This window comes from Bifidobacterium sp. ESL0764, assembly GCF_029395515.1.
Taxonomy (GTDB): Bacteria; Actinomycetota; Actinomycetes; order Actinomycetales; family Bifidobacteriaceae; genus Bifidobacterium.
In genome coordinates this window covers 692,057-807,399 of record NZ_CP113919.1, presented here as the reverse complement: position 1 = coordinate 807,399, position 115,343 = coordinate 692,057, and the positions used below count along the sequence as shown (strand labels likewise).

85 protein-coding genes, 1 other RNA gene and 1 pseudogene (2 of these 87 running past the window's edge) are annotated in these 115,343 nt (G+C 58.8%); 23 read left to right on the top strand and 64 right to left on the bottom strand.

Annotated elements, in window-relative coordinates:
• The 3 genes from OZX71_RS02885 to OZX71_RS02875 all read right to left on the bottom strand — a co-directional run.
• On the bottom strand, nucleotides 1-830 hold the 5' portion of the coding sequence (locus OZX71_RS02885) for an ABC transporter substrate-binding protein (protein WP_277147253.1). It extends 802 nt beyond the left edge of the window; 830 of the gene's 1,632 nt are visible here — the first part of the coding sequence; the start codon lies at nucleotides 828-830; the stop codon falls past the left edge of the window.
• A 359-nt stretch (nucleotides 831-1,189) separates the two neighbouring features.
• A complete protein-coding gene (locus OZX71_RS02880) occupies nucleotides 1,190-2,833 on the bottom strand; it encodes an ABC transporter substrate-binding protein (protein WP_277160434.1) in 1,644 nt (547 codons plus the stop codon).
• Nucleotides 2,834-3,049: 216 nt separating this feature from the next.
• Nucleotides 3,050-4,150 (bottom strand): tyrosine recombinase XerC, encoded by a 1,101-nt coding sequence (locus OZX71_RS02875; RefSeq protein WP_277160433.1) that lies wholly within the window; start codon nucleotides 4,148-4,150, stop codon nucleotides 3,050-3,052.
• A 217-nt stretch (nucleotides 4,151-4,367) separates the two neighbouring features.
• Between OZX71_RS02875 and OZX71_RS02870 the strand changes: the two genes are divergently transcribed.
• Nucleotides 4,368-4,634, top strand: a complete 267-nt coding sequence (locus OZX71_RS02870) for a DUF6725 family protein (RefSeq protein ID WP_277147259.1) — start codon at nucleotides 4,368-4,370, stop codon at nucleotides 4,632-4,634.
• 2 nt (nucleotides 4,635-4,636) lie between these two features.
• On the opposite strand, the gene OZX71_RS02865 is transcribed toward OZX71_RS02870, so the two are convergent.
• From OZX71_RS02865 to OZX71_RS02785, 17 genes and pseudogenes are all read right to left on the bottom strand, one after another.
• Nucleotides 4,637-5,653, bottom strand: coding sequence for a prephenate dehydrogenase/arogenate dehydrogenase family protein (locus OZX71_RS02865; protein WP_277160432.1), 1,017 nt, complete (start codon nucleotides 5,651-5,653; stop codon nucleotides 4,637-4,639).
• Complete coding sequence (locus OZX71_RS02860) at nucleotides 5,647-6,696, bottom strand: prephenate dehydratase domain-containing protein (protein WP_277160431.1); 1,050 nt, start codon at nucleotides 6,694-6,696, stop codon at nucleotides 5,647-5,649. Before OZX71_RS02860 ends, OZX71_RS02865 begins: the two co-directional genes overlap by 7 nt.
• Complete coding sequence (locus tag OZX71_RS02855; RefSeq protein ID WP_277160430.1) at nucleotides 6,693-7,217, bottom strand: alcohol dehydrogenase; 525 nt, start codon at nucleotides 7,215-7,217, stop codon at nucleotides 6,693-6,695. The genes OZX71_RS02860 and OZX71_RS02855 overlap by 4 nt, the downstream gene beginning before the upstream one ends.
• A gap of 194 nt (nucleotides 7,218-7,411) precedes the next feature.
• The gene (gene typA, locus OZX71_RS02850; RefSeq protein ID WP_277147267.1) at nucleotides 7,412-9,340 is read right to left on the bottom strand and encodes a translational GTPase TypA; all 1,929 of its coding nucleotides are present in this window, start codon (nucleotides 9,338-9,340) and stop codon (nucleotides 7,412-7,414) included.
• A gap of 203 nt (nucleotides 9,341-9,543) precedes the next feature.
• Nucleotides 9,544-10,380, bottom strand: a complete 837-nt coding sequence (locus OZX71_RS02845; RefSeq protein WP_277160429.1) for an NUDIX hydrolase — start codon at nucleotides 10,378-10,380, stop codon at nucleotides 9,544-9,546.
• Between the two features lie 182 nt (nucleotides 10,381-10,562).
• Complete coding sequence (gene scpB / locus OZX71_RS02840; RefSeq protein ID WP_277160640.1) at nucleotides 10,563-11,189, bottom strand: SMC-Scp complex subunit ScpB; 627 nt, start codon at nucleotides 11,187-11,189, stop codon at nucleotides 10,563-10,565.
• 248 nt (nucleotides 11,190-11,437) lie between these two features.
• On the bottom strand, nucleotides 11,438-12,343 hold the full coding sequence (locus tag OZX71_RS02835) for a segregation/condensation protein A (RefSeq protein WP_277160428.1): 906 nt from the start codon (nucleotides 12,341-12,343) through the stop codon (nucleotides 11,438-11,440).
• Nucleotides 12,344-12,414: 71 nt separating this feature from the next.
• The gene (locus OZX71_RS02830) at nucleotides 12,415-13,254 is read right to left on the bottom strand and encodes an AAA family ATPase (protein ID WP_277147401.1); all 840 of its coding nucleotides are present in this window, start codon (nucleotides 13,252-13,254) and stop codon (nucleotides 12,415-12,417) included.
• Between the two features lie 691 nt (nucleotides 13,255-13,945).
• Nucleotides 13,946-14,866: a site-specific tyrosine recombinase XerD gene (gene xerD, locus OZX71_RS02825; protein ID WP_277160427.1), complete on the bottom strand. Its 921-nt coding sequence runs from the start codon at nucleotides 14,864-14,866 to the stop codon at nucleotides 13,946-13,948.
• 119 nt (nucleotides 14,867-14,985) lie between these two features.
• Nucleotides 14,986-17,010, bottom strand: a complete 2,025-nt coding sequence (locus OZX71_RS02820) for an isopeptide-forming domain-containing fimbrial protein (RefSeq protein WP_277160426.1) — start codon at nucleotides 17,008-17,010, stop codon at nucleotides 14,986-14,988.
• A gap of 138 nt (nucleotides 17,011-17,148) precedes the next feature.
• Nucleotides 17,149-19,785, bottom strand: a complete 2,637-nt coding sequence (locus OZX71_RS02815) for a hypothetical protein (RefSeq protein ID WP_277160425.1) — start codon at nucleotides 19,783-19,785, stop codon at nucleotides 17,149-17,151.
• 204 nt (nucleotides 19,786-19,989) lie between these two features.
• On the bottom strand, nucleotides 19,990-21,099 hold the full coding sequence (locus OZX71_RS02810) for a class C sortase (protein ID WP_277160424.1): 1,110 nt from the start codon (nucleotides 21,097-21,099) through the stop codon (nucleotides 19,990-19,992).
• Between the two features lie 116 nt (nucleotides 21,100-21,215).
• Nucleotides 21,216-21,599 (bottom strand): 50S ribosomal protein L20, encoded by a 384-nt coding sequence (rplT, locus tag OZX71_RS02805; RefSeq protein WP_277147281.1) that lies wholly within the window; start codon nucleotides 21,597-21,599, stop codon nucleotides 21,216-21,218.
• A 54-nt stretch (nucleotides 21,600-21,653) separates the two neighbouring features.
• Nucleotides 21,654-21,848: a 50S ribosomal protein L35 gene (gene rpmI / locus OZX71_RS02800; protein ID WP_277147283.1), complete on the bottom strand. Its 195-nt coding sequence runs from the start codon at nucleotides 21,846-21,848 to the stop codon at nucleotides 21,654-21,656.
• A gap of 312 nt (nucleotides 21,849-22,160) precedes the next feature.
• Nucleotides 22,161-22,838, bottom strand: a pseudogene (gene infC, locus OZX71_RS02795) (translation initiation factor IF-3); the annotation flags it as partial.
• 254 nt (nucleotides 22,839-23,092) lie between these two features.
• Entirely contained in the window at nucleotides 23,093-23,614 is a 522-nt protein-coding gene (locus OZX71_RS02790; protein WP_277160423.1) for a GNAT family N-acetyltransferase, read from the bottom strand.
• 98 nt (nucleotides 23,615-23,712) lie between these two features.
• On the bottom strand, nucleotides 23,713-24,081 hold the full coding sequence (locus OZX71_RS02785; protein WP_277160422.1) for a VOC family protein: 369 nt from the start codon (nucleotides 24,079-24,081) through the stop codon (nucleotides 23,713-23,715).
• A 196-nt stretch (nucleotides 24,082-24,277) separates the two neighbouring features.
• Here OZX71_RS02785 and OZX71_RS02780 point away from each other — a divergent pair, with 196 nt between their 5' ends.
• The 5 genes from OZX71_RS02780 to OZX71_RS02760 all read left to right on the top strand — a co-directional run bounded on the left by OZX71_RS02780 (nucleotide 24,278) and on the right by OZX71_RS02760 (nucleotide 28,807).
• Nucleotides 24,278-25,147: a thiamine diphosphokinase gene (locus OZX71_RS02780; RefSeq protein ID WP_277160421.1), complete on the top strand. Its 870-nt coding sequence runs from the start codon at nucleotides 24,278-24,280 to the stop codon at nucleotides 25,145-25,147.
• Between the two features lie 161 nt (nucleotides 25,148-25,308).
• The gene (locus tag OZX71_RS02775; protein ID WP_348519496.1) at nucleotides 25,309-25,680 is read left to right on the top strand and encodes an arsenate reductase family protein; all 372 of its coding nucleotides are present in this window, start codon (nucleotides 25,309-25,311) and stop codon (nucleotides 25,678-25,680) included.
• 71 nt (nucleotides 25,681-25,751) lie between these two features.
• Complete coding sequence (gap, locus tag OZX71_RS02770; RefSeq protein ID WP_277147295.1) at nucleotides 25,752-26,807, top strand: type I glyceraldehyde-3-phosphate dehydrogenase; 1,056 nt, start codon at nucleotides 25,752-25,754, stop codon at nucleotides 26,805-26,807.
• A gap of 143 nt (nucleotides 26,808-26,950) precedes the next feature.
• Complete coding sequence (gene ybaK, locus OZX71_RS02765) at nucleotides 26,951-27,460, top strand: Cys-tRNA(Pro) deacylase (protein WP_277147297.1); 510 nt, start codon at nucleotides 26,951-26,953, stop codon at nucleotides 27,458-27,460.
• Between the two features lie 393 nt (nucleotides 27,461-27,853).
• Nucleotides 27,854-28,807, top strand: a complete 954-nt coding sequence (locus tag OZX71_RS02760) for an aldose 1-epimerase family protein (protein ID WP_277160420.1) — start codon at nucleotides 27,854-27,856, stop codon at nucleotides 28,805-28,807.
• A 460-nt stretch (nucleotides 28,808-29,267) separates the two neighbouring features.
• On the opposite strand, the gene OZX71_RS02755 is transcribed toward OZX71_RS02760, so the two are convergent.
• Together OZX71_RS02755 and OZX71_RS02750 are read right to left on the bottom strand one after the other, a co-directional pair.
• Entirely contained in the window at nucleotides 29,268-29,561 is a 294-nt protein-coding gene (locus tag OZX71_RS02755) for a hypothetical protein (RefSeq protein ID WP_277160419.1), read from the bottom strand.
• A gap of 88 nt (nucleotides 29,562-29,649) precedes the next feature.
• Nucleotides 29,650-30,258, bottom strand: coding sequence for a sigma-70 family RNA polymerase sigma factor (locus tag OZX71_RS02750; RefSeq protein ID WP_277160639.1), 609 nt, complete (start codon nucleotides 30,256-30,258; stop codon nucleotides 29,650-29,652).
• 307 nt (nucleotides 30,259-30,565) lie between these two features.
• Here OZX71_RS02750 and OZX71_RS02745 point away from each other — a divergent pair, with 307 nt between their 5' ends.
• From OZX71_RS02745 to OZX71_RS02730, 4 genes are all read left to right on the top strand, one after another.
• Entirely contained in the window at nucleotides 30,566-31,330 is a 765-nt protein-coding gene (locus OZX71_RS02745; RefSeq protein ID WP_277160418.1) for an exonuclease domain-containing protein, read from the top strand.
• 284 nt (nucleotides 31,331-31,614) lie between these two features.
• Nucleotides 31,615-33,258 (top strand): UDP-N-acetylmuramoyl-L-alanyl-D-glutamate--2,6-diaminopimelate ligase, encoded by a 1,644-nt coding sequence (locus OZX71_RS02740; RefSeq protein ID WP_277160417.1) that lies wholly within the window; start codon nucleotides 31,615-31,617, stop codon nucleotides 33,256-33,258.
• A gap of 82 nt (nucleotides 33,259-33,340) precedes the next feature.
• Complete coding sequence (locus OZX71_RS02735) at nucleotides 33,341-34,585, top strand: carboxylate--amine ligase (protein WP_277160416.1); 1,245 nt, start codon at nucleotides 33,341-33,343, stop codon at nucleotides 34,583-34,585.
• A gap of 96 nt (nucleotides 34,586-34,681) precedes the next feature.
• Nucleotides 34,682-35,422, top strand: a complete 741-nt coding sequence (locus OZX71_RS02730; protein ID WP_277160415.1) for an amino acid racemase — start codon at nucleotides 34,682-34,684, stop codon at nucleotides 35,420-35,422.
• A 136-nt stretch (nucleotides 35,423-35,558) separates the two neighbouring features.
• On the opposite strand, the gene asnB is transcribed toward OZX71_RS02730, so the two are convergent.
• The 4 genes from asnB to OZX71_RS02710 form a co-directional block, all read right to left on the bottom strand.
• On the bottom strand, nucleotides 35,559-37,520 hold the full coding sequence (gene asnB / locus OZX71_RS02725) for an asparagine synthase (glutamine-hydrolyzing) (RefSeq protein ID WP_277160414.1): 1,962 nt from the start codon (nucleotides 37,518-37,520) through the stop codon (nucleotides 35,559-35,561).
• 171 nt (nucleotides 37,521-37,691) lie between these two features.
• Nucleotides 37,692-41,492 carry an AAA family ATPase gene (locus OZX71_RS02720; protein ID WP_277160413.1) on the bottom strand — a complete coding sequence of 1,267 codons (3,801 nt, stop codon included), beginning with the start codon at nucleotides 41,490-41,492 and terminating at the stop codon, nucleotides 37,692-37,694.
• 52 nt (nucleotides 41,493-41,544) lie between these two features.
• Nucleotides 41,545-41,673, bottom strand: a complete 129-nt coding sequence (locus tag OZX71_RS02715) for a hypothetical protein (RefSeq protein WP_277147315.1) — start codon at nucleotides 41,671-41,673, stop codon at nucleotides 41,545-41,547.
• Between the two features lie 203 nt (nucleotides 41,674-41,876).
• Nucleotides 41,877-43,475 carry a folylpolyglutamate synthase/dihydrofolate synthase family protein gene (locus tag OZX71_RS02710; protein WP_277160412.1) on the bottom strand — a complete coding sequence of 533 codons (1,599 nt, stop codon included), beginning with the start codon at nucleotides 43,473-43,475 and terminating at the stop codon, nucleotides 41,877-41,879.
• 433 nt (nucleotides 43,476-43,908) lie between these two features.
• On the opposite strand from OZX71_RS02710, the gene OZX71_RS02705 reads away from it, so the two are divergent.
• The 5 genes from OZX71_RS02705 to OZX71_RS02685 all read left to right on the top strand — a co-directional run bounded on the left by OZX71_RS02705 (nucleotide 43,909) and on the right by OZX71_RS02685 (nucleotide 50,924).
• Complete coding sequence (locus tag OZX71_RS02705; RefSeq protein WP_277147318.1) at nucleotides 43,909-45,720, top strand: hypothetical protein; 1,812 nt, start codon at nucleotides 43,909-43,911, stop codon at nucleotides 45,718-45,720.
• 110 nt (nucleotides 45,721-45,830) lie between these two features.
• Complete coding sequence (locus OZX71_RS02700) at nucleotides 45,831-47,429, top strand: aminopeptidase P family protein (protein WP_277147320.1); 1,599 nt, start codon at nucleotides 45,831-45,833, stop codon at nucleotides 47,427-47,429.
• A gap of 413 nt (nucleotides 47,430-47,842) precedes the next feature.
• Nucleotides 47,843-48,364, top strand: coding sequence for an NUDIX domain-containing protein (locus OZX71_RS02695; protein ID WP_277160411.1), 522 nt, complete (start codon nucleotides 47,843-47,845; stop codon nucleotides 48,362-48,364).
• A 217-nt stretch (nucleotides 48,365-48,581) separates the two neighbouring features.
• A complete protein-coding gene (locus OZX71_RS02690) occupies nucleotides 48,582-49,916 on the top strand; it encodes an ROK family transcriptional regulator (RefSeq protein WP_277160410.1) in 1,335 nt (444 codons plus the stop codon).
• Nucleotides 49,917-50,027: 111 nt separating this feature from the next.
• A complete protein-coding gene (locus OZX71_RS02685) occupies nucleotides 50,028-50,924 on the top strand; it encodes a carbohydrate kinase (protein WP_277145506.1) in 897 nt (298 codons plus the stop codon).
• 189 nt (nucleotides 50,925-51,113) lie between these two features.
• On the opposite strand, the gene nagA is transcribed toward OZX71_RS02685, so the two are convergent.
• The 4 genes from nagA to OZX71_RS02665 all read right to left on the bottom strand — a co-directional run bounded on the left by nagA (nucleotide 51,114) and on the right by OZX71_RS02665 (nucleotide 56,221).
• The gene (gene nagA, locus OZX71_RS02680) at nucleotides 51,114-52,433 is read right to left on the bottom strand and encodes an N-acetylglucosamine-6-phosphate deacetylase (RefSeq protein ID WP_277160409.1); all 1,320 of its coding nucleotides are present in this window, start codon (nucleotides 52,431-52,433) and stop codon (nucleotides 51,114-51,116) included.
• Nucleotides 52,434-52,664: 231 nt separating this feature from the next.
• A complete protein-coding gene (nagB, locus tag OZX71_RS02675; protein WP_277145508.1) occupies nucleotides 52,665-53,453 on the bottom strand; it encodes a glucosamine-6-phosphate deaminase in 789 nt (262 codons plus the stop codon).
• Nucleotides 53,454-53,558: 105 nt separating this feature from the next.
• A complete protein-coding gene (locus OZX71_RS02670; protein ID WP_277160638.1) occupies nucleotides 53,559-55,118 on the bottom strand; it encodes a galactose-1-phosphate uridylyltransferase in 1,560 nt (519 codons plus the stop codon).
• A 20-nt stretch (nucleotides 55,119-55,138) separates the two neighbouring features.
• Nucleotides 55,139-56,221, bottom strand: coding sequence for an aminoglycoside phosphotransferase family protein (locus OZX71_RS02665; RefSeq protein ID WP_277160408.1), 1,083 nt, complete (start codon nucleotides 56,219-56,221; stop codon nucleotides 55,139-55,141).
• A 299-nt stretch (nucleotides 56,222-56,520) separates the two neighbouring features.
• On the opposite strand from OZX71_RS02665, the gene OZX71_RS02660 reads away from it, so the two are divergent.
• On the top strand, nucleotides 56,521-57,675 hold the full coding sequence (locus OZX71_RS02660) for an ROK family protein (RefSeq protein WP_277145511.1): 1,155 nt from the start codon (nucleotides 56,521-56,523) through the stop codon (nucleotides 57,673-57,675).
• On the opposite strand, the gene OZX71_RS02655 is transcribed toward OZX71_RS02660, so the two are convergent.
• The 7 genes from OZX71_RS02655 to OZX71_RS02625 form a co-directional block, all read right to left on the bottom strand.
• Entirely contained in the window at nucleotides 57,647-58,558 is a 912-nt protein-coding gene (locus tag OZX71_RS02655) for an ROK family protein (RefSeq protein ID WP_277160407.1), read from the bottom strand. The two genes, OZX71_RS02660 and OZX71_RS02655, sit on opposite strands and share 29 nt — an antisense overlap.
• 94 nt (nucleotides 58,559-58,652) lie before the next feature.
• The gene (gene gnpA, locus OZX71_RS02650) at nucleotides 58,653-60,815 is read right to left on the bottom strand and encodes a 1,3-beta-galactosyl-N-acetylhexosamine phosphorylase (RefSeq protein WP_277160406.1); all 2,163 of its coding nucleotides are present in this window, start codon (nucleotides 60,813-60,815) and stop codon (nucleotides 58,653-58,655) included.
• A 145-nt stretch (nucleotides 60,816-60,960) separates the two neighbouring features.
• On the bottom strand, nucleotides 60,961-62,367 hold the full coding sequence (locus tag OZX71_RS02645; RefSeq protein ID WP_277160405.1) for an alpha-L-fucosidase: 1,407 nt from the start codon (nucleotides 62,365-62,367) through the stop codon (nucleotides 60,961-60,963).
• A 25-nt stretch (nucleotides 62,368-62,392) separates the two neighbouring features.
• Entirely contained in the window at nucleotides 62,393-62,572 is a 180-nt protein-coding gene (locus OZX71_RS02640) for a hypothetical protein (RefSeq protein WP_277160404.1), read from the bottom strand.
• A complete protein-coding gene (locus tag OZX71_RS02635; RefSeq protein ID WP_277145516.1) occupies nucleotides 62,569-63,501 on the bottom strand; it encodes a carbohydrate ABC transporter permease in 933 nt (310 codons plus the stop codon). Before OZX71_RS02635 ends, OZX71_RS02640 begins: the two co-directional genes overlap by 4 nt.
• A gap of 13 nt (nucleotides 63,502-63,514) precedes the next feature.
• Nucleotides 63,515-64,330: a sugar ABC transporter permease gene (locus OZX71_RS02630; RefSeq protein WP_277145517.1), complete on the bottom strand. Its 816-nt coding sequence runs from the start codon at nucleotides 64,328-64,330 to the stop codon at nucleotides 63,515-63,517.
• Between the two features lie 264 nt (nucleotides 64,331-64,594).
• Complete coding sequence (locus tag OZX71_RS02625; RefSeq protein WP_277145518.1) at nucleotides 64,595-65,938, bottom strand: carbohydrate ABC transporter substrate-binding protein; 1,344 nt, start codon at nucleotides 65,936-65,938, stop codon at nucleotides 64,595-64,597.
• 543 nt (nucleotides 65,939-66,481) lie between these two features.
• Between OZX71_RS02625 and ssrA the strand changes: the two genes are divergently transcribed.
• Nucleotides 66,482-66,876: a transfer-messenger RNA gene (ssrA, locus tag OZX71_RS02620) on the top strand.
• Nucleotides 66,877-67,261: 385 nt separating this feature from the next.
• A complete protein-coding gene (gene dtd / locus OZX71_RS02615; protein WP_277160403.1) occupies nucleotides 67,262-67,747 on the top strand; it encodes a D-aminoacyl-tRNA deacylase in 486 nt (161 codons plus the stop codon).
• A gap of 201 nt (nucleotides 67,748-67,948) precedes the next feature.
• On the opposite strand, the gene OZX71_RS02610 is transcribed toward dtd, so the two are convergent.
• The 12 genes from OZX71_RS02610 to mraZ form a co-directional block, all read right to left on the bottom strand.
• Entirely contained in the window at nucleotides 67,949-69,340 is a 1,392-nt protein-coding gene (locus tag OZX71_RS02610; RefSeq protein ID WP_277160402.1) for an FtsQ-type POTRA domain-containing protein, read from the bottom strand.
• Entirely contained in the window at nucleotides 69,340-71,061 is a 1,722-nt protein-coding gene (locus tag OZX71_RS02605; RefSeq protein ID WP_277160401.1) for a Mur ligase domain-containing protein, read from the bottom strand. Before OZX71_RS02605 ends, OZX71_RS02610 begins: the two co-directional genes overlap by 1 nt.
• A 382-nt stretch (nucleotides 71,062-71,443) precedes the next feature.
• A complete protein-coding gene (locus OZX71_RS02600; RefSeq protein WP_277145522.1) occupies nucleotides 71,444-72,613 on the bottom strand; it encodes a UDP-N-acetylglucosamine--N-acetylmuramyl-(pentapeptide) pyrophosphoryl-undecaprenol N-acetylglucosamine transferase in 1,170 nt (389 codons plus the stop codon).
• 55 nt (nucleotides 72,614-72,668) lie between these two features.
• The gene (locus OZX71_RS02595) at nucleotides 72,669-74,048 is read right to left on the bottom strand and encodes a putative peptidoglycan glycosyltransferase FtsW (RefSeq protein ID WP_277145523.1); all 1,380 of its coding nucleotides are present in this window, start codon (nucleotides 74,046-74,048) and stop codon (nucleotides 72,669-72,671) included.
• Entirely contained in the window at nucleotides 74,041-75,453 is a 1,413-nt protein-coding gene (murD, locus tag OZX71_RS02590) for a UDP-N-acetylmuramoyl-L-alanine--D-glutamate ligase (RefSeq protein ID WP_277147405.1), read from the bottom strand. Before murD ends, OZX71_RS02595 begins: the two co-directional genes overlap by 8 nt.
• A 143-nt stretch (nucleotides 75,454-75,596) precedes the next feature.
• Nucleotides 75,597-76,700, bottom strand: a complete 1,104-nt coding sequence (gene mraY / locus OZX71_RS02585; RefSeq protein ID WP_277145524.1) for a phospho-N-acetylmuramoyl-pentapeptide-transferase — start codon at nucleotides 76,698-76,700, stop codon at nucleotides 75,597-75,599.
• Nucleotides 76,697-78,283 (bottom strand): UDP-N-acetylmuramoyl-tripeptide--D-alanyl-D-alanine ligase, encoded by a 1,587-nt coding sequence (murF, locus tag OZX71_RS02580; RefSeq protein ID WP_277160637.1) that lies wholly within the window; start codon nucleotides 78,281-78,283, stop codon nucleotides 76,697-76,699. Before murF ends, mraY begins: the two co-directional genes overlap by 4 nt.
• A 142-nt stretch (nucleotides 78,284-78,425) precedes the next feature.
• Nucleotides 78,426-79,313 carry a UDP-N-acetylmuramyl peptide synthase gene (locus OZX71_RS02575; RefSeq protein ID WP_277160400.1) on the bottom strand — a complete coding sequence of 296 codons (888 nt, stop codon included), beginning with the start codon at nucleotides 79,311-79,313 and terminating at the stop codon, nucleotides 78,426-78,428.
• A 91-nt stretch (nucleotides 79,314-79,404) separates the two neighbouring features.
• Nucleotides 79,405-81,204 (bottom strand): penicillin-binding protein 2, encoded by a 1,800-nt coding sequence (locus tag OZX71_RS02570; protein WP_277145526.1) that lies wholly within the window; start codon nucleotides 81,202-81,204, stop codon nucleotides 79,405-79,407.
• A 1-nt stretch (nucleotide 81,205) separates the two neighbouring features.
• Entirely contained in the window at nucleotides 81,206-81,655 is a 450-nt protein-coding gene (locus OZX71_RS02565; RefSeq protein WP_277160399.1) for a hypothetical protein, read from the bottom strand.
• Nucleotides 81,652-82,767, bottom strand: a complete 1,116-nt coding sequence (gene rsmH, locus OZX71_RS02560) for a 16S rRNA (cytosine(1402)-N(4))-methyltransferase RsmH (RefSeq protein WP_277160396.1) — start codon at nucleotides 82,765-82,767, stop codon at nucleotides 81,652-81,654. The genes OZX71_RS02565 and rsmH overlap by 4 nt, the downstream gene beginning before the upstream one ends.
• Nucleotides 82,767-83,258 (bottom strand): division/cell wall cluster transcriptional repressor MraZ, encoded by a 492-nt coding sequence (gene mraZ / locus OZX71_RS02555; RefSeq protein ID WP_348519497.1) that lies wholly within the window; start codon nucleotides 83,256-83,258, stop codon nucleotides 82,767-82,769. Before mraZ ends, rsmH begins: the two co-directional genes overlap by 1 nt.
• Nucleotides 83,259-83,790: 532 nt before the next feature.
• Between mraZ and OZX71_RS02550 the strand changes: the two genes are divergently transcribed.
• Nucleotides 83,791-86,136, top strand: coding sequence for an AAA family ATPase (locus OZX71_RS02550; protein WP_277160395.1), 2,346 nt, complete (start codon nucleotides 83,791-83,793; stop codon nucleotides 86,134-86,136).
• Nucleotides 86,137-86,315: 179 nt separating this feature from the next.
• Here OZX71_RS02550 and nrdR read toward each other — a convergent pair whose 3' ends face one another.
• Both nrdR and OZX71_RS02540 read right to left on the bottom strand, forming a co-directional pair.
• A complete protein-coding gene (gene nrdR / locus OZX71_RS02545; RefSeq protein ID WP_277145530.1) occupies nucleotides 86,316-86,774 on the bottom strand; it encodes a transcriptional regulator NrdR in 459 nt (152 codons plus the stop codon).
• Between the two features lie 171 nt (nucleotides 86,775-86,945).
• Nucleotides 86,946-87,278, bottom strand: a complete 333-nt coding sequence (locus OZX71_RS02540; protein WP_277145531.1) for a LysM peptidoglycan-binding domain-containing protein — start codon at nucleotides 87,276-87,278, stop codon at nucleotides 86,946-86,948.
• A 166-nt stretch (nucleotides 87,279-87,444) separates the two neighbouring features.
• Here OZX71_RS02540 and lexA point away from each other — a divergent pair, with 166 nt between their 5' ends.
• Nucleotides 87,445-88,152: a transcriptional repressor LexA gene (gene lexA, locus OZX71_RS02535; RefSeq protein ID WP_277160636.1), complete on the top strand. Its 708-nt coding sequence runs from the start codon at nucleotides 87,445-87,447 to the stop codon at nucleotides 88,150-88,152.
• Between the two features lie 210 nt (nucleotides 88,153-88,362).
• Here lexA and OZX71_RS02530 read toward each other — a convergent pair whose 3' ends face one another.
• The 3 genes from OZX71_RS02530 to hflX all read right to left on the bottom strand — a co-directional run bounded on the left by OZX71_RS02530 (nucleotide 88,363) and on the right by hflX (nucleotide 92,511).
• Nucleotides 88,363-89,235, bottom strand: a complete 873-nt coding sequence (locus OZX71_RS02530) for a cation diffusion facilitator family transporter (protein WP_277160635.1) — start codon at nucleotides 89,233-89,235, stop codon at nucleotides 88,363-88,365.
• A 469-nt stretch (nucleotides 89,236-89,704) separates the two neighbouring features.
• Complete coding sequence (locus tag OZX71_RS02525) at nucleotides 89,705-90,664, bottom strand: L-lactate dehydrogenase (protein ID WP_277160394.1); 960 nt, start codon at nucleotides 90,662-90,664, stop codon at nucleotides 89,705-89,707.
• A gap of 386 nt (nucleotides 90,665-91,050) precedes the next feature.
• Complete coding sequence (gene hflX, locus OZX71_RS02520; RefSeq protein WP_277160634.1) at nucleotides 91,051-92,511, bottom strand: GTPase HflX; 1,461 nt, start codon at nucleotides 92,509-92,511, stop codon at nucleotides 91,051-91,053.
• Between the two features lie 168 nt (nucleotides 92,512-92,679).
• On the opposite strand from hflX, the gene OZX71_RS02515 reads away from it, so the two are divergent.
• The 3 genes from OZX71_RS02515 (at nucleotide 92,680) to OZX71_RS02505 (ending at nucleotide 98,663) form a co-directional block, all read left to right on the top strand.
• Nucleotides 92,680-93,360, top strand: a complete 681-nt coding sequence (locus tag OZX71_RS02515) for a methyltransferase (RefSeq protein ID WP_277145533.1) — start codon at nucleotides 92,680-92,682, stop codon at nucleotides 93,358-93,360.
• Nucleotides 93,361-93,462: 102 nt separating this feature from the next.
• On the top strand, nucleotides 93,463-97,662 hold the full coding sequence (gene hrpA / locus OZX71_RS02510; RefSeq protein ID WP_277160393.1) for an ATP-dependent RNA helicase HrpA: 4,200 nt from the start codon (nucleotides 93,463-93,465) through the stop codon (nucleotides 97,660-97,662).
• Between the two features lie 77 nt (nucleotides 97,663-97,739).
• On the top strand, nucleotides 97,740-98,663 hold the full coding sequence (locus OZX71_RS02505; protein ID WP_277160392.1) for a hemagglutinin: 924 nt from the start codon (nucleotides 97,740-97,742) through the stop codon (nucleotides 98,661-98,663).
• 246 nt (nucleotides 98,664-98,909) lie between these two features.
• On the opposite strand, the gene OZX71_RS02500 is transcribed toward OZX71_RS02505, so the two are convergent.
• From OZX71_RS02500 to OZX71_RS02455, 10 genes are all read right to left on the bottom strand, one after another.
• A complete protein-coding gene (locus tag OZX71_RS02500; RefSeq protein ID WP_348519531.1) occupies nucleotides 98,910-100,040 on the bottom strand; it encodes an MFS transporter in 1,131 nt (376 codons plus the stop codon).
• 425 nt (nucleotides 100,041-100,465) lie between these two features.
• Nucleotides 100,466-101,803, bottom strand: a complete 1,338-nt coding sequence (locus OZX71_RS02495; RefSeq protein ID WP_277145536.1) for a glutamine synthetase family protein — start codon at nucleotides 101,801-101,803, stop codon at nucleotides 100,466-100,468.
• A gap of 120 nt (nucleotides 101,804-101,923) precedes the next feature.
• Nucleotides 101,924-102,580 carry a beta-phosphoglucomutase gene (pgmB, locus tag OZX71_RS02490; protein ID WP_277160390.1) on the bottom strand — a complete coding sequence of 219 codons (657 nt, stop codon included), beginning with the start codon at nucleotides 102,578-102,580 and terminating at the stop codon, nucleotides 101,924-101,926.
• Nucleotides 102,561-105,398, bottom strand: coding sequence for an alpha-L-rhamnosidase (locus tag OZX71_RS02485; RefSeq protein WP_277160389.1), 2,838 nt, complete (start codon nucleotides 105,396-105,398; stop codon nucleotides 102,561-102,563). The genes pgmB and OZX71_RS02485 overlap by 20 nt, the downstream gene beginning before the upstream one ends.
• A 26-nt stretch (nucleotides 105,399-105,424) precedes the next feature.
• The gene (locus OZX71_RS02480) at nucleotides 105,425-107,131 is read right to left on the bottom strand and encodes a glycoside hydrolase family 3 N-terminal domain-containing protein (protein WP_277160388.1); all 1,707 of its coding nucleotides are present in this window, start codon (nucleotides 107,129-107,131) and stop codon (nucleotides 105,425-105,427) included.
• 88 nt (nucleotides 107,132-107,219) lie between these two features.
• Nucleotides 107,220-109,466 (bottom strand): exo-alpha-(1->6)-L-arabinopyranosidase, encoded by a 2,247-nt coding sequence (locus tag OZX71_RS02475; RefSeq protein ID WP_277145540.1) that lies wholly within the window; start codon nucleotides 109,464-109,466, stop codon nucleotides 107,220-107,222.
• Nucleotides 109,467-109,556: 90 nt separating this feature from the next.
• Complete coding sequence (gene yicI / locus OZX71_RS02470; protein WP_277160387.1) at nucleotides 109,557-111,602, bottom strand: alpha-xylosidase; 2,046 nt, start codon at nucleotides 111,600-111,602, stop codon at nucleotides 109,557-109,559.
• A 195-nt stretch (nucleotides 111,603-111,797) separates the two neighbouring features.
• On the bottom strand, nucleotides 111,798-113,579 hold the full coding sequence (locus tag OZX71_RS02465) for an ABC transporter substrate-binding protein (RefSeq protein WP_277160386.1): 1,782 nt from the start codon (nucleotides 113,577-113,579) through the stop codon (nucleotides 111,798-111,800).
• 79 nt (nucleotides 113,580-113,658) lie between these two features.
• Entirely contained in the window at nucleotides 113,659-114,591 is a 933-nt protein-coding gene (locus OZX71_RS02460) for a carbohydrate ABC transporter permease (RefSeq protein ID WP_277160385.1), read from the bottom strand.
• Between the two features lie 18 nt (nucleotides 114,592-114,609).
• A protein-coding gene (locus OZX71_RS02455) for an ABC transporter permease subunit (protein ID WP_348519530.1) crosses the window boundary here: on the bottom strand, nucleotides 114,610-115,343 show its 3' portion. Its footprint extends 199 nt past the window's final position; the window shows 734 of its 933 coding nt (coding positions 200-933); its start codon lies off the right edge, out of view — the gene reads right to left on this strand; its stop codon occupies nucleotides 114,610-114,612.

The following is a 115,343-nucleotide window of genomic DNA, read 5'->3' as shown; positions in this document are numbered from 1 at the left end:
TTGAAGCTTTTGGCATCGGCGGTGGGCACCGTGTCGAGCACGTCAAGATTGTTTCCCTGCACATCGGCGTAGGCCGCGTCCACCTTCGTGTAGATCTTGAACGTCACGCCCTCGTTCTTCGGCTTGACATTGCCCTTGTACAGCTTGTTGCGCACCAGCCGGATTTCCGTGTTGTGGTTCCAGCCCTCCAGCTTGTAGGGCCCGTTGCCTATAGGAGCGTTGCCGAAGGCCTTGGGGTCCTTATAGAACGACTCCGGCAACGGCGCGAAGGCGAGGTAGCCGACCTTGATCGGGAAGGTCGCGTCCGGCTTCGACATGGTGACGGTGAAGGTGGAATCATCGACGTCTTTGAGACCGGAAAGCTGCTCGTCGCCCTTGAGGCTTCCGGCCTTCTGCAGATCGTCATAGCCCTGGACGGTGGAGAGGAAGGACGAGCACTTCTGCGCGTTCTTGACATTGGCCACATAGCTCCAGGCCCTGGTGAAGGATTTCGACGTCACCGGGGTGCCGTCGCTGAACTTCCAGCCCGGTTTGAGCTTGACGGTGTATTGGGTGGCGTTCGCATTGCTCTCGATCGATTGGGCCACCTCGTTGGAAGCCTTGCCCTTGGCATCGAACGATACCAAACCCGCAAAGAGCAACGTGCCGGGCCTGGCGCCGCCGGACTCGTTGGTGTTGCCGGGGACGAGCAGATTCTGCGGCTCCGTGTCGAAGGCGGTGATCACCCCGTTGCCGTCTTCGCTCCCCGCTGTGTTCGATGCGCCGCAACCGGCCAAAACCATGGCCAGCGAGCATGTCAACGCGGCAAACGCAAGCATTCGTTTCTTCATTGTCCCTCTTCTTCCCTTCAATCTCTCTGTTCGGTATCAACGGCAAATCATGTCGAAAGTCTTATACTCGGCCCGGCAAACGGCCGCAAGATGCATTGAACCTCTTTGAGGCTGCCGATAAGCCCCAATGAACACTATTCGGACACTTTCCGGCTAAATCGCGCAAAATGATGCGGGCGAACACAATCTCATCGTCGCGCTTCGTCTGCAATAACGGCACGTCGCCAACAGACCGCCACAGTAACGGAACACCACCCGGGTATGCAAAGGCGGGAAGACGCTTTCGCATCTTCCCGCCCTGTTTCCTACGCGAATCGAGACACTGCTATGTCAGGATCCCGTACGATTCCTTCAATGCATCACTTGTGCATCTGGATGAAGGTCGGATAGGACTGCCAATCGATGGCGAAGCCCTTGACGCCCTTGGCCGCGACGCCCTGATTCGCCATGTAGTACAGAGGGATGGCGGGCAGATCGTTCAGCAGCACTTCCTGAGCCTGCTGATAATCCTTGTTGGCCTCGTCGACGGACTTGGCCGCATAGGCCTTGGCGAGCTCGTCGTCGAACTTCGGGTTGCTGTAATCTCCATCGTTGGAGCCATTGCCATGACCCGCGGAAGTGGCGAAGTTCTGCACCAGATAGTTCTCGGCAGACGGATAGTCAGGCATCCAGCCAGAACGGAAGCCGCCCTTGACCTTACGGTTGGAGATGGCGTCACGGAACTCCTGGAACGTCGGCATCGGGTTGGTGGCGGAGACTCCGGAGCCCAGGGTGTTGTTGATGGAGTTGACCATCGCGTCGAAGACGGGCTTAGAGGTGCCGTCGGAGTTGTAGGCGAGCGTCAGCTTGTCGTTGTCCTTCGAGATGGCATCGGCCTTCTGCCACAGTTCCTTGGCCTTGGTGGGGTTGTACTTGAGGTTCTCGTTGCCCTTGAGGGTTGCGGAATAACCGGGGATCACCGGAGCGGTGAACTCGTGCGCGGTCTCGCCGAGGCCGTTGAGCACCTTCTTGATGATGGTGTCGCGGTCGATGGACATGGAGATGGCCTGGCGACGCAGCGTGCCTTCCTCGGTACCGATCTGGAAATGAGGAAGGTCGGAAGGAATGGTGAACTGCTGGATCGAGGAACCCGGCTTTGCATAAGCCTGCAGGCTGCTGTCGGTGCGGAAGCTCTTCGTATCCTCCGGAGGGATGGCGTTCATGGCATCCAGGTTGCCCGCCTGAACGTCCGCGTATGCGGCGCTGGACTTGGTGTAGATCTTGAAATCAACGCCGTCGTTCGCCGGCTTGTCGTCACCCTTGTAATAAGGATTCTTCACGATCTTGATGTCGGTACCGTGGTTCCAGGAATCGAACTTGTACGGACCATTGCCGATGGGCTTGTTGCCGAAGGCCTTCGGATCCTTGAAGAAGGAGGCAGGAAGCGGGGCGAAGCCGGAATAGCCGACCTTGATCGGGAACGTGGCGTCGGGAGAATCCAGATCGACGGTGAACGTGGAGTCGTCGACGACCTTCAAGCCGGAGAGCTGTTCGTCGCCCTTGAGGCCGCTGGTCTTCTGGAGATCCTTGTAGCCCTTGATCGTGGAGAAGAAGGACGAGCACTTCTGGGCGTTCTTCACATTGGCGACATAGCTCCACGCCTTGGTGAAGTTCTCGGCCTTGATCGGGCTGCCGTCGCTGAATTTCAGACCGGACTTGAGCTTGATGGTGTACTGGGTGCCATCGGCATTGGGCTTGATGGATTGCGCCTGATCGTCGACGGGGTTGCCCTTGACGTCGAAACGAACCAGCTGCGAGAACAGGCCACGCAAGACCATGCCGCCGCCGGTTTCATTGGTGTTGCCGGGAATCAGAGGGTTCTGAGGCTCTGAATTGAAGAGCGTGATGATATCTTTGCCGCCATCGGACGATGAGCTCGACGAAGAGCCGGAGCCACCGCAGGCGCTGAGAAGCATGGCCGCTGAGCAGACGACAGCTGCGAGGGCCAGACCTTTCTTCTTCATAAGATTTCTCCCTTTCTTTTTTGTTGTGCAGAGAACCTGCACATCTAACAAAAAAGGCCGGCTGTAAAGGCCAACCTCTTTGCTGTTATCTTTTATTTATACGCCGGTTCATGAATTATGCAAGTCAATATCCATAAAATGAACAGCAAAAAAATCGAGAAAAACCAATAGGAATCAATAATTAGTAAGAATCAACACAAAATAAATATTATATGGTTACGCCCGCGGGAAAGCCTGCCGATATCGTTTTTTGAGCTGTTCGATGGAGACATGCGTGTAGCGTTGGGTGGTTTTGAGCGAGGAATGGCCGAGCATCTCCTGCACCTCACGCAGGTCGGCACCGCCGTCGAGCAGGTGGGTCGCCGCACTGTGCCGCAAGGCGTGCGGACCGATATCGGGCACACCCGCTTCCTCGGCTTTCGTATGAACCACTTCACGCACCACCCGCTGGTCGATGCGAGCGCCACGAGCCCCGAGGAACAGGGCATCACTACGATCAGGAGCATCGGGCGAGTCGACTGATCCCCTTTTGCGTGAAGTCGTTTTCGACGATTTGCCGGATTGCTTTCCAGCCTTGACCAGCACCGGGCGGCCGGAGACCGACAGCCAAGACTCAAGCGATCGAGACGCGGGGGCGCCGAACGGCACGACACGTTGCTTGTCGCCCTTGCCGGTGACCCGAACCGTTCGGGTGTCGAACGAGACGTCGCCGATATCCAAACCGGTCAGCTCGGCAACGCGGATGCCGGTGGCGTAGAGCAGTTCGACCATCGCCGCGTCGCGCAGCGCGAGCGCTTCGTCTTTCGCACCGGTCTTCGACGGATTCTCCTTTGTGCCTTGATCTTGGTCAGCACTGTCATTGCCGAGGTTTCCTTCATTTTTTCTCGCACGATGTTGACCATCGGCCTTATTCCGGGATTCTTTGACTTCCCCGCAATCCGCATCGACGGTCTCCATCAGCCGCTCTGCCTGCGATTCGTTCAGCACGGTGGGCAATGTCTGCGGTATCTTCGGCGTCATCAACGTGGCCGCAGGATTCGTGGCAATGAGGTCATGTTCGTCGGCCCAGGCGAAGAAGTTGCGCACCGCCACGGTCTTGCGCGCCATGGAACTGCGGGCGTGACTACGCGATTCGTGCGCCATCCACCCGCGCAGGTCCTCCAGCCGCACAGCATTGAGGCTTTTTACGCCGTTATCGGCAAGAAAACCCAAGCATTCCAGCAGGTCGGTACGGTAAGCCTTTACGGTAATGGCGGAAAGGCCGCGGTTGGCTTTCAGAAAGTCGAGGAACCGGTCTACCTGTCGTCGATATTCCATTGCACGCCTCCTTTCATTTCCGTGGTATGCCGATCTCACGAATCGGCCTTGCTGTTTCCGAGCTCCGGCTGATTTACCTGCTATTTATTATGGTATCCACAATAAACCATAGTTAGTTTGCTGCCGCACCCGAAGCACAGCGCAAAAGATTGCGGGCAGTCCAAAAGACCTATCATGGAAACGACATCCAGGATGCCATAACACGAAACGAGGAAACATGCCACTGCCGAAATCGATTCCCGCCGGAGCACGGCTGATGGTCCGCACGCTCGACGGACGCGACGAACGGACCGGTCGTCAGCAGTTCCGCGATTTTCTCGGCCACGTCCGTTCTTGGGACGGCAAGACGCTTTGCATCACGCGCGACCCTGCCGCCAACGGGTCACGCCCCGCACAGGACGTCGACATTCCCCGCGAGCGCATCGTCGCGCTCAAGCCGATTCCGGAACGAAAGACACGGCACGACCACCCACAGGATGTATGACATCATATTTTGGAGCGCGTTTCGATTTCGACCTGCCAAGGCTCAATGAAACGGATGACGTGTTCGCCGCGGCGTGCGGAATCGAGGAACGTGCGTTGCCAGCCGGACTTGGGGATGTCGATGCTGATACGTTCGATATCACCGGATTCGCCGGATTTTCCGGTTTTTCGTTCCCTCGCCTTATAGTCACGGAACGGCTGGCCGGCCGCAAAGAACCGGGTCAGCGCGGCATCGTCGCGCTCATGCAGGTCATCGGCGAACGACGTGAGCCTGCCGGCCAGGTTGCGTAGCAGCGCTTCGACGTTGTCGGCGTCCTCCTCGACCATCGCTCGGGTGCGATCGGGATCGGTCAAGGCCACACGAGTCATGTCCCGCCAAGAACCTGCGGCGAGGGCGGCGGCGACGTTGCGATCGGGGCTGGCGGTGAGCCCGTTGATGAACGCGGTGGAAACGACATGCGGGGCATGGGAGATCATCGCGGCGGCACGATCATGCGTCTGATCGTCAAGCACGATTGCGCGGTTGCCGACCACGCCGGTAATCAGCGTGGCGACCTGAAGAAAACGCTGATAATCGGTGGTTTCATCGACGCTGACCGCCCACAACGCATGGTCATAGATGGCCGGATCGCTGGCCGCGAAACCCGAGAACTCGGTGCCGGCCATCGGATGCGCCCCAACATAGCAATCGCCGAGACCGGCCCGAACGACCTGCCGACGCACCATCGCCTTGACACTGCCGACATCGCTCAGTGTGGTTGCATTACGGTCGAGCACCGGGGCCAGCCGGCGCAGCATGTCGGGCATGGCCTTCAGAGGGTTGCAAAGGAAGAGCACCTCGGGTTTGGCCGCAGCAAGTTCCTCCAACGAACCTACGCAGGTAATCCCATCCCGTCGGGCAGCGGCGTACGGTTTTTCGTGATGGTTCCACGCGACGACCTCGACACCGCGAGCCACCAAGAGCCTCGCCAACGAGCCGCCGATAAGCCCGAGACCGACAATCCCGACCGATTTCACCACAGCAGTTCCCTTTCCTCTTTCGTCTTTATCTCGCCGGCGTCAGCACGCTTGCGGCATATCCCGCCCTGCGGCAACATCCACGTGTCGACCGGCGGGTTCGGATGCTCCCCGCGCGGGTAGACGGCCAGGGTCTTGATCCAGTCACCCTCGGCGACCATCCGGTGGAGCAGACGGTTGAAATTGGTTTGCCACGGAGCGGCGTCCAATGTGATGATGAAGCTGTAGGTGCCGGCATGGCCTTTGATGGGCCGCGACATGAGGCTGGTCATATTGAGCCCTTCGTCGCGCACGGAATCGAGCAGTTTGGCGATGACGCCTGGGCCGGTGCTCAACGGGACCACCGCGATAATCGTCTCGAAATCGACGATTTCCTGGTGTCGATAAGCTTGCAAAGCCGCGCGTACATCGTCTCTAGGGGCGACCACAAGGAAATCGGTATTGGCTCCGCTGAAATCCTGGACGTTGCGTTCGAGGGTTTTCAGACCGTACAATTCACCACATAAAGCCGGACCGAGCGCCACCTGTCCCGGTTTCACATCGCGGCAGGCCGCGGCATTGGACGATGCAGGCACCGGGGTCAGGCCGCGTGCTCTGGCGAATTTCGTACATTGCGCCAATCCGTGGGGATGCGCCGTTATCTGATGTAGCGGGGTTTGCCCACCATGGTCGGTTTCAGACGCGCCGGCATCACCGGGCCGCACAAAAGCGTCGAAAGCGATATCCACGCTCAAGCGGCGCAAACCGGCCAGATCGCCGGCATCGATCACCGCGTCGAGATTCGGGACGACGTAGCCTTCGACGCTGTTTTCCCAAGCGATGACGCCCCAGCCCAGGCCGGCCTCGACGTCGCGGATGATGGACAGAACGTTTTCGCGGGCAACGAGGTCGACGCCTTGCTCGCCTGCACCCAACGTCTGCGCCGCACTCGCCGCGGCCTGATGGGTGAACGAGCCAAGGGGCCCCAGAAAGAAGAGATTATGCGGGGCTGGCGGCTTGGTTTGCCCCGAAGTATTGTCTATTGTGTTCCCCTTGACGGTGCTCATGGTTGCGTCACCTCGCGGGAAACGGTATCGACCGACGCAGCATCGCGATGGGCGACGGACCGTCTTCTAGAAGCGGGAATAGCGAACAAGTGCTGCGGCAGGAAGACCATGACGAATTGGATGGCAATCATGCCGATAAACCAGAACCAAAACGCGTTCTGGCTCAAAAACGGCATATCTGAACTGTAGAAACCCATCGGCAGCAGAATATCGCCGGATGCGGCGGTGAACGAGGCCACGACGATGACTCCGGAAGACGCGATCAGGTGCAGCGCCAGCCCCACCACCCCGCTGCGCGCGCGGGAACTCCAGGCCGAGATGGCGATAATCAGCAATGCCAGAATCAGGCCGACCGGCAGATTGTATTGGGCTCCAAGCCGATGGACCAACGTGCCGCACACCCCGGCGGCGATTCCCGTCGCCACGCATATCAGCGCACGGACCCAAGCGCTGCATCGGTACGAGAACGGCAGATCTGCCTTGCGTTCGGCGGCTTTGAAGGATGCGGCTGGAGATGTCATAGTGCCAGTATGCCCCATCGGGCGGTCAAATCAACCATCACCCACAAAGCACTTTCACCAACCGATGATTGACAATCGGCCTTGTTCCCGTCACGGCGGAAAATGAACACCGCACGAGCGACATTACAAGAATGCGCATCCTTCAACCGAAACGATGAAGAGATGCGCATGACAATAGTGAAAAGGTCGAAACCTTACTTGGCCTTGCTGGCGTTCTGGCGACGCTGACGAGCGTGCCACTTGTACCATTCGTCGCGGTCGAGGATAACCTTGCGCACACGGATGGCTTCGGGGGTGACCTCGACGCACTCGTCCTCGTTGGCGAAATCAAGAGCCTCTTCAAGGCTCATCTTGATCGGCGGGGTGAGCGTCTCGAGCACGTCGGCGGTGGAGGAACGCATGTTGGTCATGTGCTTGGCCAAGGTGACGTTGACGTCGAGTTCGTCGGGCTTGTTGTTGATGCCGACGACCTGGCCTTCATAGACATTGGACTGCGGCTCGATGAAGAAGTTGCCGCGGGCCTGCAGACGCTGCATAGCGTAAGGCGTTGCGGTGCCGGCGCGGTCGGAGACCATGGAACCGTTCTGACGGGTCACGATTTCGCCCGTCCACGGGGCGTAGCCTGCGGAAATGGAGCTGGAGATGCCGGTACCACGGGTGGCGGTCAAAAGCGCGGTACGGAAGCCGATCAGACCACGGGAAGGAACCGTGAACTGCATACGCACCCAGCCGGAGCCGTGGTTGGCCATGGAGTCCATGCGGCCCTTGCGGTCGGCCATGAGCTGGGTGACCGCGCCCATGTACTCTTCCGGCACGTCGATGGTGTCGGATTCCATAGGCTCGTTGAGCTTGCCGTCGATGGTCTTGGTGACCACCTGCGGACGGCCCACGGTCAGCTCGTAGCCTTCGCGGCGCATCTGCTCGGCGAGGATCGCGAGCGCGAGTTCGCCGCGGCCCTGCACCTCCCAGGCGTCCGGGCGATCGGTCGGCAGGACCTTGATGGAGACGTTGCCGATGAGCTCGCGGTCGAGGCGGTCCTTGATCATGCGGGCGGTGAGCTTGTGGTCCTTGCCTTCGCGGCCGGCCAGCGGGGAATCGTTGACGCCGAAGGTCATGGAGATCGCGGGGTCGTCGACGTGGATGAGCGGCAGCGGCTTGGGGTCGTTGGGATCGACGATGGTCTCGCCGATCATGATGTCGTCAACGCCTGCGACGGCAACGATATCGCCCGGGCCGGCCTCTTCGACCGGGCTGCGGTCGAGGCCCTGCGTGCGCAGGATCTCGGTGAGCTTGAAGTTCTCGATGGAGCCGTCGACGCGGGAAAGACCATACTGCTTGCCCTTGTGCAACGTGCCGTTGTAAATACGTACCAAGCCCAGACGGCCGAGGTAGTCGGAGGCGTCGATGTTGGTGACATGCGCCTGCAGTGGTGCGCCTTCGGTGTATTGTGGCGCGGGGATATTGGAAATGATGGTGTCGAACAGGGGCTCGAGGTCCTTGTTGTCGGGCAGGCCGCCGTCTTCCGGCTGGTTGCGCGAGGCGTAGCCCGCCTTGGCGGCGCAATAGATGACCGGCAGATCCAAGAGGGAGTCGAGATCGAGATCGACGCCTTCCTCGCTGACGTCCTGGGCCAAACCGAGCAGCAGATCGGTGGATTCACTGACGACCTCGGAAATACGTGCGTCGGGGCGGTCGACCTTGTTGATGCAAAGAATCACCGGCAGCTTGGCCTCAAGCGCTTTGCGCAGCACGAAACGCGTCTGCGGCAGCGGGCCTTCGGAAGCGTCGACCAAGAGCACCACGCCATCGACCATGGAGATGCCGCGCTCGACCTCGCCGCCGAAATCGGCGTGGCCGGGGGTATCGATGACGTTGATGGTGATGCCGTCGGGCTCACCGTATTTGGCGGCCAGAGGGCCCGTGTATTGCACGGCGGTGTTCTTGGCTAGGATGGTGATGCCCTTTTCGCGCTCGAGGTCGTTGGAATCCATCACGCGATCCGGCACTTCCTCACGTTCGCTGAACACATGCGACTGCTGAAGCATCGCATTGACCAGCGTGGTCTTGCCGTGATCGACGTGAGCCACGATCGCCACATTTCGAATATCACCACGTACCGCCATAAAAGCCTCTCCTAGTTACCTTTTCTTGGGTGTTTATCAGATAGAACTACTCTAACCTTCTACTTACACACAAACCTTCACAATAGTATCCATGTATCCCGACACGGATACGCTATTTGCTAATCCGTAAAATCCGGGGTTTCGATAGCATGACCTGGTCACCAGTGGCGCAAAACAGGAAACCCTTTGCCCGCTACGGTCTTTCAGTCGGTAGTCAAAGGGGAAAGCGCATCATCGCCGGCCACAGAAGCACTAGGCACTGTGCCGGAACGGTCCGGCTCAGCATTAAGCTGCTTGTCCCAGGATTTCCATGTCTCATTGTCCTCATCCACGATTCCCGGTTTGTAGCGATAGACGGCGGCGGGTCTGTGTCGGCCTTCCGCGAGCTTCTCCCCCGTCTCCTCGAGTTGGCCGGAAGCGAGCATCTTGCGACGGAAATTGCCCAGATCGAACCGGCGGCCGGCGATGGCCTCATAGACATCGTGCAGACGGCGCAAGGTAAAGCGCGGGCCCACCAATTTGGAGGCCACATCGGGGTACGACATCTTGGAACGCAGACGGTCCAACGCATATCTGATGATGTCTGCGTGATCGAAGGCGAGCGGCGGCAGTGCGGATTCGGCGAACCACTGCACGTTGTCGCCGTCACGCAGATCGTCGACCTGGGCGCTGCCGATCAAGGCCCAGTAGACGATGGAGACCATGGGCAGGGCTGATCCGGAACGATGCGGGTCGCCGAAGGTATAGAGCTGTTCGAGATAGCGGGGGCGCAGATTCGTGGTCGACTCCAGCGCCACGAACGCCGACCATTCCAGCGACTTGCCCGTCAGCAAATCCCCACCCGGCAAAGCCCACATGCCTTTGAAGGGCTCGCGTACGCGCCGCACCAGCGGTATCCATAGCTCGTCGTGCGCGACTTTTTGCGCTTTTCCAGCGTTCCCTGCGTTCTGATTGTGCGAATGGGCCAACGCGAAAATGATGACGGAGACACCGACCTCTGGCGGGCCCGCCTTACGTTCCGTCACATTGCCCTGCCACATGTCGATATACCCTTCCGTTTCCGTTATATTGCGTTACCGCTACCGAACCAAGACTACCAATGCAAGATTACCAAGCGCTTTACATCGCCGTTTGACGCAGTGCCACATCTGCTCGATAACGGAACGATTCGCGCCTGTTTTAGGGTTTGACAAGCGACTTTCGAAACCGGCTGAAGCCCATCCTAGATTGCGGCGTTGGCGGCGACTGAGGCTGCTGCGGTATCGGCTTGTTCCGCCCGACTGACCACATCGCTGGCGGCTGGCATGAACGGGGCAAGTTGCGGAAGCTGGTCGAGGGACTCGAGGCCCATTTTCTCGAGGAACAGTCCGGTGGTGACCAGAAACGCTGCACGGGAGTCCGGGTCGGCGCCCTCCTCACGAATCAGGCCGCGCACGTTCAACGCACGCACCACCCCGTCCGAATTGACCCCGCGGATGGCCGCGATCTGGGCACGGGTGACCGGCTGCTTGTACGCGACGATGGCGAGCGCCTCAAGTGCCGCCTGCGAAAGCCGGGCCATCTGCCCGTCGGTGACGAAAGCAGAAACGACCGGCTCGAACACCGCACGGTTGCCGTATTGCCAGCCGCGTGCGGTATGCCGCAACTCGAAGCCGCGAGGTGCAAGGCCACGCGCCGCGTCGCCGTCATATTCACGTTGCATCGACTCAAGCGCCGCCGTGACCTCATCCTCGTCCGTCGCCAGCACACGGGCCAGGTCAGCCGCCTGCTGCGGCTGATCGGCCACCATCAGAATCGCTTCAAGGCAGGATTGCAGCCCACCGGGAAAATCGTCGACACAAAAATCCACATATTCGGGACGCGTGGAAGGCGTATCTGGCCCGAGCGCCGAGCCAGCGTTGCGCGTCTCGGAGTGCTCACGGTTATTCTGATCGGCCTTATCGGCCGCGTTCCCGGTTTCGCTTTGGGCATCATCTTCAGCGGCATCATCAATCTCAGAAGTCGTTAGATTATCCATTCCCATCTCCGCATCGGATTCAACGAATCCCATTTCGACTCTCGGTTTCGTGCCGTTTTCGGCCATATCATCGGTCCCGCTCATGCGAAATCACCTTCGTTCACTTCCACGGCATCGTCCCCGTTATCGGCGCCTGGCACCCAACGCAGATGCAAATCCTCAAAAGGACCCGACTGCTTATACTGTAATACACCTTGCTTGAAGAACAGCAAAATGGCCAAGAACCTGGCGACGACCACCAACTTGCTGGCCGCATCGCTCGTCAGCTCGCCGAAGGTCATCGAATCCCCGGCCGTAAGACCACGCAACCGGTCTCGCACGATCTGCGACTGCGCCTTCAAATCGACCTGCGAGACGTGCAGCTGATCGAGGCGGACCTCATCGGCAGGGGCATTCAAGAACACCTCGACGGCGATCCGGGCCAGATCCTCTGGCCCAAGCGTCCAAGCCAGCTCGGGCAGCATCGCGGCGATGGCCGGATCGCTGAAGGCGGGATGCGGGAACCGCCCGGAATTGACGGCGAACAGCTCGCGAAAATTGTTGGCCGCGCTTTTGAACGCGCGGTATTGCACAAGCCGGGCGAAGAGCAGATCGCGCTCGCGCAACGCCTCCATGCTCTGCTCGTCACGCTCGCCGTTCTCGTCGCCCGGCAGGATCGCCGCACTTTTGGCCTCCACAAGCACGGAGGCGACGTCGAGGAAAGCGCTGACCTGCTCCATGTCGCGGGCCATGTCGAGCCCGCGCACGTAGTCGATGAATTCTTCGGTGATGGCCGAAAGCGAGACCTCCGTCAGCTCCAGCTTGCGATTGGCGATCATCGTCAGCAGCGCGTCGAACGGCCCAGAATAGACGGAAAGACTGACCGAAAAACCTTGACCCCGAACCTGTTGACGGTTTTCGGCCTCTGTTGCGCTCACGCGTTTCGGCGTCGAAATCGCGGTCGGTGCTGCGTCATCAACGGGAGCGCTACGCTCGTCTTCGTTCATGACACCTCACTTACGCAATACATTGACAGCACCAGCTAAAACCGCGGGCACACCCCGGCAAAAGCGCTGTCCTAATCCACAATGCCGCGGGAGATAAGCTCCCGTGCGGTTTCACGGTATTCCTTGGCCGTCTTGTGGTTCGGGGAGTAGATCGTAATCGGCGCCGCCGCGACGTTGGAATCGGGCAGTTTGATGGAACGGGAAATCACGGAGTGGAAGACCTTGTCTTGAAACGCCTCGTAGATACGCTGCAGCACTTCCTCGCAGTGCAGGGTCGAGGTATACATGGTCACCAGCACGCCGTAGACCTCGAGCTGCGGGTTGATGCGCGAGCGCACCTTTTCAATCGATTGCATGAGCAGGGCCACGCCACGCAACGCGAAGAACTCGGCGGCCACGGGGATGATCACGCCGTCGGCGGCGGCGAGCGCGTTGACGGTCAAGAGGCCCAGCGAGGGCTGGCAGTCCACGATAATAACGTCGTATTCGTTCTTCACTCCTTCGAGGACACTGGCGAGGATGCGCTCGCGACCCACCTCCGTGACGAGCTGCACTTCCGCTGCGGAAAGGTCGATATTGGCCGGGATGATGTCAAGATTTTCGAATTCAGTGTGCTGCACCACGTCGTGGACGTCCAGCGACGGGTCGAACAACGCGTTGTAAATGGTGGCATCGACAGTGTTCGCGTTGATACCGAGGCCTACGGAGGCGGCACCCTGCGGATCGAAGTCGACAATGAGCACGCGCCGGCCGTACTGACTCAGCGCACCGCCGATATTGATGGAACTGGTGGTCTTGCCGACCCCGCCCTTCTGATTGCACATCGCGATGATGCGCGCCGGACCATGGTGGTCAAGCGGCGATGGGGCGGGAAAAGTCTCATAGTTTCGTCCAAGAAGATCGGTAGGCATAGCCTTCACTTTACCAACAGGCCTGTTCACGGAGCCACCGGCGGGTTTATGCGCATTCGTTACATTTCGTACGGCACTTCCGGCTTGAGCTGTGGCCCCAGCATTCGCAGATCCATCCGATGTCGTATTTTTTGCGTCCTCGGCTCGTTTCGTTGTTTTCGCAGCGACGCCACCAACGACCTCATCATGGCTTGTGGCAAGAAGATTGCGAATCTGGCTGGCTTCATCGACGCTATCGTCCACTGGTTTGACATGGATGGTGCCCGGTAGTTTCAGTTTGCCTTGTACCACGTGCCCGGCCGGCTTCTCCTCGCCCATCCAGCGCGCCTCGCTGAAGCCGCCGTCACGGTATTGACTCTTTGAAGCCTGTGACCGAACCGTCGCCGCCCTCTGGGAACCGGACTTGCGCGTTTTCCTCTTACCTTTGGCCATCATACCGCTCCCGCCTCATCGCATACGCCATACCGATAATCATCATAATCCGCTGGTATACCAATGTCATCAACTCTTCATCCAACATCGATGCAATCATCTTGAACTGTGATTTTCTCTGCATCGGTACATCGAATACAAAGAAAATCACAGAAAACGGTCTAAAAACGTGATTATCTCTGCACTTATCTATCAATTACAGCGGAAATCACGAAAACCAGCCCAGAAATGTGATTATCTCTGCAACCAACGCCACCGATTACCGTGCCCGCGGATGAGCGGTCAGGTAGGTTTCGATCAGGGTTTCGGGGCTGACGTGGGTGTAGATCTGCGTAGTGGTCACCGAGGCGTGGCCCAGCAGCTCCTGGACGGTGCGCACGTCGGCGCCGCCCTGGATGAGATGGGTGGCAAAGGAATGGCGGAGCGTATGCGGATGCAGCGGCTTGTCGATATGCGCGCGTTCGCCGGCCGCCTTGACCACTTCCCAGACCGATTGGCGCGAAATCCGCCGGCCTCGTTTATTCAGGAAGATAGCACGACGTTCCTTGGCACCCTTCGCTTTGGCCTCGAGTTCGGGCCTTCCTTCGGCGATATAGCGCTGCAGAGCCTTCAGCGCGTACTCCCCCAACGGCACCAGACGCTGCTTCGAGCCTTTACCGGTCAACACCACCACACGTTCGTCGAAGTCGATGTCGTTCAAATCCGCGCCGGTGGCCTCGGAGACACGGCAGCCAGTGGCATACATGAATTCCAGCAATGCCTTGTCGCGCAGGACCACCGGGTCGGACGAACCTCCCATCGCCGCCGCGTCGAGCAGACGCGACACCTCGTCGATACTCAATACATCGGGCAGATGGCCTGCGGCTTTCGGCGCCTTCACCCGCGCGGACACGTCGTCGTCGACCACCTGCTGCATCAGCGCGAACTTGTGGAATGCATGGACGCTGGCGAGCCGCCTCGCCTTGCTGCGGGCGCTTTCACCGGCCTTGTCAAGCGCCGCCACATAATCCTCGACGTCGTGGGCCGTCACTGTATTCAAGTCGTCGACCCCCCGCGAGGAAAGCCAGCCCAGGTACTTCTTGACGTCGGCTTCATAGGCACTTACCGTCGATTTCGCCAGCCCTCGCTCGACGCCGATATGCGCCAGAAACTGCCCCAGCAGGTTGTCCGTCTCGTTCATAATTCCGATTCTAGACGTGGTTATGATTCCAGACGAGAAAGGCCGGAACCGCGGCGATATCGCTACCGTCACGATTCCGGCCAAGGTGCCGAAAAAGAGATTCCTACCTTATTTCCTTATCAGCTCTCGTTGTCGAGCGTCTTCTCGCTGCGGCGGGTGTAGATGTAAATCGAACCCGCGCCGGCAAGCAGCACCACGACGACCAGCCCGATGAGGATCGCGCCCGCACCGCCGGTCATCGGCAGCTGCGAGATGGAGTTGACCTCGTTGACCTCGATGAAGTGGGTCGGGTTCTGCGCATGGGTCCAGCCGGTCTCGTTCGCCTCGACCAGGTCGAAGACGTCGCCGCCGTTCTTGTAGTGCGGCGCGGCGGCGGAATAGGGCGCGTCGGTGTCGATGGTCACGGTGAACGTCGACTTGGAGATCTCGGAGTAGCCGGTCGGCGGATCGGTCTCCTCGACGGTGTAGACGCCGGCGGCGAGGCCGTCGAAGCGCAGCTGGCCGTCGGTCAGGCTGCCGTTAACGGCGTCGTTCGGGGCGGAGGCGCGCCTCAAGGCCGTCGTCGCCTCGGTGTTGGAGTCACGCTGGTCGGCGGCCTTCTTGTAGCTGCCCTTGATGACCTTGCCGTTTTCATCCTTGACCGGGTAGAACTTGATGATCTTGCCGTCGCTGTCCTTGATCTGGAAGGTCGCGTCGTCGAGCTTGGTGCTGTGGTTGTTGCGCGCCTGGTCGACGATGCCGAAGTTGTAGAAGTAGACCTTGGGCTGGTTGGGGTCGTTGGGATCGTTGGTGTGGTCGATCACGCCCTCGCTGGCCGGCGGGTTCGGGGCGGTGTTGTCGTCGCCGTTGTCGTTGTCGGGCTGCTTCTGGGTGTCGTTGGAGTAGGCGAGCTTGACGCCGTTGTGCACGTTGCCGGCGACCGCCTGATCGTCCACCCTCATCTTGTAGGTGATCTTGATGAAGTGGCTGCCGAAGTACTGCGGGTGCGCGGAGGTGCCATCACCCTGCGAAATCAGGCGGATGACCTTCGAAAGGTTGAAGGTGATGGTCTGCCCGGAAGTGGGCGTGGAGCCAACCGCCGGCGTGACCTCGTAGCCCGTGGGCGCGGGGACGTCCACGGCCTGGCTGCCTGCGGTGTCGAAGATTTCGGAATTGCTGATCTCGACAGTAGTTTCGTCCGGCTCATAGGTCAGGCCCGCCGACGGCTGGTCGGTGAGCACGTACTTGTAGTGGCTGAAGCCCGTGGTCAGCGGGATGCTGGCGATGATCTGGTAGGTGAGCTCGTCGCCGATGCCGGCTGCACCGTTGGAAGGCTTGATCAGCCGCTTCTCCACAGTTGGCGTAGCGCTCTTCATCTTGATGACGCCCAGCTTGTTGGCCGCGTCGTTGGCGAAGGTGTCGTAGATGCTCTGCCCGTCCTTGGAGGTCACCTGGGTGCCCACGAGCATCGGGATGGAGGCCGGCGAGGAACCGGAGAGCGAGGCGGTGGTGTCGACCACCAGATAGATGCCGCCCTTGAGGCCGGTGAACTGGGCGGTCATGTCGTCGGTGTCGGCGCCCGAGGTGGGCCCGACGACCGTGGAGACGTCATCACGGGTAGTGTCGGCCATGCGCTTCTTGACGTTGGCGTTGCCGGAGAGGTTGGTGACGAACTGGCGCAGCTTGCCGTCGTAGGCCTTGGCGCGCGAATTCGACGTCGTGTCCTCATTGCTGGTGTTGATGGCGGAGACATAGCCCAACCAGTTCTTGGACACCGCACCGATGACGTTGTCCTCATAGCCCGTGGGCAGCGCCGAGGCACCCGAGGCCGCCAGGTAGGCGTCCTTCATGGCGGGCAGGATATGCTCGTCGGCGGGTCCGGTGCTGTCGGCGTTCTTGGAGCTCGTGCTCACGCTGGTCAGCTCGTTGTCGCCGTTCTTGGAGGCGCTCATGTAGACGCCGAGGCGCAGCGCGGTGAACGAGTGCCCCTTGATGGCCGAACCCTTGCCCTCGATGGTCAATGTCGCCACGCGCGAGGCAGGATCCATCGGATCGATGGTGATGGGGGTCTCGGCGGCGTTGGCCACGCCAAATGGGCTGAAGGCAAGGAGCGTGGCCGCTGCGGCCAGGCCTCCCACCAACGCCTTGATATGTGTGTTGTTCATGGTTGCTCTCTTTCTATGGCAAAATATCTAAAAACCTGATTGTTGTCTTTTTCATGTCGTCGGCGGACGCTTTACCACCCGTCCGGCCATCGCGCGTCAGGCAGTGAGTTGCGCAGCCTCGCGCGACGCGATATCTGGTTACGAATCATCCACCGCCTTTCCGTGCTTCATGAAGTATTCGATCGAGACGAACAAGCCCATTCCGATCGCCAACATCACGGCGACGATACTCAGGATGAGGCCCAAAAGATTGCTCCTGTCACCGGTCATCGGCAAAACCGGAACCGGCTCGGTGACGGCCAGGTTGTAGGTGACCCATCCGGCCTCGTTGTTCTGAGCCGTGTCGTCCGGATGGTCGTCGGCGGTGATCCTTGCCTCGCCTTGTGTCAAGCCTTCGGGGATATTGAACGACCAACGGCCGTCGGCGCCGACCGTCACGCTTTCCGTGGTATTGTCGGGCCAAGTGACTGCGACCTTCGCCCCTGTGTCCGCCGCTACTCCAGTCTTTAGGTGGTGCGCCGTGCCGCTGACCGTGCCCTTGGCTGGCTTGGAATCGACGGCCAGCTGGGTCGAGGTCATGTCGAGAGTGGCGAAGGCGTCGCCAGAGCGAACCTTAGAGTTGTCCTGGGGATTAGTGACCACTGCGTTGAACACGTAAGTATCGCCCTGCGCCGCCTCGTCCAGGAAGAACGAGGGATCAATCTCGCAGCTCCAGTTCTGCTCGCCGGCTGCGGTCAACGTCTGAGAACAGTCGGTGACTTCCCTGGCCTCCCCCGTTCTGTCTCCGCCAGCCGAAACAGTGTGCGTTGCGTAAAGCGTGAGGTTCTCGCCTGCCATGGAGGGGGCGGCGGTGCCAGAGATATGCACCTTGCTGCCTGTCGACAACTCACCATCTGCCGTGCGCTTGGTGTGCGGCACTTGAATTGCGGCCGAATCGATGGTCGACGGCGCGAATTTCAACGTGCGGATGTTGGAGAAGGGCGAAGTCAGGTCGTATCCGCTGGTCTGCTCGGTCTGCCAAGCATGATAGCGCTGGGAACCATCGACGATGGTGTTGTCGTTGTCGACGATCGACCACTTGCCGTCCGACCCGACAATCGCGGTTCCCACCAGTCGCCCTCTGGTATCCGCATTGTCGACGTCGCCCGCATCGATCGGCTTGTTAGTGTCCTCGGCGTATAGCGAGACCTTGTGCCCCGGCGTACCGGTGCCGGTGATGGTGGGATGTTGCACGACGATGGTGTTCTCGGCAGGGGTGTCGATGACGGGGGCCACAGGCTCGGGCAGCGAATACTTGTCGAACGCGGTGTCGATGGTCCATCCCTTGTCGACCAGATAGTCGACCTGCGCCTGATCCATGCCGTCGGTGATGCCCTGCTCATGGCCGCCTTCAAGCGGATTGAAGGCGTCGTGCGGGGTGACGCTCTTGGCGTTGGGGGCCGTGGTGGCCAGGCACTGGCTCATCGAGCCGTCGTTGCTGGTGGTGATCGGCCAGGTCACCAGCTTGAAGTAGCCGTCGAGGCCCTGGTCGGTCTTGGCCTTTTCGAGATCGTAGGAGCCGTCGATGTTGACCGCCGGGCTCACGCTGCCACCGGGACCCTGATGAGGCACCAGGCTGGCGGCATTGGGGTTGAGAACGTTGCGGGCGTTGAACGCGGCGTTGGCGGTGGAACTGCCGGCGAACCACAAGCCGTCGTGGCCATTGAGCGCGTTCTGCCCATCGACCCTTTCGGCGTGCGGGGTCAGATCGTTGACCGGCACCCAGTCCTTGCCTCCCTTGAGAGCAAGCCACTGGTAGTAGAAGGAGGTGTTCTTCGAGCAGGGATCGCTCACCGGCGCGCGGTTGTACCACATGACGAAGAACGAGCGGGCCGGCGCCCAGCCGATGCCAAGGCCGTTGAGCCCATAATCGGTGACCAGGCCCCAGTTGGCCTGGTTGCCGCTCCACAGCAGGGGTGTGTCGTTCCAGCCGATGAACGACTTCGGGCCGTTGCAACGCAGGCCGTCCTGGTTGTTGCCCGACCCGCAGACGTTGTCGTAGACGTAGGCGGGGTTGCCGGCCAGCACGTTGGTCTGGAAGTCAGTCTCGGCGTCGTCGCGCTCATCCCGGTCGCTGGGCCAGCTGCCGGAGGCATTGGGAATCTGCGCCCAGAGGTACTGATTCATCTTCTCGCCGCCGAGCGCCGAGGTGTCCACGGAGTTGGGATAGTCGATGTCGCACTCCACCGAAATCAGCAGGTAGTCGTACTGGCCGGAGGCGATCAGGTTGTGGATGGTGAAGAATTCTTCCTGGTTGTTCGCCCAGTTCAGCGCGCCCACCGTGCCGGCCATGTTGCTGCTGGCGATGGTGGGGATGTATCTGACGACCTTGCGCGAGCCGGTCGAAGAAGCCCCATAGCCAAAGCGCAACCGTAGCCCGCCCTTGGAGACGGCGTTGGCTTGCCCGTTCAGGTGGTCGGCGCCTTTGTTGGCGGAGGTATTGACCTGGTTGTGCGCCACACGCAGCACGAAATCGACGCGCATCTCGTCGGCGGCGGTGTCGATGCGCTGGTTGTTGGCCAGCATCTTGAAAAGCTTGGGGGCGTAGGAGATGGTTTCCTCATCGCCGGATCTGGTCGAGACCTCGTCGGCGTTGGCGATGGCGTTGAGCTGCGAAACGGGCGAATCGGATGATGCAGGCGGCACAATGGCCAACGAGGCAAAGGCGAAGCATATGGCGGCCAGCGCACACAGCGCCGAACCCCACCATGTTCTTCGTATCTTGCCTTGTACCATATAGCCACCTTGAAATCGAGATATTCACGCGCAACCATCGCACTTGAATTACATCTCTCATATTAGTGCGGCAATACATCGATAATCCAATTCGAATTACTAATTAACGCGAAACGAACAGTTATTTTCGCTTGACGGGAACCGGTGTACCAACACTGCGTCATGCCTGTCGAGTTACTCCCCCTAAGGTTCAGCCACCCTCGATCAATCACGCTTTGCGTGACGAACCGGCCAATGACGACGATGCCTGATCAGAATAAAAATTATTCCGACAGCGATAATTGACAACGCCGTGATCGTACCCCACAACAAGCCGTCGCCCACGGAATCCTCCGGGTAGGGAATGTCTTTGGGAATCGGACGACGCTCCGCCGTCAGCACCAGGCGGTGCGTGTTGACCCCGTAAGGTGTGCAGGTCATCAGCGTCACCAGATCCTTGCCTTGCCGCACCTTGTAAAGGTGGACATCGTCCGGAGAGACGACATGGATGGCCGTGACCCGATAGCCCATGGTACGGCCCAAGGTATCGATGTAGATGACATCGCCCTGCCGAAGCTGGTCCAGCCGGGTGAACAACGTTTCGTAAGGCCGGCCACGATGCCCGGTCAGCACGGTGTTGGTGGATTTCCCGCCGACCGGCAGACTGGTGCCGTAAAGATGGCCCACGCCCTTGTCGAGCACCTCATCGGAAGTGCCATGGTAGATCGGCAGTTTCAGCGAGATCTTGGGAATGTGGATGACCCCCATCACCCCGCCGCCATCGTTCAGCAGCTCCTGATAGGTCTTGTCCTTCTGCGAAGTCGTCAACGCCTTCTTGCCTCCCTTGGAGTTCTTGACGGCGGAGGCGAACGGGTCACTGAACTCCCCCAACGAACGCTGTCCGCTCGAGGCTATGGATGCGTTATACCGTTGTGCGGCCCTGTATTCCTCTACCACTTTGCCTTGCGGCCATTTATGGACGCGGTTCATGGCAGCGACGGCCTCGGCCTCCTGCCGGCGGGCGTTGACATACTGATTGGCCGGCAGCCAGAGGGCCAAGGCGACGGCAGCGATCACTAGAAACGCCGCCAACGCCTTCATCGCGTTGATGATCCTGCGCTTGCGACGGACGAGGTCAGCGTGCTCCAGTCCCTTTTGTACGACTTCGCCGAACGACCGCGCGACGCCCTCGTCGCGGGCGCCATCGGTTCGCGCACTCTTGCCGGGCCGCGCCGAAGCAGGTTCCGCTCCCGCCATCCGCACGTTTCCGCGCTGCTGCGCTTTCGGCACGGTCTGGCTGCCTTGCCCGCGCTTGTGCGCCCCATCAGTATTCATAGTTCTTACGCTACACGTCTCAATACGGACAAGTCGACCTGCATTGCACTATATACGCGAAAAGCCCCCGCGATTGCGGAGGCTTGACATATCGATGTCTGAATATTCTATCGCATTCAGGCGGCGACGGGAGCGTTCACGTCCTTGGGCAGAGCGGCCTTCGCCTGATCGACGATGGTCTTGAACGTGTCGGCGTCGGAGACGGCCAGCTCGGCCAGAGCGCGGCGGTCGAGTTCGATGCCCGCGAGCTTCAGGCCCTGCATGAAGCGGTTGTAGGTGATGCCCTGAGCGCGGACAGCAGCGTTGATACGCTGGATCCACAGCTTGCGGAAGTCACCCTTGCGCGCCTTGCGGTCGCGGAAGTTGTAGTTAAATGAATGGAGCAGCTGCTCTTTCGCACGACGATACGAACGGGAGCGCTGGCCGCGGTAGCCCGAAGCCCTCTTTAAGACGACGCGACGCTTCTTGTGAGCGTTCACTGCGCGCTTGACACGTGCCATATTGTTTCCTCTAGCTTTCTATTAAACCTGTTAAAACCGATAACCCGAGCCGATTCAGCGGCCGAGCAGCTTTCGCATGTTCTTGCTCTGAGCCGTGGCCAGCACCTGGTCGCGGGAGAGGTTGCGGCGCTTGCGCGCGGACTTGTGCTCAAGGTTGTGGCGCATCGAGGTGCCAGCCTGCATGAGCTTGCCCGTACCGGTGACGCGGACGCGCTTTTTCGCGGCGGAATTGGTTTTCATCTTCGGCATTGCTGCCCTCCTATTTTCTTCGGATATCGAATTCGTTCTTCGATGCCCTGTACCTGCCGACGTTTCCATCGGCTCGTACAAAAATTGTTGTTACTTCTTGGCCTTTGGTGCCGGCTTGGCCGGTTTGGCGGACTTGGCTGCAGCAGCGGACTTCGGCTTTGCGGCCCTTGTGCCACTCGCGGCCGTATCGGTGTCCTTTGCAGGCTTGGCCGACGTGGCAGAAGCTTCGCCCTTGCTCGTCTTCGGTGCTGCCTTGGCTGCCGGATTCGCAGCAGCCCTATCCGGAGCGGATGAACCTGCTGCCTTGGCCTCGTTGACCGCGGCTTTCGCGGCACCGGCCTCCTGAGCCTTTTCCTTCTCCTTGGCGGCAAGACGAGCCCTCTGACGAGCCTGGCGGTCGGCACGGGTGTCGGCGCCACGACGGCGCTGCTCGGACTGGGCATGCACCTTCTTGCCCTTGGGAGCCAGCGTCATGAAGATGTTGCGCCCCTCGTGCTTCGGGTAGAACTCGATGGTGCCATACTCGGAGACCTCATCGGCGAGACGCTGCAAAAGCTCCACGCCACCGATCGGACGGGACTGCTCGCGTCCGCGCAGCATGATGGTGACCTTGACCTTGTCGCCGCCAGAAAGGAAGCGGATGACATGGCCCTTCTTGGTCTCGAAATCGTGTTCGTCGATCTTCAGACGGAAACGGATTTCCTTGATCTCGGCCGCACTCTGGTTGCGGCGGGCTTCACGCTGCTTGATCTTCTCGTTGTACTTGTATTTGCCATAGTCGATGAGCTTGGCCACCGGAGGATCCGCATTCGGCGCCACCTCAACCAAATCGAGATTCGCTTCCTTGGCCAGATTCAATGCCACCGAGGTCGCGATAACCCCGACCTGCTCGCTGTTCGGGCCGATCAGGCGTACCTTGGAAACGCGTATCTCGTCGTTAATGCGTGGTTCTGCGCTGATGATGAACTCCAATCCTTGCTGCTGCTGGATGCACTGCCGGTGAAAACGCAAATGCCGATTCACTCGGCAATTTTCGCAACAAAGATTCAAAACGCAGGCATCGAATCCAATCGATACCTTAGAAAGCCACGGCAAATACCGCACTTTCGATTCCCGCCAAAGCTGGGAATGTCTTGAACCCGAAGCTACGAAAAGCTTCCAGGTGGGGCGCACCCACTTTCTTGATTTCTCAAGCCAAAAACTCAGTATACCATCCGTCGCGACAATGCCGCAAGCCGAGTGCGTCACGCCGAAGTGTCGAAATTGGCGTACTCCAGCTCGCTCATCGCGCCGCCATCCTCAGTCTGCACCTGGCCGGTGGGGTGAAACCCGATATGGCGGTAGAAGCCCTGCGCCTTTGTGTTGGATTCCAACACCCACAGCACCACACGCTTGGTGGGCAACGCGTCGAAAACCGCCTGCGCCAGTTTGCGGCCGATACCCATGCCTTGGCAACGATTGAGCACATAGATTGCGCCCAATTCCGCGCAATCGGGATAACTGCTGGGTTCACGGGCGGGATTGACGAGCTCCGCGTAGCCCACCACCTCATCGTCCACCAGCGCCACGAACACATTCGCCGGGTCGTGGCGCTTCGTGACGTCGAGCGCGAACTCCGGGGTGATCTTGTCGACCAGCCACTGCGGCAGCTTGCCCTGATAGGTCTCGTGCCAGGTCTGCGAGTGCACCCTCGCCTTGGCCTCGAAATCGGCCGATGTGATGTGGCGCACGACGATGGCATTCTCATCACTGGTAATCGGCATCATCGTTTCCTTCCTTGCAAACCGCACCCTGCCAACCGACACATCAGGCCGATGAAGGTGGACATGCCCGCCTCACCGCCATCGCGAAGCGGGCCCCAAACCTACTTGTTGATCACGGCTTCGATATTGTTGCCGTCGGGATCGTGGACGAATGCGGCATAATAGTTCGGGCCGTAGTTCGGACGCGGGCCGGGCGCGCCGTTGTCGCTGCCGCCGGCCTTGAGTCCGGCCTCGTAAAACGCCTTCACCGCTTCCTCGTTTTCCGCCGAAAACGCGAGGTGGATCGGCGAGGGGGTCGTGCCCTCCTTGGCAGCCTCGATCCAGACGCTGTCGCCGTCCTTGGCATCCGCGAACATCACGGCTCCGGGGAATTCCGCGCCCTGCACATACCCAAGAGGTGCCAACGCGGCCTGGTAGAAGGCCTTTTCGGCATCGAAATCGAGCGTGTATACACCGATATGGTTGATCATGATTGCTTTCCTTTATGTTTGGCGGACTCACATTTTCAAGGGCCTCAAAAATGCGAGCCAAAAACGAACATTGCTCATAGCATAATAGCATCATTGCAACGATTTCGTGACATGTTCAAAATGCCGAATACTCATTTGGCGCACATTTTTTTGACGCTCTAAAAAATGTGCGCCCCTACACATGTACAGTTCATATATGACCTTTTCTCATCCATGTATCGTCTTCGCCGCCGGAACCTACTACGGCAACGAACCGTCCGCAGACGAACTTCCGGAGAACGCCTTTGTCATCGCGGCGGACGGTGGGCTGGACCACGTAGACAAAGCGGGAATCCGCCCCGACCTGGTGATCGGTGATTTCGATTCCGCCAACACCAAGGTTCCGCAAGGCGTTGAGACCATCGCGCTGCCGCCCGAACACGACGATCCGGACATGCTTTCGGCGCTCAAGGTCGGTTGGGCGAAAGGATTCAGAGACTTCCGCATTTACGGCGGCTTGGGAGGCCGTCTCGACCACACCATCGCCAATATCCAGATGCTCGCACTGCTCGCCCACAACGGCGGCATCGGACTGCTATACGGCAAACACAGCGTAGTCACCGCCATCTGCAACGGGTCGGTCCACTTCCCCTCCGCTGCCTTACGCACAGGAACCCACGACCGGACGGGTATCCAAACCCATCGCGACACGAGGGACACCCCGCAGCCTGGAGACAACAGCGACGGTGGGACATACGCCAACCACTGCGACAGTGCCGGTGCCGATACCGATACCGCCGACCGCATGGTTTCGGTCTTTTCCCATGCCGACATCTCGCGAGGGGTCACTGAAACCGGACTTAAATACGAACTGAAGAACGGCGCGATGCACAGCGACACCGTGCTCGGGGTGAGCAACGAACTGCTCGACGGTCGCCCGGCCTCGATCAGCGTTTCCGACGGCACGCTGATCGTCACCTTCCCGCGAAAAGTCGCACTGCCGACGTTCACGACCAACGTCAAGGCCGCGCAGACCTTGGGACCGCTGGCCTCGCAGGTCTCGGCCCTGCTCAACACATCGCGGTGAACACAACCGACATTTGTCTGATAACACACGATTGCGGAGTTTCTCGTATTTCACGCTTCACGAAGACCTAGTATCAAAGCAGCAACACCACGAAAGGACCCACCATGACCGATACAACAACCTCAACCACGAAACCCGACCCGGCGCAACACGACGGCAAAGTGCTTTTCGTGTGCTACAACCACTGCACCACCTGCGCCCGCGCCCGCAAATGGCTCGGCGAGAAGGGCATCGATTTCAGCGAACGCAACATCAAAACCGACAATCCCACCGCCGCCGAACTCAAGCGCTGGTGGAAGGCGAGCGGCCTGCCGCTCAAACGCTTCTTCAACACCTCGGGCATGCCTTATCGCGAAATGAAACTCAAGAGCAAACTGCCCGAAATGAGCGAAGACGAGCAGCTGAAACTCCTTGCAACCAATGGCATGCTGGTCAAGCGGCCGATAATTGTGAGCGCTAACAAAGTTTTGGTCGGTTTCGACCCGGAAACGTGGGAAAACACCTTTTTTAGTAGAGCAGACAAGTTAAAGTAACAAGTGTTGGTAAATATACAGTGAAGGGCACGAGCCCGTGTTCCCGAACTGTTTCCTTTAGGGAGAATTACATGACAGTAAAGATTGGTATTAACGGTTTCGGCCGCATCGGCCGCCTTGCGTTCCGTCGCATTTTCGAACTTCAGGCCCGCGGTGGCGAGGCCAGTGACATCGAGGTCGCAGCAATCAACGATTTGACGACCCCGGCCATGCTCGCTTACCTGCTGAAGTACGACAGCGTTCACGGCACCTTCCGTCACGATGACGGCACCCCGGTCAAGGTCGAGTCCACCGATGACGCGATCGTGGTCGACGGCAAGGAATACAAGGTCTATGCCGAGAAGGACGCCCGCAACATTCCGTGGGTGAAGAACGATGGCGTTGAGTTCGTGCTCGAGTGCACCGGCTTCTACACCTCCGCCGCCAAGAGCCAGGCTCACCTGGACGCCGGCGCCAAGAAGGTCCTCATCTCCGCTCCGGCGAAGGACGACACCACCCCGACCGTGGTCTTCGGCGTCAACCAGGAGATCCTCAAGCCCAGCGACAACATCGTTTCCGCCGGCTCCTGCACCACGAACTCCTTCGCGGCGCTCGTCAAGATGATGGATGACGAGTTCGGCATCAAGGTCGGCTTCATGACCACCGTGCACGCCTACACCGGCAGCCAGATGCTGCTCGACGGCCCTCGTGGCTCCAAGCCGCGCAACAACCGCGCCGCCGCCGTGAACACGATCGAGCACTCCACCGGTGCCGCCAAGGCAATCGGCAAGGTCGTTCCTTCGGTCAATGGCAAGCTGCAGGGCCACGCCCAGCGCGTGCAGATCCCCGACGGCTCCTTCACCGAGCTCTTCACCGTGCTCAACAAGGAAACCACCGTTGACGAGATCAACGCCGCCGCCAAGAAGGCCTTCGAGAACAACGAGACCTTCGGCTACAACGGCGACAGCATCGTCACCTCCGACATCATCGACGACACCCACGGCGGCGTCTTCGACCCGACGCAGACCGATGTCAACACCATCGACGGCACCACGCTGGCCCGCACCGTTGCCTTCTACGACAACGAGTACGGCTTCACCTGCAACATGATCCGCACCCTGCTCTACTTCGCTGAAATCAGCAAGTGAACACCCTGCGATAATGCAGGTGCCTGTTAATTAGGCAACGTATTAAAAGAGGCTCCAGCCTATATGGGTTGGAGCCTCTTCGTATAAGCAACCATCCACAGATTTCTGCGCGTTTCATCGCGTTAGATGCTAAAACTGAAATCATGAGCAAGAAGCATAAAAAGGCGGCGGGAACCGCGTCGACCCCGGCCACACGCGAGTTGACCGAAGCGGGTATCCCCTTCAAGATCTACGAATACGAGCATTCCTCCGATCACATGGACGAGGGCTACGGGCTCGAAGGCGCGGAAAAACTGGGTATCGATCCGCATCGCTCGTTCAAGACGCTGATGGCCGACACCGGCGAGGAACGGGTCATCGGCGTGGTCCCTGTCAGCGGGCACCTGGACATGAAGGACCTAGCCGCCGCGGTCGGAGCCAAAAAGGCGGCCATGGCCGATCCGAAGGTGGCTCAACGTGAAAGCGGCTACGTGGTAGGCGGCATCTCGCCGTTGGGGCAACGCACCAAACACAAGACAGTGCTTGATGCAAGTGCGATGCAATTCGACGAAATCATCATTTCCGGAGGCAAGCGCGGTTTCAGCGTTGGCGTGAATCCAAATGACCTGGTACGCGTGCTCGGCGCCACCGTCGCCGAAATCGGCACCTGGTAAAGTCGGCTCGCCAAATCCGTGAACCCACAAACAACCTTCTGATTCTCAATGTCGTAAAAATAGCCATCTTGGTGCACCAAGAAGCCCGTATTAGCCATTTTGGGCAGGCAATCTTCGTTTTTCGGCCATCTTGGTGCACCAAGAGGCCATTTTTACCCGGAATTGAGGCTCATTCTTCATATTTCGGCCATCTTGGTGCACCAAGAAGCCGTTTTTACCCGGAATTGAGGCTCATTCTTCATATTTCGGCCATCTTGGTGCACCAAGAGCTTTAAAAACAGCACAATACGGATCATGACATGTTCGTCTGAGCCGCACGTGCCGCAGAATCAGACAGAGTGTCATATTAGAATAGTGAACGGTAACAATTACGTTTCTATAACAGGAGTTGATATGACTTCAACGACACTGCCCCTCCGCTCGGGCCAACAATTCACCATTTCGCACGGCGACTACACGGCGGTAATCACCGAGCTCGGCGCGACCTTGCGCAAACTCACCTACCGCGGCAAGGACATGATCGCCTCATGGGACCCGGATAAGACGGTGCCATGCTCCAACGGGCAACTGCTCGTCCCCTTCCCCAACCGCATCGAAGACGGCGTGTATACCTTCGAAGGCAAGACCTACGAGCTGCCCATCGACGAACACGAAAAGCACAACGCCATCCACGGCTACGGCTACCGGGCCTTCTGGAACCTCGAAAGCCTTGAAGAGGACCGCGTGGCACTCACCTGGCGCACCGGCAACATGAAGGGCTATCCCTTCGATCTGCTGGTCCGCGCCATCTTCAGCTTAGGCGACGACGGTCTTACGCTCACCTTGTCCGCGACCAACAACGACAACGTCAATGCTCCTTGGGCTCTGGCCATCCATCCGTGGATCGCCAACGGCTTCGGCGGCTACGGCGACGAGATCGACGGGCAGAACGCACAGTGCAAGGTCACCATTCCGGCGCGCACGCACGTCACCGTCAACGAACGTCTGCTGCCGACCGGCACCGAGCCCGTGGACGGCACCAAGTTCGACCTGCGCACGCCTACCGCACTGACCGAGCAGCCTTTCGATGACGCGTGGACCGACGTGGAGCGCGACGCCGAGGGCAATACCTTCGCCACTTTGAGCCGTCCGGACGGGCTCACTGTGCATGCCGGCGGCGACAAGACCATCACCTCCTTCCAGATGTGCACCGGCACCGGCTTCGCGCCCGATAGCCACCCGGCCGGCGTCGCCATCGAGCCGCAGACCGCCTATGCCAACGCCTTCAACAGCGGTAAGGACCTGATTGCGATCAAGCCGGGCGAGACCAGCTCGACCAACCTCTATTTCAAGGCCGAACAGCGCTGAGCCAGCGTGACGAATACCGCAAGCCTCCGTTCAGTTCAGGGCGGGGACTTGTATGAAGTCGCAACAACGTGCGATAATACCTAAGGCTTATTCATAGAACTGCAAAGGAGTCCATCATGGGAATGCGCGGACGTAAGCGTAAGGACCGCCGCAAGAAGGCGGCCAACCACGGCAAAAGGCCAAATGCCTGAGTTCCGTTAGGTACGTAATTATTGATGCCTCGCCTAAGCGCGAGGCATTTTTCATATGCAGATAACGGAAAACGTCAAGTCGGGGTTATCGGCCAAAAGTGTTGTTGATAACCGGAGTTTGGCCTTGTGAGAGTATGTGTTTCGCGCTGTTTTTTCCGGTTGCGAAAAGCCGGATACAGCCGAATAAGGGTTTCACATCAACGCAGACGAAAACCCCGCGCCAAAAAGAATATTCACAAAAATCATTAAAACGATGCCGTAAATCGCGTTTATACGGCAGCGACGTCACCGCCGCAGGTCTCCTCAAGACAGCAACGGTCAAGCGTCGCCTGAAGCTTGTCAATCAGGCATTCCGGGGCAGCCGCCGGTCGCAAGAGCTCACGCAACTGCGCAATCAAGGCCTTCTCTCGCGCGTCACAGCAGGATTCCGGGTTGAAGCATTCGTCGTCAGAGAGATGATCGGCGCAACCATAGCTGGAAATCTCGATGTCGGTACGCGTGAGGCCATCGGAGTGCTGGCTTCTCACCACCACTCGGCTGGTACGCTCGATTCGTCCGTCCATCGATATTTCCTTTCGTGACATCTAATTAACTATTATTACTCATTTTGGCTGTTTTGGGGTTCGCGGATAGTGAAGATACGGGTTTCGTCTATTTCGCGGCCTGTTCGACCGCTTCTGAATCCTGCACAGCAGCCGGTTTTTGGGCCTTTTTTGCGGTTTTTGCCGACGTGTCCTTGCCGTAACCGCGCTGACGGGCATAGTCGGTCAGCTCATCTTTCAGCTGAGAGCGTGCGCGATTGAGCCGGCTCATCACGGTGCCGATCTTGATGCCCTGTTCGGCGGCGACCTGCTTGTAGGATTTGCCGTCGATGGCGGTGTCGATGAAGACCTGCCGACGCTCGGGCGACAGTGAATCCAACGCCTGCATGATCTCGGCGGGGGCGAACCCGTCCAGATATTCCTGTTCGGCGGATTTCAGTCCTTCCGAGGAATGGTCGGAAGCGGAGTAGATGTCCCAGTCGTCGTACTCCCCCGTGGAATCGTTGGCACGCTGGGGGCGGCGCTTGGCCTTCGCGTATTGGTTGAAGTAGGCGTTGCGTTCGATGGTGGTCATCCACGCCTCGAAATTGCTGCCGGGGCGGAAACTGTCGAACGCCTTGAACGCGCGCTCATAGGCATCCTGCACCAGATCCTGGGCGTCCTCCGGGTTATTCGTCAGTTTCATCGCCTGACGATAGAGCGCATCGACGGCAGGCATCGCCAGAGACTCGAAACGCGCACGCTTCTGGGCGGTCGTCTCGCGCTCCTGCTGCTTGGGCTGTGCCTGATCGGTTTGTGTCACGTTACTATTCTACGCATCGCCGTCGCCGCGGCCGACACGCGCTTTTGCCGCCATTTATTATGACATTGACGACACACATATACGGTTTTGCCGACATGACCAGCCATAAACCGATTCCGGCGATATTACAGATTTGGGCGAAAGGCGGACCATCACGAAGGGGAAGCAATGCCCGTCAACTCAAAAGTAATACAATGTCGGAATCGGAACGCACAATATGGTTATGACAACAATGAAGAACAACGCGGACGCGGACAACGCGGCGATCATGCTCGATGCCATAGCGCTTGCCCCGACGCAGGATGACGACACGACGCTGAAAGAGGCGTGGCTGCTTGGTTTCGACACCGAGACCACCGGCACCGGTTCCACCGACGCCATCGTCTCGGCCTCGCTGGTTTTGCGCGATCCGGCGAAAGGCTACGCCGGTGACGTTGTGGCGGAATGGGTCGTCAATCCGCATCGGCACATCAGCGAGGGCGCAAGCCGGGTCAACGGGTTCACCGACGAATTCCTTGAGGCCAACGGAGCGGAACCCAGTGATGCCATCGCCGCCATCGCCGCCATCGTCACCGCGGCACTTGCCAAACGCATCCCGCTTTTGGCCTACAACGCGCCGTTCGACGTGCGTATGCTGGCCGGCGACCTCAAACGCTGGAAGCTCAAGGCACTGCCGGACGAGCTTCTGGTGGTCGATCCGTTGGTCATCGACCGCGAGATCTCGCACCGTCACGGCAAGCGCACACTGACCTATACCACCGAATATTACGGCGTGGAGCCGCACGGCGACTTCCACGACGCCACCGCCGACACCACCGCGGCCGTCGACCTCATCAGGCCCATGTCCACGCTCTACCCGCAGGTCGGCAACCTGAGGCTCGGTGACCTGATGGACTGGCAGCGCACGGCGCACAAGAAGTGGAAGGACTCGTTCAACGAGTGGATGCAGTCCCGTGGCCGCCGACCCATCACCGATAACTGGTTGTAAGCACGCCGTAAGCCTGTAACCCAGCCCATAAACCCGCACGAAAGATGTTCGCATCGTCGCTTTCGTACGGGTTTCCTATTGGGAAAGCCACGCGAGACGCATCATAATGCCGACACGGCGCAACCGTCAACGCAGGCCGCAGGACCACGCGAAACCACATGTCGGGTTTGCCGGAACACACCATGGAACCGCCATGATGTGTAAGTTCCATTCGATTGTGGCGTCTATCCCCTGTTTTCACGCGCCCGATGCGCTAGCCTTATGGTTGGCAAGAAAGGTTTGATATGGCTCTGAGTGTGGCAACCGCGGTTGAATTGCTCGACAAGCATCATCTCCTCCGCGAGATCATCCAAGGCAGGACATGGTCGCGCAACCCCGCTCGTTTCGCCGGCGCCGACGAGGAGTTGACCTCGATCACCTACGACACCCGGCAGGTGCAGGCCGGAACGCTCTTATGCTGCAAGGGCCGTTTCAAGGCCGAGTATCTTTCCGGCTGCGACGAGCGTGGGCTCAAGGCCTACGTTTCGGAAACGGATTTCAGTGCGGATTGCGATGCCGTCGGCATCATCGTCACCGACAGCCGCAAGGCGATGAGCCTGCTCTCCGCGCAATTCTACGGGCGTCCGCAAGATGAACTCGCGCTCATCGGCATCACCGGAACCAAAGGCAAAACGACCACCGCCTACTTCGTTCAGGCGATTTTGAACGCCGCCAGCGACGGGAAGGCCGCCCTGTTTTCGTCCGTCGACAACTGCCTTGACGGCCATACCTACGTCGCCTCCGCGCTCACGACGCCGGAATCGATGGACGCCTTCCGGATGATGCGGCAGGCGGTCGACAACGGGATGCGCTACCTGGTGATGGAAGTCTCGTCCCAGGCCTACAAAGTCGATCGCGTCTATGGGCTCACCTTCGACGTCGGTGCGTTTCTGAACATCTCGCCGGACCATATCAGCCCGATCGAGCATCCCACATTCGAAGACTATCTGTATTGCAAACGTCAAATCACCGCCAACAGCAAGGCGCTGGTGCTGGGTGCCGATTGCGACCACGCCGACCTCATCGAAGAGGACGCCGCCGCCGCCCATGTTCCCGTCACCACTTTTGCGCTGCACAACGAAGGTCGCGGCAATGGCACGAAGGCGGATACCGTTGCGTGGCCGGCGGACAAGGATCACACAGCGTTCCATATCGACGTGGCGGGAACGGATATGCCGGCTGAAAGCCGCACGGATACGGACGCCCCACGTTCCACCGCGAACCCGCAAAACCAAAGAGCCGACGCCACCGATTTGCCGGACGGATCCGACATCTACAAGCTCGACATGGACGGCGACTTCAACTATGCCAACGCCGCCGCCGCACTCACCATCGCACGAATCGCCGGGGCGAATATTGGCTACCGGTCGATCTCGCACGCCCTCGAAAACGTACGCATTTCAGGTCGTATGGAACAGTTCAAGGACTCGCACGGGCCCAATATCGCCATCGTCGACTACGCGCATAATTTCGCCAGCGTCTCGGCGCTGATCGACTTCGTCATCGAACGATACGGCGCGAAATCGCCGCGCATCACGCTGGTCAGCGGCTCCGCGGGCGGCAAGGCCGTGGACCGTCGGCAGGAGATCATCGAGGCCGCGCAACACCGCGTCGATAGCATCATCATCACCACCGACGACCCGGACCGGGAGCGTGCCGAGGATATCTGCGAGACGATGCAATCCGCGGTCACCGACCCCGATGTGCAAGCAAGCATCGTCGTCGACCGGCAGAAGGCCGTCGAGACTGCCATCGCCGAGGCTCGGGCACACGACGGTTTCGACGTAATACTTATTGTCGGCAAGGGCGAGGAACAATGGCTCAAAGTGGACGGCAGGCACGCGCCCTACGAAGGCGATACCTATATCGTCACCCGGCTGTTCAGCTGAGTCGCCGTCATCCGTCGTCCGTCATTGGTGGCCGTCATCCGTTTCCACCGTTTTCGCAATATTCAAGAGGTAAGCTAACACCATGAAGCAATTTCAACCGGTCCTTTTAGGCAGCGATATCAACGCCTACGGCATGGCCCGCGCCTTTCACGAGGCGTACGGCATCGTCTCTACGGCCTTCGCGCACTTCCAGCTCGCACCCACACGATTCAGCAAGATCGTCGACGTGCATATCGTCGAGGGCTTCGGTGAGATCGAGACCTTCCGCAAGATGCTGATCGACTACGCGAAGACGATGAAGTCCAGCCGGCCGGACACGACGCTGCTGCTCATCCCCTGCGGCGACCTGTACGCGAACCTCCTGAGCCACAGCAGCGCGGAGTTGGCGCCCTACTACGTCTTCAACACGCTTGACCCGGCGCTCAATCGTCAGCTCAGTTACAAGAACACGTTCTACGAGACCTGCGAGCGCTACGGCCTGCCGTACCCCAAGACCAAGGTCATCACCGAAGAGAGCGCGGCGCGCGGCGAATACAAGAGCCTGCCGTTCGACTTCCCCGTCGCCATGAAACCGGCCGATTCCGCCGCCTGGCTCGACATCGACTTTCCCGGGCGCAAGAAGGCGTTCGTCATCGAAACGCCGGAAGAGCTGGACAAGCTCATCAACCTCTCGTATGACGCCGGCTACCACGCCGAAATGATCCTGCAGGACTTCATCCCCGGCGACGACAGCCACATGCGCGTGCTCAACGCCTACGTCGACCGCCACCACCGCGTGCGCATGATGTTCCTGGGCCATCCGCTGCTCGAGGACCCCACCCCGGAGGCCGTGGGCAACTACGCGGCCATCATCCCCGACTACAACGAGGAGATATGCCTGAAAATCAAGGCGTTCCTCGAGGACATCGGCTATGAGGGCGTCGCCAATTTCGACATGAAATACGACGACCGCGACCAGACCTACAAGCTCTTCGAAATCAACCTGCGCCAGGGCCGTTCCAGCTATTTCGTGACGCTCAATGGTTATAATCTCGCCCGCTATTTCGTCGAGGACCTGGTCGAGGACTCCGCATTCGACGGCAAGACCGTCATCGGCCATGGCAGTAAGCTCTGGATGGAGATTCCACGTTCGATCTTCCGCGACTACGTGGTCGAGGGCGAAGACAAGCGGCGCGGCATGCAGATGGTCGCCAAGGGCGATTGGGGTACGACGCTGGAATACCGCAAGGACATGAATCCCATGCGCTGGCTGCTGATCCGGCATGCGTTCTCGATCTACAAGAAGCGGTACGCGCAGTACTTCAAGCAGAAGGCGGATCTCAAGTAGCCGGTTGAGGCGAGGCCGCGAATGCGGGTTGGTGGCATGAAGCGGTATCCTTGGGGCTTGCTGGTATTGTAATTTTCACAGACGGAGACGGACAAGATGAGACGACCATTCTTTGCGGTTATCGGCGGCATGGGCACGTTGGCGACCGAATCGTATATCCGGCTGATCGACAAGATGAGCAACGCCACCACCGACCAGGACTTCCTCGACTATGTGGTCTTCAACGACGCCTCAGTGCCCGACCGCACGGCGTTCATGCTGGGCGACAGCGGCGACGACCCCTTCCCCGTCATCGCCGACGACATCGCCAAGGCGACGGCCATCGGCGCCAGCTTCATCACCATCCCCTGCAACACCGCGCACTTCATGCTCCCGCGCTTCCAGGAGCTCACCGACGTGCCGATCATGAACATGCTCGCCGGGGCCGTCGAACGCATGAAGCGCGACTTGCCGGTGGCGACGCACCCGCGCGTGGGCTTCATGGGCACCGAGGGATCACGTCATTCTGGGCTTTACCAACGCGAGATCGAAGCGGCCGGCTACAGCTTCATCGAACCGGACGACAATCTGCAGAAGCGCATCGATTCGCTCATCTACGACGACGTGAAAAGCGGCGGGCCGCTGAGCCTGAAGCGCTACCGCACGGTCATCGACACGTTCCTCGACAAGTCGCTTTCAGCACCTTACCGTTGCGATATCGTGGTGCTGGGCTGCACCGAACTCTCGGTGCTCAACGAGGCATTCCCTCTGCCCGGGCTGCCGATCATCGACGCCCAGACCATACTGGCCGAAGACACGGTCGCCCGTGCCAAGGCGCTTAGGGCTCAGCAGCAGTAACTATCAAATCCGGTTTCGACGCGACATCTTTAAGGCGCGGAACCCGGTCGTTTGCTGTGATATAAGCGGTGTACGAAACAGGAAACAGAACGTGGAGCAAGCGTTGAACAACGCAGCCGCCCCACGTACCAATTGCTCAGACCAGAATGCCCTTGTCCATGAATTCCTGCACGTCTGGTTGCAGTTTCTCGTATTTGCGCTTGGTCTCCTCAAAGTCGACGAAGAAAAGCTTGTACCAGGTCAGGAACGTGAAGATGTTCCAGATCTGGCGGCGCGCGTCGATCCTGCCGTCAAAGTTGTCCTGCAGGAGCCGGAGTATCTTCTCCTGGTCGAAGAATGACGCCACCCAGTCCTCGCCGAAGAGCGCACGCACCTGGGCGCAGTACTTCTCCTCGCGCAGCCACGCCTTGATCGGCGTCGGGAAGCCGAGCTTCGGCCGCTTCGACCACTCCTCGGGCAGATGCCGGTTGGCGGCCTTGCGGAAGATGTCCTTGGAGTTGTTGCTGTTCAAGAGCTTCGAGGAGGGGATGGTCTGCGCCAGCTCGGCCACCTTGCGGTCGAGGTAGGGCACGCGCAGCTCGAGCGAATGCGCCATCGAGATCTTGTCGGCCTTCTGCAGGATGTCGCTGAACATGAAGTGCTTCAGGTCGATGTACTGAATCTGCTTGAGCTCCTCGGCATCCGCCACCTTGTCGAAGTCGGCCTGGTAGAGGCCGTTGACCGTCAGATCGTTGCGGTACTCCGGCTGCAGCACCGCGTTGGCCTGCGTTGAGGTGAAGATCGTCGGCTGGGCCATGTCGTAGCCGACGGACTGGCCGGCATAGTACTCGCGCGGATGCGCCGCCTGCGTGTAGATCTGGGTGCGTCCGGGGAAGTTCGGCATCTTCTTGACCGTGTTGGCCACGATGCGCCGCATGCCGTCGGGCAGCTTGTGGATGTCGGCCGCGAAGTCCCAGATCGCACGGCTCTTGGTGTGCACGCCGTAGTTCATATACCCGGCGAACAGCTCGTCCGCCCCCTCGCCCGAAAGCACCACGGTCACCTTCTTGCGCGCCAGGCGGCAGAGGTACCACAGCGGGATCACGGAGGGATTCGCGTCCGGCTCGTCCAGATGGTATTGCATCTCGGCGAAGTCCTCGAACGCCTCGTCGGCCTTCACGCTGTACTGGTTGAAGTGCAGCCCCTCGTGGTCAGCGAGCTCACGAGCCTTGCCCGCCTCGTCGAACGGCCCTTCGTCGAAGTTGACGCTGAAGACCTCGTTGGGCTTCAGGATGGTGGTCACATAGCTGGAATCGACGCCCTCGGAGAGGAACGCTCCGACCTTCACGTCGGCGACGCGATGCGCCTCGACGGATTCGGTCACTTCCCTGTCGATGGCGTCGATGGTCTCCTCGTCGCTGCGCCGGTAGTCGACGTGGCGGTAATCGGCATCCCAGAATTCATGGGTGCTCATCTTCCCGTCGCGATATTCGAACCAATGCCCGGCAGGGAAACGATAGACTCCCTTGAAGAAGGTCTCGTCAAGATCGTTGTACTGGTTCATCAAAAACGGTTTGAGCGCACGTTCGTTGAGTTCCTTCTTGAAGTGCGGATGCACCAGGAACGACTTGATCTCCGAGCCGACGATAAAGGTGCCGTCTTCATTATAGTAATACAAAGGTTTGATGCCGAAGAAGTCGCGGGCGCCGAACATGGTCTTCTTGTTGTCGTCCCAGATCAGGAACGCGAACATGCCGCGGACACGTCCCAGCAGCCCGTCCATGCCCCATTGTTCGTAGCCGTGCAGCAGCACTTCGGTGTCGGCCTTGGTACGGAACGTGTGCCCGGCGGCGACAAGGTCCTCCCGCAGGCTTTTAAAATTGTAGATCTCGCCGTTGAAGGTGATGAGCACCGATTCGTCCTCGTTAAAGATCGGCTGCCTGCCGCCCGCCAGATCGATGACGCTCAGACGCCGGAAGCCCATTGCGGCGGTGTCGTTCGTGTAATACCCACTGCCCTTGACGTTCGGACCACGATGCTGGATCATCTTCATCATCGACTGGATCGTATAATCCTTGTCGATGATGTCTTTATCACAGAACGCGACGATACCGCACATGCAATCTCCTTCAAATCCGTTTGTCCGTAACGACCACCGCATTGCAGTTATCGAGTCGTCTTCTATCAGGATAGTAGACTAGCGTTATTTCACGACCAATTCCTGTGCATAGTTCGTGCAGAAAAATCGGCAGACGCTTCCGGCAAATCTTGCGACATGTCTAGTTATTGTCTAGTTGTTGGCGAGTTTCTGGCTCACGACCGCGGTGACGCCGTCGGAGCGCATCGTCACCCCGTAGAGCGCATCGGCGATGGCCATCGTGCGCTGCTGGTGGGTGATGATGATGAGCTGGGCGTGCCGGCGCAGGTCGTTGAACGCGTTGATCAGACGGGTGAGGTTGATGTCGTCGAGGGCGGCCTCCACCTCGTCCATCACGTAGAACGGGCTCGGTCGGGCGGTGAAGATGGCGAAGAGCAATGCCAAAGCCGTCAACGAGCGTTCGCCGCCGGAGAGCAGGCTCAGCTGTTTGACACGCTTGCCCGCGGGGCTGGCCTCGACGATGACACCGGTGGTGAGCAGATCGTCCGGGTTCTCCAGGCGCAGACGACCCGTACCACCCGGGAAGAGCGTCGCAAACACCTTTTCGAATGCTGCGGCCGTATCGTCGAAGGCATTCTTGAACACCTCGATCATCGTGTGGTCGAGATCCTTGATAAGCTTCAAGAGGTCGTCACGGCTCTTGGCGACGTCGTTGCGCTGGTCGTTCAGGTACTGGTTGCGCGTCTCGAGGGCGTCGAATTCCTCGGCGGCCAGCGGATTGATCTTGCCCAGCGCCTTCAGGTCGCGTTCGGCCTTGTGCAAGCGTTTCTCCTGCTCGGCACGCACATACGGCACCATCTGGTAATGGTCGGCATCGATGGGTACGCCCTCGCCTGAATCGTGCTGAACATCGTTTTCAGACGTATCGTCATCCGAATCTTGCCGTACGTCGACGTCGGAACCATTCTTTGCATGATCTGCTGCGTCGGCAGCGTCAATGCCATTAGTTGAAGCGGACGTCGATTCGCCATTTTCGGCAGCAGCGCCATCCTCTCCGTCACCGTTGTCAAGCGGAATCGGACGGCCTTCGTCATCAAGCACCGGAACCAGCTTGTCGGGGCCATATTCGTCGACCAATGCCTCAAGATCCATGCCCAGCGTGTCGGAAACCTTTTGCTCGATCTGTCCATATTGGGCGGCCAGACGTTCACGGTTCACGTCCAGCTCGTGCTCGCGCTGCTGCAAGGCGGCGACCTTCGGCTCGGCCTCGTCACGCTGCGCGCGCAATTGCTTCAACTCAGCGTCATGGCTCGAGGCAGCTTTCGAAAGTTCATCGCGTTTGGCGACCACGGTTTTCAGTACGGTGGCGACCAACGCGGCCATGCCCCGCGCATCCGCCGCAATCTGCCGGTCGCGGGCCTGCTGGTGTTCACGCTTCTCATTGAGCGCCTTCATCTTCGCACGCCTGGTCACGGCCTCGCTCGCCTGGTCGTGCAGCAGACCGGCCTGACGAGCCAGCGAATCGGCCTTGCGGTTGGCGTCGTTGAACGTGATCTTGGCCGACACTTCCTGCTCACGCGCCTTGTCGAGCGTGGTCTCGAGCTCATGGACGCGCCTGTCCAGATCGTCGAAGTCCTCGTTTTCCGCATCGGTGTGCTCGGCGGTGTCAAGCGCCTGGCTCAAATCCTCGAGTTTGAGCTGGTGAGTCTGGCAATCCTCATCAGTCTGTTTGATTTTCTCGTCAAGTCCGGCAAGTTGCCGCGTCAGCTGCTTGACCCGTTGTTCGACGTTTTGAAGGTTCTTGCGTGCCTGATCGGCCTTTACCTTGGCCTGAATACGCTGCTGCGATTGGCGGTCGACTTCAAGCCGGGCCTTGTCGAGAACCTCTTTCGCGGCCTCGATCTTCGGCCCGATCGCCGCTGCTTCCTCTTTGAGCTTTTCGGCCTCCGCGGCCGCCTTGTCACGTCTCGCGGCCAACGAAAGGTCACTCTGCGAACGCAAGGAACCGCCGATGGCGCCCACGGCGTTGACCACCTCACCGGACTTGGTGACCGCCTGGCTGAACCGTTCGCGGTTGCCTTCCACTGCCTGAAATGCGGTTTCGATATCAGGTACCGCGGCGACGTCATCAAGCAGCAGGCGAACGGCACGAACGACGTTGGCGGCGAAATCACGGTCGTTGGCGGTGTCATTGACGCTTACCAAAGCAGCAGCACAACGGACCGGATATTGACCGTCCTGCGTATTGTCGCCTTCACCCTGCCTGTCGCTATCATCGCCATCCGAACGTTCAATCGGATGCAATACAACCGCCTGCCCCAGCTTGTCGACGCTTGCCCGATGCAGGGCCTGAACCATGTTGGACTTACCGGGCACCACGATGGCGCTGGCAAATTGGTCGAGCGCATGGGCGATGGCTTCTTCCCACCCATCCTCCACATGGATGAAGTCGGCAAGCCGGCCCAACGCCGCTACGGCATCGTCCTGCTCCAACTCACCGGAAGCATTGCGGCTTTCCAAGGTCTCGTTCAGTGCATCGGCCTTGGCCTTGAGCGCTGTCACCTTGGCGTTCGCCGCCCGCAGCTGCTCCTGCAGAGCGTCAAGCTCCTCCTGTCGCTGTTGCATCGCGGTTTTCGCCGCTTCGAGATCCGCGGCGCTGTCTTCTTCCCCGGCATTCTCGGTTTCCGCCTCAAACGCATCACGCTGGGCAGTGGCATCGTTACGCTGTTTGGCGAGGGATTCACGTTGCCCCTTAAAGTCCTTGGCACGGCTTTGCGCCAGTTCAATGGCCGATTCCTCACGCGTCTTGAGCTCGCGCAGATTGGCAACCTTCGAAGTGTGTTCCTGCGCCGCTTTGCGCAGTTGCGTCAAGGTCTGACGGGCCGCAGCGAGCTGCTTTTCATCGCCCGCACGCGATTCAGTCGCTTTGTCATAGGCGATGCGCATGTCGGAAACGCTCTTTTTCTGGGCTTCGGCCTGTTCGTCCAATTCCTTGGCACGGGACTCGAGAATGTCCGGATCTTCGCCGAAGTTCGTAATCATCTGACCGGCGAGGGAACGCGCACGCTCGTCGGCAAGCGAGGCCAGCGAACGGAACCGCTCCTCGATGCTCGAGAGCTCATGCCATGTCTCGTTGATCTTCTCCATGGCCGGGCTGGACTCGGAACTCAGCGACTCGATCTGCTCGATATGCACCTTGACTTTGGCCAGATCGCGTTGGGCGGTTTCCAGCTCTCGGCGCACGTCACCCAAGTCGTTGCGCAGTCTGGCGCGGCTTTCCATGGATTTCTGGGCATCTTCGGCGAAAATCCTCGATTGCGCATCACGCAAGGAAATCTGGATGCTGGCCGCACGCCGCGAAATCTTGGCCTGCCGTCCCAGCGGTCCCAGCTGCCGGCGAATCTCGTGCAGCAGATCGTCGGTGCGGGCAAGGTTCGCCTCGGTGTTCTTGAGCTTGCGTATCGCGCGTTCCTTGCGCTTGCGGTGCTTCAGGATGCCGGCGGCTTCTTCGATGAAGGCGCGGTGACCGGCGGGGTCGGCTTTCAAAATCTCGTCAAGCCTACCCTGACCGACGATGACGTGCATCTGTTGGCCCAAGCCGGTGTCGCTTAAGAGTTCCTGGATGTCGAGAAGACGGCAAGGTGAACCGTTGATGGCGTATTCGCTGCCGCCGTTGCGATAGATGGTGCGGCTGATGGTGACTTCCGTGTAGTCGATATCAAGCGTGCCGTCGGTGTTGTCGATAGTCAGACTCACCTGCGCACGGCCCAGCGGCGGACGCGAGGAGGTACCGGCGAAAATCACGTCTTCCATCGAAGTGCCGCGCAGGTTCTTAACACCCTGCTCCCCCATGACCCACGTCAGCGCGTCGACGATGTTGGATTTGCCGGACCCGTTGGGGCCGACGACGGCGGTGATACCAGGCTCGAATCGCAGGGTGGTCGCGGAGGCGAAGGACTTGAAGCCCCTGAGCGTCAGTTCCTTGAGATACATAAGACCTTCGCCTTCCTGCGTTTTGCCCTGTCGTTCGTAGTCAATCCAAATATTATTGTATCCATGTGTATACCGCATTCCCGGCAAGCGGTATCGCCGACGATACGACATGGCAGATGACGGGCGTACCGAAGGCGCCGAAACCCATCACGCTGCCGCCGACCGTATCGTCAACTGTCACTTTTTACTTGCTTGCTTCCGTGCTCCACGGAATTAAGTGACATTTACCGCGTCTATTTGTCACTTTTTACGTGGATGGAGCCAGCAAGCACGTAAAAAGTGACAAATAAACGGCAAAGGGGTCGCCCGGAGCCATTCTTACAAGGCCTTTGTACCCAAAGAGGCGTTCGGTTAGCGTCGTCACGCCCCGAGAGATGTTCGCTGTTACTTGTCGTCACCGTTCTGCTTGCGCCGAAGCTGCTCGGCGGTGGTGCCGGGCTCGCTCTCGCCTTCGAAGGGAACCTGACGCACTCCAAAATCGCCGAACGTGTCTCCGAAGACCTCGGAGACGATGTCCTCGTCCTTCTTGGCGGATGCGGCATCATCGGAGTCCTTCGGCTTACCGACCACGCGCTGGGCCTTGGGCAGTGCCAGCTCGGGGTTCTTCTTCTCGGCCAGCAGCGTGCGGGCGTCGCCGGCGGTGACGAAGCTGCCGCAGATGAGCACGCCGTGGCCGTAGCCGACACCCAGCTCATCATCGGCGTCGACCATGTTGACGGCCTCCTGGATGGCGTCGGGCAGGTTATCGATGCGGGTGACGCGGTCGCGGCCGAACACGCCCACGGCGATTTTCTCAAGTTCCTCGGCGGGCATCACACGGTCTCGCCACGAGTTCTCGGTGACGATGATCTGGCTCAGAATCGGCTCCAGCGTGCCGAGGTATTCCTCGACCTGCTTGTCCTCCATCATCGCGACCACGCCGACCAGCTGCTCGAAGCTGTAGTTCTCCTCAAGGGCCGCACGCAACGATTCGGCGGCGTTGACGTTGTGCCCGCCGTCGATGATGATGGTCGGCGAGGTGCGCACCTGTTCGATGCGTCCGGGAATCTTCACCCCGCCCAGCGCCTCGGCCACCACATCCTGTGTGAGCTGGCCGGCCACGGGGATGACCGTTTCGGCGGCCGCGAGCGCCGCCAAAGCGTTGTGCGCCTGATGCTCGCCGAACTTGGCGACCGGAATGTCCTCGTAGGTGCCGTTCGGGGTGCGCAGCGTGACCACCTGACCGCCGACCGCGGGCTGGCGCGAAACGACCTCCATCTCTTCGCCATCGCGGATCAGCGTGGCGTGCTGCTTGACTGCGGCCTGTTCCAGGATGGGCATGACCTCGGCCTCGTGAGGCTGCGCGCCGATGATGGCGGTGGATTCGTGCTTGATGATGCCGGCCTTCTCCGTGGCGATCTTCGCGGGGGTGTCGCCCAGCCACTGCATGTGGTCCATGTCGACCGGGCCGATGACCGCAGCATCGCCGTTGAGGGCGTTGGTGGCGTCCCAACGCCCGCCCATGCCGACCTCGAAGACGGCCACATCGACCGGGGCGTCGGCGAACTTCCAGACGGCCATCGCCGTCAGGATCTCGAAATAGCTCATCGGAGCCTTGCCGTCGGCCTTCATCTTCTGGTCGACCAGGGCGACGAAGTCCTTGATCTGCATCCACGTGTCGATGAAGTCGTCGTCCGAAAGCTGCTGGCCGTCCACGGCGATGCGCTCGTTGATCTTCTGCAGGTGCGGCGAGGTGAAAAGACCGGTGCGCATGCCGTAGGCGCGGCAGATGGCTTCGGCCATGCGGGCGGTGGAGCCTTTGCCGTTGGTACCGGTGATATGGATGATACGGAACGTGTCTTCCGGGTGGCCCAAGAGGTCGAGCATCAGATCCATCACCTCGAGATCATGGCCCAGCTGTTCGTGGGTGGTCCGCCGGCTCATGATCTCGCGCTCGACCTCGCGAATGGTGACCCCGTTGGTTTTCGGATGCTCGAATGACATAAGACCTCGTTTTGGCTTGATACCCTTGAAAAATAGACATCACCATTGTATGAAAGAGCATATCCAGCTACGCTGCGCGGAAAAAACAACCAAGGCGTCGCCATTTTATTCCGAGGCATCGGTCAAGTTCCGTAAGGCACTGCAAAAAAATCAGAGAAAAATCCTCTATTCTGGTCATATTTCGACTTGATGAACCATGCAGCACCCTTATAGTGCAAGTTATTCATGGTGTCCCGGCGATGCAGCCGGACACCACCGACAACGCAAAGGAGGCCGTTGACGTGAAGCAGACACATCCACAGGAACGCCGCAACACGCGTTCAGCCATGTCAACGAATTCGCATCGCACGCCCTCACCGTGCGATTCCCTCGACACCGTGTACAGGGGACGTTTCCCTGTTCCGCCGCTCTCCTCCGATGGCAACAAAGGAGTATGATGACAACCAATATCGACACAAATCAGACTGGAATCCGTGCAAGCCACGACATCGACCAACGCACCGGGGCGGTGATCGATTCGGTGCCAGATCCGCACAACGGGCCGTCAATCATCAAAATACGCGTGCTCAAAGAGTGCGAGTTCCTTGAAATCTATTGGGACGAATACGTCGATGAGGCCGAAGCAATCAATCCCGACAATTTCACCCTCACCAACGGCGACACTGTCGTCACCCTTAAAGCCAAGCCCGAGCAAGGCGTCACGGACACCCTGTTTTTCGACCGGGACAATAAGGAGATCGGCGCGACCAGCGGCAACTGCATGCGCAACCTGGACCCGAATCTGCACCTGTCAAGTATCGCGTACAGCGGCACGATCGATCCGGATCAGCAGCTGACGTTACAAGTCAGAGGACACGCCATCGCCGACGAGAAGGGCAGACACGCGCCCGACGCCATATATCGCCATATCCCCGTGCTCTCGTTCTATACCAAACGCATGCAATCACACGCGGGCATCCCCGTGGTGGCCGACGACACGGTGGCAGACACCACCATGCACATGGCCATCGAGCAGATCGACACCGAACTGGGCAAGCCAGGCACCGGGATAGTCGAGGCGATGATCGAATCCAACAACGTCTTCGCCATCTATGGCATGCATGAAAACGTCTACATGCTCCCGGAACAGCGCTGCAACTTCTCCAAGGACATGTACGACGTCGAGGGGCTCGGCGGGGTACCGACGCGCGACGGTTGGATAGCCTCCATCTCCGAGAAAAACATCCTGCGCATCCTCAACAGCCCCAATCCCGAGGAAAACACCCATTACCGCAACGAAAACATCCTCATCCACGAATTCGGCCATTCGATCCTGATCGGCGGCATCCAGCAGATGCACGACCTCACCCTCCGCAACATCTACTATCGCGCCTACGCGCATGCACGGTCCGAGGGACTGTGGGCCCACACCTACGCGATCCAGGATTCCGACGAGTTCTTCGCCACCATGGCCACCGTCTGGTTCAACGTCTGCGCCGAGCCTCGCGACGGCATCAACGACGGCGTGCGAGGCGCGGTGAACGTCCGCTCGGAACTCAAGGAATACGACCCTATGACCTACGACGCCATGGCCAGGATATTTCCGGATTCCGCGCTGCCCGCACCTTGGGACCGGCCCTCGCCGAACGAGCACGGGCTGGAGCTGCAGCTGACGGAAAAACCGAACATCATCGCCCGAACCTGCGAACACAACGATCTGGGACACGACATCTTCCAAATCACCTCCGACCGCTTCGACGATATCGGCGACCTCTACTACATTCATCCGGGCTACACCGCCCGAGGTGGCGGCATCATCCTCTCGGCCCTGTGGGGCACGTACAACAGCATGGACGACACTTCCAGCGCATGGACCATAACCCGCAACGACAACGGCACGCTGAGTTTCGCGACCGTGCCTTCAGGCGGCTGGGGCGGTCTGGGACTCACCGCGAACGAGGACGGCAGCGTCAGCATCGAAGGGCACGCCGCCAACAGGCACGATTCCGCGCAGCAGTGGCGCTTCCGGCCCGACAGTCACGCGGACAACCCCTACGACGGTTTCCTGGTCAGCGAGCGATACGGCAAGACGCTGGGCACACCGGCGCAACCGTATGAATGCAGCCTGCTGACTCTCAACGGCGAAGATTCGACGACGCCGGGAACGATGACCTGGAGGCTGCGCAACCTCACCCAATCACGCAAGGCAGCCGACGGAAAGGAGATGCCGGACCTGTATATGCCCGTCATCGACAGACGTCGATGACGGCACTGGCCTGAAGACGATCCGTTCGGGAATATCCACGATACGAAAACAACGGCTCCACGACTGTATAATCCAGTATGATAATGCAGAAACGAGGAAAAGGAGCATCGTTGAGGGTGGTTGTAACCGAAAAGGACAAGGAATACGAAGCAGCGGAAATGGCGCAGGCGCCAGGAGCGGACCAACCGATGGAAGACAGGACCAACAACCGGACGCTTCGGCCGACCACATCCAAGGCGTTCGGCGAGTTCATGAAGACCGGCTGGGACAACCAGGAGCCGGACATCGAGCCGCTGGAGTCCAGCAAGTTCATCGGCGCGCGCCTCAAGGCGCTGGGCAAGCGCTTCGAAGGCGAGCGCATCGTCATCCCCGCCGGCCAGCCCAAGACGCGCAACAACGACGACGACTACGCCTTCCGCCCCAACACCGAGTTCTCCTATTACACCGGGCTTGGCCAGGACTACGAGGCCGGGGCGGTGCTCGTCCTGAACCCCGTCGACCCCGAGTCGCCCGAAGCGAAAGCCGGCGAGACCCACACCCCCGAGCTCTTCGTGGCCCCCCGCGCCGACAACAGCACCGAGGCCTACTACGCCGACGCGCATTACGGCGAGTACTGGGTCGGACCGCGCGCGGGCTTGAAGGAGCTCCACGCGATGACCGGCATCCCCACCCACGACATCGCCCAGCTGCCCGACGCTCTGGGCAAGGACGTCGGAGCCGAGGCCGGAGCCGTGCGCATGCGCGTCATCCGCCTGGCCGACCCCCAGATGACCGCCGAGGTCGAGAACGTGCGCGAGGCCAACGGCTTCCCCGACCCCGCCGCCAACGAAAAGGCCGACAACGAACTGCAGGAGTTCGCCTCGACCGCTCGTATGGAAAAGGACTCGTACGAGGTCGGCGAGATCCGCAAGGCCGTCGCCGCCACCAAGCATGGCTTCGACCGCATCCTCTCCCGGATTCCCGAAGCCGTGGGCAAGCCGCGCAGCGAGCGTATGCTGGAAGGCGAGTTCAACGCCGTCTCTCGCGAGGAAGGCAACACCGTCGGCTACAGCACAATCGTGGCTTCCGGCGAGCACGCGCCCATCCTGCACTGGATGCGCAACACAGGCGTCGTAGGCCATGGCGAACTGGTGCTCATCGATGCAGGCATCGAAGTCGAGAGCCTCTACACCGCCGACATCACCCGCACCTTCCCGGTGGACGGCAAGTTCACCCCGTTGCAGAAGAAGATCTACCAGGCCGTGCTCGATAGCCAGCAGGCCGGTTTCGAGGCCGCCAAGCCGGGTGCCACCTATTCCGACATCCACCACGCCTGCATGCGCGTCATCGCGCAGAAGCTGCACGACTGGGGCATCCTCAAAGTCGACGTGGAGGAATCGCTTTCGCCTCAAGGCCAGCAGCACCGCCGTTGGCTCGCCTGCGGCGTGGCTCATCACCTCGGCCTCGACGTGCACGATTGCGCGCAGGCCCGTTACGAGTCCTACCAGGGCGCGAAGATCACGCCGGGCATGGTCTTCACCATCGAGCCGGGCCTCTACTTCGCCAAGAACGATCTGCTGATCCCCGCGGAGATGCGCGGCATCGGCGTGCGTATCGAGGACGACGTCTTGATGACCGCCAACGGCCCCGAGTGGATTTCCAAGGACATCCCCAAGCAGATCGACGATGTAGAAGAGTGGATGGCGCAGCGCGCGGCAGCCAGAAAGTAATTCTCCGGGAAAAGCTGCGTTCTCATCGTGTGTGGGGCGGGCAGATATACAACGCTTCGGCACCCTTTGGCTGAGCCGTTAAGCATGAAGCCCTGTGGGCTTCGCGTAGGCGAAGTGAGCGCGAAGTATCGAGCGCGAAGGCAAAATCTATTGATTTTGCAGGCCAAGCTTACGCCCCACATCGCATATCTGCCCGCCCCACACACTACTTTTGATGTTTCAAGAGAGTAACTCAGGCCGCGCGCTGCGTGGTTTGGAAAGCAGATAAACGATAATAATTGATAATACGGAGTGTTGGAGACGGAGATATGCGTTGTCCGACCGTAAAGACTCGGCCTGAGCGGCCCGGAGCGTGTCGGACAATGTATATCTCCGTCTCCAACACGTCAGTTAGAATCCAGGAAAGGCAAGATATGACCACGCCATCGTTCATTATCGAACTGCGCAAGAAGATCGGGCACGAGTTGCTGTGGCTCAACGGGGTCACCGGGCTCGTGGAGGATGGGCACGGACACATTTTGCTCGGGCAGCGGGCGGATACCGGCGAGTGGGCGATGGTCTACGGCATCAACGAACCCGGCGAGCAACCGGCAGACACGGTGGTGCGCGAAATCAAGGAGGAGACCGGCATCGACGCCGAGGTCACCGACTTGGTCGCCGTGGTTTCCTCCTCCGAAATCATCGCCTACGACAACGGCGACCGCACGCAATATATGGATCATTCGTTCCTGTGCCGCCTGAAACCCGGCGGCAACGCCGAACCGTTCGTCGGCGATGACGAAAGCCTCAAGGTCGGCTGGTTCTCACGCGACGATCTGCCCCAGCCGCTGGCCAAAAGCACGGTCGAACGCCTGAAGATCTTCGATCGTTTCCAACGCGGCAAAGCCGCCGGAGACACCCATGCCCTGTTCGTGACCGACGGTCGACTTCACTGATCCGAGAGCCAATCGTGTCTCAAGGAAGAACGTGCGGAGGCAGAAAAACAGGAAACATGGCACCCCACCATTCTTCGGCAAATTCTTTGATAACCGCTTGGCAGTAACCGGATTTGCAGTTTCACGTTAACCTCGTTAATATATGAAGTCAGTTCATTAATCGGTGACCATCACGGATGGCGGTTACCGGACGCAGGGTTGGCCCAAGGAGGTGCGGATGCGCGAAAACAGCGAATCATCACCATCTCAAAGCACTTCGCAACCTTTCTCGACCGACCATCTGGCACCATCGATACCGGACTTCACCGAAGACCCGATCCGTAAACCCGTGCCTCAATCCGTCGTCTCCGAACGCAACCGTTCACGGACGCTGTGGCATCTCTACCACTACGGCATCTCTTCGCGAGCGCAAATCGCCAAGGCGCTGGGCCTGACACCTGCCGCCATCACCAAAATCACCGCACGCCTGATCGACGCCGGCATCGTGGCCGAAACCGGCGATATGAAAGGCAGCAAACGTCGCCGGTCCATCGGCTTGAACATCGACACCGAACGCTTCCACTTCATCGGTGTCAAATTCGCGCGCAGCCTGGTGCAGATCGGCGTTTTCGACCTCAAGGGCAAATGCCTGAGCCTCACCGACATGCCGCGGGTCAGCGACGACACCATCGACGCGGCCATCGCCGCCACGCACGAAACCATCGATTCCCTGCTTCAAACCGACCCCGATATCGTCGCCATCGGCATGGCGGTGCCCGGCCCGTACCTGCACGGCACCGGTTATGCGGCGCTTGTTTCCAGCATGCCGCACTGGCGCAACATCAACTTCCAGGAGGAATTCGGGCAAAACTGCCCCGTTCCCGTCTTCATCGAACAGGATGCCCGGGCCGGAGCCTTGGCGCAACGGCTGTTCGGCGGGCTCGCCGACTCCGGAAGCCTTGCCTATTTCCTTCTCGGTGAAGGCATCGGCCTCGGGGTCATCGAGAACGGCAGGCTTGTCTACGGCAATCTTGGGGCATCCACCGAACTTGGCCACGTCTCGATCGATGCCATAGACGGCAGGAAATGCGAATGCGGGAATGTGGGATGTCTGGAATGCTATTGCTCCGCAGGCGCGATTCACCAGCGGATCGACGAGCTCGGCATCGTTCCAGGCTCTGGGTCCATGGCTCATCTCGAAGCCTGCCAGGCATTGTTCGCACTGGTTGACGGGCAAAACAAAGACACCGAACAGACCCGCGAAGCACGTCGCCTGGTCGCCGAAATCGGACGTTACGTCGGCTACGGATGCGTCATCATCTGCAACGCCTTCAACCCTCGCCGCATCGTACTCGGCGACATCGGAGCGCTCGGAGGCCGCCACCTGCTCGATTCGGCGCAGAACGTGGTAGACGAACGGGTCATCCCCGAGATCGCGCAATCGACCGAAATCACGCTTTCCAGCCTGCCTACCGACGCGGCCGTACTCGGTGCCGCCGCCACGGCCATCACCCAGTTTTTGGACCGACCTTCCTATTTCCGAACCGACCGCCCGCCAGGTAATTCGGGATAAAGGGAAATAGCACTACGATACAGTAGGTTTTAGTCGAAACGGACAAGTTGTCAGTATCAAGAGTCTCATCATTGAAAAAAAACGTATAAACATGTAAGAAAGGATCACATCATGACCAAGCCAATCGTTGTATCTCTAGGAGAACTGCTCTGGGATATGCTTCCCACCGGCAAGCGTGCGGGCGGCGCCCCCGTCAATTTCGCCTATCACGCCGCTATGAACGGTGCGGAAGGCCACGCCATCAGCGCCGTGGGCGAGGATCCGCTGGGCGACGAGCTCATCGAAGCGATCAAGAAGTCCGGCGTCGAATCGATCGTGCAACGCAACGCCTGGCCCACCTCCACCGTCGAGGTCGCCCTGAAGAACGGCATCCCCGAGTACACCATCATCAAGGGCGTCGCCTGGGACCACATCCTTTACACCCGCGAGCTGATCGCCATGGTCGAGAAGGCCGACGCGATCTGCTACGGCACGCTGGCCCTTCGCAGCCAGGAATCGCATGACACCATCGTGGAGCTCCTCAAGCACGCCAAGCCGACCGCCATGAAGTTCTTCGACATCAATATCCGCGGCGACCACTATTCCAAGGAGCTGATCGAGGAACTGCTCGGCTACGCCACGGTCTTCAAGATCAACGATGCCGAGTTGCTGCTTTTGCGCGACATGTTCGACATCCGCGGCACCTCGGACGAAGAGGCCTGCAACTGGTTCATGGAGCAGTACGGTCTCAACTACGTCATCCTGACCGGCGGCTCGACCTTCAGCACCATCATCGCCAAGGACGGCGAATCCTCCACTCTGGATACCCCGCGCGTCGACGTGGTGGATACCGTCGGCGCCGGCGATTCCTTCTCCGGCACGTTCACCGCCAAGGTGCTCACCGGCTCGTCGCTGGTCGACGCCCATCGCGCCGCCGTCAACACCGCCGCCTACGTCTGCACGCAAAACGGCGCCTGGCCCGAGTACCCGGAGAGCATTCCGGACTATCTGGGCGAGGCGGAGAAGTAAAGCCTCCATATCGCAATACAAGCCAAGGCCAAACCAGAACAGGCCGATATGCGAAAAGGCCGTCATCGCAGGAGAGAATTGCTGTGATGACGGTCTTTTTGTGTTTTGTGAATCAGCTTTTGTAAATCAGCGATATCGGGACGCGAACGGTGATATCCCGATATTGCCGATCAGCAACCTGCATCCGTCTCAGCGGATCCGACGTCCGGCGCACCAGACGTGTTCGACCTGCCAGGTCTTCGGGTCGCTCAGCAGAAGGTCCGCCGCATAGCCCGGCGAAAGCAGACCCAGCGGCGCACCGGTGACGGCGTTGGCGTGGTCGAAGCCGAACGCGCGGGCAGGGGTGAGCGTCGCCGCTTCAACGGCATCGTTGGGAGCCATGCCGAGCACGTTGACCGCGCGCGCGACCGAATGCTCGAGCAACAGCGTGGAACCGGCGATGGAGCCGTTGGAGACCAGACGGGCGTGGCCGCCTTTGACCGTGACGTCAAGAGCCCCAAGCTTGTACGCTCCGTCCGGGCAGTCCGTGGCGCTCATCGCGTCGGTGACGAAAGCAAAGCGATGCGGCGCGAATTTCACCGCCATCCTCAAGACCGGATTCTGAACGTGGAAACCGTCGTTGATCAGCTCGATCGTGACGCGCGGATCCTCCACCGCCGCCGGAATCGGGCCCGGCTCGCGGTGCTTGAGCCCGTTCATCGCGTTGAACATATGGGTCATGATGCCGGCACCCGCCTCGAAACCGCGTCTGGCCGTCTCGTAGTCCGCATCGCAATGGCCCACCGCCGGCACCACCCCGGCAGCCGCGAACCGTTTGATGGCCGAAATTCCATGAGGCAGCTCCGGGGCGATGGTGATCTGACGGATCGAACCGTCGGCGGCGTCAAGAAGACGGTCCACCAGATCGTCGGTCGGGTCCTTCAGACAGTTCGGGTCGTGTGCGCCCTTGCGTGAAAGCGCCAGGAACGGGCCCTCCAAGTGGGAGCCGAGAATGTCGGGGCGCTTGCCCATCGCGGCTTTGACGTTCTTCAGGTTCGCACACATCACGTCCATCGGATTGGTGATCAGCGAGAGCACCTGACGCGTGGTACCGTGCACCATGTGGCCGGTACGGGCGATGTCGATGCCTTCGAGGCCGTCGTCGAACGAGCGATTCCACGAACCATGCGCATGGATGTCGATGTAACCGGGGGTGAGGTTCCTGCCTTGGGCGTCGACCTCGACCACTCCCGGTTTCAGGGATAACGGCAGCGCCTCGGCCTGTCCCGTCCCACTATCGCTTCCAGCAGCACCATCGGCAATGCCGAACCCACGGCAGGCCGAGGCCAGGGCCGCTCCCCCGTTGCCGGTCGACACGATCACGCCATCGTGCGCGATGAGCCAGAAACCGTCCTCGATACCCCGTGCGTCGATTTTTCGCGCATGGTGCACCACCAGCCAGGCAATCACCTCGCCTTCAACGGCTTTCGTGACCTGTTCAACGGTCTGCTGCCTGTTTTCATCTGACATTCCCACTCACGTTCCTTCATGCTTTGTTTGGAATGTTTTCTTACCATCATCACTATCGTGGCACATTGTGCCGTTTGACGATAAAGATGCGCTCTGCCATACCCCACGGCGTTTCAACGCCTTGGCAGGTTGCGGCGCCGATGGAATACCGACATCGCAACCTGCCGAATTTCTTGATTGGCCCGCGCCGGTTGACAACCAGGATGGCGGCAATCAGCCTGAGGGATATTCTCAGATCTGTTGCCACGCCGGCTTGTGGGCGTAGGCGTAACGGTAGTAATCCTTGTGCGCCAGCTTCGAGGCGGCGGCCTCGTCGACGATGATGGTGGCGTGCGGGTGCAGCTGCAGCGCGGAGGCCGGGCAGAAGGCGCTGATGCCGCCCTCGCAGGTCTCTTTGACGGCCTCGGCCTTGCCCTCGCCGAACGCGAGCAGCACCAGGTGGCGCGCCTTCATGATCGTGCCGATGCCCTGCGTGATGCAGTGGGTGGGCACCTGGTTGATGTCGCCGTCGAAGAAGCGGGCGTTGTCGATGCGGGTCTGCTCCGCGAGCGTCTTGATACGGGTGCCGCTGGCGAGCGAGGAGCCCGGCTCGTTGAAGCCGATATGGCCGTCGGTGCCGATGCCGAGGATCTGCACGTCCACGCCGCCGGCAGCCTCGATCGCCGCATCGTACTCGCGCCCGGCGTCCTTGATGGTCTCCAGGTTGCCGTTGGGCACGCGCACCTTGGCCGGGTCAAGGCCCAGAGGCTCGACGACCGTGCGGGTGATGGTGCTGCGGTAGGACTGCGGGTGGGCCGGGTCAAGGCCCGCATACTCGTCGAGCGCGAACCCACGGACCTGGCTGACGTCGAGATTGCGCGCCTTGACTTCGGCCGCAAGATGACGATAGGCCGCCAACGGACTGGAACCCGTGGCCAGCCCCAGCACCGCGTTAGGCTTGCGCTCGATCAAATCCGCCACGCACTTGGCATAGATTTCGCCGGCCTCATCCTCGTTCTTCGTAATGATGATTTCTGCCATTTTGGTTTTCTCCTTTGTTGCATTTTCGGTTTTATCGCCGGGCCGGATGGAATCGCCGATACTCGGCACTTGTCTTACTTCCAGATACGGATACCATTCAAGGGCTTATTGCACGGTAAGCCCAAGCCCCTCAAGGAAGCCCATGGTGTCCTCCTTGTGTTTGAATACCGCAGTATTGGCCAGAATTCGCCGGCACACGCTTCCCAGCTCGTCACGAACCGCAGCATGGACGTTGCCAGCGGTACGCGGCCCCCGCAGCCCCTCCTGCAACTCGTTCCATTCAAACGCGAATTCGCTTTCTTCTTGCGGCAGGGGGCGACCTTCCACCAGCGCCTGTTCAAGAACGGAAAGCTGACCGATCAACCGTCCGGGCAGCACGAACAGCCCCTGCGCCTCGATCAGTCCGATCGGTTCCTGTTTGATGGCCCAGAATTGTGGATGAACATGGAAAATGCCTTCCGGATATTGCGAACTGACAGCGTTGTTACGGAGAATCAGATTCATCTCATAGCCTCGCAAGGTAAGGCAGACGCTGGGAGAGACCGCGGACTGCCTGCCGTCTTTACCCTTGGCGAGGATATCGAGTCCTGCATTGTCGTAGCCTTCCCATCCCCGACGAATCGTGTCAGCGACCTCGACGATAGCCTCACGAGATCTCGACACCACACGAATCGCCGTGCCAGGCCAGTCAAGGATCTCGACCTGCACCTTATCGAGCCCCGGCACGCCCATCCGTTTCCACGCCTGAGCCTTATGCATCGGCATCAGCTCACCGCCGCCTTGATAATGGTCGTGAGCGAGCACCGATCCGCCGATTCGCGGCAAGGCCGCATTGCATCCAAGGAAGTAGCCGGGGAACCGATCGACAAAATCCATAAGATTGCCGAAGGTGGTGCGATCGACATGCATCGGCGTGTGCTCCATATTCACGCAGATGCCATGCTGATGGAAATACCCATACGGCGAGAACTGCCAGAAGAAGGGAGCCCCGCCCAGCTCAACCGGTATGGTACGCAGCGTCCTCTTGTCACGACCCGCGAATCCCTCGTTCTCGTGGCAGATGGTGCAACGAGGATAACCGCCGGATACGCTGTTGCCGGACCGGGCCTTTTTCATGTTCTTGAATTCCGGTTTGGCCTGGTTGATGGTGATGATCAGTCCATGGGATTCGAAACGGGGATTGCGGTCAAGCTGCGCTTTTTTGACAGCGGTATTGGCGACACAGTACCGATAGAACCAATCCATCGCGTTCATGGCGCCTTGCGATGCCTCGACCTTACGAAAACGTTTCCGGAGCGTCGACGGACGGGCGGAAAGCGCTCCCATGACCATATCACCCACGTCTTCTTCGCTATATGAGTCGGCAAGACCAAGGGCGTCCAAAGACACACAGAGACGATGCAGCAATCGGGAAGGGTCGGCAAAACCCGCCGGGCCCTCGGCCGGTGCCTCAACGTCACCGGGAACATAAGAGGCAAGGCCGAACAACTCGAGCACACGATTCCTCGCCCAATCGACATCCTCGGCGGCAAGGCCCAGATTCACACGCGCAAATCCGAGCAATGCGTCGATCAGGTCATACACCTCGTTGAGATCATGCCCGGCATCCTTTCCGTCCTCGGATCCGAAAGCCCGACCGGCACCGGCGCTTTTCGCCGTCTTCATATCCAGAGTTTTTGGTTGTGTCATCCCAGTTCCTTCATGACTTCATCGATGATACGGTGGCTGTCTTCCAGCTTTCGCTCCATCTCACGCACCAGTTTGATCTGGGTACGGCAGCGCACAAGATTGTGCTCCGGATAAGAGGTGGCAAAATAGGTATCGCCGGAAAGATAATCGGCCAGGAAGCGCATGCCACATTCCAATGTCATGATGATCGCGCTTTCCGGCATCAGCCTCAGCTCGCCATCGGTGATGCTTGGCTTTACTTCGCCGAGGAAACCACGTGCGTAAGCCTTGAAAAGCTCCGTGCTGAAATGCACTTTGTCAAGGTCCCGTTCATCCTCAAGCGCCGTGGAGGCACCGAAACGGATGGAATCGCCGAAATCATAAAGCATCGAACCGGGCATGATGGTGTCCAGGTCGATGATGGCCCGAGCCTTATGGGTGGTGGCATCCATCAGAATGTTGTTGAGCTTGGTGTCGTTGTGCGTGACCCGCAGCGGAATACTCCCGTTTGAAAGCCCGTCCGTAATCTTCGGATACCAATCTGCCTGGTCGACGAAAAACCGGATTTCCTCTCGGCAGCCGGACACCCTGCCCTCGCGATCCTGCGCGAGCGCGGCCTTGAAATCGAGGAACCGGCTCGGCGTGTCGTGGAAATGGGCCACGGTCTCCTTCAACTGCGAAGCGTCAAACGAGGCAAGTTCGTTCTGGAAATCGCCGAAAGCGGCACCCGCATCCCTGAAGACCTCTGCGTCGGGGACCATGTTATAGGAGATCGTGTGCTCGATGAACGCATAGATGCGCCATGCACCCGTCGCATCGGCATAGTACGTCGCCCCGTCATCGGTCCTGACGATGTCAAGGGTCTCTTTGCCCTTCGAATGCAGATAAGACGTGACCAATTCGATATTACGCATGAGGTTTTCGGTGTCCGGGAATACATTGGTGTTCATCTTCTGCAGGATGTAGCGTTTCCTGTCGGTCGTCACCAGATAGGTCCTGTTGATATGCCCGTCACCATACGCTTTGATGCTTGAGACTTCACCTTCAAGCCGAAAATGCCCGGCAACATTCGCCAGTGTGACCTCGTTGTTCGCCATCATTGGTTCCTTTCCACCGTTTCCGTGAATACCATCGCCAATCGGCATGAAGCCGGCACTTCGGCAAACCGCACATCGCCTACGGCCCCCACCTGCCCCAACTGCGCAATGCTTCTTGAACCATCAGAAGCATCAACCGTATTGGTTATATTGTTAAGAATAGTTACATAATTGGAAATATGCAATTTGCTTGGTTTGCAGCATGTCTTATGGTATGTAAAGTAAGATAAAAGAAAGTATATATCCTTAGATTTCAGCGCCCTACACTACCATAAAATCTAACGAATAATGAAGGAAGGCACATGGAGACGTCCTCAGGAAAAACCTCTCTGACACTGCACACGCCTGGCAAAAGCAGCAAAGCCAGTCCTGCAGACGTCCGAAGGAACAACAGACTACTGATTTTCAGCCTCCTGTTTCCTTCCCGTCAATACTCGCGTGCCGAACTTGGACGCAAAACCGGGTTGTCACGGGTGGCGGTCTCCGACGTCGTGGGCGACATGCTCGACGAAGGCATACTGCGTGAAAACGGCCAGGAGACCCACAACACCGGCAAAGGCAAGCACGGCACCTTGCTCGGCGTGGACACCACACGGCTGCATGTCATCTCCATCGACCTTTCCGAAGCCCATCTGATACGTGGGGCCGTGACCAACCTTCTGGGAGCCCCGCTCATTCATTCGGAAACGGTATTGGGCGCCGGAGAAAAAGTCAGACCCGAAGACGTCATCCGACTGATCGAAAAACTATCCAAACGCACCAGCAACATCATCGGCATCGGAATCGCCGCAACCGGCGTGGTACAGGACGGCGTAATCCGACGTTCCACCGAGCTGGGATGGGAAAACCTCGACCTGAAGACACCGTTGGAGCAGCGCTTCAAGATGCCGGTGTTCATCACCAATGACGCGGCGGCTTCGGTATTGACCGAGCGCTACTTCGGACAGGCCGGCCCGAACGTACTGTTCGTGAAAATCGACCGCGGCATCGGCTCGGCGACACTGATAGACGACACGGTAATCGTCGGCGAAAACCATGCAGGCGGTGAAATCGGCCATATCTCCATCGATCCGAACGGGCCGCTCTGCCGTTGCGGAAAACACGGCTGTCTGGAAATGGCGCTGTCGGCGCCAGCCCTGCGCAAACGGCTTCATGGCAAGAACGCCGACGAACAGACCCGGATTCTCGCCGATGCGGGCCAACAACTCGCCTCGGCATTGTCGATGCCGATCGGCTTGCTTGACGTGCAGGACGTCTGCATCTACGGGCCTCCGGACATCATCAACAGCACATTCTGCGACGCCGCACAGGGTTATGCGGACCGGACCACAGCCTCGACTTTCCGCAAGCATACGACCATTCGTCGCTGCCAATGCGGCCCCGACATCTCGCTGACCGGGGCGGCAATCATCGTTTCCCACAACTACATCAGCGACAGAGCAGTGCAGCGCCAATAGCCCCAAGCGGCTCATCCAACCGGGCAAGCTCAAGACGGGAAGCAATATCCAGATTGCGAAGAAAAGCACAATGTTTCTCGCGCGTGCCGATTTCCCGGCTGATGAGGTCGAGCAAAGGCCTCCCCGTTTTGGCCATGCCTCCCCCGATGATGATTCGCCGGGGATCCGTCAACTGGACCACAATCTGCACGGCGTCACCCATCGCATGGGTCACCTTGGCCAGTATCTCGAGCGCGTTGCGTTCCCCACGTTGCGCAGCGGCAATCAGCCCGGGCAACGCAGGATTGTCATACGGCCACAGGCGCGAGACGGCCGAGCCCGAACAGACCGTTTCCAAACAGCCCTTTTGCCCACACGGACAGTCGAACCGATTGGGGTCAACGGGCAAATGACCGATTTCCCCTACCGCCCCGCTCTCGCCATGCTGCAGCCGGTTGTCGATGATGATGCCTGCGGCCAGTCCGGTGCCGAAATTCAGAAAGACCGTGGTCCCTTTTTTAGGAGCCTTGGCGATGCCGGCAGCGCCAAGGGCGGCGACATTCACGTCGTTCTCGACACGCACCGGCAATCCGAGCCGACGTTGCAGCACAGAACCCAGGTCGTACTCGCCGATGCCAAGATTGACGACATTGCTGACATGTCCCGTCTGCGCATTGACCTGACCGGGGATGCCGACACCGATCATCGCGAGCTTGGAGAAAAGCGTGCCGGCCACCTGACGCACCAAAGCCTCGACATCGGATACCACCTGATCGCCGCCCTGACGGGCAGGAAGCCGACCAGAAGAGACAACGGCGCCTTCGTCAGACAACAGAACAGCCTCTATCTTCGTTCCACCGATATCGACGCCGACAACATACCTTCGCTCAAAACCTGTAGGCATAATATCCAATCTCCTCATATATCAAATGCGTATGACAGAAAGATCTTTGTTAAGAGGTTTTCTTTCCTTTTCCAACCGGTTCGCCGCGCGAAGCCTACAACCTGCACCACGCTATATCGTTGGGCCGCAACTCGAATTCCTTGGAACTCCGGTCCGGCAAGCTGACGACGGTGCGCTGCGAGACGCCCGTGTTGTTGACCACGCAATACCATCCGGTCTTCGGGAACCGCGCCACCTCGCATTCCGGGTTCGAGGAGCTGAAGAATCCGTAATCATCTTCACGATGAGCGGCGAAGAACAACATACGTTCCAGCATCCGTGCGTTCGAAGCCGAATAAGGAAGCCCGGAAACGTACACACCGCGGCCATGCCCGTAGTCGTTGGCGGCGAGCTGAACCTGACCTCCAACGGCTTTGAGGAGCACGACCTGCTCATTGACAGGATAGGTGTTGAGTATGGGCTCGCCGAAATCAACCGCGTCACCGGCGGCGACATCAGCCGTGATGAAATGATCGGCAACCGTCTTCGGGAAATATTTGTCGACCGACAGGGTCTGGAAGCGTTCCTCATCGACTCCGAGCACATCCGCCAATTGGAAAAAGCGCCCTTGCCATTGCAGGCTGGAAGGCTCGCCCACGCCGACGAACCCGCCGCCATCGCGCACCCACGAACGCAAGATCGAGACCAGACGCGGGTCTTTCCAGACCTCGCCGCCGCTGAACGAAGTATCCGCAGGCCCTCCGCTGACAACGACATCGATGTCTTCGGGAACACCCGAGTCCAACACGTCGTCGAAGGAGATGAACCTGACGTTGACGCGCATACCGGAAAGCGCCTCGAGAATGCCGTAATAGGAATAGGTCTGCTTGTTGGGCAGGGCGTGCGCCACGGTATAGGCCATCCACGAACGCATTTTGCCCCACGAGTTGAGTATGGCCACGTTCAACACGCCTTCGGAGCCTTCTCCCCCCGTCTTCTCATATAGCTCACGGAACTGATCGGAGATCTGGCTGACCGCATCGACGAATTTGGGGAATTTGGCCGCCAGGGAAAGGTAGCCGCCATAGCCCATGCGGTCGATGGGGCTGCGAAGGATGGCACGCCTTGCCTTGCGCCAGTTGTCCCATGCCTCGATGCTCGGATCGTTGCCCTCATGGAACGTGTCGGGGAAGAAGTACGGCAGGAACCGCCCTTCCTTGTATTTGACGCCCTTGATATCCGAGATCATGCGCAGGGTGGTGCCGTCGCCGACCGACCCGACGATGGCGTCCAGACCCAAATCACCGAATCCGTCCATATACGGCTCCGTGCCGATCCACTGGTCGCCCAGGAACATCATGGCTTCCTTGCCGGCCTCATGCGTCATGGAAACCAGTTTTTTGACGTTGCCACGCACAAAACGGGAGAGGAAATCTATCCAATCGCGCTGCGGTTTGCGGGGTATGCGGAACGACGAGTTGTAGCAGCCCTCGTCCACAAAATCCTCGGGACGCAGGCGATACCCGTATTCGTCGGCGAAATCCTCGAGCGCCTGCGGCGAGACGGTGCAGGCGCATCCGAACCAATCCACGACCTTTTCCCTGTGCTTTTGGTCGAACAGCAGCGTGAACTGGTAGAAGAACGTGGTGAAACGGACCACATCCGTCTGTGGATGGTCCTTGAGCCACTTATCGAACGTGTCGAACACGAACTTGCGCGTGGCGGGATGATAGATGTCGAAGGGGATCTCGTGTTCCTTGTCTCCCCAATCATTGGTGAGATGGTTGTACATCTCAACGGGATCCCAAATGATATAAGCCAGGAAAGAGACCGTATACTCATGCATCGGCTCCGCCCCGTCGACCGTGACCGTATCGCTGGCCTGTGCGACGCTCCAACGCTGTACCGGCACGACTTCTCCGGTGGTACGGTCAATCACTTCCCAATATTTCGCGGGATCGGCGTCATAGTTGGGTTTGAGCTGCTCGGCGTAAAAAGTGGCCATCAGAGGGATGACCACTTGCTCATTGTCGGCGAGCACACGTTGGGTCAGTAGATACACTTCAGGGGTCTCATCCATATGCAGCGTGATCCACTCGTTGTGCGCCCGAGTCGGGAAATACGCGCTATAGATTTTCTTGCCGAGCTTCATCAATTCGCCGTCAAGTTTCGTCCCATCCGAATCACGAATGGCGTCAGCCCCCCAGCTATCCGCCAGCTTTTTGGTCTCCTCAGCGAAATGCTCCTCGCTGGGAATGGTAAAACGACCTGTACTCACAGTAATTTCCTTTCATAACATCTATTTCTGCTGATTTCCACAGCAGTCCGCCTTAAAGACAGCCACGCAAAAGCCGTTGTTCGCAGGCGGGACCCGGTTACTGCAATCCGGGAATCCCCGTCAATCCGATCCCGACGTTGCCGCTTCATCCCCCTACCGCTACTGCCAGCGCAAGTGTCGGTTGAAGTCTGGATTCGGTGATTACCACGGAAACCCGCTTGACCGTCTGCGGCTCAAAACGCAGGATTCTTTGATAACCCACCGACCCCGCACTGGCCGCCAGATGTCCGTCGAGGTAGACGTTCAACCGATCGATGCGCTGTCCCTGCCGAATCTGCTCACGCAAGACCACGGCTTCCACCCGACGCGGCACATCGAAATCGATCTCGATTCCAGGCTTTCCATCATCCGCGGCAGGCGCCCAGAACGAGCCGTCATCAGCCGGCGAGAGCAATCGTTCGGCGAGCTCATCATCACCATTCGACGAAAAGCCGATATGGACACCATCGGTAATGCAGCGTGATTTGAAATCCTGAATTCTTTGGCCGAGCCCCCGAAGCATGTCGACATCCGATTGAGCGAGGAGACCATGCTTGTTCGGCGGCACATTCAGCAACAGCGTCGAGTTTCCTCCGACGCTACGGCACCAGATCTCGAACATCTCGTCTGCCGAGCGGACCTGGCCGTCTTCAGCGGGATGGTGGAACCAACCGTGCCTGGAAGAAGTGTTGACCTCGGCGGGATACCATGCCAGAGGGCCGGTATAACCCTGCAACGCCTTTCTGGAACCCAAATCATCGGTATCGGAGCTTACGACTCTGGAAAAACGCCCGTCATCGCTATGTTGCGATTTCGATGCCGTCAATTCCGCAGAACGCAACGACTCCGGAACGACGCTCCATTCATTGGCTCTGGTATGCCCCGCCTCGTTGCCGCACCACCGTACATCAGGGCCACAGACGCTGATGACGGCTTCGGGTTGCAAGGCTCGGATCACGTGGTAGTAACGTTGCCAGTCATAGGTCTGTTTACGTCCATTCGCGCCTTCGCCGCAGGCTCCGTCGAGCCATACCGAGAAGATCGGCCCGTAATGGGTGAGCAGCTCGATGAGCTGGCCAACATAAAAATCGTCATATGCCTTGCCCTCACCGTAGGTGCGCTCGGTGCGATCCCAGGGGGAAAGATAGATGCCGAATTCCATGCCATGCCTGCGGGCCGAGTCACTGACCTCACGGACCAGATCACCTTTCCCGCCTTTCCACGGGCTGGAAGCGAGCGTATGGTCAGTGTAGGCGGAAGGCCACAGGCAGAAGCCGTCGTGATGCTTGCATGTCAAAATAACACCGGTCATTCCGGCCGATGCAAGCGCATCCATCCATTGATCGACATCCAAGGCATCGGGATCGAAGAGTTCTGGGTCTTCGTTTCCCAGTCCCCATTCCCTGTCGGTCATGGTGTTCATGCCAAAATGGATGAATGCGTACATCTCCATGTGCTGCCAATGAAGCTGGCGATGCGACGGCCGGATATTGGCGAGGTAATCCTCGTTCATCTTGTATCAATTCACCTTTGGATAGCTATCGCTGCGAATGGTTGTATAGCCAAAGCATGAAAACGACTCCGGCCAGACCAATGCATTCGATACCCAGATTCAACCACGACGTGGAACGCTGCCCGATAATGGTGACAACAATGAAAGCCACAAAAACAAGCAACTTCAACGCGCCGAGCAAAAACCCATGCCACTTCTCGTTCATTTGATTCCTCCCATGTTAGAGGTCTCCAACAGCTTCTTCTGCACCAATGCGTAGAAGATCAGCACCGGTATCATCACAATGGCCATGCCGGCATAGAGACGCCCGTAATTGGTCGCCGCCTTCTGCGTCTGCATCAGGTTGAGCAGACCGACCTGCACGGTCTTGTTCTCACCGGTCATCAGGGTCATGGAGATGATGTAGTCGTTCCAGTAACTCAGGAAGTTGAACAGCATCGACATCGAGATGGCGGGCCCGGCCATGGGGAAGAAGATACGCACCATAATCGTGAACTGCGAGGCACCATCAATCAGTGCCGCTTCCTCATAGGTCGTAGGGATCGTGGCGAAGAAATCCTGCAGGAGGAACACCGTGAACGGCAACGACGTGGCCGCGTAGACCACCGCGAGGATAAACGCGTTATTGACGAAAAATCCGGAAGGCAGGAATTTCATGACGAATTTATCGGCACCCACAAGCATCAGGAAAATGGGCACCACGATGTAGTTCACATTGATGAACAGACCGGCCTGGATGCCAAGCTTGATGATTTTCTTGCCGGGGAAATCGAACCGCGCCAGAACGTAGGCGCATGGCAAGGCCACGACCAAAGCGATGACCATGGCCACCAACGTAACCACTACCGAGGTCAGGAAGTACTTGCCCAGATGCGCGTCCTGAAACGCCTCGACATAATTCTGCCAGTGGAAGCCTTTGGGCCAGGTCCACGGACTGCCGTAGAACTCGCTTTTGTCCTTGAACGAGGCGATGAACACCCAAACGACAGGAATGAGAATCATCAAAGCAGAGATGACCAGGACGAACTCACCGACAATCCTGCCGACCGTCCACGCATGGGCGTCGCCGCGGTTCTTGGCTGGTTTCATGTGAAAACCATGGGAGGTTTTCGTTTCCATATTTGCGTTCTTCATAGTGCTAAACCTCCTAGAACTGCAGAATCTCGCGCTTGGTGACCTGATTGACGATCAGGGAGAGCAGGAAGCTGAAGAGGAAGATGACCACGCCGATGGCCATGCCATAGCCATAGGTGGAATTCGTGTACGCTTGCTGGTACATATAGCCGAGAATCGTCTGCGAAGCTCCATCAGGTCCGCCATTGGTCATCGCAGTGACCAGGACGAAGCTCAAATTCACCGAGCTGATGATGAAGAAGGTGAGAGTAGTACGGATATTCTGCCAGATAAGAGGAATGGTAATGGAAATCAGCTGCCGAATCTTACCGGCACCGTCGATTTCCGAGGCTTCATACAGCTCCTGATCGACACCGGCCATCGAAGACATATACATCACCATGTAGTAGCCGAGCGACTGCCATAGCATCGCGAAAGCCACCGAATAGATGACGATCTTCTGGTCTCCCAACCAAACGCGCTTCAAAGCCCCAAGCCCGAGGAACCCCAACGTTCCATTCAACAGACCGTTCTTCTGATCATAGATGGCGGAGAAAATCGCCGCGATCACGACGGCGGAGAGCACGGACGGAATATACATGATGAATCGGAGGAAACCAGCGCCGACTATTCGATCCTGCAGCAATACCGCCGCAAAGACAATCGCCAAAGGCAGGGTCACCGCCGTCACCAGCACCAACAGCAAAACCGTGTTCTGGCAGGCATGGACGAAATTCATGTCTCCGGCCAACGTCTTGAAGTTGCTCAAGCCCACGAAGGTCTTGTCGTCCGAGAATCCGCTCCATTTGAAGAACGACATGCGGAAGACGTTGAAAGTGGGGATGACCATGAATATGACAAAAAGAATGACCGTGGGCAATGCACACAACAAGCCAAAAACGGAATGCTGATGTTCAAGCTCGGATTTTTTGCCCTTTCTTTTACGCGTGTGAACTGACAACTTTATCAGGTTCCTCTCCATAAAATCCATATGAAAACAACAATGGTCTCCGTCGTACGACCATCGTACAGATGTCTGGGATACGACGGAGACCGGGACTACCGGCGATCAGGTATCTAACGTAAGCCGTTCAGATACCTGATTGCGCGAACCTCACTTCGACGCAGCGGCGTTCAACGCGTTGCTGGTATCGTTCAAAGCCGTCTGCCACTGATCCAGGCTCTTATGGCCGGAGGCGACAGAATCGATTGCGGTGTAGAGATCGTCCTTGATGTTCTTGCCCTCGACCGAAGCGGTCGTGGAGAAGGAACCGGTGATGACCTTGACGCCGGGAATCTTGTAGCCGTCATAGAAGACCTTCATGGAATCGTCGACCTTGTCGGACGCACCCTTGATGGGCTGGATGGCGCCGGTCTTGGCAAAGATCTTGGCAGCGGTGTCGGAATAGAAGAAGGCCATGAGCTTCTTGGCTTCTTCCTTGTTCTTGGCCTTGGAAGGAATCCACGTGGCTTCGACGGTCGTGTTGACGTAACGGGTGCCGTTGGCCTTGGGCGAAGGAACGGGAGCGAAGCCCCACTTGAATCCGTCGGTACGCGGCGCATCCTTCATCTCGTTGATGATCCAAGTGCCGTTGGGCATGAACAGCGACTTGCCGTCCAGTATGGACTGCTGGTTCTTGGTGAAGTCCTGGGTATTGGCATAGCCGACCGTATTCGGATTCAGATACTTGGTAACCAGCTTCTGCACCAACTGCAGCGATTCGGTCGCGTCCTTGGACTTCCAGACATCCTTCTTGTATGTCATGACGTCCTTGTAGAAGTCGTCACCGCCGATATCGGCGAGCAGGGCATTGAAGAACGAATCGAAATAACCGCTTGTCGGATAGGTGAACAGGGAAATACCCTTGGCCTTCGCCTCGTCGCCGAGCTTGAAGAACTCATCCCAGTTCGTCGGGACGCTCCAGCCGTTCTGCTCGAGCAGGGTCTGGTTGTAGACCAGTCCGGAAGGCGAATAATACATAGGCATCAGATACGTGTCTTTAGTGCCATAGGGATTGGTATAGAGGCCGATGATGTTGGGGACGAGCTTGTCCTTCACCGTCTTCGACTCCCCGGGCACCTTCATGTCCAAGACATCGGTGACATTCTCGATCGCCTTGTCCTTGAGCATGGTCTCGACCAATCCGGACTCATTGCCCTGCCCCAGCTCAATAAGATCGGGATAATTGCCGGCCTTCATGCCCGGCGTGATCTGATCGCCGAGTTTCTTTGAAGTGGTGACCTCGACCTTTACCTTCGGATTGACCTTTTCATAGGCCTTGGCCACTTCACGATACATCGCGGAGCCATAGCCGCCCTCGAAAGCGGCAAGCTTCAAAACGGTTTTCCCGCCCTCGGAGCCGGACCCGCTGGAACTACCGCAAGCCCCTACCGACAGCAGCATGGCCGCAGCTCCCGCAAGCGCAAGCACCTTTTTCGCCGTGTTAACGTTTCTCACCTGAGTACCTCCTCGTAATCTAGGTAAAAGAGCGACCCAGACAGCCACTCTTCCCTCGTGCTTAACTCTATTTACTTCTTCGCACATCTATTAATGTACACTATGTTTCCCAAAATAAAAAATCAGAAAGTTCCTGCGTGTCAACCGCATATCATTAATCATCACACAAATAAAAACATGAAAAACAACGCTGTTTATTGGCAAATCAACGATGTATCGAATCTGCAATATATGCCTTTTCGTTTCAATGTTTTATATTATTAAATAATAATGCAAAGAACATTGTCATTGAAACGAAGAACTCGGTACGCATAGAGCATATTCCAGATACATTATGAAACAGAGACAAAAGACGTTCCGACACAGGGACGGAATGCCGGCTTTTTTGCAATATGCGACTGCCCTTCCACTGACTTTCGAATGGCCAAACCGATTTTCTCAATAATTACGCTCAGAGAAGGTACAAGTAATACTCGTCGCCCAGCCACGCTAATATTAGGTATTCCGGTGCAAACCGGGCTTGATATTTGATAATTCAAGATTGGGGATGATCGGTTTCGACGGTGACCTGTTCGTCGCAGGGAAGCGTGCCGAGAATGTGGAGTCCACTCGAGATGACCTCCACGAAACAACAAGTGCTAAATCTAATCGCACTGAGTTCGCACTCGCTGCCTGAGCCAAGCGCCAGGATTAACCAGTGAGCTGCTGCTCCGTCCACTCCTTCTCGTCTTCGGGAGGATGTTGGGCGTCATTAGAGGACTTGCTTGAGCCATTGAACCACAGGGTGACTCAGGGACTTTAACTGTAGATATGCTCGCCATCCATTGTCCGCGACACGGATGGGGGCAGAAAAACCGCCAAAAGGCCAGCGGACTACGCACGTAGAAGACTGAGGGTTCGGTCATCGGACCGGGGTTCAATTCCCCGCATCTCCACGAGTTCAACGCCGCCAGGGTTCGCCTTGGCGGCGTTTTTCGTTGCAGTTGCGGCGTTTTCAAGCCGTTTGCACGCTGACATCAACGAGGGCTTATCTTGGTTTAAAACCCTCTTTCCGGGATGGATGTGGGTCGTCTAGCGGGTCGTTCATACGTCGTTGCCTACGTCGCGTTGACGATATCCTGTCATGAGCATCGCTGCTTCCCGCCGCCAAATCTTCAAAAGGGTGTTCGGGTGGTAATTGGGGTGGTATTCCAACGAGCGGATACACAGCATTGTCGCCCCCTCCCACGCCATTATTCAGACGACGAGTCAGCAACCATCTTCAATAATTCTTAAACACCAAAACTCATCACGATAGCCATCACTCGACTAGACTGGGTAACCATGAGAATCGTATTGCAGAAAGTCAGTAAAGCCGATCTCGACGTCGTCGACGAGGCGACCGGCGAGGTCGATGCATCGTTCGAGCTACAGCATATCGGCGTAGGTTTTGTGCTGCTCGTCGGGGTCAGCGACGAGGACGGGCAGGAACAGGTCGACTGGCTTGCCCGCAAAATCAGCAAGTTGCGCGTGTTCGAAGACGAAAACGGCAAGATGAACCTTTCGCTTGGCCAGGTCGGCGGCGAGATCCTGTCGGTTTCGCAGTTCACGCTGTTCGGCGACGTACGGCATGGCAACCGGCCGAGCTTCATCACCGCCGGCAAACCGGAACACGCCAAGCGCGTCTGGCTTCAATTCAACGAGGCGCTACGGTCGGAGGGCATCACCGTAAAAGAAGGCCGATTCGGCTCGCATATGCGAGTGGCACTCACCAACGACGGCCCGGTGACCATCCTCTTCGACACCGACGAACTGATGGCCAAGCACTAGCTATTCACGCAGACTGCCTATGGGGTGCAGAGATAATCACAGAAATAGCCCGAAAAATGTGATTTTTACTGTATCTCGAATCAGAGTACAGAGATAATCACAAAAATAAGCAGGAAAATGTGATTTTCTCAGCATACGCAATTCGGCAATCACAGGATGTCAGCCGCACTTCCCCATCTAGCCTGCATCGAATTCGGCAGCCTATTTGATGATCGGACGAAGCGGGGCGGAGACGTCGACCTGATGCTTGTCGCCGATCTTGGTCGGATCGTTGATGATCTTGTCGACCACGGCTTTTTTGAGTTTCATATCAGAGGCATCGCCCCAAATGATGACGCGGTCGCCGCCGTTGAGCTCGGTGGTGACGGAATCCTGCGTTTTGGCCGTCACCTTGGTAATCGACCCGCGCATATTGCCGTCAAGAAGATCCAGCACTTTCAAGGCCTGCTGAACGGAACGGTTGCGAAGACCGGCTCTTACATCGTTCACTTCGATGACCGGAATGCCCTTGGTCGACGCCTTGCCGACCTTGTTGAGCACCCGGCTGTAACCGTCGACGGCGGTCTCACTGCCATCAGGCGTCTTCAGCATCGCTGCAGGCTCCTGCGCGACGATAGTCACCTTCATCGCTTGCGGATATTGTTTCTCGACCTTTGCCATAGAAACGCCCGGAATATCTTTGAGCTCATCTTCGACATCGCCGGATGAGACCAACAACAAGGACTTGCCGGCCTGCTTGTCGGCGATGGAAACGACTTTGGCCTTGCCGACCCATTGATTTTCGCCGGACACCGAAATCTGACGAGCATCGAGCAGAAAGACCGGCGAAAAGAAGAGCAACCAGCAAAGAGCCGCCAAAAGAGCCACAATCGCAAGGGAGACCAAGACCTTGGTCGCTGTCTTGAACGCGTGGACACGCCGACGTTCCTTCACCCGGGCGTTGAAATCGATGACCTTGGGACGAGCCGCGACTCCCAACGCCCCGGTCGTCTGGTTCAATGTCTGCCCTACCAAATCCTCGTTTTTCAGCGCTCTGGCATCGATGAAACCACCGGGTGTGCTTTTGGTGACGGCACTGGCCGAGGATGCCGAACGCGGCGAGCGGACGGATTGCGAAGCCTCATCGGCATCCGTCAGTGGCTCATCGATTCCATATTTCGGCCTGGCAGATAGGCGACGACGGAAAAAACCGACCGACTTTTTGCCGGTGGACGTTGGCTTGTCAGAGACTTCGGCGGATTCGTTCCGGTCTGACACCGTTTTCGAGACAGCGACCCTACGTTTTCTGCGGTGCGCATCAACGGTTCCACTATCGCCGACTGATGTGCCGGATACCACTGAACGAGCCTGACGCGACGAATCCTCCTTCGTACTCTTACGTGACGGGCGAGGATTGCCTTGCGCATTGTCGCCAAAGCGAAAATCCGAATGTTCGGTTTTTCTGCGTCTTCCGGTGCGCACGCCGAAATCATTGACCGCTCCCTCATCGCCGGAAGCCGGCGACCCGTCGGCGGAAGAAGAAAAAGCCCTTCTCCCACGACTGCGCGAACCGCCCTCGCTTCCACGCCCGCTGGCTACACGACGGCCGACCATCAGTGCGACTCCTGCGCACGTGCCTTGAGCATTTCCAGCATGGCAGCATCCATCGCAGTGACGTCCCCGGCCCCGACGGTAATCAGGACATCGCCGGGATTCGAGTGACGCACCAACGTTTCGGCACCGCCTTGCAGATCTTGCGAAGCGAGAATCCACCTTTGCGGGGGGTCATGGCGCAAACCGGCAGCGGCATCGACAATGACCTGCGAGGTGATGCCAGGGAAATCCTCCTGACGTTCGCGTGCCGGGAAGATCGGCGCTACGACGACATCGTCGGCCTTGGCCAGCGCGGCGGCGAACCGTTCGACAAAGAACTTGGTACGGCTGAACAGATGCGGCTGGAAAAGCACACGGATGGCACAATCCGGGTAGCGCCGGCGCGCGGCATCGAGCAGCGCGGCGATTTCCGTGGGATGGTGGGCGTAGTCGTCGACGACCGTCACTCCGTCAACGACGCCGTTGACCTCGAAACGTCGAGAGGCCCCTCTGAACGTTGCGGCAGTGCGAGCCGCGAGCGCCGGGTCCATGCCCAGCAGCGTGGCGACGATGATGGCCGCGGTGGCGTTGCGGGCGTTGTGGATGCCGGGAATACGCAGGGCGACGGGTACACGACGTTCCTGCTCGACCCCGGCGAAACCGGCGGGCAGCTCAATGGTGAAACGTTCCGTGCCCGCTCCTGCGCTTTCCTGCTCGGAAAGGATATGAACGAGTTGTGGACGGGCGAGGGCACTTGAGACCGCAACAGCAGCTTGGACCGTGTTGTCAGCCAAATCCTCAGCCTTCGCGCCCGATCCGGCGTGGCGAGCACCATCAAAGCTATCAATGTCCTGTACGTCAATGATCTCGTCGATATCGTTGACGGTCCTGGTCGTATAGCAAATCGTCCTGGCCGCCACCTCGGCCGGCAGAGCACGCACGATGGCCTGCGCGCCTTCGTCGTCGATGGACATGACGACGTATCCCTTGGCGTGGCGGGCATATTCGACGAATGCGCGCTGGTAGTGCTCGGCGTCGCCATAATGGTCGAGGTGGTCGGCTTCGGCGTTGGTGATCAGCGCGAACTGCGGCCGGTATTTCTCGAAGCTGCCGTCGGATTCGTCGGCCTCGGCCACCAGAACGTCACCGCCGCCGGCATGTCCGCCGTCGATGGCGACACCGTCAGGACCTTGGATGGAACCGCCGATGGCATAGCTCGGGTCGGCCAATGTGACGGCCTGCGCACCGGCCTGTGCATTGGCATCACTATCGGCCTCGGCACCTGCATTGACGAGGATATGGGAAATCAAGGAGCTGGTGGTCGTCTTGCCGTGCGCCCCGGCGACGCTCACCGCGCATTTGCTGGCCATGAGCAACGCGAGGATGTCGCTACGATGCACAATATGCGCCCCGGCAAGGGCCGCGGCTACGATTTCCGGGTTATCGGGCTTGATGGCGCTGGAATAGACGACGGTATGCGCACCCTTCACGTTTTCGGCGCGTTGGCCAATATAGACCTTGATGCCAAGAGCTGTCAGCCGATCGGTTTTGGCATTGGCTTGCCGGTCGGAGCCGGAGACCTCGACGCCTTCTTCATTGAGCATCTCGGCGAGCACGCTCATCCCGGCCCCGCCGACGCCGATGAAATGGGTGGGCCCCAGCGTCGCCAACGTGTCGGACGAGCCGAACGCTGCCCGCGTCGGGTCAAGCAGGATGGGTTCAGAGCCGATAGTTGAGTGCACGATACGCTCCTTGGACACTACGTTTGACAAAGAAAAACATCACTAATGCCGTTATACACCGGTCACATGCCTTGGTCGGCATCCGAGCGGCAAACCCACGCAGACTGCTTGCAATTGCCGTGTCATTGCGGCAAAAACACGCCGACAGTACACGCATCAACTCGCCTTCGTGCTAGAAAACGGCACATAACAATCACCGAAATGCCGTCTGCCAGCAGCAAACAGCATTCATGCAGGAAAACAGCACATCACAGCGATCCAGATGCCGATTACCAGCAGCTAATCATATTCATGCTGGAAAACCGCATTCAAAAGCTGCCAAGATGCCGTTTAACCGCACTTTCGGCGAGACTTCGGGTGTAATCGGCTGAGGATTGGATGATTAACGGTTGCGGCCTGCGTAGTCGAGGACGATGCCGGCCATGGTTTCGGCGGCGTCGCGGATGCCGTAATCGTACGCCTTGCGGCCCATGGACTGCAGCCGTTCACGTTCGGCGATCAGGGACGGCACGTGCTCGCGCACCCAGGAAGACGTGAAATCACCATCGGCGACCATCAACCCACCGCCGGCGTCGACCACCGGCTGTGCATTGAAGCGCTGTTCGCCGTTGCCGATCGGCAGCGGCACGTAGACCGCGGGCATGCCGATGGCGGCCAGTTCACTCGTCGTTCCGGCGCCTGCACGGCAGATCACCAGATCGGCCGCGGCAAATGCCAGGTCGATTCGTTCCAGATATTGCGCCATATGGTAGTCGCCACGCCCAGCATGGGCCGGGTCCAGGTCGGTGAGCGCCTGCTCCCCTACAGTCGCTTTCACACGCTGACCCACCTCAGCGCTTTTGTTGCGCCCGGTAAGGTGGATGACCTGGGTGACCTTCAACAAATCCGCCGCAGCACCGCTGACGGCCTCATTAAGGCTTACCGCGCCCAGCGATCCACCGGTAACTACCACCAGCGGACGGGTCGGGTCGATGCCGAGTTGCGCGGCGGCGAGCTTTCGCGTGCGTTGCCTGTCATCGCCCAGCTTTTGGCACAATTCCGCCATCACCGGACGCAACGGAAGCCCGACACGACGAATCTCGGTGTTTCCATGCGCTTTCAGACCGGCGTTTTCGTAAGCAGTACCGATGAAATCCGCCCAGCGGGCACCCAGTTTGTTGGCCATGCCGGCACTGGCATTCTGTTCGTGGATCACGATGGGCAAGCCCATGGAATGCGCGACCGAGTAGACGGGGGCCGAAACGTAACCGCCGAAACCGACCACCACATCGGCCTTGCGCGCCTCGAGGATGGAACGGACCTTCTTCTGTTCCCTCCTCCAACGTCCGGGGAAACGCAGCGCCTGCATATCGAGACGGCGCGGGAATGGAACCTTGGCGATGGTGTCGAGCTCGAAGCCTGCCTGTGGCACCAGGTCACGCTCAAGGCCGACGTCGGTGCCGATAACGCTGATGGCGGCCTGCGGGTCGTCGCGTTTGATGGCGGACGCCACGCTCAATAGCGGGTTGACATGCCCCGCCGTGCCGCCTCCGGCCAATACTATATGCTTCATCTTCCCTTTTCCTTGGCTTGTATCCATGGTGTTTCGCCGATATCCTCCGAACCGGTCACACGCGCGACGCGGCGATGCCGGCTTGAATCTGAGGTTGCATCCTCATCATACTGGTGGCCACGCCTGCGGCGAACAGACACATCACCAGGCTCGACCCACCTGCAGAGACAAACGGCAGGGGAACGCCCATCACCGGCAGCAGACCGATGACGACCATGATGTTGACCAGCGCCTGGCCCACGATCCAGATGGCGATGCAGATCAGCACCCGCGAGGCGTACTTGTCCGGGGTCTGCAAGGCGATGACGAACATGCACCAACCGAGGATGGCGAAAAGAATGACCACGGCCGCGGCACCGACGAACCCGGTTTCCTCGCCGATAATGGCGAAGATGAAGTCGTTGTGCGCTTCAGGCAGGTAATTCCACTTCTCGCGGGAATTGCCGATACCGACCCCGAAAAAGCCTCCGGAGGCCATGGCGTATTTGGCATGCACCGATTGGTAGCACTCCCCCTGCAACGCCGAAGCCGGGCACGGCCGGTAAGCGGATGTGATACGGAGCATACGGTTCGGACTGGTCACCACGAACAGCACGACCAGAACCACCAGGACGAGGCCGGCTCCGATCAGCCATTTCGTCGGGAACCCGCCGACCAGCATCGCCGTGACCCCGATGATCACCAGAATCATCGCCGTGCCGAGATCGCCTCCGAGCATCACCGCACCAAGGCAGGCCAGAAAGATGAATATCATGGGCAGATAGGCTTTTACCCCTTCAAACCTGTGGTGTTTTACGGCCGAAGCCACCGCCCATGGCATCCACACGCACAGCGCGAGTTTCATGACCTCCGCCGGCTGCATGGTGAACTTGTTGGGGATGCCGATCCACCCTTTGTTGCCATTGACCTCGACACCGAGCGGCGTCACCGTCAACAGCTGGAGGAAAATCGAGAAAACCACAAACGCGAACGAACATTTCCGATAACTGCTCGCATGCGGCCGCATCGCCAAGGCGCAGACGGCGAAGCCGAACAGGCAGTAGGCTCCCTGCATCATCGCCTGTTTCCATGGCGAAGCCCCTCTGGCAATCATCGTCACCGAAGAGGCGGAAAAAACCATGACGACGCCGAAGCAGGTCAGAGCGATGACGGCGATGCGAAAACCGTAGTAGCACCACAACGGGTTCATCAGCGCATGGATGCCGCTATAGTCGTCAACGGCAAGCACGTCAGACGTATCCGCTTGCTCGGGCTCATCGGCAGCACTTCTGCCTTTGTCCAAGCGAAATAACAAATCGGCCAGCGACGGAGAATGCCGCTTGCCCTCGGTTTCGCGCCGCCCGATCCCCGACACGGCATTGCGGCCGGTGCGAGCCCTTTTTCTTGCCGTCTTGCCCGACTTGCGTTCTTCGGTTTCGTATACGCGTCTAGCCATGCTTTTGCATCCAGTCATGGGCGGCATCGGCGAATTGCGAACCACGGTCGGCGTAGGAGACGAACTGGTCCATCGAGGCGCAGGCCGGTGCCATCAGCACCACATCACCGCTTTGTGCGTAGGCTCCCGCAGCCTCGACCGCACGGGCCATGACGCTAGCCTGTTCGTTGGGATCGATAAGTGTCAACGGGATATCCGGCGCGCTGGCGGCGAACGCGTCAAGCATCGGCTTCTGGTCGACGCCGATGATGACCGCGGCTTTGATCGTCTTGGCCTGATCGGCTACGAGGTCTTCGAAATGGCCGCCTTTTGCCAATCCCCCGGCGATCCAGACCACGGATTTGGGCTTGTAGCTGGAAAGCGAGGCATGGGCTGCGTGGGCGTTCGTGGCTTTCGAATCGTCGACGAAACGCACCGTTCCGCCGTCCTTCACATGTGCGGTGGCGACGGTCTGGATGCGGTGTCCACCGGGAGCGAAGGCACGCAGGGCGTCGAGGCAATGGCCCGGGTCGGCGCCCAGGCCCATCGCCAGAGCGAGAGCGGTGATGGCGTCGGCGAGCAGATGCGGGTATACGGTGCCGTCAGGTTCACACAGGTGGGAGAATTCAGTTACCTTGGCCAGCGCGTTCATATCGCCCTCAGGCGCTCCGGCCAGGCCGCTGGCATCGACGATCCAACCGTCGACAACGCCGATCTGGCCGGGTTTCGGGCCATGTTGGGTGAAACCGATCTTCCGGCATTCCGGCCCGGTCTGGGCAGCCTCGGCCAAGGCCGTGACACGTTCGTCGTCGGCGTTGAAGACCACGACACGTTGGGCAGCGTGGAAGACCTTCGACTTGTCGGCCGCGTAATTGGCCATGCCGCCATGCCAGTCGAGATGATCGGCGGCGATATTGGTGATGGCCGCGCAGTCCAGTGCCAAAGAATCGGTGAAATGCATCTGGAAGCTCGACAGTTCCACGCACAGGGCATCATGTTTCGGGTCGCTCGCAGCCAGGCTGACGGACTTGCCGATATTGCCCACGGCCGGGGCGTCCAAGCCGCAGCCGGTGAGCATCGCGGAGACCATCTGCGTGGTGGAGGTCTTGCCGTTGGTGCCGGTGATGCCGATCCATGGGGCGGGCGTATGCGTCTGGGAATGCTCGGCCGGGACCCGCAGGCCCCACGCCAGTTCCACCTCGCTGATCACCGGAATATGACGGCTCTGGGCCTCAAGAATGAACGGCGTACGCGGAGCAAAAACCGGGGAGGCGACCACGATATCGACATCATTCCAATCGATTTCGTCGAAGGAATGCAGATCGGCTTCGGGCTTCTTCTCATCCACGCTCACCACACGACCCGCACGGCCCTGCAACGCCTCTACCGCCCCTCGACCGGAAACCCCGAGACCGGCCACCAACACGGTTTTGCCGTTCACATCGAGCTGCGATGACCCGTTTGCCGCACCACCACGATGTACCGACGAGAACCCGGAATCCTCAGTTGCCTGCATCTCAATTTCCTTCCTTCAAGCTTGTCCGCCAACGCTGTATCCGTGTATCGCCTCTAGAGCAGCAATCCGGTGCGCGACGCCCAATCGGCATAGAAAACCATGAGACCGATCAGCACGAACATGAATTCGATCATCCAGAAGCGCACGACGACCTTCTGCTCGCTCCAGCCCATCAGCTCGAAATGATGGTGGATCGGTGCCATTTTGAAGACTCGCCTGTGCGTCAGCTTGAAGCAGCCGACCTGAATGACGTCGCTCATCGCCTCGATGACGTAGAGGCCGCCGATGATCACGGCGAGGAATTCCGTGTGCGTGGCGATGGAAAGCGCGGCGAAAAGCCCGCCCAATGCCAGCGAACCAGTGTCGCCCATGAAGATGGTGGCGGGGTTCGAGTTGTACCAGAGGAATCCGAAGCATGCCACGGCGGCGCAGGCCGCGATGATCGTCAGGTCCAGCGGATCGGAAACCGCATAGGAATAACCCGGTTTCGGACCGCCCTTGACATGATAGCTCTCCCAGAAGGCGATGATGGTGTAGCCGGCCAGGGAGATCATCGACGAACCGGTGGCCAGCCCGTCCAGCCCGTCGGTCAGGTTGACGGCGTTGGTCCATGCGATCATCAGGAAATTGACCCAGATCACAAAGATGACGACGGCGACGATCTTACCAGCGAACTCGAAGCTGAAGAACGGATGCTCGATGAAGCTCATCCCCGCCTGCGCGGAGGGGAATCCGGACTTGGTGGGAAGCAGAAGCGCAAGTACCGCGTAAATGGTCGCGAAGACGAACTGGCCGAAGAATTTTCCGCCGACGCTCAACCCTGTGTTCTGTTTTTTGCGCACTTTGGCGAAATCATCGATGAATCCCAAGCCACCCATCGAAACCATCGCGAACAGCACCAGAACGGCCGACCACGAAACAGCCTGGCCGCCGCTAAGCCCACGGTAGAGAGCCGAAGCGCCCCAACCGAGCAGGACGGCGAAGATGATCACCACACCGCCCATCGTGGCCGTGCCGCGTTTCAACAGATGCGATTGAGGACCGTCCTGACGGATGTACTGGCCGTAGTGCAGCCGGTGCACCACTCTGATCATGACCGGCGTGCCGACCATCGTGACCACGAGCGAGACCACGATGCCGATGATGAGGGAAATCAATGTTTCGGCTCCACTTCTGTACGTTCCTGCTGTTGCATATGCGCCCAACGCTCGGCCAAGGCGGAAAGCCCCGAAACATGCGAGCCTTTGAGCAGCACAACAGTATTGCCGTGCCGGCGGGCAGCCTCGGCGACCAATCGTTCGGCCTGAACTGAACTATGTACCCATTGCACCACGACGGGGGTACGCCCGTGCCTTTCAGCCGTGCCCGCGCCCTCGTTCTCCTGTTCGGCGCCCCGGGCCAACGCCTCGGCCAATCGGTCGAAATGCCGGTCGGTCTCGTTGCCCACGGCGATGATCTCGTCGATATTGAGGCCGGCGGCGTAGGCGCCGATCTGCCGATGCAATTCGAGCTCATCGCTTCCGAGCTCAAGCATGGCCCCCAGCACGGCGATGCGATAGGGTTCCGTGCCTTCTCCGTCTGCGTTTCCCGCCATCTGGCCCGCAGACGCCGCCGAGGCATCCCAGCGTGCAAGCCCGTCAAGCCCCGCCCTCATGGAATCGGGATTGGCATTGAACGAATCATCGATGAGCGTGAACGCGGCATCGCCGAGACCGACGGTGGAAACGGCCATGCGATGCGGGCTGATATGCTTCACACCGCCGAGACCCGAGGCGATATCCGCCAACGGCATGCCGAAATGACGGGCGAGAGTGGCAGCGGCAAGCGCGTTGATGACGTTGTGCGCCCCGCCGATACCAAGATGCACCGGTGCGCTGGAACCCTCGGGCGTCATCAAAGTGAAGCTCGGACGATCCAATGCGTCGACGGTGATGTCGGCGGCGCTCATCCGCCTGGCTTCAGGTTTGGCCTCACCGTTCAATCCGAACCAGAGCACCTTGCCCGGCGCGAATTTTGTCATGTCCGCCACACGCCGGTCGTCGGCGTTCAGGACGGCGATACCGTCCGGGAGCAGGCCCTGTACGATCTCGCTTTTGGCCTGGGCGATGCGTTCGACGGAACCGAATTCCCCCAGATGGGCGACGCCCACTTTCAGGACGACGGCCACGTCCGGAGGCACGATACGGGTCAGATTGGCGATTTCGCCGACATGGTTGGCCCCCATTTCGGCGATGAAAAAGCGGGTGTGTTCCCCGACCTTCAACGCCGTCAAGGGCAGGCCGATGTCATTGTTGAAGGAACCGACCGGAGCCACCGTCTCGCCAATGGTGGAAAGCAGGGAGTCAAGCAGATCCTTCGTAGTCGTCTTGCCGACCGACCCGGTGATGCCGATGACGCTGAACGGCGAATCAAGTTCACGACGACGCACGATATTATGGTGCGCCAAACGCCCCAAAGCCGCGACAGTGTCGTCGACCACGATCTGCGTAATATCGTCGACACCGTTCACAACACGCTCGACCAACGCGGCCACCGCGCCCCTCGCGCCGAGGCCGGCCACGAAATCATGCCCGTCCACACGCTCACCGGCGATCGCGACAAAAATCGATCCTGACTTGATCTGCCTCGAATCGCTATACGTCGAAGTGGCCACAGCCCCATCGGGTACGACGTAACCGGATGGTGCGACGATGCGACCGCTGACCGCTTGTGCAACCTCCTCGATCGTCATCGGCATCATCCCGGACCGGCTCTCCGAAGTCCCCGTCATCTTAGCACTCAACGCAAGCCACCTTTTGTGTTGTATTCTTCAATGTTTCCGCAATGTATTCCGCGATCGGCCCATACACCATAGTCCACCTGCAACCCGGCCTGCAAAGCCATCATTGCATTTCCTTCGAGACACGAAGGGCATTGCGGATGTTGCTGCGCCGCACCCCCGCATCCAGCGCCATGGCAATGGCCAGGGAAAGCCTGCGTTGACCTTGCAAGCCGCCCGTCACCACGGTTTGCCCGACCAGCCAACCGGATTCCTCGGAGCAGGTGACCAGCCGTTTGCGCTCGTCGATGCTGAAGCCATAACGGCTTCGGGCAGATTCGAGCATATCGTCCGATTGGGCTTTATTCAATGGTTCGATGGACCCAAGCACATCGACATTGACGCCTTGCAGGGCTTGAGGACGCAACGTCTCGCTGTCGGCGGAGATCACCATCGCCGCCGCCCCGTCTTCCGAACAGACGGCCAGCGTATGCTGAACGTCGAGGATTGCCAAAGGGTAATCCATTACCAGTTCACGCTCCAAGGAGCTGGAACCGGAGGCGCTGATGATGCCCACAGGATTGCCGAGCATGTGCAGGAAAGCCGCCAGACGCACCACATCGGCCTGAATCTCCTGGTCGTCGTCGCCGCACACCACGAATACCGCCATGGTATTGGCCGGAGTTCCGGCGATGTCGGAAGCCAAAGCTCCCAGGGTTTCGGGGTCGGGATCGGCAAGCAAGGCCGGAACCCCTGCGGATTGCGCCGCCGTGGCAAGCGAGGCCGGCACCATGAGCGCGTACGCGCCACGTGCCGCAGCCAAGGAAAGCGACGATGGGGCATCAACGTTTTTCAGCACGAAAAGGGCCCCGGGTCGAACCGAATCGAGACTATCGGCAATCGAGGTGACCGTGACCCCATCGCAAAACTTCGGTTCGAGTTGAAAACCATAATGATTGGCGATATAGCCCAAGGTCACACGCCGCGAAATCGACTCGCTTACCACGCTCATGCTTCGACCCTTCCCATAGGAAACTTCGGATAGCCGACAACCTCCGCCGCCCAACTCGGTTTAAAACGATTGTCAGCGCTCGCTGCCATTCTCACCACGACACAGGAATAGCATTGTTACGGGGCTGGGAAGTCGGGACCTCGTACTTCTGCATAAGGAATTCACCGATCTGCTTGAAGAGCGCTCCGGCGGTGAGGCCACCGTATACGCCTTGCGGGTTGCGCATCACCACGGTGAGCACGAAGCGCGGGTTGTCGGCGGGAAGGATGCCGGTGAAATCGCTGATGATGCTGTCGAGGGCGCCGCTGGGGCCGGCCACCTGCGCGGTTCCCGACTTGCCGGCAACCCGGTAGCCGGTCACCCCGGTCGTCTTCTCGTATTCCTCGCCCGAGGACTCCATCGCGTTCATCAGCTGCGCGTCCACATTGGCGTCCATGATGCGCGTGCCTTCGTCCATCGGCTGTTTGGTGACATGCCCGTCGGCGTCGATCGTGGAATCGACGACGGAAGGCTTGCGGTAGATGCCCCCGTCGGCGATGGCGGCGATGGCGTTGGTCAGCTGGATGACATTGGTGGCATAGCCCTGTCCGAACAGTATGGTGTCGCGGGTGCGCTTGTCCCATGCGTTGGGGTTGGTCAGGGTTCCGCGAGACTCCCCCGGCAGGTTCAGCCCCGAAGGCTGGCCGATGCCGAATTTGGTGAGCATGTCGTAACGGTCCTGGTCCTTGTAATCGTTGGACGACATCACCATGCCGACGTTCGAGGATTGCTGGAGGATGCCCGCCAAGGTCCAATTGCTCAGGGGGTGCGGGGAGACATCGGTGAAGATCTGGCCGTTTTTGTCAAGCCGGTCGGGCACCTGGAAATGATCGGTCATCTGGTGGATGCCGTGCTGCATCAATCCCGCCATCGAGAAGGTCTTGCCGATCGAACCGGGCTCGAAGGTCTCCGAAACCGCGCGGGAAACACTGAGCTTGGCCTGGTCGCTGCCGGCCTGGATGTCATCGGAATCGTCAAGGGCGATGATCTGGTGGGTGCGCACGTCCTCGACGCAGGCGATGGCCCATTCGGCCTTGTACTGGTTCTTGCCGTCAGTCAGCACTTTCTTGAGGAACCAGTCGACATCGGAATCGAGGCTCAGCTTCACGTCGCTGCCGTTGCTGGCGGATTTGGAATCGGTCAGGGTACCGGGGATTTCAACGCCGTTGTTGCCCTGCTGGTAGATCTTGAACCCGTCACTGCCAGCAAGCGCCGCATCCTCGACGCGTTCCATGCCCGAGACGCCCTTTACCTTGTCGTCGACTCCACCGAGGAAAGCGCCCATCAGCGCACCGTCGGAATAGACGCGGTTCTGCGAAAGCTCGCCGTAGACGATGCCGCCGAGGCCGAGCTTGTCGAGCTTGCGCTTGGCGGCGGGTTCCACGTCCTTTTTCAATACCACATAACGGCCGGAACCGGCGAGTTTGCCTCCCAGCTCCATGGCATCCATGCCCAGTACCGGCGCGACCATCCGTGCCACACGCGCAGCCCCGACCACTCCGATCGTCTTGCCGCCCTGTTTTTTGGGCATCGTGCAGTTGTCGGTGATCTGCGTGCTGCAGATCGGGTCGTATTCCTGTGCGGCCTTCGGATCTCCGATGATGGTGTAGCGCTCCACGCTTTGCGCCAGAACGGCCCCGTTGGCATCAAGTATTTTGCCGCGCATCCCGTGGACGGGCACTTTCAATGTACGTCCCGCCGTGGCGGCCTCGGCCATCTCACGGCCGTTGAGCAACTGAAGATTGGCCAACTGGCCGAAGCACACAATGAATATGAGCGAAAGCACCGTAGCGATCACGGTGCAACGCCGCACGAATTGCTTGCCTTTGGTTTTATTGGCATGTGTTCGCATATCACTGACCCTTACCCGTAGGTTGGTAGCCCTGAAGATCTATCGACAAAGGACCGGACTGAGGCACCATGCCCATTTTCTGGGCCCGGTCTGGAAGACTGGCCTGCAGGCTGTCGAGCTTGGCCTGATCGTCTTCGACATCCTGGTTGAGCTTGCTGATGTTGGCCTGTACCTGGGCCTGTTCAAAGGAATTCTGCACCATTTGGGTGCGCAACGCCAGCGAACCGAGCAACGCGGCGAAAAGGAAAAGAACAGAGATGATGACATGAACCACCGAGACGGTTTTGATACGGCTGAAAATCTGAAAAGCCGTATTTTCGCTTTCCTTTTTCTCCTTGCCTCCGGCGACAACCTGAAGCCTCGGACGGGCGTATGCCGTATGGCCGTCATCGTCACGTCCGGCTGGGGCGACATGGGAACGAATCGATCTGGCTGTTGACGCGCTCATCATCTCCTCCTTTCCCCTGGATTGCCTTGATTGCGTGTGCCTTGGCTGCGCTTGTTCCGGTCATGCCGCAAGTCACGCGCGAATGCAGCGTGCCTGTCAGGAGTATGTACCGGATCTTCCTTGGAGTCCTGAGCGAACCTGATGCGCCAGCGCTCCGGTATTTCCCGGGTCAGTTCCACCCCTCGCAACCGGACGGGGGCGGAACGCGGATTATGCTCGATTTCGGCCTGGTCGGCCTTCAGTGCACCGCGGGTCAGCTCACGGAAGAACGGCTGCGCGTCTGCGGGAACGACCGGCAGATCGACCGGAGCGTCAACGTTAAGCCCCTGGGCCATGAACGTCTTGACCGTACGGTCCTCCAACGAATGGTAGGATTCGACGACCAGCCTGCCGCCGGGGGCCAGCCTGTTGGCTATTTGCGGCAATGTACGGCCGAGCTTGTCGAGTTCGCCGTTGACTTCGATGCGCAAAGCCTGGAAGACGCGCTTGGCGGGGTTGCCCTTTGCACGGTGGGATTTGGGAACGATGCGGTCGACCAACTCATCGAGTTGGCGTGAGGTCTTCAGAGGTTCCTTCTCACGCTGACGAACGATGGCGCGGGCAATCGGTTTGGCGAAGCGTTCCTGCCCATACTCGCGGAAGATCCGGACGAGCTCGTCTTGGGGATATTCGGCCAGAATCTGCGCGGCATCGAAACCCTGGCTGGTATCCATACGCATGTCAAGAGGAGCGTCGTGGGAATAGGAGAACCCGCGGTCGGTCTCGTCGATCTGAAGACTGGAAAGCCCTAGATCCATAAAAGCGGCGTCCACACGCCTCAATCCGAGCTCTTCAAGCACATCGTCGAATTCATCGAATGCTGCGTGAACCGGGATGAACCGGCCCTCAAGGCCCTCTTCCTTCATGCGCAGCGTCGCCATCCCCAACGCTTCTTCATCACGGTCGATGCCGATAAGCCTGGCCTGCGGGGCGGCTTTCAAAAACGCCGTCGCATGACCGGCCAGGCCAAGCGTGCAATCGACCACGACGGCGTCGGGGTGGTCGAGAGCAGGTACCACCAGCCGGACGCAATCGTCAAGCAGAACCGGGGTATGGATGTTTGTCAAATCAGTCATTACCACTCCACCGCCGGCAATACGTCATCGGCTATGTCGGAATAGCCTTCCTCTTGGTCGGCCAGATAGGCGTCCCAGGATTCCTTGTTCCAGATTTCGGCGCGGGTACCGACGCCGATCACTACGATCTCGTCGCCCAGACCTGCGTAGGCACGTAAGTTCTGCGGCACCAGCACGCGGCCCTGCTTGTCCGGCTCGCCCTCGACCGCGCCCGACAGGAAGACGCGCAGGTAGCTTCTGGTTGCCTTGTTGCCCATCGAGGCGCGCTGGATACGCGCCGCTATACGCCGGAATTCGGTCTGAGGCAACAGGTAGACACATTTTTCCTGGCCGCGGGCCATCACCATGCCCGCACCGAGTTGCGCTCGCATTTTGGCCGGTAAGGCCATACGTCCCTTTTGATCGATTTTCGGGGTGTACGTGCCGAGCAACAAAGGCTCACTCTGAGCAGCTGGCATCATGGTGCCGTTGGCTGCGCTCGCCTTCTGCATCGGTAGATCACCGGAATCGACAGGCGGGCAACCGGCGCCGACACCTCCGGGGGAGGAGACGGGCTTCGAAGAATCAGGAGACGACCCGCCGATGATGGGGTTTTTGTCTTGTCCCGTCATCTCGCCTCCTTCTTACTACATGCCGGCAATATCGCTAAGTCTTACAACTAGTTCACCACTTTACCCCACTTATCACCATTCTTCCCCACAAAAACGCAAAAAACTTGTTTTTTCTTCAAAAAAATCCGTTTTACGTCAAATTTTTGATTCTTGCCTATCTCAAAAAAAATGTTTTCCATCATTTAGAGACAGATGCATGGAGACACCACCAAGAGCCAACGCCCGAATCAACCATCCAGAGCAACGGCAACCCATCCTCCGGGCGCAGCAACGACAATCCCGTCGCGCAGACGTCATTTTCCAAGAGCACAATCGGGCCCAAGGAAATAGGGAGCACAGACTAAACTTGTTAATTCGAGTTTTCCAAGCAACAAACGCAACTGAAACCGGCCGGATAAAGGGGAGCCTATACATGTCGAGCTACTCTTCGCAAATCGATGAGGAACAGCACGCGGTGGATCGCGCGTACGAACGGTTGGACTCGCTAAGAAGCCAGACCCGTTCACGCCTCGACACAGTCCGCGCCGCCGGTGCCCACGGCTCCCCCACCATGCGCACCGAACGGGACTCGTTCGCCACCATGTATGAGGACCGGCTCACCCAGCTGCGCGGCGTCGAAGACAGGTTGGTCTTTGGCCGCATCGACAGCGACAAAGGAGAGAAACGCTACATCGGGCGTATGGGGCTTTCCAGCGCCAGCCACGAACCGATCCTGACCGATTGGAGGGCCGAGGCGGCCCGACCGTTCTACGAGGCAACGCCTTCGCATCATGGCGATATCGTCATGCGCCGGCATATCACATTGAATTTTCGCAAGGTGGTCGGCATCGAGGACGAAGTGCTTGACGTCAACTCCGGTCAGGTCGGCCAGGCCGAACAGGCAGGGACACTGACCGGCGAGGGAGCGTTGATCGCCTCCCTCAATTCCAAGCGCACCGGCAAAATGACCGATATCGTGGCCACCATCCAAGGCGAGCAGGACCGCATCATTCGCGCGCCGATGGACCGTGCCGTCGTGGTACAGGGCGGTCCGGGCACCGGAAAGACCGCGGTCGCATTGCACCGTGCCGCCTATCTGCTCTACACCCATCGTCGCAGGCTCGAACGTTCCGGGGTGCTCGTGGTGGGGCCGAGCTCCGCTTTCCTGCGCTATATCAATCAGGTGCTCCCCTCGTTGGGCGAGACCGGGGTGGTGTCGCGCACCATCGGCGACCTGGTTCCGGGTTTCGACGCCCGCAAACTCGATACGCCTCGTGCCGCACAGCTCAAGGGCGAGGCGCGTATGGCCCATGCCGTCGCCAACGCCGTCGCCGCACGCCAACGCGTCCCGAAAAATCTGCCGACAGCTCGGATCAACGGCATGAATGTGCCCATGCGCAAGTCCGATGTGATGCAGGCGCTGGAAGATGCCAAACGCACCCGTTCGCCCCACAACAAAGCGCGGCAGACCTTTGTGCGCAGCGTTTTGAGCGCGATGCGCAACCGGTACGTCGAGAATCTTGATTACACGCCGGAGCAATCGGAAATCTCCGACGTGGCGATGCAGCTGAAAATGCATGACGAGATTCGCAAAACGCTGAACCTCGCCTGGCTGCCGATGAACGCGCCGTGGCTGATCGACCAGATGTTCGCCAAACCCGCGCAGCTGCGTCGATTCGCCCCATGGCTCGCCGATGCCGACATCGAGGCGCTGACACGTCCGAAGCATTCGCCGCTCACCGTTTCCGACATCCCGCTTCTCGACGAAGCCATGGAACTGCTCGGCCCCGATCCGAAGGTCTCGGCGCGCGTTGCCGCTGCCAAAGCCAAACGCGAGGAAGAAGAGCAGTTCGCTCGCGACACGCTGGCGCAGGCCGGCATCGGCTCGGGCATCGTGACCTCATCCATGCTGGTCGACAACATCAACGGCCTGGACGCCGAAGCCGTGGCGCAGAAAGCCGGCGCAGACCGCGAATGGACATACGGGCATATCGTCATCGACGAAGCCCAGGAGCTCACGGCGATGGACTGGCGGATGCTTATGCGCCGCTGCCCGTCACGCTCGTTCACCATCGTGGGCGACGTGGCACAGACCTCGGCTTTGGGTGGCACCCGACGCTGGGAAAAGACCATGGACCGCCTGTTCGGAGCCGAGGGTTGGGACCTCAAGGAACTGACCATCAACTACCGCAACCCACAGGAAGTCTCGAAGCTGGCGACACATTTCGCGCAAAACGAGGGGCTGTATGTCTCGACCACCAAAGGCGTACGCACCATGGCCGATTCGGTCAAACGCGTGAACATCGGAGACGGAAACGGCTCAGACAACAGGTTGTTGGAGGCAATCGGCGACGAGGCGCTGGATTTGGTCAGGCAGTTCATTGCCGACGACGGCACCGGACGCGTGGCGATCATCGCTCCGGACTCGCTGAGCACCACGATACGCCAAGACCTTTATCGTCGGTTGACCGAACTCAAGGGTCAAACGCTCGCTTCAAAACTGATGGAAATCGACATTCCGAGCAGTCCAGGCAACGCAACCGGCTCGAATCCCGACTTCGACGAATCGCCCAGCGACGCACCGTTGAGTGTTTGCGACACACAGATGATCAAAGGTCTGGAGTACGACGCTGTGATTCTTGTACAACCCGGCGAAATCGCCCAAGACGCCCCGTCAAGGCTCTCCGGCGCCTCCGACCTTTATGTGGCGATGACCCGCCCGACGCAACGTCTCGTCATCGCCCAAACCGAAAACGACAGACGATTGCTCAACATCTAGAGTGCCGAAAATATAACCATGGTCGCCGGTGGCTTGCCTGAACAAACCGCCGACGACAATCAAATTGCCATTGCAGACTTTCCATTACCGATATCAGTGCACATATAGCCACAATCAAAAGCCAGCGAAACCATTGCATTTCAACCGCTTCCGTCGTGCAGAAACCCCGATGCAACGCCTTATTTACTGAGAGCCTTATCCTGTTTCAACTCGTCGATGGCCTTCTGGAAATCGGCCAGTCCGTTGAAGTTCTGATATACGCTGGCAAAACGCAGGTAAGCGACTTCATCGAGCTCACGTAACGGCTTCAGGATGGCCTTACCGATGTCTTCGGACTTGACTTGCGCCAATCCTTGACTACGCAGGTCCTCTTCTACCTGCTGCCCCAGCTGCTTCAGCGCATCCTCGTCAATAGGCCTACCCTGACACGCCTTACGGACTCCGTCGATGACTTTCTGACGGTCGAATGGTTCCAAGTTGCCAGAACGCTTCGTAACCAGAAGCATCGTTGTCTCCACCGTTGTGAATCTTCGCCCGCACTCAGGGCATTCGCGTCTGCGTCTGATGGAATGACCGTCTTCGCTGATACGCGTATCAACTACTTTAGTGTCATTATTCTGGCAAAAGGGACAATGCATACTGTCACCCTATCCAGAGGCCGGGAAAACGGTGTGTCTAGACAATTCGATGCCCTCCGGTACAGTCGCCTGTTCGGTAGGGTGAATAACCGGCCATGGCAATCAGACATGTCGTATTCCCGTCTCTACGAACAGTTCATATCGCACAAAGTGAAGCGTTCACCCACAGATTCAAGACTCGTCAGGCACCACAATCCTCTGGCCCGGCTGCAATTGAGCCGAATCAAGCTGATTCAGATCCATGATTTGCGCAACCGTGTCTCCCACATTCTTGCTTTCCGGCGTAATCTGCCGGGCGTATGACCACAGGGTATCGCCGGGACGAACCGTATAGCTGACAACATTGGCCTCGCCGGTGGCCGAATTCGCGACATGCGGGGCAACTGCCTGCCACGCGAAGAACGCGACGACGGCGAGCACGAGCGCCGCAACAACCCTGTTGCGTGCGAGGCGGCGACGATTGGAAGCGCTGCGAACTTTGGAATCACTGGTTTTTACACTCATCTTCTGCACTCCTTCGAACATCTGTACTAACGAACGTTTGTTCTATATTGACACAGATGTTCGAAAAAAGCAAGGCCGAATCGAACATCTGTTTGAAATTCTTGAGAAAATGGGTTATGCTGTAAGTCAAACGCCGAAAGGAATTACCGTGAGCACCCTTCCACCTATCCATTCTCCACATGGCAACTTCGCCAAGGCCGCGCCGAACCAGCCGTTGACGGACAGGCAGCGCAAGGTATTGGAGGCCGTACGCGGTCATGTTTCCCGTTACGGTTTCGCGCCTTCCTTCCGCGAGATAGGCGAAAAGGCAGGGCTGAAGAGCCCTTCATCGGTCAAGCACCAGCTCGAGGTCCTTGAAGACAAGGGCTATATCAGAATGAACGCCAACAAGGGACGCGCCATCGAATTGGTGGAGCCACAATCCAATATCGGCGAAAGCAGCCCCACCTCTACGGTCCTTCCATTCAGCCCTCAGGACGAAACGGACGAGGCCATCGCCCAGTCGCATGACATCCCGCTGGTAGGTCGCATCGCGGCCGGCACACCCATCACGGCGGAACAGCACGTCGAGGATGTGATGAGATTACCGGAACGGCTCACCGGCAACGGCAATCTCTTCATGCTCGAGGTCCATGGAGATTCGATGATCGACGCCGCCATCTGCGACGGCGATTTTGTGGTGGTACGCGAACAGGAGACCGCTGAAAACGGCGATATCGTGGCTGCATTGCTCGACGGTGAAGCCACGGTCAAGACGTTCCAGAAAGACCACGGCCATGTCTGGCTGATGCCGCATAACCCGTCCTACTCCCCCATTGACGGTACGTATGCCAAGGTGATGGGCAAGGTCGTTACGGTTCTGCGCAAGATCTGAACCACTATTTGTCTAGAACGATGCCGGCGCTGCAGTCAATCTGCGTACCGGCATCGTTGTTTCGAAAATCGTGTCCCGGAATCCGAGAAAGCTCCAATGCCAATGTGTTGATTGAGACTCCAGCTGCCCGAGTTATCCAACCAAAACCGTGGAACCTCCAACACCCAAATTCAGATTCACCGTATGCCCCACAATCCGGCCGAACCCCGTTCAGCGATGAATCTCCTCGCTTTGCGCTTGGCTGAAGCCAAGAGGCTCAAGCTGGAAGGTGGTGTGCGGAATCGAGACCGAGAAATGCTCGGTCAGGCAGGTGTGCAGACGATGCAGGATATCGGCACCCTGCTCCATCGTAAGCCCCGGCTCCACCACGACATGTGCGGTCAGGATCGGCATGCCGGTCGCCACGGTCGAGGCATGTACGTCGTGGACGTCGATGACGTGGTCAACGCTTTTCATATGATTGCGCACCTCGTCGAGATCAAGGCCTTCAGGGGTTTCTTCAAGCAGTACTTTCACAGCGTTCTTCATCAGTACGAAAGCCCTGGGCACGATGAGCAGGGCGATGACCGCACCGGCGAGCGCATCGAAACCATGCCAGCCGGTGGTCATGATGACGATGGCGGAGATCACGACGGTGAACGAGCCCAGCGCGTCGTTCATGGTTTCCAGGAATGCGGCACGCATGTTCATATTGTCTTTGTGCTGGCCGGAAAGCACGAACACGGAAATCACGTTGAACACCAAGCCCAGAACGCCGAAGCCCAGCAGCATACCCACGCTTTGCACCTCGTCGCGCGAGAATCCGGCGAGCCGCAGAACCGCTTCGACCAAGGCGTAAACACCTACGGCCATCAATATCAACGCGCCCAGCCCTGCGGTGATCGGCTCAAGCCTGGCCCAGCCCCAAGTGCGTTCCTTATTGGGTTTCCTGCGCATCAACACGGCCGTGATGGTGGAAGCGGTAAGCACCGCGACATCCGTAAGCATATGGGCGCAATCCACCAACAGCGCCAGCGAGCCGGTGATGACCGCACCGACCACCTCAACTGCGAAAATCGTCAAGGTGAGTCCCAATGTCACCATCAATCGGGTCTGGTGCTCCTTGGCCTTGCCCTGACCTTCGGGCTGTATCTGCCCTTGCGCATTCAACGCTCCGGTCTCTCGCTCCTGCGAAGTCATCACTTTGCCTGCCTCCCAATCCTTGCCGTCGTCAAAGCCGGAACCCATATTCCTTTACGTCTTCGTCTTTTTTGACGTGCATTCGTTTTCAAAGCGCCACACGTCGCATTACTCGTGACACTATACGCGTCAAAACCTATACTTCAGTTGGGTTTTACGGCTCACAGCCGAAGAACAAGCAGGTCGCACAATATTGTGCATTTCGTTTTTCCTTGACACTAAAACCGACAATCTTTCTCATTGTCAACGTTTCAGAAAACGGCCGCGTCAAAAGGATGCAAAACCACAATGTCGCCCTGCCAAAAAGCAGGACGACATTTGCCTTTACCAAGCATAACCGGCGGGGAAAACACCTACGCCGGCAACCAGGAAATCAGAAACCGAACTTGGCCACGGCCGCCTTCAGCGTCTCCGCAGAACGGCGCAATTGCTCAAGCTCGTGGTCGGAAAGCGGGGTGTTGATATGGGAATTGACGCCGGAACGGTTGACCAGGGTCGGCACCGACATGCAGATGTCCGAGATGCCGTGGAAGTCCTGCAGCAGCGAGGACACAGGCAGCACGCGGTTCGAATCGGTCAGGACGGATTCGATGATATCGACGCCGGACATGGCGATGGCGAAGTTGGTGGCGCCCTTGCCGTTGATGATGCGGTAGGCGGCGTTCTTGACCTCCTGATGGATCTCCTCGCGTTTGGCGGCGTCGAGCGGATCATGGCCCGGCAGCGCCTTCCAATCGCACATGGAGACGCCGCCGATGGTGGCCTCAGCCCACAGCGGCACTTCGGAATCACCGTGCTCGCCGGCGATGTAGGCATGGACGTTCTTGACGTTGACACCGGTCTGCTGACCGATCAGGAAGCGCAGGCGGGCGGTGTCGAGATTGGTGCCCGAGCCAAAAATCTGGTTGGCCGGCAGGCCGGAGAGCTTGAGCATCACATGGGTGACGATGTCGACCGGGTTGGTGATGAGCATGTAGATGGCGTTCGGGGCGACTTTGATGACTCCCGGAACGATGGACTTCATCATATTGATGGTCGCGCCGGCGAGGTCAAGCCTCGTCTGGCCGGGCTTCTGGCGGGCACCCGCGGTGATGACCACCATATCGGCGTCGCGGCAGATCTCGATGTCGTCGCTGCCGGAGATGGTCACGGAGGGATAGAAGCTAGAACCATGCTGCATATCAAGGGCTTCGGCCTCGACACGGTCCTTGTTGATGTCTTCGAGCACGATATTCCGGGCTACGCCGCGCTGGGCAGCGGCGAAGGCGAGCGTGGAGCCGACGGCCCCTGCCCCGATGATGGCAAGCTTGGTTGGTTTAATGGCATTGGACATATGATTGAACCTCTTTCCGCATGAATGTTCTAAGAAGAACGATAATCGGCTGCGCCTCTCCTCGTCCCCTCATTCAAACCCTTTTTCACACAGCCATGCGAGCAGACCACGACGCAACGGTATAGCTGCGCCATGCTTCTCGTCATTGTGATAACCGCAAACCTGAACGGGCGCAAAATCAAGACGAACGAATCACTCCGCCTTCGCACCGTTGGCAATCGCCCGGCCGAATCCGAATCGGCGTCTTAGCGAAACCTTGCGGTTACCGTTATTTTATCAGGTAGCATACATAAATTCGCCGGCGGTCGCATTCGCCGTTTCTGTATCTATTATATTATTTCTTATTCAGATCCGACACTTCACAAAGAGACCGGCTTCCGAAACGACTAACCGACCGCCTGATCCATCACCTGAGCTGCCAAACGCGAGTCGACGTCGGCCTCAAGCGCAACACCATCGGCCCGATAATCCTCTTTCTCGACCTTTCCATACTCACGCACGCGGGAGAGCAAAGAACCGGCCTTGTCGCTATACGGCAGCAGCGCCTCGACGTGGACCTGCGGGACCGGCAGCACCTTTTCTACTCTCGCGCGCAAGTCGCTCAGGCCGTTTTCGCTGGCCGCGGAAACGATCAGCGCGTCCGGGCGGATGTTGTGCAGGCGATCAAGCGTGCCCTGATCGACCTGGTCGGCCTTGTTGAAGGCTAGGATGCGCGGGATGTCGGAGACGCCGTCGATGCCGGCGAGCACGTCGTTGACCGCGACGACCTGTGCGAACGGGTCGGTGGTGGACGCGTCGACGATGTGGAGGATGACGTCGGCCTCGGCTATTTCCTCAAGGGTGGACTTGAATGCCTCGACCAGTTGGGTGGGCAGGCGGCGCACGAAGCCAACTGTGTCGACGTAGGCGTAGAGCCGTCCGTCCTCGGTTTTGGCGCGACGAACCGCCGTGTCGAGGGTGGCGAACAGGGCGTTGCCGACCAGCTCGCCGGAGTTGGTCAGGCGGTTGACCAGCGAGGATTTGCCGGCGTTGGTATAGCCGACCACGGCCACCGTGGGCAGGCCATAGCGATGGCGCGAGCCGCGTTTGACCGCGCGGGCGGGAGCCATGGCGCGAATCTGCTTTTTGAGACGGGCGATACGGGTGCGGATGACGCGGCGGTCCATCTCGATCTGCGTCTCGCCCGGGCCACGGGAACCGATGCCGCCGTTGACGCCGGCCGCCTGACCGCCCGCCTGACGGGAAAGCGAACCGCCCCAGCCGCGGAGTCTGGGGAGCATGTATTCCAGCTGTGCCAGCTCGACCTGCGCCTTGCCCTCACGGCTGGTGGCATGTTGGGCGAAGATGTCGAGGATGACGGCGGTGCGGTCGACCACCTTGACTTTGGTGGCGTCCTCGAGCGCACGACGCTGGCTCGGGGCCAGATCGCCGTCGACGATGATGGTATCGGCCTCGTTTTGCGCCACGATTCCAGCGATCTCTTTGGCTTTTCCGCGACCGACGTACGTGGCCGCGTCGGGCTTTAGGCGATGCTGCAAGACGCCGTCGCAGACCACAGCACCAGCGGTGTGCGCGAGCGCCGCCAGTTCACGCAATGATTCCTCGGCCTGTTCGATAGTGGTCTCGACGTTCGACCACACCCCCACCAAGACCACGCGTTCGAGGCGCACCTTGCGGTATTCGACGTCGGTCTCGTCCTGCATCTCGCCCAGGCCGACCACGTGCTTGAGCTCGTTGCGCGCCTCTCGCTCGCTCCATTCCTCGGCACCCGGAGCGCCCTGCTCACTGTGTTCCTGCAGGATATCGGACCGCTTGCGCAGCACCTCGCCTTGTGCATCGCCGCGCATATCATCATTCGCCAATAAATCAGCCTTTCGTCAGTTGTCCATCTTTCTGTTATCAGCATATTCGATGAGGTGAACCCACGTTCACTGTTCCGGCACAGAAACTAGTATGGAGGCTCTGATATCGATACATGGCACGGGCCATGAACGTGATTGAACGAACAGGACAGCATGGGCGAGAACAGCACCGAAAAGACACGGCCGAATCAAGCAAGGCAGGCAAGTGGCCACGCGAACAAGGCACGCAAGGCGGAGCAGTATTTTTCCGCGCAACCCTCGTCGCGCGACGTACGGCGGAACCTGCACGTTTCGCTGCGCGGGCACGAGGTGGACGTCGAGGTGTCCAACGGGGTGTTTTCGGGGCACCGGCTTGATCTTGGGACCTCCGTTCTGCTGAGGCATGCACCGCAACCTCCCGAATCCGGCACGTTCCTCGACATCGGCTGCGGCTGGGGGCCCATTGCGTTGGCGATGGGGCTGGGATCGCCGAAAGCCGATATCTGGGCGCTGGACGTCAACGAACGAGCGCTGGAACTGACAAAGGCCAACGCCGAAAAACTGGGACTCGGCAAACGAATCCATGCGGCAAAAGCCGAAGACATACCGGCAAATCTGACCTTCGACCTCATCTGGTCGAACCCGCCCATCCGCGTGGGCAAGGATGAGCTGCATACCCTGCTGATGGCCTGGCTCCCTCGGCTTAGCACCAATGGCTACGCTTATCTGGTCGTGCAGAAGAACCTCGGCAGCGATTCGCTGATCAAATGGCTGTCGACAGAACTCGGCGACGATTTTTTAGTTACGAAATACGCAAGCTCCAAGGGCTATCGTGTCATCGAGGTTCGGCACTGAAGATTCGCACACACAAAGCGGCAGGTAGGTACCAACGAACCCAGCATTCAAGCTTCATTTTTTAGATAGTCATGCTTGCGTGTGCGTACAATAGAGAAACACATGAAATATCATTATCCTCAAGAGTTGCCGGTCAGCGCGGCACATGACGAGATCCAGCAAGCCGTACGCGATTCGCAAGTCGTCATCGTCTCCGGCCAAACCGGTTCCGGCAAGACCACCCAGATTCCGAAAATGCTGTTGGAGATGGGACGAGGCACCCACGGCCATCAGATCGTGCACACCCAGCCGCGTCGTCTGGCCGCCAGAACCGTGGCCGAGCGTATCTGCGACGAGATGGGCGTGAAACTCGGCGAGGAAATCGGCTATCAGGTCCGATTCACCGACGAAAGCTCACCCAAGACACGTTTGCGCATCGTCACCGACGGCATTCTCTTGGCGCAGATCCAGCACGATCCGAAGCTGACTCGCTATGACACCATCATCATCGACGAGGCGCACGAACGCAGCCTCAACATCGATTTCCTCTTGGGTTACCTGACCGCCCTACTGCCCAAACGCCGCGACCTCAAGCTCATCATCACCTCGGCGACCATCGACTCGGTGAAGTTCAAGGAGCATTTCGAACACGCGCTGCACGCCAAGGTTCCCGTCATCGAAGTCTCCGGACGTACCTACCCGGTGCAGATCGTCTACGAGCCGCTGGGAGGCATGCCGGCGCTGATGCGTCACGTCCCCGGTTTCGCCGACGGGTCGCTGCCCGATGAGAACGGCGAAATTCCAGGAGCAGATAGCACTTCGGGCAACACGGGCAGCGAAGACATGCCACGCGCGGTGGCACGCGCGTGCGCCGAGCTGGTCATCCATTCCTCGCACGACCGCGGGCCGCGCGACATTCTGGTCTTTGCTTCCGGCGAGCGCGACATCCACGAATATGAAGATGCCATCCGCCATCATTTCGGCCTCCGCGCCTCCGACATGCGCCGGCCCGACGCGCTGGAAATCGTGCCGCTCTACGCCCGGCTATCAAGCAAGGAACAGCATCGCGTCTTCGAACGCCATTCCCACCAGCGCATCGTCATCGCCACCAACGTGGCGGAGACCTCGCTGACCGTGCCCGGCATCCGCTACGTGGTCGACCCCGGCGAGGCCCGTATCTCGCGCTATTCCAAATCCGCCAAGGTGCAGCGCCTGCCCATCGAGGCCATCAGCCAGGCCAGCGCCGACCAGCGCTCAGGCAGATGCGGGCGTATCGCCGACGGCATCGCCATCCGCCTCTACTCATCGGACGATTACGAGTCTAGGCCCCGCTTCACCGAGCCGGAGATCCTGCGCACCTCGCTGGGCGCGGTGGTGCTGCACATGCTGTCGGTGGGCGTGGCCCGCACGGCCGATGACGTGACCCATTTCGGCTTCATCGACCCGCCCGATACCCGTTCGGTGTCCGACGGTTTCAACGAGCTCACGGAACTCAAGGCCATCGCACGCAAGCACGGCGAAGTGCGCCTGACCCACACCGGCCGCCAGCTCTCGCGCATCCCCATCGACATCCGCCTAGGACGCATGATCCTTGAAGCTGCGCACTCCACCACGCCCAATACGCTCGCCTCTGTCATCGTCATCGTCGCCTTTTTAAGCCTGCAGGACCCGCGCGAGCGGCCCGACGAAATCCGCGAGGAAGCCGACCGCGTCCACAACCGCTACGCCGACCAGACCAGCGACTTCCTGACAGCGTTGAACATGTGGGACCATATCTTCGGCCCCGACGAAGGCAGCGACGGCAACCACACCGGCAATGCCAAGTTGCGCAAGATCTGCAAATCCGAATATTTCAGCTTCATCCGCTTGCGGCAATGGCGAGACCTCGTCTCCCAGCTGCGGCAGATGTGCCGTCAAATGCACTTCAAGGTCGGCAAACCCGCTCCAATCTCGCGTCCGGCACCGGAAATCCTCATGCTGCCTATCAACCAGCAGGCGGCGCATGCCCTCTGCTGCTCGTGGGACGCACAGGGTATCCACTCCTCCATGCTCGCCGGCCTGCTGTCGATGATGGGCATGCAGGTGGTGCGCGAACCCAAGGCCTCTGACTTCTCCGGACTCAAGGGGGCCGCCAAGGCACGGGCCATGAAACGCGCGGCCAAGCAGTCGAAGAACGAATATCAGGGCGCGCGCGGCACTCGCTTCGCCCTCTTCCCCGCCTCGAGCGTCACCAAGTCGACCCCACCTTGGGTGATGTCGACCGACCTAACCGAAACCTCCCGTTTATGGGCGCGCTACTCCGCCGCCATCGACCCCGCGTGGGCCGAGCCTCTGGCCGGCAACCTCACCCGCGTCACCTACGCCGAGCCACACTGGTCTGGTTCGCGAGGCAGTGCCATCGCCAGCTCGAAAGTACTGCTCTACGGCCTTCCGATTGTGCAGGATCGACCGGTGCAATGGGGACGTATCAACCCTCCCGAAGCCCGAGATTTCCTGATTCGGCAAGGCCTGGTCGAAGGTGATATTCAGCAGCGCTTCTCCTACGACGATTTCGTCGAGGCCAACCGCGACATCCTGCAGGACGCGGTGGACGACACCAATCGCACCCGTCAGATTTCCGATTCCGTCAGCGACGAGGATCTCTTCGACTTCTACAACGCCGTCATCCCGTCCGAGGTCACCAGTGTGGCCGACCTCGGCAAATGGGTCAAGTCCATTCACGCCAGCCAGCCGCATCTTCTCGATTTCGACCCGGAAAAGGTTGAACGCCTGCAGTCGCACGAATCCGTGGACTTGCGCGACTATCCCGACCAGTGGCATACGCAGGGCAGCGATGGCTCCCCTATCGACCTGCGTCTGAGCTATATCTACAACCCCAGCGACCCTGCTGACGGCGTGACGGTGCACATACCGATCAAAACCCTGTCCCGCTTGACTCCTGAGCAATTCACTTGGAACGTTCCGGGACTGCTTGACGAACTTATTTTGGGCTATATCAAGTCATTGCCGAAATCCCTGCGTGTCCAGTTCGTACCCGCTCCCGATACGGCTCGCAGGATTCGCGCGGCCATAGACGAACGGTATCCGAATCTGCCCGGCTCAGGTTCCGAAGGCAAGCCGAATCTGCCACCTGTCGATGAGGCAACAGGCACCGCACGCTGGCCGGATTTTGCGCACGCCTTCACGTACGCCGCCATCACCAACGTCAACGCGACCATCCATCCCGAGGATTTCAACAGCGACCAGCTCGACAAGCTTTCGCCGTACCTGCGCGTCACGTTCTGCGTCGAGGAACCGTTGCCGCCGACACCCGGCAAAGGCAGTCGCCACGGCGGCAAACATAGCGGCAAAAGCAAGCAGAATCGGACCGATGCCACCAATCCGACTATCATCGATGACGCGACCTTCCGTGCCCAACGTCACGGTAAAGCTCAGCGTTACCGCGTGCTCGGAACCGGCAAATCGCTGGTCGAGCTGCAACACAAGTTCGCTCGTCAAGCACAGGCCAGCGCCCGCAAAACCGTGGAGCGTCAAGCCAGCAAAGCCAAATCGCAGGGCAAGGTGGTCGCACAGGCGAACCTCTTGAACAAGGCCGGCGCCACTACTGTCTCCCGCGCCGAGATGCTCTGGCAGGCCGCATATGAGAAACTGAAGTTGCCCGAAGACCGTATCTCCTCCCGCTGGCTTGGCAGCGAGGCGCTGATGCTGGCGAGCGCACCATACAAATCCACGAAACTGTTGGTCGACGACCTCGAGCTGGCAGCGGTCAAACGTCTGCTCCCTCATATCGACAAGCTCGCCGATGACACCGCATTGGCCGAGGCCGTGAGCGGCGTAACCCAGACCTTTGAGGACACGGTCTACGCCGTGGCCCACGACGTCATCGCCATCTTGAAACGCTATGCCGCCGTCGATTCAGCGGTGGGAGGCAAGGCGGATCTGACGATGCTGGCCGTGCTGCAATCGGTACGAGAACATATCGCGACGCTCGTCTACCCCGGTTTCGTAGGCAAGACGCCTCCATTTGCCCTGCCGAATATCGAGCGCTATCTGCACGCCGACCTAATGCGCTTGGACAAGGCGAAAGCCGACAAGAACCGTGACGTTCGCTGGGCCTGGGAGGCCGACGAAGCCAAGGATCTGGTCACCAAAGCACAGGAAAAACTCAAGGCCGAACCCGCCGGCCCTCGCCGCGAGGCGTTCGGCAAGCAGGTGGAGCAGGCGCGCTGGATGCTCGAGGAGTTCTACGTCTCGCTGTGGGCGCAGGAACTGGGCACCAAGTCCCCCGCCAGCCTCAAGCGCATCCGCAAGGTGCTGGCCTGAATACACCGATATACCTTCGCAGCGGTTTTCACGCACTGGACTTTTCTGCCGGTAAACTCTCAGGGGCGCACGATAGCATGGGTGACGTGGCATCATCTTCCAAGTCTCGCAAGCGTTCCCGTTCCTCTTCCAAATTCATCGCGACCTGCAAACGCAAGTGGCGCAAGGCCGGCGTGCCCGCAAAAGCCGGGGTAGTACTCGGCGGCATCGTGGCGGTGATCTGCGTGATGGCTCTGGTGATGGGGCTGATTCGCATGGTCCAATGGCATATCGAGGTCACGGACGTGCAGAAGCGGCAGGAAGAGATGGTACAAAAGTACGATTTCGACCCCGGCAACATCATCTCGGACGCACAGTTCTTCAACGCCGATGCCATGAGCCAGGCCGAAGTTCAGGCCTTCATCATTCGTCACGGACCGAACTGCACCTCCGCGAACTGCCTGCCGGTAAAAACCTTCGATACCTCCGACATCGCCGCCAACAGCCTCTGCAAGACATACAAAGGCGCCAAAGGCGAGTCCGCGAGCGCCATCATCTACAAGTCCTCGCAGGCCTGCGGCGTCAGTGAAAAAGTGCTCCTGACCGTCATGCAGAAGGAGCAGCATCTCATCGGCACCGCCAATCCCACCGATTTCCAATACAAGGCCGCCATGGGCCTGAGCTGCCCGGACGACGCCGATTGTGACCCGCGCTACGCCGGCTTCTTCAATCAGGTCTACGGCGCGGCCAAGCGGTTCAAGTACTATCAGGCCCACGAAAGCCAGTACGGATACCACGCCGGCACGCTCAATTACGTGCAGTACCATCCGAACAAAAGCTGCGGCGGTTCTGAGGTCTATATCCGCAACTCCGCCACCGCCCTGCTCTACGTCTACACGCCCTACCAGCCCAACACCGCCTCGCTCAAGGCGGGCCTTGGCGAGGGAGACGCATGCTCCAGCTATGGCAACCGCAACTTCGCACTGATCTACAACAACTGGTTCGGCGACCCGCGCAAGTAGGGGCTTCATCACCGGCTTATCTATGGCAATGAGAGGGCTTTATTACCATAGATAAGCCACTCGCTCACTCCCGGTGGCTCAAAAATGGTAGAATTACACGCCAATTACCATAAATAAGCCACTCACCAGCGTTAAGCGGCTCAAAATGGTAATTTCACGACGTTATCGTCATAGATAAGCCGCTCACACCCGCATGATAACAGCGTTCTGCAACATATCAGCACTGCAGAACGTGTCAATCAATTTTTACTTGACATATTTCCACAGCACGGTGGTGATGACGACGGCTAAAAGCGCAAAAACAGCGGCGAACGGGCCAAGCCAGGTCAGGCCGAGCAGGCTGTTGACCAGACCTCCGACGGCCGAGCCCAGCGCAATGCCGATGTTGAACGACATCGAGTTGAGCGACGAGGCGAGGTTGAGGCAGCCGGGGTGCGCGGCTTCGGCCACATCCATGTACAGCACCTGCGACGAGGAATTTTGCAGGTACATCAGCATGCCCAGCACGATGAGCAGCGGCACGCCGAACCACGGCAGGAAATGGACGAGAGGCAGAGCGCAAAGACAGATCGTCTGAGCCACATAGATGGGCCGGATCCGCGCCAACGGCTCGACACTGTTGCCCCGACCAGCCAGTTTGCCGCCGTAAAGGTTGCTGAAAAGACAGGCGAGACCGAACACGACCAGGCCGGCACTGAGATACTGCTTCGGCAGGTGGATCTCGTCGCGCATAATCGGGGTGAGATACGTATAGAAGACATAGCTGGCCGCTGCCCCGCAAAGCACCGCGGCGACGCCCAGATCGATGCGTGGGTCGAAGAACAGCTTGAATTGCGCGAAGAAACCGATATGCTGCATCTGCCCGCCACGAGGCAACACCACCATCATCGCAACCATGAGCACCGCGCTCAAGGCGACGATCAGCCAGAACGTCCAGCGCCAGCCGCACACGCCCGCGAGCCACGTTCCCACGGGTACACCCGCGACGGAGGCAAGCGAGAATCCCGAGAATACCCAGGCGATGAATTTCGTACGATGACGGGGATCGGTGACCTCACCCGAGTAGGTCATCGACATCGCCACCAGCGTGCCGGAAACCAGCGCGATGATCATCCGGGCCACCACAAGGAACGCGAAATTGAGAGCTACCGCGCACAATGCGTTGCCCAGGATGAACACGACCGTAAGCGCCATGTGTGTGGGAAAGCGCGGGAAACGCCCGCTTAGGGCCGAACCGATCGGAGTGGCCGGAGCGTAGACGAAGGCGAATATCGAGACCAGATTGCCGACCGCGACCTCCGAGACGGAAAGCCCGCGGGCGATGTTCGGCAGGATGCCGACGACGATGAATTCGCTCATGCCGAGCATGAAGCTCATGGCGACCAAGGTGAACACGGGCAGGTTCCAGAAACGTGGGTTGGCGGATTCTGCCGTGCCGTTTCGTTCATTGCCGGATTGCGTCTTTCCGCTCGATTGCGCCTCTTGAGGGGCCATAACCTCGTCATCGGCTCCCCCGCCATTGCGGCGCACTGCTGCCTGTGCCATCGTTCTCTCGTCTCTGTCACGCGATTGGTCGATGATGCTTTTGACTCGCCTATATTCAAGCATCTTCACCATGAAATAGTACGAACGGGACGTGTCAAAAAAGCACACAACACGCCCGAATCCGAACGTCTGCACGAGAAAAAAGACGGCAAAGACGGCAAAGACGCGTCAATGTATGCAACGCAAATAGCCGGGAGCCTGCATCCGATATCATCGTGCGGCTTCCGGCTATGAACGTAATCCTGTGTATTCGCCTCTCAGAGCTTGGGCAGGAACTTCTCGAGCTCGTAGCGGGTGACCTGACGACGGTAATCGTCCCACTCCTGACGCTTGTTGCGCAGGAAGTACTCGAAGACGTGCTCGCCGAGGACTCCGGCGACGAAATCGGACTTCTCCATGACCTTCAACGCCTCGTCGAGACTCTCAGGCAACGGCTGGATGCCCATCGCCTTGCGCTCGGCGTCGGTCAGGTCCCATACGGCGTCGCTCGTCGGTTCCGAAAGCGTCATCTTCTGCTCGATGCCGTCCAGCCCACTGGCGAGCAGCACCGCGAAGGCGAGATACGGGTTGGCCACCGGGTCGAGCGCGCGGTATTCCATGCGCGCCGAATTGCCCTTGCCGGGCTTGTACTGCGGGATGCGCAGCAGGGCGGAACGGTTGTTGTGGCCCCAGCACACGTAGCTCGGTGCCTCGTTGCCGCCCCAAAGGCGCTTGTAGGAGTTGACGTACTGGTTGGTGATCGCGCTGATCTCGCGGGCGTGGTAAAGGATGCCGGCGGCGAACTGGCGGGCGATCAACGACATGTTGAATTCCTGGCCGGCCTCGTAGAAGGCGTTGCTATCCCCCTCGAACAGGCTCAGATGGGTGTGCATGCCGCTGCCGGGCTGGTCGGTCAGGGGCTTGGGCATGAAGCTGGCGTGGATGCCGCGCTCCAGCGAAATCTCCTTGACCACGGTGCGGAAAGTCATGATGTTGTCGCTGGTGGCCATCGCATCGGCGTAGCGCAGGTCGATCTCGTTCTGGCCGGGGCCGACCTCGTGGTGCGAGTATTCGACGGAAATGCCCATCTGCTCGAGCATGTTGACGGCGGCGCGACGGAAGTCCATCCCGGGGCTGCGCGGCACGTGGTCGAAGTAGGTGCCGTAATCGACGGGTGTGGGCGGCTTGCCCCAATCGTCCTGCTGTTGGAAAAGATAGAATTCGATTTCCGGGTGGACATAGAAGGTGAAGCCCTTCTCCTTGGCCTTCTGAAGCTCCTGCTCCAGGACGTGGCGCGGGTCGCCGAGCGACGGTTCGCCGTCGGGGGTCAGGATGTTGCAGAACATGCGGGCGGTGCCTTGCGGGCCGTCACGCCACGGCAACAGTTGGAAGGTGGAGGGGTCGGGATGCACAATCATGTCATCCTCGGAAACGCGGGTCATGCCCTCGATCGCCGAACCGTCGAAGCCGAGACCTTCCTCGAAAGCATCCTCGAGTTCCGCAGGCGCGATGGCCACGGACTTCAGCGTCCCCAGCACGTCGGTGAACCACAAACGAATAAATCGCACATCGCGTTCCTCGACGGTACGCAAGGCGAATTCTTGCTGTTTATCCATGGTTCTATATTCCCACGGACACATTACATCCCAGTTAAAAACACAAAGGTCGATCAATAGCGATTTCAATTCGCCGGAATTCCAAACATTCCGGCTTTCCTATCGATCGACCTTTGTGCTCTAGCGCCGTTCAAACGCCGTTTCGATGGCGTCGTATTTCAGCGCGGAGGTATCCGGCACCAGCAGCTTGGCATGGCCGAGTTCGCTGGGGCTGCCGACGCCCACCGAGAACGCTCCGGCGGCGTTGATGGCGGTGATGCCGGCGACCGAATCCTCAAGGCCCACGCAATCGCCCGGGTCGAAGCCGATCTCTGAGGCCGCTTCCAGGAAGATGTCGGGAGCGGGCTTGCCTGCGGCCACCTTGCTCGGGTCGGCGATGGCGTCGAAGGTGTCGGAAAGCCCGAGTTTTTCGAGGATAAACGGGCCGTTCATGCTCGCCGATGCCAGCGATAGCCTCACATCGTGCCGCTTCATCTGCGCAATCAGCTCGGGGATGCCCGGCAGGATATCGGCCGAAGTGAGCCCGGAGAGAAGCGAGCGATAGGCCTCGTTCTTTTCGGCGGCCAGCGCGTCGAACTGCGCCTGCGGCACGGCGATCCCCAGATAGTCCAGAATCACCTTGAGCGAGTCGGCGCGGCTGACGCCTTTGGTCTTTTCCTCAAGCTTGTCCGGAAGCTCGCGGTCGAAATGGTCTTTAACCAGCTTGCGCCAGGCCCGGAAATGGTAGACGGCGGTATCGGCGATCACACCGTCCAAATCAAAGAGAGCGCCTTTCATCAAGGAATCTCCTTTCGCTTTCCAACGGCGTCTTGTCCATGATGGCCTTGATCTTGCCGAAGTCCTGTGTCGAGATGTTGACGAACGGGAACATGGTGTTCATCTTGACCAAGGAGAGCGACCCGAAGTTGTTGAGGTTGCCATCCTGCTGCAGGAATCCGAAGACACCGTTAATGGGTTCGAGCTGCCCCAACAGCTCCTTGTCGGCCATCAGGGCCGCGGCGGGCATGTCGAGGTTGTAGTGCTCAATATAGTCCTCGTCCGGTCGATACGCGATATGGTATGTCCCGTTGGTCAGCACCAAAGGCTGCGAAACGACCTGCCCGTTGACGTTGATTTCGGCGTTACGGCTGCGAGGCAGCTTCACCGTCACGCTCTGGCCGAACGGCACCTCGACGTCCAACGTGACCGTATGCCGCGCGTCGCTTTCCAGCTGGTACTCGACGCGCAAATCACCGTAGGAGCTGCGATAATGGCCACGCACGTGCTTCAACCGATAGTCGAATTGCGGGGCGAGGGTGACGGTTCGATACCCGTGTTCGTGCCCGGCGATGCCCAGCATGTAGCGATACACCCACTCCATGATCGCGCCGATGGAATAGTGGTTGAGCGAGTTCATTCCGGCAGGGTTCATCGAACCGTCGGCCAGCACGGAATTCCAACGCTCCCAGACGGTCGTGGCTCCCAGGTTGACCTCGTAGAGCCAGCTGGGGAAATCCTCGTTCAGGAAAATCTGGGTGGCGAGCTTGTGCTGCCCGTTGTCCGAAAGGACCTGGCAGATCAGCGGCGTGCCGACGAACCCGGTCTTCAGATGGTTGTTGTCCTTGTCAAGGCGGGTGACCAGATCGGCCAGAACCCGCTGTTTCTGGTCTTCCGGCACCAGGTCGAAATAGAGGGCCAGTGCGTAGGCGGTCTGCGTGTCGATGGCCAGGCGGCCGTTGGCGGTGATGTATTCCTTGGCGATGGCCGCTTTGATGGCCTTGGCCTGAGAAGCGTAGTGCTCCGCGTCTTCATCGTGGCCAAGCAGTTTCGCGCTGCGGGCGACGATGGAGCTGGAATAGAAGTAATACACCGAGGCGATGAAATCCTCGTCGGTCCTGCCGGTCGGCATCGCCGGGTTCTCGCCGTCCATGGAAAGCCAATCGCCGAACTGGAAGCAGCCGGTCCACAGGTTCTTCGTCTTGGTGGCCTTGCCGATCCAATCGACCCACGATTTCATGGCCCGGTAGTTCTGGCGCAGGATCGCCGGGTCGCCGTAGGCCTCAAAGACGTTCCACGGCACGATGGTCGCTGCATCGCCCCACACGGCGGCTCCCCCGTCGTCCACGCCCATGGCCGGCGCGTACATCGTAAGCATGCCGTCATGCTGGGCCTGTTCGATGCCCATGTCCTTGGCGTATTTCTTGTAGAAGGCGTAGGCGTCCATGTTGAGCACGGCGGTGGCCGAGAACACGTCGGCGTCGCCGGACCAGCCGAGACGCTCGTCGCGCTGCGGACAATCGGTGGGCACATCGAAGAAGTTGCTCTTCTGGCTCCACAGGATATTGCTCAACAGCCGATTGACCTTGGGCCTGTCGGTCTCGATGCCGCCGGTGACGTCCATTTTGGAAAACATGACGGCCGCGCGGAAGTCTTCGGCCTTCACCGGCTTGGTATTGCCGGTGACCTTGACGTAACGGTAGCCATAGTAAGTGAAATGCGGGCGCACCCACTTTTCCTCGCCGTCAGAGGTGTATTGGAATGCGGCGCGCGCCTCGCGCAGGTTGTCGCGGTAGAAGTTGCCGTTCTGCAGGATCTCGCCGACCTGCAACGTAACCGTTGTGCCTTTGGGTTCGCGGTTGAAGAACTCGGGCCATCCGGCCTGGTTCTGGCCGAAATCGAGCACGGTCTCGCCGGCGGGCGTGGTAATGACCTCTTTCACGGGCAGATATTCGTCGATGGCTATCGGCGGACTCAGACGGTCGGAGAGCATATCGGTGCCGTGCTCGACCTTCACCGCGGGCTGCCAATCGCCGATAGCGATGGTGTCATCGTAATCCTCGCCGTAATAGATCGCGGATTTGGTGACCCTGCCGGACGTGGTCTCCCAGTCCGTGTCGGAGGCGATGACTTCTTCGCTGCCGTCCTCGTAGCGCAGACGCAGCTCCGCGATGGCCATCTGCCGATCGCCGTAGATGGCATCGCGTCCGCCGTCGAAGCCGAAATTGCCCTTGTACCAGCCGTCGGCCAACGAAAGAACCAGCTCGTGGTCCTGTCCGAGGAATTCGTTTTTGGCGAACATATTGTCCATATCGTAGGTCTGCACCTGCACGAGCTTGTCGTAGGCCGTGGTGCCTGGAGCCAGATATTCGTCGCCGATTTTTTCGCCATCCAGATACGCCTCGTAGAGGCCAAGGCCGGTGACGTAGAGACGGGCGGATACGACATGCCTGTCGGCTTTGAAACAGCGACGCAGCAACGTGTTCTGCAGGTCCTTGTCGGGATTGCCGATCCAAGAGCCGGCAAACGGCTCATCCATCTTGCCGGTCTCGAAGAAGGTCGTGCCTTCGATTTCGTTTTCGCCGTCTTTGAGCATTACGGTGACGGTGTAGCGGGTGCGCGGCGACAAATCAAGCGCCACGTCGAAGACATTGCCGTCGTATTGCTGCCACCGCGAATCGTAGACGGTCTCGCTCTCCGAGATGACCGCGCGTTTCAAGACGTCGGTATGTTCGCCTTCACCATCGAGCCGAGCTGCGAATTCGATGCGTATCGGGCCTGCGAAATCGTAGCCGATCGGCTCGCGCATATGGTTAATCGAAATATCCGAAACTTCCATCACAACCTCCTTGGTTTCCATTTGCCTTACAGGCGCGTCTCGAAATGGCCGCAGAAGGGATCGACGGGGCTCTTGCCTTCGAATTTCTCCTTGCCGGTCATCTTGCGTATGATCGCGTCGATGGTCACGTCGTTGCCGGTGTAGGCGTTGACGTAGGTGGAGACCATCGGGATGTCGTAGAGATGGTAGGGGTTGCAGGTCGAGACGAAGACCGTGGGGATGCTGCGCATGAACCACGGCGCGTCGGCGGCCATGAGGTGGATCCAGTCGAGACGCGTCGTCGTCTGGTTGCTGGCGGTTTCGACGTTGGCGACGTAGAAGGCCAGGTCGAAACGATCCTCCTCTTCCTTGACGCCGCCTTCGAAGACCTCCTGGAAATCGAGGTGCTTACGGTCGAATATAGTGACTTTGAAGCCCTCGCCCTCGAGCTTTTTCTTGAATTTGTCGGCGACCAGACCGCCTTCCTTGAAGCCGCCGTCGTCGGTGTCGCCAAGCACGACCAGGCGCACGCGCGGGTACTTCTTCGGGGTGATCGGCAGGATATTGTCACGGTCCTTGACCAGCGTGACCGATTTCGCGGCGAGATCGGCGGCAAGTCTGCCATGTTCCTCGAGTTTCAGATCAAAGTCGGGCGAGGACGGGTTCTTAAGCTTGCCGTCCGTGCCCATGACGCCTTGGGCCACCTTGGTGGCGACGATGCGTGTGACGGCCTCGTCGACGCGTTCCATCGGCAGCGTGCCGTTCGAGACCGCCTCGCGCACGTAGCCGTAATCTTCATCGATGTCCTTGTTGAACAGGATCATGTCAATGCCGGCGTTGATGGTGGTCGGCAGCGCCTGCGAGCGTGGCATGATGTCATTGTAACCGATCATCGGCGTGGCGTCGGTGATGGCAAGCCCATTGAACTTCAGCTGGCCACGCAGCAAACCATCAATCAACAGCCTGGACACGGAAGCGGGACGCAGATCCTTGTCTTCGATGCCCGGGCACAGGCGGCGTTCCCACGCGGGCTGCATGATATGGGCAATCATGACTGCAGGCAGTCCGCGCTCGATCAAGTGACGGTAGATCTGTCCGTACGATTCCATCCATTTCTCGACACTCAGAGAGTTGATGGAGCTTAAGAGGTGCTGGTCACGCTCATCGACGCCGTCGCCGGGGAAGTGCTTGGCCACAGGAATGATGCCGTTGGCCTTGAAACCTTCGATCTCGGCGTCGGACATGGCGATGATCGTGCTTTCGTCGCTGCCGAAGGTACGGGTGTTCATAATCGGGTTGCGGAAGTTCAGATCGAGGTCGACAATCGGCGAGAACGACATGTTGCCACCGACCTGACGCGCCTCATATCCGGAGACATCGCCGAGTTCATAGGCTTGATGGGGATCGGCCGTAGCGGCGACCTGCATCGGACGGCCGAACCACGTGCCTTCGGCGACCAAACCGTTGCCGCCGGCCTCAAGGTTCGCCGCGATGAAGAGCGGAATCCTGCTATTCCCCTGGCACGTCGCCACTTTATGCTGCAGCTTGCCGGCCTTGTCCGGTCGATACATGATGCCACCGGGATGATATCGATCGATAAAATCCTTCAAGCGGGAATCGTCACCTTCTTGACCGATGACAAAAAACAGCTGGCCTATCTTCTCCTCATCGCTCATGCCTGCGACGACACGGTTGACAAAATCAATCTGTTGCGCCGACAGGCGATACGGCCCTGCAGCTAAATCCAATCCCAACGTACACTCCCCAACATCAAACCGTCCGAAAGATTCCGGCCATCACATCAAGCGAATGCCGAAAACCGGAATCTTGATTTTCTCAAATCTACTTATTCCTCAATTGTCCATAGGCCTTCAGCAGATAGCCCGGAACCTCCGTGCCCGGCTTGCCCATGAGCACACCGAACGAATTGATGGGAGTTCCTGCGAGCAAAGACATCAGCAGCGCATCATCGGTCGGCAACTTGGGCGCCTTGCCTTTTGCAGCGTCCGCTTCCATCTGCTCGATCGCCTTGGCACCAAGCGGATCCTCCTGCCACTGCGAGAAGAAGGACCATTCGCTCAATGGCAGGGATTTGCCGTCACCGTCAAGACGAACCTCGACACTCTGGACAATGTCACGGCTGGAAGTCCCCACTTCGATGCCATAAACGCCAGGTTCAACATGCCAGTCGTGATATTCGTCGGACCAATAGGCGAACGACCGTGCGTCAAGCTGAATCGAGACCGTCTTCGACTCGCCCGACTTAAGGAACACCTTTTTGAATCCTTTGAGCTCATGACGTGGGCGCTGGACCTCGCTTTGACCGGGTGCGACGTAGATCTCGACGGTCTGCGAGGCGGCGACATTGGACGTATTGGTGACGGTGACCTCCACCAACGCGGCGCACGATCCGGTCTTATCGACCTCTATGTCGCTGAACTTGAAATCGGCATAGCTCAGGCCGTAGCCAAAGGGATAGGCCACAGGCTTATCGAAGGTATCGTAATATCGATAACCGACGAACACGCCTTCGCCGTAGTCCACGTTGCGGGCCCCACCCGGCCAATTCATGATTGTCGGATCATCCTGCAGTTTCATGGGAATCGTTTCGGCAAGCTTTCCGGAGGGGCTGACGTCGCCTTCGATGATGTCGGCCAGCGCCTCGCCTCCGGCCTGTCCGAGCAACCAGGATTCCAGAATCCCCTGGGCCTTGTCACGCCACGGGGCCACGGAGACCACGCCACCGTTGGAAAGCACCACCACGACATGGCTGTTGATTGCCGATACCTGCGTCAGCAAGTCAATCTGCTTGGCAGGCAGGTCCAGACTCGTCCGGTCGCCGCCTTCCGACTCCATCTCATCAGGCAGACCTATGAACATCAGTACGGTATCCGCCCCTTTCACGGTATTCAGCGCTTCTTTGGTCAACTGCTCATCCTGAGGTTTGTCGTCCAATGTGAAACCGGGAGCAAAGTCGAATTGAATGCCGCGAGACGAAAGCGCATCGAGGAAGCTCGACAACCTGGTCGGATTGATGTGGGAGGAGCCGCCACCCTGATAACGAGGGGTACGGGCAAACTCGCCGATTACGGCGAGATGCCGGTCTTTGCCGACCGGCAGGATGCCCCCCTCGTTCTTGAGCATGACAATCGATTCCTGTGCGGCACGGCGAGCCGTTTCATGATGGGCATCAACGTCGTAACGGTAGCCTTCGGCGCTCATGGACTTATGGGCCTTGCCCATCAGGTCAAGCACCCCGGAAGCCATTCGGTCGAGCTGGACGACATCGATACGGCCATCACGTACCGCATCGACGATCTGGCTGTCGGTATCGGTGGGCGGCATTTCCAAGTTCATGCCCGCGTTCAGGGCATCGACCCGGTTATGGTCCGCTCCCCAATCGCTCAGGACGATTCCCTTGAATCCCCATTCCTTGCGCAGGATATCGGTGAGCAGCCAATGGTTCTGTGCCGCGTACACGCCGTTGATGCGGTTATAGGAACACATCACCGTCCACGGCTGCGCGGTTTTGACAATGTATTCGAAGGCAGGGAAATAGATTTCACGCATCGCGCGTTCGGAGACATTGGCGGAGACGCGCATACGATCGGTCTCCTGGTTGTTGACGGCGAAATGCTTCAACGACGTGCCGACGCCTTCCGACTGGATACCGGTGACCATGCCGACCGCGACATGGCCGGAAAGATAGGGATCCTCACTCCAGAACTCGAAGCAACGTCCGCCCAGGGGGCTGCGTTTGATATTGACTCCGGGACCGAGAATCACCGCGACCTGCTCCTGCACGCATTCCTCTCCCATCGCACGTCCGACCTCATCGACCAGTTGCGGATTCCATGAGCTGGACAGTCCGGCAGCCGGAGGGAAGCACGTGGCAGGAACCGATTTCGTTTCAAAAGAACCCGATGAATTCGCTGCCTTGCGCAAGCCGTGAGGGCCATCAGTGACCATATAGCCGGGAACACCTTTATCGGCAATTGCCTGCAGGTGCCACGAATCCCCACCGGACGTCAGGCTTGCCTTTTCTTCCAGCGTGAAATCATCGAGCGACCAACGCGTACTTGCGCTCATTTCTTCTCTCTTTCCTTTATATGACCAAGCAGGCAATCCAGCAGGCGCCATTCGTTGGAACCGCCGGATCGCCTGATTACCGATACCCGATTATTCCTGTTCGTTTAGCGGATCGGCGCCGGGGCGCACCAGCACCGGCAGGGTGTGATAGTCGTAGGTCTGCCTATACCAACGGCCGGGCTCATAGCTCTCACCGGTGATGAGGTTCTTCCACGGCTCGCCTGCGTGCTCGCCGCCAGCGTCCGGCACATAGAAACGCGCCGCGCCGTCTTCGGAAAAGACCGGTGCCACCAGGATGTCGTCACCCAGCATGTACTGGGTATCGATGTCCTCGCAAGTCGGATCGTCCTGGAATTCCAAAACCATCGAACGCATCATCGGCACGCCCGTCTCGTGGGTCTCGTGCGACATACGCACCAGATACGGAACCAGACGTTGCTTCAATTCGGTGAATTCACGGGCCACGTCCACCGCCTCGTCGCCATACAGCCACGGCACCTTGTACTCACGCGACCCGTGGTAACGAGAATGGGAAGACAACAGCCCGAATTGCGTCCAACGCTTGTACAGATCCGGCGTCGGCTTGTCCTCGAAACCTGCGATATCGTGGCTCCAATAGCCGAAACCGGACATACCGAACGAAAGCCCTGCACGCAGCGACTCCGCCATCGACGGATAGTTGGAAGAATTGTCGCCGCCCCAGTGGACCGGGTACTGCTGGCCGCCAACGGTTGCGGAACGAGCGAAAAGAATGGCGTTCTCCTCGCCCTTCTGCTCACAGATCAGGTCATAAACCGCCTTGTTGTAGAGCTGGGCATAATAATTGTGCATCAGCTTCGGATCAGAACCGTCAAAATAAACCACGTCCTTGACGGGAATGCGCTCACCGAAATCGGTCTTGAAGCAATCCACACCCTGATCCATCAAGTGGCGCAACTTGCTCTGATACCATTTCACGGCCTCGGGATTCGTGAAGTCGACGATGGCCATACCGGCCTGCCACTTGTCCCATTGCCAGACCTGACCGTTGGTACGCTTGATAAAATAACCGCCCTTTGCGCCTTCCTCGAACAACGGGGACTTCTGGCCGATATAAGGATTGATCCACACGCAGACTTTGATACCGCGGTCGTGCAGCTTCTTCAACAGGCCCTCGGGATCGGGGAACTTGTCCGGATCCCACTCGAAGTTGCACCATTCCAGCTCCTTCATCCAGCGGCAATCGAAGTGGAAGACGCTCAACGGGATATGCCGTTCGGCCATGCCGTCGACGAACTTCATCACCGTTTCCTCGTCGTAATCAGTGGTGAACGAGGTAGAAAGCCAAAGCCCGTAACTCCATTCCGGCACCAGCGGCGCCTTGCCTGTCAGATCGGTATAGGTGTTGAGCACGTCCTTCATCGAGGATCCGCCGATGACGCAATAGGTCATCTCCTGGCCTTCAAGCGAGAACTGGACACGCTGTACGCGATCCGAGCCGATCTCGAAACTCACTTTGCCCGGGCTGTCGACGAAGACGCCATAGTTGCGGTTGCTCATATAGAACGGCACGTTCTTATAAGCCTGATCGGTGGCCGTGCCGCCGTCGGCGTTCCAGACGTCGACGCTCTGGCCGTTCTTCACGAAGTTGGTGAAGCGCTCCCCCAGTCCGTAAATCTTCTCGCCGACCCCCATATCCAGTTGTTCCGAGATATAGGCGGCACCGTCCGGATCGGTCACCAACGCCTTGGAACGGAATCCCGCTCCGGTCAGCGGCTTTCCGTCATAGTAAAAGCGGAAGTCATGTTTCTTGCCCTTGCTGACCTTGAGACTGGTGTGTCCGGAGGTAAAGGTCCAGGCTTCGTCATTCTCCTCGATATCGACGTCCGGGTCATTGGTATTGAGCGGGAAGGTCGGGCAATGGCTGCGATCTTCCTTATAGTTGACGATTCTCGTGGAAATGATGTCACGACGCGGACTGGTGACCTCGATGGTCATTATTCCGCCATCCAAAGTCATTCCGGTTTCGAAAATCGGGAAATTATACGAGCAATACAGCGTAAGCTTCTTCGGTTCAATCTTGGCGGTGTAGACATTCGCTGCATATTTGACGTCGAAACCGTCACGTACCAACCACTCACCATTTGAAAATTTCATTGTTTCCTTAACTTTGTTATCAGGCCCTCGCCGCAGATGCCAGAGGAACGGAACCTTATGTTCTTATCGGAGAACCCGGACGCGACAGTTGACGGCATAGCCCTGAGACGGCGTTGCCTCTCACGGGTCATAGCGTCAACTGCCTCACCCACGTTCAGGAATCATGCACCACGACGGTGCAGTTCATAGCCGCCATCAATTCGACGAGCTGGCCGAATCGCTCTTCTTATTGGCGAACTCTTTGACAATGGCCTTGCGGGACTTGTCCTGGTCCTTGGCGTTCTTCAGATCGAAGGCAAGGGCATCCTTCAGTCCCAACCCATCGACCTTGGAACGCATGTCGCTGAGAATCTGCTGGAATTCCGCATCACTTCCAGCGAACGACGCCTTCCAAGAGGAATTGACGATTTCGGTCCTGATCGAGCTCTTGATGGTCGAAATCTTCGAATCCTCGAGAGGCGGCACCACGGTGGCGCCAGGAGCGACATCGATCATCTTGTTCTTTTCAAGATATTCCATAGTGGTCTTGGCCCCTCCCATATGCTTGGACCAATCCTTATGCAATGGATTGTCGTTGTTCTTCTCCAAAACGCTCGGCCATGCAGAGGACGTATACGTATAACCCGTTCCGGGATCCTTGTCGGCGACCAAAACGCTCGGGAAGTTGAGCTTGGACATGCCGTCGGCGTAAGAGCCTCCACCGTAAGACTTCGGGACGTTCGCGGAACCACCGTTGATGACCTTCTCGCCGAAGGCGGTAAGGACCGGCTTGCCGTTTTCGACCTTCCAATTCAACCCCTTCGGGCCGGCGGAGAGTCCGTCTTGCGAACTGGAGTCATAGATGCCTTCAGGAGAATACAGCCAGTCGATGAATTTGACCAGACGAGGCTTGTTCTTGGCTTTCGAGCCAAGAGCGATCATGGTGATGCCGCCATCGGGTGTCGCACCCTTGGAATAGATTTTCTGATCCTTCATCGGAGCCATCATGAAGCCCTTGCCCTGGGCAGTGCGTTCAGGCGTGTTGTAGGCATTCTGCCCGGCCCACGGCCAGAAGGAGAACAGCACCTTGCCGTCCTTGTATTTGGAAAGCAGGGTGTCATAGTTCTGAGTTGTGGAATCAGGATCGACGATACCGGCCTTGTTCGCCTCATAGAAGAACTTCAAAGCCTTCTCATAGATGCCGTTTTTCGCGGTTATAGGCTCATAGTCGGAGCCGTCGGCCTTCGCCAGCTCGAAACCGACCTGATCGTAACCATAGAGATTGGCAGGGCCCTTGGCGACAGTCATCATGTCGCCGTCCCAATCCTTGAAGAGACTCAGCGCATAGACCTTGTTGTCACCGGTCTTCTGACGCTCCAACGTCTGCATCTTCTTCAATACCGGAAGCAGGTCCTCAAAGGTGTTAATCTGCGGATAACCGACCTCTTTGTAAAGGTCCCAACGCAGATACGGACCGTATGTCGGCTCCACTGACTCACTGGCCGTAGCAGGGTTTCTGTCGGACAGCGAATTGGGGATGCCCCAGACTCCGGAGGTCTTGCCCAGTATTTTGTTGGTGGCATCGGTGGCATGCTTGTACTTCTTGATATTGTTCATGCCCTTGAGGTATGGGGTCATATCCGAGATCAGGTTGGTCTTCGCAAGTTTGGCACCACGGCCGAAGGCATCGGTCGAGATGATGATGTCGCCCAGATTGCCTGCGGCGGTGCGTGTGTCGAACAGCGTGGTTCCGCCACCGGCGACATTCGGGGAAATATAGTTCAGCTGCATGTTGAACTTATCCTTGACCACCTTGGCGAACCAACCTTTTTGCACGCCCTGATAGTTGGCCAGGTCATCATACACATCGACTTTCATGAACGAATTGTCGTCCTTGTCGCCTGCAGTGTTGTCACCGGACGAGCCGCAACCGGCGAGCATCATCGCCGCGGACAACGCCAGTGCGACGCCGCCGATCATCTTCTTTCGTAAGGACATCTTTGCCCTCCCTTTCTTTTTATATTTCACATTCTTTTTTGATATTGGGAGTATTGACCCCCAAACATTTCGGAATCAATCATCCCTTGACCGCCCCAAGCATCATTCCCTTGACAAAGAACCGTTGGAAGAACGGGTAGATGAAGAGAATGGGCAGAACGACGATAACGGAAACTGTCATACGAATCGAGGTCGGTGTCTGCTGGGTCGCCATCGCGGCCGCATTCACCGCCGAACCTCCACTGGCCTTGACGGAAGCTGCCAGCGAATTCGCCTGGTTGATGTAGGTGTACAGCAGATACTGCAAGGAATATAGCTTGGAATCCGTCATATAGATCAAGGTATCCTGGAAGGAATTCCACTGACCCACGGCAGTGAAAATAGCCACCGTAGCCAGAATCGGCGTACACATCGGCAAAATGATCTTTCCGAACACGGTGAAGGTGCCGGCCCCGTCCATTTCTGCAGCCTCCTGAAGGCTCTTGGGAATCGACTCGATGAACGTCTTCACCAAAATGATATTGAACGGCTGCACGATGACCGGAAGGATATACACCCAGAAATTATTGGTGAGTCCATAATTCTTCATCGTAATGAACATAGGGATGATACCGGCGGTGAAGTACATGGTGACGATGATGAAACGGTACCAGAAACTTCTGTGCCACATCTGCTGCTGCGTGAACATGAACCCGAGGTATGCGCTCGCGATCACTGTCAGGACCGTGCCGATGACAGTACGGGCGAGCGAGACCAACGCCGCCTGAGGAAGCCCCTCGAGACCGAAGACCTCCTTGTAATTGCCCAGGTGGATACCTGCCGGCAGCCATCGTATGGCACCGGCCGCAGACAGGTTGTTGTTGGAGATGGAATTGATCAGCAGATAGTAGAACGGATATACACAAATGAACGTCACGACAAGGAAGAAAACGATATTGAATATGTTGTATACCTTTTCTCCCCGGGTCCGTTGCTGTGCCGGAGAGGAGCTCTTAGAATGATTGTTTTTCATGATGATGTTCCTTCCGTCCTAGATAATCGATTCACCGCGGGTATGCTTGGACAGCCAGTTGACCGAGAACAGCAAAACCACGCTTACCAATGATTTGAGCATCGAAATCGCAGTCGCCAACGACAGGGAGTTCTGCCCCATGCCGATGTTGTATACGTAAAGATCCAGCACCTGAATATGTTGGGCGTTGAATGCGTTCTGGAAGACGAAGAACTGGTCCATGCCGTTGTTAAGGAAGTTGGAGACAGCCATCATCAACAGCACAAAATAAGTCGGCATCAGTTGAGGAATCGTGACATGAATGATCTGCTGGAACCTGTTGGCGCCATCGACTTCCGCTGCCTCATATAGCTCCTGGTCGATTCCCGAGATTCCGGCCAGATAAAGAATAGAGCCCCATCCAAGCGTTTTCCAAAGGTTCCACAGCACCATCTTGATCCATGTGTATGAATCGGAATCGAGGAACTTGATCGGGTGGGCGATCAAATGTATGTTCTGCAAAAGGTCATTGACCATGCCATTGGAGGAGAACATGGCGAAAGCGATGGAGTAGACCAGAACCCAGCTGATAAAGTTAGGCAATGTCGTCAGTGTCTGAACCAGGTTTTTAAACCATTTGGCACGAATCTCGTTAAGCGCTATGGCAAAGATCATCGGGAAGAAAGTCGTCAGAATGTTCAGTCCGCTTATGGCAAAGGTGTTGACCAACACCTGGCCTATGGTTCTCATCTGGGCCGGATTCCTCACCAGCA

What these genes read in the sequence shown, in the direction of transcription:
- hflX (WP_277160634.1), bottom strand. Translation starts at nt 92,511, where the DNA reads ATGCGCGGCGATGCACAAGGCGAGGTGCTGCGCAAGCGGTCCGATATC.
- OZX71_RS02495 (WP_277145536.1), bottom strand. Translation starts at nt 101,803, where the DNA reads ATGGATAAACAGCAAGAATTCGCCTTGCGTACCGTCGAGGAACGCGAT.
- OZX71_RS02820 (WP_277160426.1), bottom strand. Translation starts at nt 17,010, where the DNA reads ATGAACAACACACATATCAAGGCGTTGGTGGGAGGCCTGGCCGCAGCG.
- OZX71_RS02685 (WP_277145506.1), top strand. Translation starts at nt 50,028, where the DNA reads ATGACCAAGCCAATCGTTGTATCTCTAGGAGAACTGCTCTGGGATATG.
- OZX71_RS02735 (WP_277160416.1), top strand. Translation starts at nt 33,341, where the DNA reads ATGAAGCAATTTCAACCGGTCCTTTTAGGCAGCGATATCAACGCCTAC.
- OZX71_RS02745 (WP_277160418.1), top strand. Translation starts at nt 30,566, where the DNA reads ATGACAACAATGAAGAACAACGCGGACGCGGACAACGCGGCGATCATG.
- OZX71_RS02870 (WP_277147259.1), top strand. Translation starts at nt 4,368, where the DNA reads ATGCCACTGCCGAAATCGATTCCCGCCGGAGCACGGCTGATGGTCCGC.
- OZX71_RS02760 (WP_277160420.1), top strand. Translation starts at nt 27,854, where the DNA reads ATGACTTCAACGACACTGCCCCTCCGCTCGGGCCAACAATTCACCATT.
- OZX71_RS02755 (WP_277160419.1), bottom strand. Translation starts at nt 29,561, where the DNA reads ATGGACGGACGAATCGAGCGTACCAGCCGAGTGGTGGTGAGAAGCCAG.
- OZX71_RS02710 (WP_277160412.1), bottom strand. Translation starts at nt 43,475, where the DNA reads ATGTCATTCGAGCATCCGAAAACCAACGGGGTCACCATTCGCGAGGTC.
- OZX71_RS02695 (WP_277160411.1), top strand. Translation starts at nt 47,843, where the DNA reads ATGACCACGCCATCGTTCATTATCGAACTGCGCAAGAAGATCGGGCAC.
- OZX71_RS02485 (WP_277160389.1), bottom strand. Translation starts at nt 105,398, where the DNA reads ATGGAAGTTTCGGATATTTCGATTAACCATATGCGCGAGCCGATCGGC.
- OZX71_RS02830 (WP_277147401.1), bottom strand. Translation starts at nt 13,254, where the DNA reads ATGCCTACCGATCTTCTTGGACGAAACTATGAGACTTTTCCCGCCCCA.
- rsmH (WP_277160396.1), bottom strand. Translation starts at nt 82,767, where the DNA reads ATGACTGATTTGACAAACATCCATACCCCGGTTCTGCTTGACGATTGC.
- OZX71_RS02460 (WP_277160385.1), bottom strand. Translation starts at nt 114,591, where the DNA reads ATGAAAAACAATCATTCTAAGAGCTCCTCTCCGGCACAGCAACGGACC.
- OZX71_RS02730 (WP_277160415.1), top strand. Translation starts at nt 34,682, where the DNA reads ATGAGACGACCATTCTTTGCGGTTATCGGCGGCATGGGCACGTTGGCG.
- asnB (WP_277160414.1), bottom strand. Translation starts at nt 37,520, where the DNA reads ATGTGCGGTATCGTCGCGTTCTGTGATAAAGACATCATCGACAAGGAT.
- OZX71_RS02630 (WP_277145517.1), bottom strand. Translation starts at nt 64,330, where the DNA reads ATGGTCATCCCCACTTTCAACGTCTTCCGCATGTCGTTCTTCAAATGG.
- typA (WP_277147267.1), bottom strand. Translation starts at nt 9,340, where the DNA reads ATGGCGGTACGTGGTGATATTCGAAATGTGGCGATCGTGGCTCACGTC.
- ybaK (WP_277147297.1), top strand. Translation starts at nt 26,951, where the DNA reads ATGAGCAAGAAGCATAAAAAGGCGGCGGGAACCGCGTCGACCCCGGCC.
- OZX71_RS02780 (WP_277160421.1), top strand. Translation starts at nt 24,278, where the DNA reads ATGACCTTTTCTCATCCATGTATCGTCTTCGCCGCCGGAACCTACTAC.
- OZX71_RS02835 (WP_277160428.1), bottom strand. Translation starts at nt 12,343, where the DNA reads ATGAACGAAGACGAGCGTAGCGCTCCCGTTGATGACGCAGCACCGACC.
- OZX71_RS02640 (WP_277160404.1), bottom strand. Translation starts at nt 62,572, where the DNA reads ATGAACGAGAAGTGGCATGGGTTTTTGCTCGGCGCGTTGAAGTTGCTT.
- OZX71_RS02815 (WP_277160425.1), bottom strand. Translation starts at nt 19,785, where the DNA reads ATGGTACAAGGCAAGATACGAAGAACATGGTGGGGTTCGGCGCTGTGT.
- OZX71_RS02570 (WP_277145526.1), bottom strand. Translation starts at nt 81,204, where the DNA reads ATGCGAACACATGCCAATAAAACCAAAGGCAAGCAATTCGTGCGGCGT.
- nrdR (WP_277145530.1), bottom strand. Translation starts at nt 86,774, where the DNA reads ATGCATTGTCCCTTTTGCCAGAATAATGACACTAAAGTAGTTGATACG.
- OZX71_RS02785 (WP_277160422.1), bottom strand. Translation starts at nt 24,081, where the DNA reads ATGATCAACCATATCGGTGTATACACGCTCGATTTCGATGCCGAAAAG.
- OZX71_RS02475 (WP_277145540.1), bottom strand. Translation starts at nt 109,466, where the DNA reads ATGAGCGCAAGTACGCGTTGGTCGCTCGATGATTTCACGCTGGAAGAA.
- yicI (WP_277160387.1), bottom strand. Translation starts at nt 111,602, where the DNA reads ATGAAATTTTCAAATGGTGAGTGGTTGGTACGTGACGGTTTCGACGTC.
- gap (WP_277147295.1), top strand. Translation starts at nt 25,752, where the DNA reads ATGACAGTAAAGATTGGTATTAACGGTTTCGGCCGCATCGGCCGCCTT.
- hrpA (WP_277160393.1), top strand. Translation starts at nt 93,463, where the DNA reads ATGAAATATCATTATCCTCAAGAGTTGCCGGTCAGCGCGGCACATGAC.
- mraZ (WP_348519497.1), bottom strand. Translation starts at nt 83,258, where the DNA reads ATGCAGAAGGCGAGCGCAGCCAACGGCACCATGATGCCAGCTGCTCAG.
- OZX71_RS02855 (WP_277160430.1), bottom strand. Translation starts at nt 7,217, where the DNA reads ATGACATCTCCAGCCGCATCCTTCAAAGCCGCCGAACGCAAGGCAGAT.
- OZX71_RS02705 (WP_277147318.1), top strand. Translation starts at nt 43,909, where the DNA reads ATGATGACAACCAATATCGACACAAATCAGACTGGAATCCGTGCAAGC.
- murF (WP_277160637.1), bottom strand. Translation starts at nt 78,283, where the DNA reads ATGATGCCGATGACGATCGAGGAGGTTGCACAAGCGGTCAGCGGTCGC.
- nagB (WP_277145508.1), bottom strand. Translation starts at nt 53,453, where the DNA reads ATGGCAGAAATCATCATTACGAAGAACGAGGATGAGGCCGGCGAAATC.
- OZX71_RS02860 (WP_277160431.1), bottom strand. Translation starts at nt 6,696, where the DNA reads ATGAGCACCGTCAAGGGGAACACAATAGACAATACTTCGGGGCAAACC.
- OZX71_RS02665 (WP_277160408.1), bottom strand. Translation starts at nt 56,221, where the DNA reads ATGATGGCGAACAACGAGGTCACACTGGCGAATGTTGCCGGGCATTTT.
- OZX71_RS02720 (WP_277160413.1), bottom strand. Translation starts at nt 41,492, where the DNA reads ATGTATCTCAAGGAACTGACGCTCAGGGGCTTCAAGTCCTTCGCCTCC.
- dtd (WP_277160403.1), top strand. Translation starts at nt 67,262, where the DNA reads ATGAGAATCGTATTGCAGAAAGTCAGTAAAGCCGATCTCGACGTCGTC.
- OZX71_RS02635 (WP_277145516.1), bottom strand. Translation starts at nt 63,501, where the DNA reads ATGAAGAACGCAAATATGGAAACGAAAACCTCCCATGGTTTTCACATG.
- OZX71_RS02660 (WP_277145511.1), top strand. Translation starts at nt 56,521, where the DNA reads ATGGAGACGTCCTCAGGAAAAACCTCTCTGACACTGCACACGCCTGGC.
- OZX71_RS02670 (WP_277160638.1), bottom strand. Translation starts at nt 55,118, where the DNA reads ATGAAGACGGCGAAAAGCGCCGGTGCCGGTCGGGCTTTCGGATCCGAG.
- OZX71_RS02595 (WP_277145523.1), bottom strand. Translation starts at nt 74,048, where the DNA reads ATGGCTAGACGCGTATACGAAACCGAAGAACGCAAGTCGGGCAAGACG.
- OZX71_RS02600 (WP_277145522.1), bottom strand. Translation starts at nt 72,613, where the DNA reads ATGAAGCATATAGTATTGGCCGGAGGCGGCACGGCGGGGCATGTCAAC.
- xerD (WP_277160427.1), bottom strand. Translation starts at nt 14,866, where the DNA reads ATGAACGAGACGGACAACCTGCTGGGGCAGTTTCTGGCGCATATCGGC.
- rplT (WP_277147281.1), bottom strand. Translation starts at nt 21,599, where the DNA reads ATGGCACGTGTCAAGCGCGCAGTGAACGCTCACAAGAAGCGTCGCGTC.
- nagA (WP_277160409.1), bottom strand. Translation starts at nt 52,433, where the DNA reads ATGTCAGATGAAAACAGGCAGCAGACCGTTGAACAGGTCACGAAAGCC.
- OZX71_RS02645 (WP_277160405.1), bottom strand. Translation starts at nt 62,367, where the DNA reads ATGAACGAGGATTACCTCGCCAATATCCGGCCGTCGCATCGCCAGCTT.
- OZX71_RS02880 (WP_277160434.1), bottom strand. Translation starts at nt 2,833, where the DNA reads ATGAAGAAGAAAGGTCTGGCCCTCGCAGCTGTCGTCTGCTCAGCGGCC.
- OZX71_RS02790 (WP_277160423.1), bottom strand. Translation starts at nt 23,614, where the DNA reads ATGATGCCGATTACCAGTGATGAGAATGCCATCGTCGTGCGCCACATC.
- OZX71_RS02750 (WP_277160639.1), bottom strand. Translation starts at nt 30,258, where the DNA reads ATGCCTGCCGTCGATGCGCTCTATCGTCAGGCGATGAAACTGACGAAT.
- OZX71_RS02525 (WP_277160394.1), bottom strand. Translation starts at nt 90,664, where the DNA reads ATGTCCAATGCCATTAAACCAACCAAGCTTGCCATCATCGGGGCAGGG.
- OZX71_RS02550 (WP_277160395.1), top strand. Translation starts at nt 83,791, where the DNA reads ATGTCGAGCTACTCTTCGCAAATCGATGAGGAACAGCACGCGGTGGAT.
- OZX71_RS02875 (WP_277160433.1), bottom strand. Translation starts at nt 4,150, where the DNA reads ATGGAATATCGACGACAGGTAGACCGGTTCCTCGACTTTCTGAAAGCC.
- OZX71_RS02610 (WP_277160402.1), bottom strand. Translation starts at nt 69,340, where the DNA reads ATGGTCGGCCGTCGTGTAGCCAGCGGGCGTGGAAGCGAGGGCGGTTCG.
- OZX71_RS02515 (WP_277145533.1), top strand. Translation starts at nt 92,680, where the DNA reads ATGGGCGAGAACAGCACCGAAAAGACACGGCCGAATCAAGCAAGGCAG.
- OZX71_RS02845 (WP_277160429.1), bottom strand. Translation starts at nt 10,380, where the DNA reads ATGTGGCAGGGCAATGTGACGGAACGTAAGGCGGGCCCGCCAGAGGTC.
- rpmI (WP_277147283.1), bottom strand. Translation starts at nt 21,848, where the DNA reads ATGCCGAAGATGAAAACCAATTCCGCCGCGAAAAAGCGCGTCCGCGTC.
- pgmB (WP_277160390.1), bottom strand. Translation starts at nt 102,580, where the DNA reads ATGAAAGGCGCTCTCTTTGATTTGGACGGTGTGATCGCCGATACCGCC.
- OZX71_RS02690 (WP_277160410.1), top strand. Translation starts at nt 48,582, where the DNA reads ATGCGCGAAAACAGCGAATCATCACCATCTCAAAGCACTTCGCAACCT.
- OZX71_RS02810 (WP_277160424.1), bottom strand. Translation starts at nt 21,099, where the DNA reads ATGAATACTGATGGGGCGCACAAGCGCGGGCAAGGCAGCCAGACCGTG.
- OZX71_RS02505 (WP_277160392.1), top strand. Translation starts at nt 97,740, where the DNA reads ATGGGTGACGTGGCATCATCTTCCAAGTCTCGCAAGCGTTCCCGTTCC.
- OZX71_RS02565 (WP_277160399.1), bottom strand. Translation starts at nt 81,655, where the DNA reads ATGATGAGCGCGTCAACAGCCAGATCGATTCGTTCCCATGTCGCCCCA.
- OZX71_RS02655 (WP_277160407.1), bottom strand. Translation starts at nt 58,558, where the DNA reads ATGCCTACAGGTTTTGAGCGAAGGTATGTTGTCGGCGTCGATATCGGT.
- OZX71_RS02540 (WP_277145531.1), bottom strand. Translation starts at nt 87,278, where the DNA reads ATGAGTGTAAAAACCAGTGATTCCAAAGTTCGCAGCGCTTCCAATCGT.
- OZX71_RS02740 (WP_277160417.1), top strand. Translation starts at nt 31,615, where the DNA reads ATGGCTCTGAGTGTGGCAACCGCGGTTGAATTGCTCGACAAGCATCAT.
- OZX71_RS02530 (WP_277160635.1), bottom strand. Translation starts at nt 89,235, where the DNA reads ATGGTGACATTGGGACTCACCTTGACGATTTTCGCAGTTGAGGTGGTC.
- OZX71_RS02575 (WP_277160400.1), bottom strand. Translation starts at nt 79,313, where the DNA reads ATGAGCGTGGTAAGCGAGTCGATTTCGCGGCGTGTGACCTTGGGCTAT.
- OZX71_RS02465 (WP_277160386.1), bottom strand. Translation starts at nt 113,579, where the DNA reads ATGTCCTTACGAAAGAAGATGATCGGCGGCGTCGCACTGGCGTTGTCC.
- OZX71_RS02500 (WP_348519531.1), bottom strand. Translation starts at nt 100,040, where the DNA reads ATGAGCTTCATGCTCGGCATGAGCGAATTCATCGTCGTCGGCATCCTG.